Origin of the sequence: Pseudomonas sp. Rh2 (assembly GCF_040762985.1) — a bacterium.
Lineage (GTDB): Bacteria > Pseudomonadota > Gammaproteobacteria > Pseudomonadales > Pseudomonadaceae > Aquipseudomonas > Aquipseudomonas taiwanensis.
The window spans coordinates 3,750,839-3,864,296 of record NZ_CP142890.1; the positions used below are offsets into that span (position 1 = coordinate 3,750,839).

A 113,458-nucleotide genomic window follows, 5' to 3' on the forward strand; every position below is an offset into this window, starting at 1 on the left:
CAAGCTCGACCCAGACAATGCCAAGTTCTATACCCAGAACGCCCGCGCCTACGCCAAGCGTTTGCGCGCCCTGCGTGCCGAGGCTCTGGCGCAGGTCACCGAGGCGCCCTCGGCGACCTTGCGCGTCGCCACCATCCACGCGGCCTACGACTACCTGGTGCGCGACTTCGGCCTGGAAGTGACCGCCGTGGTCGAGCCGGCCCACGGCATCGAGCCGAGCCCCGCACAACTGAAGAAGACCATCGACCAGCTCAAGGCCCTGGACGTGAAGGTGATTTTCTCGGAGATGGATTTCCCTTCTGCCTACGTCGAAACCATCCAGCGTGAATCGGGCGTTCGACTGTACCCGCTGACGCACATCTCCTACGGCGAGTACACCAAGGACAAATACGAGGTGGAAATGAAGCGCAACCTCGACACAGTGGTGCGGGCCATCCAGGAGAACCGCGCATGACCGCCGCCGCCACGCGCATGCCCGCCCGCGGGCCGCGCATCGAGTTCGTCGGCATCGACCTGACCCTGGGCCGTACGCGCATCCTCGAACAGGTCGCCTTCAGCGTCGCCGCTGGCAGCGTGCATGCCATCGTCGGCCCCAATGGCGGCGGCAAGAGCTCGCTGATCAAGACCTTGCTGGGGCAGATGCCGCACCAGGGCCAGTTGACCCTTCACTGGCCGACACAAGCCAACGTGATCGGCTACGTGCCCCAGGCGCTGGAGTTCGACCGAGGCCTGCCAATGACCGTGGACGACTTCATGGCCGCCATGTGCCAAAGGCGCCCCGCGTTCCTGGGCCTTTCGCGGCGTATCCAGCCGGCCATCGACGCAGCGCTGGCACAAGTCGGCATGCTCGACAAACGCAAGCGTCGCATGGGCGCATTGTCCGGTGGCGAGCGCCAGCGGGTGCTGCTGGCCCAGGGCCTGATCCCCGAACCCCAGTTGCTGGTCCTGGACGAGCCGATGTCGGCCCTCGACGAAGCGGGCATCCAGGTGTTCGAAGCGCTGCTACAGGGCTGGCGCCAATCCGGTACCACCGTGCTGTGGATCGAGCACGATCTGCAGGCCGTGCTGCGCCTGGCCGACCGGGTCACCGGCCTGAGCCGCCAGGTGCTGTTCGACGCCGCGCCCGCCCAGGCCCTGACCCCCGAGCGTCTTCTCAACCTGTTCTCCGTTCACCCGCGCAGCGAGAGCCTCGCCTGATGAGTTATGAAGCCTTCCGTCAACTGGTCCAGGACTGGGCCAGCGCCGGCTACCTGCCCGAGGCCCTGGCCTATGGGTTCGTGATCAATGCGTTACTGGCCGGTCTGATGATAGGCCCGGTGCTCGGCGGCCTGGGCACGCTGGTCGTGGTCAAGCGCTTCGCGTTCTTCTCCGAGGCTGTGGGCCACGCCGCGCTCACGGGCGTAGCCATTGGCATCCTGCTCGGCGAACCCTATACCGGCCCCTATGGCAGTCTGTTCGGCTACTGCCTGCTGTTCGGCATCCTGCTGAACTACCTGCGCAACCGCACCGGACTGTCGCCGGACACACTGATCGGGGTGTTCCTCTCGGTGTCCCTGGCCCTAGGCGCGAGCCTGCTGCTGATGCTGGCCGGCAAGATCAACGTGCACATCCTCGAGAACGTGCTGTTCGGCTCGGTGCTGACGGTCAGCGCCCACGACCTGCTGGTGCTGGGCATCGTCGCGGTGCTGGTGCTGAGCCTGGCCCTACCGCTTTACAACCGCATCATGCTGGCCAGCTTCAATCCGCAACTGGCCGCGGTGCGCGGGGTGGCGGTGAAGACCCTGGACTACCTGTTCGTGGTCCTGGTGACCTTGGTCACCGTGGCCTCGGTGAAAGTGATCGGGGCGATTCTGGTCGGTGCCCTGCTGGTGATTCCGGCCGCCGCCGCACGCCTGGTCAGCCAGTCGCTGAAAGGCTTTTTCTTCCTCTCGGTGCTGATCGCCACACTGAGCACCCTGCTCGGCATCCTGTTGCCGATCGTACTCGACCTGCCGGTGCCGTCGGGTGCCGCGATCATTCTGGTCGCCGGCCTGTGCTTCGCCCTCGCCGCGCTGGCCCGCGCCCTCGTCCCACGCCTGCAAGGAAACCCGGCATGAATCTGAATATCAAGCAGCTGACCCTGGCCATCGCTCTGGTGGGCCTGCCTTCGCTGAGCTTTGCCACCCAGGTGCTCACCACCTTGCCCGTGACCCACAGCCTGGCCGCTGCTCTGCTTGACGGCACCTCGGTGCAGCTCAAGCGCGCGGCTCCAGCCAACCTGCCGGCAAGCCGCCAGCCGTCGTACTTCAGTGGTCGTGGCGGTGCCGGCCTGCAGAAGGCCGCGCAACAGGCCGATGCGGTGATTGGCGTGCGCTCGATCTGGCGGGACGACCCGCTCTACCCAATGGCGCGGCGCAGCAATATCCGCATCGTCGAGATCGATGCCGCACGGCCAGTGGATGGCGCATTGCCGGGCATTGCCGTGACCGGCGATGAGGCCTATGCCGCTTATCCCTGGCTCAGCCCGACGAATCTTGGGCGCATGGCCGATGTGGTGGCCAATGACCTTGAGCGGCTCTCACCGGCTGACAAGGCGAAGATCCAAGGCAACCTCACCGCTCTCAAGCGCCAGTTGCTGGAGCTGACCGCCAGCAGCCAGACACGCCTGGCCGAAGTCGACAACTTGACCGTGGTCAGCTTGTCGGATCGCCTGGGTTATCTGGCCAGCGGGCTGAACCTGGACGTGGCGCAGCAGGCACTGCCGCCCGAGGACAAGTGGGATGAGGCCACGCTCAAGGCGCTGGGTGAGAACCTCAAGACCCAGGATGTGGCTTTGGTGCTGCACCACCGCCAGCCGGAGGCTGCGGTAGCCGAGGTGATCAAGGCATCCGGGGCCAGGTTGCTGGTGGTCGACAGCGACCCGGAGGATGCCCTGGCGGGGTTGAAGGCCAGTGTCGAGCAAGTGGTGGATGCCTTGGGTCAGGGTTGAGGTTCGCTTCACCGGCCTGTTCGCCGGTACACCCGCCCCCGGGGTCGGCGCCACGGCCAGACTTTGAGGAGCGGGTTTGCCCTACCGCTTCATGCAGCGCTGGTAACGCTCATCCACACGACCTGCGAACCACGCCGTGGTCAACTTGCGGGTAATCTTCGGGCTCTTGAGCTCGATTCCCGGCAATACTGCACGCGGCACCGGCTTGCCGGCCGCCGCATCGGCCAGGGCGAACACGCCGCGGTACAACCGGGTGTCCTCGAAGGCCAGGCTGTCACCCTGCTCCAGTTGGCTGCGAATCTGCGGGTTGCGCAAGCCAAGCTTCGCCCCCAGTTTGCGCGCCGCCTGCTCGGTGGTTCCGGGCATGATCGCCCCTGGCGCCACCAGGTCGCCATCCAGCGCCAACTTCACCCCGGTTGCCCGGCTCAACGCTGCCTGGAAAGCGGCATTGCGGCTGGCGTACCAACCCGCATTGAAATCGGCGAAGCGGTACAACGGCCGCTCGTAGTTCGCTGGGTAGCCCAGCAGGTGGGTGATGCCGAAGTACAAACCGCCACGGCGGGTGAATACCTCCTGCCGGATCGTGCCTTCATAGCGGTAGGGGTAACCCTTGGCGTGCTGCTCGGCAAAGTCGATGCTCACTTGCATCGGCCCACCGGTATGCACCGGGTTCAGCCCGCCCAGCAGAGTCTTGCCCAAGGGCAGGCCGGCAATGAAATCATCGTACAGCGTGCTCAACTGTTTCTCGCTGCGTACCGCCAGCAGCCTCTGCTGATAGGTCTTGCCACTGCCGGAACTGGTATTCAGGGCACCGTCGACCAGCAGCTTGGGGATATGCAGACGCGCCGCGCGCCGGTCGATTTCTGCTCGGGCGATGCGCCCGAGGTTCGGCACCTGTGGGTCGGCATTGAAGGTCGACTCCTGCTCGGTGACGGCCAATACCGCGCACAGGTTGCTTTTGCTTGGGGCAATGCCCTGGGCTTCGAAGGCCACTTGGATATCCTGGGCCCACCCTTGCCGGTCCTTGGCTTGCGCCGGCAGCAGTCGCATCAACTGTGCTCGCACTTTGGTGGGGTCGGTTTCCACTGCTTCTTCGCGGCGCCCGGCGCAACCTTGCAGCAGGGCCAGCGCCACCAGCCCTGCCGCCATCAGCCGCGCGTTCAGGGCTGCTCACCGACCAGGTAGGTCTTGCTGATATGGCGAAACAAGGGATGGCTGGCGCTGCCCATCAGTTCGAACAGCACCATCTCACGGGTCACCACCTGCGCCCCGGCATCACGCATGCGCGCCAGGCCCGCGGCCTTGCTGGCCGGGGTACGGCTGTCGCAGGCATCCTCGACCACGAACACGTGCTTGCCCAGCGACAACAGGCCCAGCACGGTCTGTAGCACGCAGACATGGGTTTCCATACCACAGACGATCACTTGCTCGCGGCGCAGCAGGCTTTCCGGCAGGCACTCGGCAGCCACACAGGAAAAATGCGTTTTCTCCACCACCTGGGCTGCCGGTGCGGCAGTGGTGAGCGCTGCCAGGGTGTGCCCCAGGCCTTTGGGGTACTGCTCGGACATCACGATTGGCAATTGCAGCTCGGCGCTGGCCGCCACCAGCCAGCGCGCACGCGCTCGGGTGCCCTCGGGGTCGCTCATGGCGCCTATGAGCTTTTCCTGGATATCGACGACCAGCAGCGTGGCCTGGCGAGGGTTGATCAGCATTGTCGGCCTCTTGCCTGGGGAAAACCCTAGCCTCCCCCAGGCAAGCGATGACGTCAATCAGGCAGAACGCCGGTACGGCTCCAGCGACGCGGCCACCACACCGAGCACGCGGTGCTCGTGCTCATGGATGAAGAAGTGGCCGCCGGGGAACATTTGCAGCGAAAATTCCCCCGAGGTTTCACGGCGCCAGGCCATGAGTTGCTCTTGCGTGGCCCGGTCGGCCTCACCGCCGAGGACGTGCAGCGGACATTGCAGCAGCGACCGCTGACGATAGGCATAACGGCCGCACAGCAGGAAATCATGGCGCAGGATGGGCAAGGTCAGGCTCATTAGCTCGGCGTTGGCCAGCACCTCCTGTGGAGTACCGTCGAGCGCACGCAGCTCGTTGATCAGCTCGGCGTCGGTCTTGGGTTCGGACCAGTGCTTGCCATCGTAGTCTTCGCGACGGGTCGGTGCCGCGGTACCGCAGGCGAACAACGCGCGTGGCGCCGGGCAGCCCAGCGCTTGCAGTTCATGGGCCAGCTCGAACGCCAGCAGCGCGCCCAGGCTGTGCCCCAGCAATGCATAGGGCGCGCTGGCGGCCGTGCGCTGCTCGGCCGCCAGTTGCCGGGCCAGCGCCTGCATGTCGGTCTGCAGTGGTTCACTCAGGCGCGCGCCACGGCCCGGCAGCTCCACCGGGCGCAGCTCAAGCCAAGCCGGCAACGTGCGCCGCCAGCGGCTGTAGACCATGGCACTGGCGCCGGAGTAAGGCAGGCACAGCAGCTTCATCCCGCTCACTGCGCCGCGGCTTCAGCCATCTTCTGACGTAGGCTCAGAGGGCGCATGTCGGTCCAGACCTCGTCGATGTAGGCCAGGCAGTCCTTCTTCAGGCCGCTCTTGCCCACGGCGCGCCAGCCGTTGGGGATGGCCTTGTAGTCGGGCCAGATGGAGTATTGCTCTTCGTGGTTGACCACTACCTGGAACTGAATATCGTCGCGGTCGAAAACGGAAGTCATTGCCTGTCTCCTTGAGTGATGAATGCCGATACGCACTTGGCGTGGGGCGGCTCTCAGGTAGACGTTGGAGCCGTTGGGAAAATTAGTCTGGGTGAGGCTGGAGCAGGCTGGCGGGAGTCCGCTGTTGGGCGGCACTCGATCTCGACAGCGCCGTGCGGCTCAAGACGACCCCTCAAGCGTCCCGCAACAGATCATGCGCATCCAGCAACCGGAACGCGACCTGCGGGTTACGCTCCAACCCCCGCCGAATCGCAGCCGGAATCGACTGTCGGGTCTTGCGGCACAACCCCACCTGCTCGTCCAGTTCGATGACGATACCGCGCATGGTGCGCACTTCGTTGAACCCAGGGGCGATGTGCACGCGAATGCCGAGGTTTTCGTACATGCGCTGCTGCAGGCGTTGCAGATCCTCCAGGTCCTTGAGGTTTTCCAGGCGCTCGAGCAGGCGTTTTTCTTCCTGGCGAGTGAGCAGCAGGATTCGCTGGGCGGCCTGGGGGTGATCGGCCAGTTGTTCGCGGCCACACACACAGGCGCCGGGGGGGCACGGTTGGCGTAATGGAGGGGTGTTGGTCATGGGGCAAGCATAGCCAGTTTTTGGTGTCGGCTGCACTGGCGATGTCGCCGGCCAGCCGGCGCCTGCCAGGGGCCACCTCGATCACCAGAGTTTCCCCTCAGGATAAAAAATTTCACAAACCTCTGGACCACCACCCACCTCTTCGCCTATAAATCGCCAAAAGGAAATTTATATTCCTGATAAGAAACACCGCTTCGCCAGCCGCGAGGCCATTTCGCCCTTGTGCCCGACCTGCCCCACCCCACCACGAGGACCTCGACATGCACCCCGCTCCCGACCATTTCATCCTGCGCGTCAGCTGTCCGGCCGTGTCCGGCATCGTCGCGGCGGTGACCACCTACCTGGCCGAGCACGGTTGCTACATCAGCGAGATGGCGCAGTTCGACGACGAAGACAATGGCCGCTTCTTCATGCGCGCCGTGTTCCGTTACAACACCGGTATCACTGGTGACACGCCGCAGCTGGAAGCGGGCTTCGCCGACGTGGCCCAGCGCTTCGCCATGGACTGGAGCCTGCACAGCAGCGCCCGCCCGATGCGCGTGCTGCTGATGGTGAGCAAGTTCGACCATTGCCTGAGCGACCTGCTCTACCGCCACGCCAAAGGTGAACTGGAGATGCAGATCACCGCCGTGGTTTCCAACCACCTGGACCTGCGGCCCATGGCCGAGCGCCAGGGCATCCGCTTCGTCTACCTGCCGGTAACCAAGGAAACCAAGGCCGAGCAGGAAGCGGCGCTGATGCGCATCGTCGAGGACACCGATACTGAGCTGGTGGTGCTGGCGCGCTACATGCAAATCCTCTCCGACGACCTGTGCCGTCAACTCTCGGGCCGGGCCATCAACATCCACCACTCGTTCCTGCCGGGTTTCAAGGGCGCCAAGCCCTATCACCAGGCCTACCAACGCGGGGTCAAGCTGATCGGCGCCACTGCCCATTACGTCACCAGCGACCTGGACGAAGGCCCGATCATCGAGCAGGAAGTGCAACGTGTGGACCACGCCTACGCGCCTGACGATCTGGTCGCCATCGGCCGCGATACCGAAACCATCGCCCTGTCCCGCGCGGTGAAGTACCACCTCGAACACCGCGTGTTCCTCAACCACGACCGCACGGTGATCTTCAAATGAATGCCATCCCCAGCGTCAAGCTGATCGACGGCAAGGCCACGGCGGCGCGGGTGCTGGCCGAGGTGCGCGAGCAGGTCGACACCCTGCGCCAGGGCGGCGTGCAACCGGGCCTGGCAGTGGTGCTGGTGGGCATGGACGCGGCTAGCCAGGTGTATGTGCGCAACAAGGTGCTGCGCGCCGAGGAGGTGGGTATTCGCTCGCTGGAGCACCGTCTGCCAGGCGACACCACCGAGCACGAGCTACTGACCCTGATCGACCGGCTCAATCGCGATACGGCGATAAATGGCATTCTCGTGCAGTTGCCCTTGCCCGCGCATATCGATGAACACCGCGTCTTGCAGGCCATCAGTCCGCTTAAGGACGTGGACGGTTTTCACAGTGAAAACGTCGGCGGCCTGGCCCAGGGTCGCGATGTACTCACCCCTTGCACGCCCAGTGGCTGCATGCGCCTACTGCGTGATGCCTGTGGCCCATTGCGGGGCAAGCACGCGGTGGTGGTCGGCCGCTCCAACATTGTCGGCAAGCCCATGGCCGCCCTGTTGTTGCAGGCCGACTGCACGGTGACAGTGGTGCATTCGCGCAGCCGTGACTTACCGGCACTGTGCCGCGAAGCGGACATCCTGGTCGCCGCGGTCGGCAAGCCTCGGCTGATCGGCGCCGACTGGCTCAAGCCGGGGGCAGTGGTCATCGATGTGGGTATCAACCGCATCGAAGAGAACGGCCGCAGCCGCTTGGTGGGCGATGTCGACTTCGACGCGGCCCTGCCCCAGGCCGCCGCCATCACCCCGGTTCCCGGAGGCGTCGGGCCCATGACCATCGCCTACCTGATGAAAAATACCCTGCTCGCCCTCGACCTGCAGCAACAGGCCGCCCAACAGGAGCGCACCCCATGCCCTTCGCCCTGCTGAAATACGGCCTGAGCGCCGACTACCCGGTGGAGGTCGACCTGCCGCCACCTTGCGAACTCAAGCCACGTTACGACGTGGTGATCATCGGCGGCGGCGGTCACGGCCTGGCCATTGCCTACTACCTGGCCAGATACCATGGCGTGACCAATGTCGCAGTGCTGGAAAAAGCCTATCTGGGCGGTGGCAATACCGCGCGCAACACCGCGGTGATCCGCTCCAATTACCTCACCAGCGAAGGCGTGCGCTTCTACGCCGAATCGGTGCGGATGTTCCAGCACCTGTCGAACGAATTCGACTTCAACATCATGTATTCCGAGCGTGGCCAGCTCACCCTGGCGCACACCGATGCCACCGTGCGCGCCTTCCGCCAACGGGCCGAGGTCAACAAGCACTTCGGCGGGCGTACCGAAATGATCGACCGCCAGCAGATCCGCGAACTGGTACCGACCCTGAATCTCGACCCCGGCCACTTGCCGGTGCTGGCCGGGCTCTGGCACATCGACGGCGCCACCGCGCGCCATGACGCGGTGGCCTGGGGTTACGCCAAGCAAGCGGCCAAACGCGGCGTGGAAATCCATCAGTTGACCGAAGTGCAGGACCTGGTGATTCGCAATGGCCGGATCGAAGCGGTCAAGACCAACCGTGGCACCGTCCAGTGCGGCTGCGTGGTGCAGGCGGTGGCTGGCGCCAGCTCGCTGTTGATGGCCAAGGCGGGCATTCGCGCGCCGATCCACACCTACCCGCTGCAGGCGATGGTTACCCAGCCGTTCAAACCGTTCCTCGATCCGCTGGTCAGCTCGTCCGCCCTGCACTGCTATGTGCAACAGACCAGCCGTGGCGAGATCGTCTTCGGTGGCGGCTCCGATCCCTACCCGCTGTACAACACCCGCTCGACCCTGGACCTCAAGGAAAGCCTGCTGGCCCACGCCATCGAAATGTTCCCGTTCATGGCCAACGCCAAGCTGATGCGCCAATGGGCCGGTATGACCGACATGACCCCGGATTACAGTCCGATCATGGGCCTGTCGCCGGTCGAGAACTACTACCTGGATGCTGGCTGGGGCACCTGGGGCTTCAAGTCCACGCCCATCTGCGGCAAGACCATGGCCGAACTGGTCGCCAGCGGCGGCAAGGTGCCCGAACTGATCGCTCCTTTCGCCCTGGAGCGCTTCAGCCGCTTCCAGCAAGTCAACGAAATGGGCGCCACGGCGGCCAGCCACTAGAGGAACGCACGATGAAGATCCTGACCTGCCCCTTGAACGGCCCGCGCAACATCAGCGAATTTACCTACGGCGGCGAGTTCAAGCAGATGCCCGACCCAAGTCGCTGCAGCGACGCGGAGTGGGCCGACTACGTGTTCAACAGCGACAACCTTGCCGGGGTGGTCGTCGAATGGTGGCTGCACAACGCCTCCAGCTACTGGTTCCTGGCCGAACGTCACACCGTGAGCGACCAGGTACTGCGCACCTTCGATCCAAAGGACGTATTCGTCCGCCGCATCGACTTTGCCCCCACCGCCACGCCGGAGACCGCAGGATGAACAGCCTCACTCGCCTCCCCGCGCCCATGGGCCTGCTGATCGACCGCGACCGGCCCCTGCGCTTTACCTTCGACGGCCAGAGCTACCCTGGCTTTGCCGGCGACAGCATCGCCAGCGCCTTGCTCGGCAACGGTCGCTGGCTGCTGTCGCGCTCGTTCAAGTACCACCGCCCACGCGGCCCCTTGAGCCTGGCCGGGCAGGACGCCAATACCCTGGTGCAATTGCCCGACGAACCCAATGTGCTGGCCGACATGCAGGCCGCACAGGATGGCCAGGTGGTCGAAGGCCAGAACTTCAACGGCAGCCTGGACAACGACCGCGATGCCTACCTGGGCACATTCTCGCGCTTCATGCCGGTGGGCTTCTACTACCGTGCGTTCTACAAACCCAAGGGTATGTGGAAGGTCTGGGAGCCTCTGATCCGCAAGAAGGCCGGACTCGGCGTGCTCGACCTGAGCTTCAGGCCGCAGTACTACGACAAAGCGTATCTGTTCGTTGACATCGCCATCATCGGGGGCGGTCCAGCCGGCTTGCGCGCGGCCCTGGATGCCGCCAACGGCGGGGCCAAGGTGCTGTTGATCGAGCAGCAGCCGGTGCTGGGTGGTTCGCTCACCTATGCCCGTTTCGACATCGCCGGCACCCGTGCCACCAGGCTGCGCCAGGAACTGCTGGCGGCGGTCGAAGGCCACCCGAACATCCAGGTATTGCTGGAGGCCACCTGCAACGGTTGGTTCACCGACAACTACCTGCCGGTGATCCAACACAAACGCATGTACAAGGTACGCGCTACTCGCTGCCTGGTGGCGGCCGGCTCGTTCGACCAGCCGGTTGTGTTTCGCAACAATGACCTGCCCGGTGTGATGCTGACCAGCGCGGCCCAGCGACTGATGAAGCTGTATGCGGTCAAGCCGGGCCAGCGTGCGGTGATCCTCACCGGGCATGACGATGGCTACCTGGCCGCGCTCGACCTGCAAGAGCAAGGCGTGGCCGTGGCGGCGGTGGTAGACATGCGCGCCGCTCCCGCCGATGCCACGCTGGCGGCCGAGCTCAAGCGCCGCGACATTGCCCTGCACCTTGGCAGTACCGTCTACGAGGCCCTGCACGAAGCCGGCATGCGCCATGTCAGCGGCGTGGACATTCGCCCCATCACCGGTCAAGGGAAGGTGAGCGAGCATGGCCTGCGCCTGGCGTGCGACCTGCTGTGCATGTCGGCAGGCTACATGCCGGTGTACCCGTTGCTATGCCAAGCCGGCGGCAAGCTGGCCTACGACGTAGGTCGCGACGAATTCGCCATCAGCGGCCTGCCCGCTGGGCTTGATCTCGCAGGCTCGGTGAACGGCCGCCACCAACTGGACAACGTGCTAACCGACGCCTCGCGCGGCGCCGCCGAAGCACTGACCGCACTGGACCTGCCGCCCCCGGTGCTGCCGGCCTTCGTCGCCGAAGCCAAGGTCAACTTCCCCTGGCCGATCTTCCCGCACCCCAAAGGCAAGGATTTCGTCGATTTCGACGAAGACCTGCAAGTGCGTGACATCGTCAACGCCACCCGCAGCGGCTACCGTGATGTACAGCTGGTCAAGCGCTTCTCAACGGTGGGTATGGGCCCGTCCCAAGGCCGCCACTCGGCACTGCCCACCGCTCGCCTGGTGGCCCAGGCTACTGGGCGCAGCATCAGCGAAACCGGTGTGACCACCGCTCGCCCACCATTCCAGGCCGAGAAACTGGCGCACGTCGCGGGCCGTGCGTTCGACCCCTATCGCCAGACACCCATGCACCGCCGTCACCTGGAAGCCGGGGCGAAGATGATGCCTGCTGGCATCTGGCAGCGCCCCGCTTACTACGGCACGCCGGACCAGCGGGAGCGCTGCATGCAAGAAGAAGCCCGCCACGTGCGCGAGCAGGTCGGCCTGATCGACGTTTCCACCCTTGGCGGCCTGGATGTGCGCGGCCCGGATGCCGCCGAACTGCTCGAACGGCTCTACACCTTCGGCTTCGCCAAGCTTCCGGTCGGGCGCACCCGATATGCTCTGATGACCAACGAGCACGGCGTGGTGATCGACGATGGCGTCTGCGCACGCCTGGCCGACCAGCACTTCTACGTCACCGCCACCACCAGCGGCGTGGACCGCATCTACCAACAGATGCTCAAGTGGAACGCGCAATGGCGCCTGGACGTGGACATCACCAACGTCACCGCCGCGCTGGCTGCGGTGAACCTGGCCGGGCCACTGTCGCGACAGGTGCTGGCCAAGGTGTGCAACGATGTCGAACTGTCGGCCGAGGCCTTTGCTTACCTGGGCGTACGCGTGGGCACGGTGGCCGGCATCCCGGCGCGTATCCTGCGGGTCGGCTTCGTCGGCGAGCTGGGCTATGAAGTGCACGTGCCTGCGCGCCATGCTGAACGCCTGTGGGATGCGCTGATGCAGGCCGGTGCGGGGCTTGGCATCCGCCCGTTCGGTGTCGAGACCCAACGCCTGCTGCGCCTTGAGAAGGGCCATGTGATCATCAGCCAGGACACCGACGGCATGACCCACCCGGCCGAGATCGACATGCAGTGGGCGATCGGCCGCAAGAAGCCGTTCTTCGTTGGCAAACGCTCGATCGAGATCCTCGAAGGGCAGCCGCTCAAGCGCAAACTGGTCGGTTTCACCCTACCCAAAGGCAGCCCACAACCGCTGGAGGGGCATCTGGTGCTGGACGGCCAGGACATCAGCGGCAACGTCACCTCCTGCGAGTACTCCCAGACCCTGGGACAGATCATCGGCCTGGCCTACGCCGGGGCGCACCAGGCCACCCCCGGTATGCACATCCCGATCCGCGTGGAGGGCGGCGTGATGGTCAACGCCCTGGTGGTGCAACTGCCCTTCTTCGACCCCGACAACCAGCGCCAGGAGCTCTGATTCATGTCCAGCCTCAATGCCGAAGCTTTGATCGAACGCAGTCCGCAGGCCGGGCTGCTCAATACCTGTGCGCTGACCAACCTGACTGACCTGCCGCGCGTGGGCTTTCGCGGCAGCGACAGCGCAGCCTACCTGCAGGCGCGGGGCTATCGCCTCCCCGAGCGGCCCAACCAGGCGCTGCGCCAGGATGACGGAGGGTGGGTAGCTCGGTTGTCACAAAGCGAATACCTGCTGCTCGGCAGCCTTGCCGACGAAGGCGAGCGGGTCGCCGCCGAGGAGGCCAACTGGGCACAGGACGCCCGACGCAATTACCTGCTGCCGCGTCAAGACAGCCATGCCTGGCTGCAACTGTCAGGGCACCGAGGGAGCGCGGTGATGGCCAAGCTGTGTGGCGTCGACCTGAGACCGGAGACGTTTCCCGTCGGGGCGGTGGCCCAGACATCGGCGGCGCGGATCAATGTGATCGTGATCAATGTTGGGAGCGCGACGTTGCCGGCTATGCACATCCTGTTCGACCGGGCATCGCTGGCTTACTTTAGCGGTGCCATGCTCAATGCCATGGATGAATTCGACGGCGCGATGGTGGCGCTGGGCGCGTTGCTGGATTGACCTCCCGGCAGCCCTCCCTGTGGGAGCGGGTTTACCCGCGAATTCGGCAGTGAAACCACTGCCCTTTTCACGGGTAAACCGCTCCTATCGGAATGGGCCGTGCCAGGTGATTTGGATGCAGCGCCAGATCCTGAGGCACTCCAACTGCGTCCCCGATTACAGTGATGCAGGTCGTGCGCCGTCCAGCCCCATCTGCCAGAAGTCGGCTTCCAGCCTAGAAGCTTGGGCGAAGATCGCCGCCAGCTCCGTGAAGCGTTGTTCAGTCATGCTGCGGGCAGCCAGTTCGTCCAGGTGCCTGCGCGCGCCCTGGGCAACCCCTTGGTAAGCCTCGCCGGCATACTCACCAATCCATTCGCGGTATGGGTGGCTGGCCATGTCGCCGATAGCGCCTGCCAACCGACTACCAATTTCAGCGTAACCGATCACGCAAGGCGCCAGCGCGACGTGCAGGTCGAGCAAATCGCCGGCCGCGCCGCAGTCCAGGACGAAACGGGTGTAGGCCACGGTCGCCTGGAGCTCCGGCGCCGCTTCGATATCAGCCTGACTAAGGCCCCAGCGCGCGCACAAGCGCACATGCAGGTCGGTTTCGTCGAGAATCGCCGCCAGCCCGGCCTGGGCGGCGCGGATGTCGGAAGGGCGACGGCTTTTATAAGCAGCCAGCGCCCAGGCGCGGGCGAACTGGATAAGGAACAGATAGTCCTGTACCAGATAGGTGCGGAAGGCCCCCTCCGACAACGTGCCGTCACCCATCTGGCGCACGAAGCTGTGATCAACGTAGCTGTTCCATTCCGGCAGTGCAGCGGCCTTGAGGCGGTCGAAGATATCCAGGCTCATTGTTGCTCCTCGTACACGGCCTCGAAGAAGGCCAGTTCCAACGCGACGGTGCGCAGGTAGAAATCGGCAGCCCGCTCAGCGTCCTGCGGGCCGACCCGGTCCAATTCGGTTTGCAGGAAGGCAACAAATTCACTGAACGCCGGGTTGTCGTGCAGGGTGATCCACTCGGCATGGACGAAATTCGCTGGAAGCGGCTTGGGTGCCTTGGTCGCCCAGTCCAGGTACAGGCCTTCGGCGACATTGAGCACTGCCAGCGCTGCGGCGTAAGAACGGGTGGCGGCGGCTTCGCGCATGATCGCCTTGAAGCCCGCGGTGGGCACGGTGTCGGCCGGTGCCTGGCGCTGCTCGGCGCTAACGTCCAGGGCCTCGAAAGCGCGCAGGAAATAGGTATTTTCGTCGCTGCTGATCATGCCGGCGAAACGCCCGAAACGCAGGCGGGCTTCGAAGGTGTCCGCCGTGGCGATGGCCGCGCCGAGCAAGGTCAGGAAGCTGTCGAGGAAGCGGTGGTCCTGTACCAGGTAGCGGACCATCACCGCGTCCGGCAGGCTACCGTCGCACAGTTGGGTGACGAAGCGGTGTCCAACGGCGGCGGACCAGGTCGGCTCGCTCTGACGGCGCAGGGTGGCGGTGAAGCGTTCGGTCATGGTGCTGTCCTTTCTAGGCTGACAGCGAGACCGGTGCAGTGATACATGGAACGACCTCGCAGTGAGGCCGGCAAAAAGGCAGGTCGGCAGTCCCATCCCTTCGCCGGCATGATCCGGATCAGGTTCGAAGGGTCACCGCGCCAGCGGTTTCTCAGCCCGTTGCCGGGCTCCCCTTGGTGGCGTCATGTATACAGCAGTGGTTGCGCCCGCATCAACTGAAATAGCGTGTGTCCAGATGTTCGACCAGAAAGTCGATGAACACCCTCACCCGCTGCGGCAACTGCCGGCCCGGCCCAATGAACACGGCGTGCAGCACGTCCTGCTGGTCGTCGCTTTCAAAACCGTCCAGCAATGGCACCAACCGTCCCGCGTCGATATCGCCGCCCACATGGAAATTGGCCAGACGAGCTACCCCCGCCCCGCCCAGGCACAGCTGGCGCATGCTCTCGCCGTCATGCACCAGCAGGTTGCCCTCGGGCTCGACCTCCACCCGCTCACCGTGCTCGTCACGGTAGACCCACGCCTGGGCGTGGCGATGAAAGCCAAAACCGAGCCGGTTGTGGCGGGCCAGCTCTGCTGGCGTGCGCGGCCAGCCATGGCGCGCCAGGTAGCCCGGCGAGGCGACGGTGCGCAAGCGGCTGCGGCCCAGGTGGCGCTGCACCAGGCGCGATGCCTTCAACGGGCCCGAGCGGATGGCGATATCGGCGCGGCGCTCCAACAGATCGACCACCATGTCGGTCAGCTCAAGATTCAGGGTGATCTGTGGGTAGGTCTCAAGAAATCGGGGAATCAACGGCGTCAGGCAATGCAAGCCGAATGGCAGGTTGCTGTTGATATGGATGACGCCGCTTGGGCAGGCCGCATTGGCCACGTCACGTTCGGCGTTGTCGATCTGCTCGAGGATGCGCAGGCTTTCGACGTGAAAACGCTCACCTTCGGCCGTCAGTTCCAGGCGTCGAGTGGTCCTATGTAGCAGGCGTGCACCGAGACGTTGTTCGAGGCGGGCAATCAACTTGCTGACCGCCGAGGGCGTCATGTCCAGGCGACGTGCCGCTTCCGAGAACGTGCTGGCGGCCACCACCTCGGCGAACACCTCCATTTCGCCGGAGCGGTTGATGTCCTTGATTCGGCTTTGCATGACTTCGATTCACAGCTGGCTTGAATTGTACGAGTCTACATCACAGGCCTGTGAGCTCGTATCGTCTGCCTCATCGTTGTCGTGCCGCCTTTTCCTTGGCCTTTCGCCGCGCAAGCTAGGCGAAGCAAGCTTTCTGTGACGTGGATTCACCACAGTTTGGCCTGGCGGCGGCTGTTTCAGCCTGCGCCGATCCGCTAGCCTCCAGGCAGATTTGTGCTCAAGGAGACCTTCATGTCCAACGATTACAACGCCTGGGCCTGGACCCCAGGCGCCGGTCTTGACGGCTTGCAACTGGTTCGCAAGCCCCTGCCTAACCCTGGCCCCGGCCAAGTGTTGGTCGCCAACCGCGCCATTGCCCTTAACCCGGTGGATTGGAAGATCTGCCAATGGGGCCATCCGGACTGGCACCAAGGGACCGTGCCTGGGGTGGATGGTGTCGGTGTGGTGGAGGCGCTGGGCGATGGTGTGGATTTGCCACTGGGTACGCGCGTCGCTTACCACCAGACGCTGTCTCGCGATGGCAGTTTCGCCGAGTACTGCCTGGTGGATGCCAATCTGCTGATGCACCTGCCGACCAACCTTGACGACAGCGCTGCCGCCGCTGTGCCCTGCCCCGCGCTCACTGCCTGGCAGGCCTTGGCCAAGGTGCCCGCTGGCGCCAACTGCGATGTGCTGGTGATCGGAGCTGGTGGAGCGGTGGGCTGGTATGTCGCGCAATTGGCGGTGCAGCGTGGGTTGAGGGTCTGGGCCACTGCCGGCCAGCATCATCACGCGGCGCTCAAGGCCCTGGGCGTGATCGAAGCCTACGACTACCAAGCAAGCGACTGGCAGGCCCGCTTGCAGGCCGCCCTTGGCGAGCGCCCGCTGCATGCGCTGTTCGATACGGTCAGTGGCGCCCATGCCGCCAGCCTTGCCCACCTGCTTGGCTACAACGGCCATCTGGTATGCATTCAGGACCGCCAGGAAAACGCGCCCCTGCCCGCATTCAGCACCGCGATCTCGTTGCACGAAGTGGCACTGAACAGTATTCATGCCCATGGCCGCTTGCTCGACCGCCAAGCGCTGCGGGTGGCGGGAGAACAACTCTTGCAGGCCGTCGCCGAGGGTCGGTTGCTGTCACCACAACGGCGCAGTTTCGACTTCCAGACACTGCCTCAGGCGTTACGCCAGTTGAAGGATGGCCGTCTGGGTGGCAAGTGGGTCGCTCGGCTGGTCCAGTGACCTCAAGGGAGGTGCATTTCACCCTGTGGGCCGATACTGCGCCAGAACCTGGCACTGCAGGATCAGTGAGCCTTGCCCGTCAGCTCAGGATGGTAGGACCGGCGCACGACGCCGCCACAGGCAGATACAGCCAAGCCCCAGCACGCTCAGCCCCAACACCCCCAGCAGTGTGACCAACTCGCGGCTGTACCGGGCCACTTGCGCGGGAAACCCCACATACTCGCGGTAAACCTGCACATCGGCCAGGCCATCGGCATGGCTTATGCTGATACCGCCCTGGCGGATCTGGGCGTAGTCGGCATCGAAATACACCCAGACCTTGCACAGGCCACCCGGCTCGAGGGTGGGAATCTCGACCGTCGACGTCGAAACCTCGACGATGTTGTCGTTGCCCTGGGCATCGCGAACCTGTACCAGGCCCTTGGCCGGCAAGTTGACCTTCACGTTGCGCACCAGCGCATCGCCCGTGTTGCGTAGGTCGATCAGCAAACCGGTGCGGTGATCCACCAGGCCTGCCTCGAAGGGCTTGGCGAACAGTTGCGCATAAGGGGCCTGGGCCAGGTCGACCAGCTTGTCGACTTGCTCGTCGCTGAGCCCACCTTGGCCGATGCTGCGAATGCGCCGATGCAATTGCTCGTACTTGAGCAGCTCGCTGGCCTTGCTGATGCGCTCGCTGAACTGGCTTGGGTAAGTGAGATAGGCGTAGGTCAGCGTGGCCTCCAAACGCGGACGGCTCTTGAGGAACCCATAGGCCACCAGCACGACCAGCAGGCCAATCAGCACAGCGACCAGAAGCTTCCCGACTTTGTCCCAACTCAACGGTGTGTTTCCTTCAGCCAAGGCACGGACCATTCACGCGGTCCAAGGGTGCCAAGTTCGAAGCCCCCAGGCAAGCGTTCAACGTGCCAGCAACACAGGCAGCGCTGCCAACCCGGACCAGGTCAGCACCACCGGCGAAACGCCGCCTCGCGGACGTCCAGCTACACCCGGGTACTCACGGCAAGCCAGCCCCTACAATGACCGGGCCACTGCTGCACCGTAGGGGGGGCCAGCTTGCCGGTAAAGGCGTCAGGCAAACCGCTCGACCTGCGCAGGCGTACGACGCATGAGCACCTTGCCATTGCGCACCGACACCAAGGCATGCCCCTGGCTGCGAACCATTTCGTAGTCATCAGGCGCAGACAGCAGCAACAGGTTAGCCGGCCGCCCGACGTCGATGCCGTAGCGCTCGCCCAGGTTGAGGGTACGGGCGCTGTTGTCGGTGATCAGGTCCAGCCCGCGTTGCAGGTCTTCGTAGCCAAGCATATGGCAGATGTGCAGCCCGGCTTCGAGAATGCGCAGGATGTTGCCGTTGCCCAGCGGATACCACGGGTCGACGATCGAGTCCTGGCCGAAGCACACGTTCATGCCCGCACGGTCGATTTCGGCCACGCGGGTCAGGCCGCGGCGCTTGGGGTAGGTGTCGAAGCGACCTTGCAGGTGGATGCTCTCGGTTGGGCACGACACGAAGTTGATGCCCGACAGCTTGAGCAGGCGGAACAGCTTGGAGCAGTAGGCGTTGTCGTAGGACCCCATGGCCGTGGTATGGCTGGCGGTGACCCGTGCCCCCATGTGCCGCACACGGGCCTCCTCGGCCAGTACCTCGAGAAAGCGCGACTGTGGGTCGTCGGTTTCGTCGCAGTGCACGTCCACCAGGCAGCCGGTACGCTCGGCCAGGTCCATCAGGAATTTCACCGATGACACCCCTTGATCACGGGTGTTTTCAAAATGCGGTATGCCGCCGACCACATCGGCACCGATGGCCACCGCCTCCGTCATCAAGGTCCGGCCATTGGCATACGACTCGATGCCCTCCTGGGGGAAGGCAACGATTTGCAGGTCGATCAGGTGACGCACCTCTTCGCGCACTTCGACCATGGCCTTGAGCGCAGTGAGCTTGGGGTCGGTCACATCCACATGGGTACGCACGTGCTGGATGCCATGGTTCACCAGCATGTCGATGGTCTTTTTCGAGCGGTGCTTGATGTCGTCGTGGGTGGTGATTTCCTTGCGCTCGGCCCAGCGCTCGATACCCTCGAACAAGGTACCGCTCATGTTCCACTTCGGCTCACCGGCGGTAAGGGTGGCATCCAGGTGAATGTGCGGCTCGACGAAGGGGGCTACCACCAGGTTCTGCTTGGCGTCCAGGTCATCGGGGCTGCCGAGCGCCGCCACATCGGCCTGTGGCGCGATGGCTGCGATGCGGTCGCCGTTCAGTTCGATGCGAAACAGGCCCGACTTGCCACGCAGACGTGCATTGATGATGTTCATGACATTACTCCTTGCCTTGGGCTTCGCTCATGCGCCATACCAGCATGGCGACCGAAGCGTTCATACGAAACAGCGGGTCGTCCAGAGACTGCCCGCTCAGTTGTTCGATGCGTTGAATTCGTTGGTTGATGGTATTGCGGTGCAGGCCCAGACGCTGGGCAGCCTTGAGGCCATTGCCATTTTCCTTGAGCAGCGCATCGAGGGTATGCACCAGCACATGGGGCTGCTTGCGACCAGATGCGATCAGCGGGCCCAAGGTTTGCGCGACGAAGTCGTCGATCAGTGAACGGTCGGCGATGCCCTGCAGCAGGCGCAGCACGCCCAACTCGCTGAAGTCGCAGAAGCCCGTGACCGGGCGCAGGTTCTGCGCCACCTCCATGGCCTGACGTGCTTCGTTGAGCGCCTGGCGATAGTGGGCGCAATCTTCGGCCAGGCTCGACAAGCCCATGGCAAGACTCAGCTCCCCTGCCGCAGCGGCCAACTGCCGGTGCAGCGCGGCCAGGGTGACCTGCAAGTCCGGCGCATCCGCCAGCAACAACACGAACAGGTCGCCCGGCAACTGCGCCGTCACCGTCCCCGGGCGGCCATGGCACCAGGCCTCCAGCCGATCTTCCAGCGCCTGGCGGATGCCCTGCCACACCCGCTCGCCCTGGGCCAGCCCGTGGCGTTCGAACAGGCTATCGACGCCAGACAAGCGCAGCGCAACCAGGCGGCGTGGCGCGTCCAACGCCAGGGCCAGGTGCGTGGCCCGCTGTCGGGCGATGGCCAGGCTCGGGTAATCGCCGGTCAGCAACTGGCCGAGGATGTCGTTGCGCGAGCGCCGCACCTGGGTCATCTGAACCAGAGCCGTGCCGATCAGGTGGGTAACGACCACCATCTTCAGCGCGTAAGGCTGTTCGATCAGTGGCAGCCCCAGCTGCTCGGCCCGCTCGATCACCGCCGGCGGAATACGTTGGATGAAGCTGCCGCCAGTCAGGATCACCATACCGGCAATACCCACGGCGTCGCCGTCTTCCACCAGGCTCAGCAAGTTGGCCTCACCGCGAGGGTGATTGATCCCGGTAACGAACACCAACTCGCCGCCCATCACCCACTCGGCGATACCTTCGTTTTCCGCCACATACGGCCAACGCACGCGCCGTTGCAGATTGCGCGCGCCCGCACGAACGGTCATTTCCTGCAGGCCTGGCAGGTGAAGGATTTCGTCAAGCGCCAGGCTCACGGTTCGACACCTGCCTGCCCCAGTGCCCGGCGCTGGCCGCTCAGTTCAAGCATGACGATGTAGCACAGGGCCGAGGCGCCGATGCCTACCAGTGGCGCGACCCACGGCGACGCATAGGCCAATACCGCGCCGACCGCATAGGCGAACAGCCCCATCAGGTTGTAGCGGGGCAGGTTCACACTGGCCAACGCAGGGTACTTGCCGCGGTGGCGGTACCAGAAGTCGGCCATGATCACCCCACCCACCGGCGGGATGATCGAACCGAGCAATACCAGGAACGGAATCAGCATTTCGTACATGCCGCCAATGGCCAGCACGATCCCGACGCCTGCCGCCACCAGCGTCGCCGTGCGGCGGCGTTCGCTGCGCAGCAGGTGGCACGCGGCTGCCGACACGTTGTAGATGGTGGGCCCCTGAATGGTCCATAGGTTCAGGCACAGCATCACCACTGCGGCGAACGACAGGCCCTGCAGCATCATCACCTCGACGATGTCGGCTTGCTGGTAGACCATGGCGCACCAGGCCCCCGCCACCACCATCAACCCGTTGCCGAGCAAAAACGCGACGACGCTGGCGACTACCGCCACCCGTCCGCTGCGCGCCAGGCGGGTCCAGTTGGTGGCCTGGGTGGCACCACTGGCGAACGTGCCAAAGACCATGGTCACTGCCGCTGAAAAGGTCAGGCTTTCATGGGGTACCACTGCAGCCAGCCCGGCAAAGCCACCGGCATCGCGAGTGGCGATGTACATCGAGATCACCAGCAGCGCGAACATCAGCGGCACCGACACCCGCGACAACAGGTCCAGCCCTTTGAAGCCGATGATGGCGGTGATGCTGAAGCCCAGACCGAACAGCACCATCAACGGCATCGTGTAACCTTCCGCCAGCCCCAGCAATTTGACCAGCACGATCGCCACGGTGGCAGTGCCCCATGCATACCAACCCAGCTCGGCAAAGCCCAGCAGAAAGTCGGACAACCGGCTGCCCGCCTCACCGAAGCAGAAGCGCCCCATCAGCACGGTATTCAGCCCGCTGCGCGAGGCGATGAATGCCAGGGCTGCGGCATACAGGGCCAGCAAGGTGTTGCCGATGGCGGCGACCCACAGCATGTCGACAAAGTTGAAGGCCATGCCAAGCTTGCCGCCGGCGAACATCGTGCCGGTAAAGAAGGTAAAGCTGAACAGGACCATGGCAATGGGCAACAGGCCCTTGCGGGAGGTCTGAGGGGCTTCGGACAGCGGGAATTCGGTGGGTGAGCTCATTGCACGGTGCTCCGGGTTATAGGTGGGAGCAGGCAGAGCAATATGCGGGCCGCTTTTGCACCGGCTGAAAAGGCAAAAATAGCGGGCGAACGGCACAAGCGCCAATGTGCATCATGCACACTCAAAAGCCAACGTTGTCGATTCAATGTGTGCGCCGTGACTTAATTTGAGGCGGTTGCGCACCAAGACGGAACAGGGCTGGGTAGTTTCCACCCAGCCCATGCATCAGCGTGTTCTGCGCAGTTTTTCTGCCTTGAGCCTGCGATAGACAGCCATCAATGGCCGGAACACCGCCAGGCGGTCAAAGATCGAGAGCGCATGCAGGTCGGTGCGCGAAGGACGCTGGTAGCCAAGGTTCCAGGTGTAATAGTACGCCTGGATGTCCTTGCGGGTTCGAATCAGGGTATTGAGGGCCGCGTCATAGTGCATCGGCCCGCCATCCGGGTGACCGGGGGGGCGTTCGAGAATCTGGGTGAGGAAGTCCCGCAGCTTGGCAACGCTCTTGCCGTTCACGGCATAGAAATGGGACAGGTGAATCGGTCGGTCGACCACCTCCCAACCGGGTGTATCCGAGTTACCTTCATAGGGGTGACCGAGGTAGGCGATGTCCCAATCCATGCCCTGCAACGACTCGATGGCCTGTTTGCCGAACGCGGCGATGCGCCGGGAAAACTGGATATCATCCTCCATGATCAGGATGTTCTTCACATTCAGGCGCATCGCTTCTTCGAGGATGTGCAGATGGCTGAGAAAGCAGCCCCTGGCGCCGATGCTGGGAAACCCCTCCTGCGCCGTGGGCGTAACCGCAGCGAAGAAGCCTATCTTGTCGTCGTCGATATGGAAGCCATTGCGGGCGAACTCGGCTTCGGTTTCCACCCGACGGTCCGTCCGGTACGGGATATTGATGATTCTGGTTCGATCAAAGTAGTCGATCACATTCATCGGTCAGGTCCTTGGGCAACGACTCAGGCGAACAACTGGGTGACGAACTCTCCACACAAGGCACCAATCACCATCACCGGCAAGACCACCAGCTCACGCTTGATGCTCAACATGCCCAGTTGGTGGCTGACCTTGAAGATCAGGATGAGGGTGAAGAAGCTATGCAGGGCCACGCCCCATAGCGCATAGGTCACGCCGCCAATGGCCAACAGCAGCGGCATCAAGGTGAACAACGCCACGACCCGGATGATGTTGTCCATGGCCATGTACTTGGTGAGCCCCAGGGCCATCCAGATTTGCTGGGTCAGGCCATAACGGAGCGTGAACAGCGACAACGACAGGATCGCCATCATCTGCCCCGCGTCGGCATAACGATCATCGTACAGCCAGTGGATGATCAGCGGGCTGGCGGTGAACAGGAAGCCACAGGTGAATAAGGTCAGCACATCGAACATCAGCCTGAAGCGCCAATACAGTCGACGCAGACGCTCTTTGTCGCCACTTCTGGCCGCCTCGCTGAAGGCCGGCAGCGCGACGGCGCCGGCCAGGCGCTGCAGGCTAAGGGTGAATGCCTGCAGGATACCCACGGCAATCGAGTAGACCCCCAGTTGAGCCACTGTCATGCTGCCACCGAACCAGATGCGATCGCCTTGCATGGCCAGCACGCCAACGGCGGACGACAGCAGCACCCAACGGCCGTAACTGACGATCTCGCGCAGCGCTTCCGGGTCCCATTGCGGACGGTCCTTGTGCCCTGGGAACATCACGTGGCTGAGCACGGTGGTGACCAGGGTACTGACCAGGCCCGCGGCCACCAACGCCCAGATGGAACGGGTGAGGTAACCGATAACCAGCATCACCAGCAGACCGGCGATTTGCGAAACCAGCTCGACCACGACCACTTTCTTTTGCTGGAACGCACGAACGGCCACGTCCATCTTGGTCGATTGGAAGGCGAAGATGATCGCGAAGAAGCCTGTTATGGCCAGCACACCGGGCAGTTCCGGGGCGGCATAGGTGGAGTGCGCCGGCCACAGTTCCAGATGTTGGCTGAACCAGGAGCACAGCGCGATCAATTCCATCACGACGAACAGCACCATGCCGCGAATGATCTGCACCGACCAGACCGTGTTGAGGAACAGCGGCTCCTCGCCGCGCGCGCTCTGGACGATGTTCTGCCGCAAGCCGACATCGGACAGTAACAGCAACAGCACCGACACCGTGGTGGCGATGGCCATCAGGCCGAACATCTCCGGCACCAGCAACCGGGTGATGATCAGGTTGCCGCCTAATCGGATGACTTGTGAAGCCACGATGGACCCGATGTTCAGGGCCCCTGCCACCAGCACGCGTTTGCGAAGGCTTTGCGGGGACGACAACTCGATCGTAGGCATGGCACCATCCCTGATCTGATTTTTTAGACGTTACTATAGTCTCAATCTGCCATGCCGCTAGGGCGCCCGTCGCGCCCCACCAACGACGCCAGCCAGGCCGACCCGTGTGAACCCTGCACGGATCTCTGCCCTTGACCTGACCTGCACCTACTACGAAACGCGACGAGCGGGCCGAGACTAGAACGGCAGCGCCATCACCACAATGGCTTGGGGGCTGGAAACACCACCTTTGGGAAATGGACTACAAGATTTCCGCCCAGTCGTGACTTAACGATTCGCCTGAAACCCCGGCGACCGATCGAGGGCATACCCTGGGACCTGTGTTCGCAGACCACGGCAAACGCAGGTCTGCGCAGTGTCGATGGCAGATATGCCACTTCGCCATCAGCGCTGTACGGAGGGCCCAAGAAGCGGTAATAGCAAATAGCCTGCTGAAAAGCCTTATAGCGCCTGTCCTAGGAAAGTGAGTACCATGGCCATTTTGCCACATATCCCAGCGTAGAATCGCGCTAGCCATGGCCATCATCCAAGGAGGGAGCTCATGAGATCCGTACTCGTCCTCGCTGCATTCGCGAGCCTGTTCAACACTGCTGCCTGGGCACAATCCGGCACGTCCGAACCTGCCCCAGCCTGGCCGAAAGAGCCAAGCGCGTTCCTGGGCATCGACATCGAAGGCAACTTCATGGAGCAGGTACCGACCTGTCCAGCCTTGCCCGCCAGCCCGGCCAGCCTCTGCCGTGTGGCCACCGCCACTGCCGATCGCTTCGAAGTTCGCGGGCTGCCGTATCTGCCGATTTCTCCAGGCTATGAGCTGGTGGTGGTCGCACCCAACGGCAAGATCAAAGAGCTGGTGTTCAGCGGCAATGCCAACAGCCTGTACCTGGTCAGTGAAATGCTCACCGAAGATTTCGGCGAACCCGGCGAGCGCACCAACCGTTGGGTCAAACTGTCCTCCGGTGCTTCCTACCAGACCGAAGTGTACAAATGGCAAGGCCAGAAAGTGGGCATGCGCTTCCAGCGCCAGGAAAACGACCTGGGTCGCTATGCGGTCACCGTGTCTACCCTGGCGGGGGGCGATGTGATCGCCGACGACGATGTCGACACCCGCAGCGTGCCTTCTGAGATCACTACCAATAGCCAGGACGAGAGCACTTCGACGCTCTGACGGCAGTGGCGCGGCCCAGGCGCCAAAACCGTTACCCGCTCACTTTGCGCAGACGAACTGCTCCACGGCGGGTACGGCATCCGTCGCGATGCGCCGGGCGCGCCCGACACCCCAGGCCAAGGCCCGGGTCATGGACTCTCCCGGCCGTGACTGCACCGATTCTTCGTGAATGGGCATACCCGAGGGGGCATAGACGCCGATGAACATTTGGGTACCACCGGCTGGCGACAGCCTGACCTGCACGTCGATGAGCGTGCCGTCATTGAGGGTTTCGTCATGAGTGCGATGGTGAAGCGTCGGGTCAGCCCAGGCCCAGAAAACATCACCGCGCATTTTCATGCCACTCTCCTACGACTTTAGTCTTATATGGGTGGTGTAATGCCACCATAGACAAAGCACGTCGGTAATCAACCGCGAAGACCCTTTTTTTGATTCAATCGGACAGTCGGACAAGAAGCTCGGGCCTGCTACTTGCCCTGTAGAAATGCCCCCACAGTCCGTCTTCAGGAGAGGCCCCAATGCCCTACCCCATCGAACAGAAACTGGTCGTTGGCGTCGCCTCCAGCGCCCTGTTTGACCTGACCGTGTCGGATACCATCTACCAGGACGATGGCATGGAGGCGTACCGCCTGCATCAGGAGCAGAATCTGGACGTTCCCTTCCCCAAGGGTGTGGCGTTCCCTTTCATCCGCCGCTTCCTGAGCATCAACAAAGCCTTCCCCGAGCAATTGCCGGTTGAAGTGGTGTTGCTGTCGCGCAACTCGCCAGAAACCGGCCTGCGGGTATTTCGCTCGATCGACCATTACGGCCTGGACATCACCCGCGCAGCGTTCATGTCCGGCCGCTCGCCCTACGAATACATTCCTGCCTTCAACGCATCATTGTTCCTGAGCGCCCATGAAGGCGATGTGCAACGGGCCATCGACGCCAACTATCCCGCCGGTCTGGTACTGCCCACACGCATCTACGATGACGAGATCGACACCGAACTGCGGGTAGCCTTCGACTTCGATGGCGTGATTGCCGATGACGAGGCTGAAAGCGTGTACAAGCAGCGGCTGGACCTCTCCGAGTTCCAGGCCCATGAGCATGCGCGCAAGGCCGTCCCTCACCAGCCGGGGCCGTTGGCCGACCTTTTCCGCAAGCTGTCGCACATTCGCACGCTGGAAGACCGTAAACTGGCACAGGACCCGGGCTACCAGCGCATTCTGCGCATCGCCATCGTCACCGCGCGCAATGCGCCTTCCCATGAACGGGTAGTGACGACCCTGAAGACCTGGGGCGTTTCTCCGGACGAGTCATTCTTTCTGGGCGGCATGGAGAAGGGCCGGGTATTGTCCATCCTACGGCCGCACATGTTCTTCGATGACCAGCGCAGCCATCTGACCTCGGCGGCGGGGAACCTGCCAATGGTGCATGTACCGTTCGGGGTGGCTAACCAAGTGCCAACCCTCAGGTTCACTCCACCCGACGCGCATCCCGACGCACCGCCTGCGGGGGAACGCCAAAAACCCGCATGAATACCTCACGCAGGTGACGCCGGCCCCTGCCCTCCCGTTACCCTGGCCACCACATCCAGGCAATGACGGCTCCTGTTCGATCATTGGCCGTGCGGCCTCCAGCCTCAGGCTCTCCACCGGCTCGCCCCCGCTACGCTGACATTAAAGCCAATCGAATGCCGAAGCACCCGTCGCAGCCGGCAGGTGCTGCAGCGGATGCACGCAGCCCTCGCCCAAACCGACACGCAAGACTTTCGCCAAAACGACGAAAGTCTTGCGGTGATTACCCTGTTTCTGCATCAGACCAACATGGATAGCCTGACATCACGTCTGAACCTCTGTGAAGGAAAAACCCCATGAAAGCCATCGTCTTCAGCCAGCCCGGCTTGCCGATCCAAGACCCGCAATCGCTGTACGAAACCACACTGCCCCAACCCACGCCTGGCCCACGCGACCTGCTGGTGGAGGTCAAGGCCATCGCCGTCAACCCGGTCGATACCAAGGTCCGCGCGCGCAGCAGCGGCCACGGCCCGCAAGTGCTGGGTTGGGACACTGTCGGCATCGTCCGCGAGGTGGGTGCCGACGTTTCGCTGTTCCGACCTGGCGACGAGGTGTTCTACGCTGGCGCAATCGACCGCCCTGGCAGCTACAGCGAATATCACCTGGTGGATGAGCGCATTGTCGGGCACAAACCCCGCACCCTTGACAACGCCAGCGCCGCCGCCCTGCCACTGACTTCCATCACCGCCTGGGAACTGCTGTTCGATCGGCTGGGTGTCAAGGAGAGCGGCGGCAAAGGGCAAAGCCTGCTGGTGATCGGTGCCGCGGGCGGGGTCGGATCGATTCTCGTCCAGCTGGCTCGTCGGCTCACGCAACTGACCGTCATCGGCACCGCGTCGCGCCCGGAAACACAGCAGTGGGTGCAGGTAGCCGGGGCTCACCACGTGATCGATCACTCAGCACCGATCCCGCACCAGTTGGAAACGCAGCAACTGAGCCCGGTCGACTATGTGATCAGCCTGACCCACACCGACAGCTACCTTGAGCAGATCGTCGAAGCCCTGCGTCCCCAGGGCAAACTCGCACTGATCGATGACCCTGAACAACTCGACATCATGCCACTCAAGCGCAAATCGCTGTCTGTCCATTGGGAGCTCATGTTCACCCGATCGCTGTACCACACCGACGACATGATCAAGCAGCATCAGCTGCTCGAACGGGTCGCCCGGTTGGTCGACGAGGGTGTGCTGAAAACGACCCTGGGCGAACATTTCGGCAGAATCAGCGCAGAAAACCTCAAACGCGCCCATGCGCTGATCGAAAGCGGCAAGGCCAAGGGCAAGATCGTCCTGGAGGGATTCTGATAGCGGGTCAGTGCCCTGCGATGGACGTATTGATGTAATGCTCACAACGCTCGGCCAGGAAGGTCCGCAACACCTGCAATGCGGGCGTGAGCGACGTGCGATGTGCGCATACCAATTGAAGCGGCGCTGGCTGGCCATGCTCGGGCGGGAAGATTTCCACCAACTTCCCCCTGCGTATGTCGTCCATGACGTCGAGCTTCGACTTGTACACCACGCCCAACCCGGCGACCGCCCAGCGTCTGACGATGTCAGCATCGTCACTGATGCGGTCGCCGGTTACCTGAAGGGTTTTCACTCCGTCAGGCGTGTGGAAATGCCAACGTTCGTAGGTTTGCTCACCCATGACATAGCGCAGACAGTTATGCCTGCTCAAGTCCTCCAGCGTCTGGGGCCGCCCGTGGCGGGCGATGTAGTCGGGAGACGCGCAGACGGTGCGGCGGTTGGAGGGTGACAGCATCAGCGACACCAGGCTCGAATCAGCGAGCTGCCCATAACGGATGCTGGCGTCCAACTGTTCGCCGAACAGATCGGCAACCTGATCACTGACACGCAGCTGCAAAAGAACCTGCGGGTGCAGTTGCTGAAACGCATCGAGCCATGGCAGCAGGACGTTGCGGCCCAGGTCCGATGGCATGGACAGGCGCAGCAGGCCGGCGATTTCATCGCGACCCTCGGTCAGTGCCAACTCGCCCAAATCCAGAGACTCCAGGGCTTGGCGGGCGTGAGGAAAATAGCGTACACCATCTTCCGAGAGGCGTAGCCGGCGAGTTGAGCGGATGAACAGCCTCACCCCCAGGCAGGTCTCCAGGCGCTGGATCGCGCCACTGGCCAGGGCCGGCGAAATGTCCAGCAACCTCGCGGCTGCGGAGAAGCTGCCGACCTCAGTGGTGGTGAGAAAGATCTGCAGGTCGTCGACGCGGGGGATTTTCTTCAAGGGTGCAAAGTCTGTGACGGAGGAAGAGAGGTTTCAGCGTAAAGGGAATGCTGAGCATTGGACAGCCACTGAGGATGATTCAGCGCGCCGGCCCTGGGCAAGCATCGAAATCGCTAGGCAAAAGATTTGGCCGCAGGTGCCTACACTGCTTGTACGAGGTAAACGGCAGACCGGCACCGCCGCCAAATGGTGCTTGAACCGCTCACGTCGAGGATAGCTGCGCGAGGTGCTGCATGAGCCTGATTCCCCATCTGTCTGGCAAGGCCAATGTGCTGGTATGCGGCGCAAGCCGGGGTATAGGGTTGGCGCTTTGCGAGGCGTTGTTGGCTCGCGAAGATGTTTCCCGGGTCTGGGCCGTGTCGCGCAACGCCACGCACGATGACAGGCTTGCGAAGCTCGGGCAGCTCAACAATCAACGCTTGGTGCCGATAGATTGCGACGCACGCGACGAGCAAGCGCTTGCGGCGCTTGCCGGACAGGTGGCGCGCGATTGCGATCACCTTCACTTGGTCATCAGCACGCTGGGCATCCTTCATCAGGGCGGCGCAAAGGCAGAAAAATCGCTGGCGCAACTGGACCTGGCTGGCCTGCAGGCGAGCTTCGCCACCAATGCATTCGCGCCGATATTGTTGCTCAAACACCTGTTGGCGCTTTTACGAAAAGGGCCGACTACCTTCGCAGCGCTGTCGGCCAGGGTTGGCTCGATTGGCGACAATCGGCTGGGCGGTTGGTACAGCTACCGGGCGAGCAAGGCGGCGCTGAACCAGTTGCTGCACACGGCAAGTATCGAGCTCAAACGCCTGAACCCCGCAGCCACGATTCTGGCACTGCATCCGGGTACGACCGACACCGAGCTGTCGCGGCCGTTTCAAGGAGGGGTACCCGCTGGCAAACTCTTCGAGCCTGCGTTTTGCGCGCAGTGCCTGATCGAGCTGGTGGGACGGTTTGGGCCGCTGGACAGCGGAGGCTTCTGGGCATGGGATGGGCAAGCGATCGAGTGGTGAAGCCTTCGGGCAGGTTACCGGCGAGATCGCGGAAACGAAAAAAGGGCCCTAAGGCCCTTTTTTCACGACTTACAGATCCCATTGCGAAACCTGTAGATCCTTAATTTGGAGCGGGAAACGAGACTCGAACTCGCGACCCCGACCTTGGCAAGGTCGTGCTCTACCAACTGAGCTATTCCCGCGTCGTGATGGGTGCCATTCTAGCGATATCTAAAACGGCGTCAACCCCTTGATTCGAAAAAACTTTTATTTCTGCTCCGAGCCTTCGCGCAGATGCGGCCAGGCTGCCAGCAGGTAGTGTGCCATGGACCATAGGGTCAAGGCGGCCGCCACCAGCAGCAGTGCGTAGCCCAGGATCACCCAGAAAGTGACCAGCGGCGGGTTGGCCAGCAGAATCACAAGCGCCAGCATCTGCGCCGCAGTCTTCCACTTGCCGAGGTTGGACACCGCCACATGCGCCCTCGCCCCCAGTTCGGCCATCCACTCTCGCAGGGCCGACACCACGATTTCGCGACCGATGATCACCGCCGCTGGCAGAGTCAGCCAGAAGTTGGCGTGCACTTGCACCAGCAGCACCAGGGCCACGGCCACCATCAGCTTGTCGGCCACGGGGTCGAGGAAGGCGCCGAACGGCGTGCTCTGCTGCAGACGACGGGCCAGGTAGCCATCCAGCCAGTCGGTGGCGGCGGCGATGGCGAACACACTGCTGGCGGCTGCATAGCTCCAGTGATAGGGCATGTAGAACAGCAGAATGAAGATCGGAATGAGCAGGACGCGTAGAACGGTGAGCAGGTTTGGAATATTCATCGGTACGACTGGCTGCGGGTTGAGTCGGGCATTCTACTCGCTATGCAGGCTGGCATAAATCGACTCGGCAAGCTTTTTACTGATACCGGGCGCTTTGGCGATTTCATCGACACTGGCGCGGTTGAGCTCCTGCAGGCCGCCGAAGTGCTTGAGCAGGTCTCGACGCCGCTTGGGCCCTACCCCGGCCACATCCTCCAGGCTCGAAACGCGGCGAGCCTTGCCACGGCGGGCGCGATGCCCCGTGATCGCGAAACGGTGAGCCTCGTCGCGGATCTGCTGAATCAAATGCAGCGCCGGGTTGTCGCCCTTGAGGGTGAATTCATGGGCTACGTCGTTCAAATACAGGGTCTCGAAACCCGCCTTGCGGGTCACGCCCTTGGCCACACCGAGCAGGGTCAGGTCGGTGATGGCAAGTTCCTGCATCACCTCCCGGGCCATGTTCAGCTGGCCTTTGCCGCCGTCCACCAGCAACACATCGGGCAGCTTGCCTTCGCCGTCCTTGATACGGCCATAGCGCCGAGTCAGCGCCTGGTGCATGGCGGCATAGTCATCGCCAGCGGTCACGCCTTCGATGTTGAAGCGACGATAGTCGGACTTGAGCGGACCTTCCGGGCCAAACACCACGCAACTGGCCACGGTGGCCTCGCCGCTGGAGTGACTGATGTCGTAGCACTCCAAGCGCTGTGGCACTTCATCGAGCCCCAGCACCTGGGCCAACGCCTCGAAACGCGCAGCCATGTGCTGGCGGTTGGCCAGGCGGGCGTTGAGCGCCTGCTCGGCGTTGGTGACCGCCAACTGCTGCCAGCGGGCACGGGTGCCACGCACGCGATGACTGATCGCGAGCTCACGACCACGCAAGCTGTGCAAGGCCTCGCGGATCGCGTCGAAGTCCTCGTGCAGCACGTTGACGATCAGCTCGCCCGGCAACTCGCGCTCGGCATTGCCCAGGTAATACTGGGACAGGAACGCAGCCATCACATCAGCAACCTCTTCCTCGATGCCCACCTGAGGGAAGAAGTTCTTGCTACCCAACACCCGACCGCCGCGCACGCTGATCAGGTGCACACAGGCCCCACCGGGGTTGACGAACGCGGCGACCACATCGACGTCGCCCGAGCCACCCTCCATGTATTGCTGGTCCTGCACCCGGCGCAACAGGGCTATCTGGTCCCGCAGCTCCGCGGCCCGCTCGAAATCGAGGGCCATGGCGGCCTTCTCCATCTCGGCATTGAGCTCGTTGCCCAACTGCTGACTGCGCCCCTCGAGGAACATCACCGAGTGGCGTACATCCTCGGCATACTCCTGTGCATCGACCAAGCCAACGCACGGCCCTTTGCAGCGCTTGATCTGATACTGCAGGCACGGCCGGGTACGGTTGGCGTAATAGCTGTCTTCGCATTGGCGTACCGAGAAGGCCTTCTGCAACAGGCTCAGGCTTTCACGGATAGCCCCTGCGCTGGGGTACGGACCGAAATAACGCCCCTTGGCCTTCTTCGCCCCACGGTGGATCCCCAAGCGGGGGAATTCGCCATCGGAGAGAAACACATAGGGGTAGGATTTATCGTCGCGAAGCAGAATGTTGTAGGGTGGTCGCCACTCCTTGATCAGGGTCTGCTCCAGCAACAATGCCTCGGTCTCGTTGGCGGTGATGGTGGTTTCGACCTGGGCGATGCGGCCTACCAAGGCAGCGGTCTTCGGCGCCAGCCCCGTCTTGCGGAAGTAGCTGGCCAGGCGTTTCTTGAGGTTCTTGGCCTTGCCCACGTAAAGCAGACGTGCCTCGGCATCGAACATCCGGTACACGCCCGGGCGGCCGCTGCAGGTTGCCAGGAATGCACTGGCATCAAAAATCTGGGACATGGGTCTTTACAGGCTTGCGTCGACCATACCGTGGCGAACGGCCAGCAACGTCAGCTCGACGTCGCTGGTGACGGAGAGTTTTTCGAAGATCCGATAGCGGTAAGTATTGACGGTCTTGGGCGACAGGCACAACTTGTCGGAGATGATCTGCACCTTCTGGCAACCGACGATCATCAGGGCGATCTGGATTTCCCGCTCGGACAGGGCATCGAAAGGCGACCCCTGGGGCTGGAAGGACTTGAGCGCCAGTTGCTGGGCAATCTGCGGGCTGATGTAGCGCTGCCCGGCGAAAGCCAGGCGAATGGCCTGGACCATTTCGTCCAGCCCTGCGCCTTTGGTCAGGTAACCGGCGGCGCCGGCTTGCATCAGGCGCGTGGGGAATGGGTCTTCTTCGCACACGGTCACTGCCACCACCTTGATGTCAGGGTGGCTACGCAACAGCTTGCGGGTGGCCTCCAGGCCACCGATCCCAGGCATTTTCACGTCCATCAGGACGACGTCCGGCTTGAGTTCGCGGACCTGCTTGAGCGCCGACTCGCCTGAATCCGCCTCGCCCACCACCTGCAAGCCGTCGATGTCGGCCAGCATGCGGGTAATACCGGTTCGTACCAGATCGTGATCGTCGACCACTAGGACCCTAATCAAGCACACACCTCGTCAACAGGGCGATTGGATCCCGCCACCTTAACAAAATTTTTCGTGGCGGACCTAGCGTAAAACTTCTGTCAGAAACGTCTGGCGCTGCTGCGCGGACGACCTTGCCGTTCCACGGGCGCAGTCTTGACCTGGTCACTGCCCCAGCATCCACCCGGATGCCCTGTGGCCAGAAGCCGGCAGTCAACGAAACCCAATAGCATCATGCGCAATTAGATATCTAAATGCCACTATGGCCCTCCCCTTCGATTGTCGCAACCCAGGGTTTCATCTGTATGCCACCACCGCCTGCCCCGACAATTAAATCAACGGGGAGGCAAATCCTTGAAAAGCAATCACACCAGCAGGGGAAGATCAATTAACCGGACATTCTCCGGCCCTTTTAGGCGTGGCGAAAACACCGCAAAAAGCCGAAAAGACGCAGATTTGACGTCATTTTACCGCCCCTTCAACAGCAAACAATTTTTTGACGCCTAACTATCATCAAACTTTAACTATTTGATTTTTAACGGTTTTATAAACTTAACGAGAAACCTTTTAGTTATTTTCAACCTTAAGAACACCAACACTTGCAGCAAAAATAAAAACCCCCTTAGGATGTAAATAGACAACTAAGAAACAGCCTGTTACGCCACTTCCGAGCGCGGCTAACTTCTGCGCGTCTGCCGATCGAAAACTAACCAAACTGAGTATCTCGGCCGGCGTTGCCGCGCCCGAGGAAGAGGGATCTATGAACATCAGTATCTTTGGACTTGGCTATGTAGGCGCAGTCTGCGCGGCGTGCCTGTCGGCACGTGGCCACACCGTGCTGGGGGTAGACATTTCTCCAGCGAAAATCGACCTCATCAACCAGGGCAAGTCGCCCATCGTCGAGCCTGGCCTCGAAGCGTTGCTGCTCGATGGCGTCAGCAAAGGCCGACTGCGTGGTACCACCGATGTCCAGGCCGCGATCTTCGCCACCGACCTTTCCCTGCTATGCGTCGGCACACCAAGCAAGAAGAACGGTGACCTGGACCTGGTATACATGGAAGCGGTCTGCCGCGAGATCGGCACGGCCCTGCGCGACAAGGCTGGCCGCCACACCGTGGTGGTACGCAGCACCGTGCTGCCGGGCACGGTGAAAAACGTGGTGATCCCGATCCTGGAAGCAGCTTCAGGCAAGAAGGCCGGTGAAGATTTCGGCGTCGCGGTGAACCCCGAATTCCTGCGTGAAAGCACCGCCATCAAGGACTACGACTTCCCGGCCATGACCGTGATCGGCGAGCTGGACAGCCAATCAGGCGACCTGCTGGCTTCACTGTACGAGGGCTTGGACGCACCGGTGATCCGCAAGTCGGTGGAAGTCGCCGAGATGATCAAGTACACCTGCAACGTCTGGCACGCCACCAAGGTCAGCTTCGCCAACGAGATCGGCAATATCGCCAAAGCCTCGGGCGTCGATGGCCGCGAGGTGATGGACGTGGTCTGCCAGGACTACAAGCTCAACCTGTCGCGCTATTACCTGCGCCCCGGCTTCGCCTTCGGCGGCTCGTGCCTGCCCAAGGACGTACGCGCCCTCACTTACCGCGCCAGCCAGTTGGACGTCGAGCACCCGCTGCTGGCGTCGATCATGGCCAGCAACCGCAACCAGGTGCAGAACGCCCTGGACCTGATCGAGCGCCAGGACAAACGCAAGATCGCCCTGCTCGGCCTGGCCTTCAAGGCCGGCAGCGACGACTTGCGCGAAAGCCCGTTGGTGGAACTGGCCGAGCGCCTGATCGGCAAAGGCTATGACCTGCGTATCTTCGATGCCAACGTCGAGTACGCACGGGTCTTCGGGGCTAACCGCGATTACATCGAATCGAAGATCCCTCACGTCTCCTCCCTGCTGCACAGCGACCTCGACCAGGTGATCGACGACGCCGAGGTCATCGTCCTGGGCAACAACGACGCACGCTTCGCCCAGGCCCTGGAGGCCAGTGATGGCAAACGGGTGATCGACCTGGTCGGTTTCATGCCCCAGACCAGCGACGCGCAACGTCAGGGCATTTGCTGGTAACCGGCAGCGTGCCTAACCCGCCGTCCCGTGGGAGTCGGCGGAGCCAGCGACGCAATTAGTTGCGTCCGGGGGCTGCTATGCGGCCCTTCGCAGGCTCCGCCAGCACCCACAAGCCCCGAGTTCCGTCGACGAAATCACCTTCGTTGATCGACATCGGGCACCCGACAACAGGAGTTGAAGCTACATGGATCGACAGCAACAGCATCCCTTCGAGGCACCCGGCTACCTGCGTGCAGGCGCCAGCTTCTTCGCCTGGGCATGCCTGGCCGGGCTGATCGCGCTGGCGTCGGAGATGGTCGCGCCGCAGTACCTGGACCCGAACCATCACCTGTTCATCTTCATCATCGGCACGCTGGGCATGTGGCGCTACGGTAACGCGGTCGTCCACTACGTGCGCGGCATGTACTTCCTGCACCTGAAGTTCCCACGCCTGCGCCGCCAGGTCGAACGCATGGGCGATGCGGCCCTGCCCTCGCACCTGTTCATGGTGGTGACCAGCTTCCGCATCCCGACCCTGACCACCTTCAAGGTCTACCAGTCGGTGTTCCAGGAAGTGCAACGGCTCAAGGTGCCCTGCACGGTGATCGCCTCGATTGTCGAGAAAGGCGACGAGACGTTCATCAAGGACATCCTGCGCAACGAGGTCAAGGACCGCGACGATATCAGGCTGGTGATCGTCCGTGCACGCGGCACCGGCAAGCGCGATGGCCTGGCCCACGCCTTCCGTGCCCTGTCCCGGCAGATGCCGCTGGACGATGCGGTGGTCGGCGTGGTCGACGGCGACACCATGATGCTGCCCGGCTGTGTGGAGCGCGCGGTCAAGCTGTTCGCCCTGCTGCCGAATGTCGGCGGGCTGACCACCAACGAGTTCTGCGAAGTCGAAGGCAGCCGCTGGATGCGTCAGTGGCACTCAATGCGCTTCGTGCAGCGGCATATCAACATGTGCTCCATGGCACTTTCGCACCGGGTCCTGACCCTCACCGGGCGGCTGTCGTTCTTCCGTGCCAGCGTGATGACCGACCCCGAATTCATCCGCGACGTCGAGGCCGACTTCCTCGAACACTGGCGTCTGGGCCGGTTCCAATTCCTCACCGGTGACGACAAGTCGAGCTGGCTGAGCCTGATGCGCGCCGGCTGGGACACCTTCTACGTGCCCGACAGCCACACCCTGACCGTCGAGCACCCGCCAAGCGACAGTTTCTGGGTCGCCACCCGCCAGCTGATGTTTCGCTGGTACGGCAACTCACTGCGCCAGAACTTCCGCGCCACCGCCCTGCTCGGGCGTGCTCGCCTCGGGCTGTTCACCCTGTACGTCCTATTGGACCAGCGCATCTCGATGTGGACCTGCCTGATGGGCCTGACAGCTTCGGTGATGGCGGGGCTGATCTTCGGCATCCAGTACCTGCTGGTGTACCTGTTCTGGGTACTGCTCTCACGCAGCCTGGTGACCGTGCTGTTCGTCTTCGCCGGCCACCCGGTCAGCCCGATGTACCCCTTCGTTCTCTATTACAACCAGATCGTCGGTTCGCTGATGAAGGTCTACGCGATGTTCCACATGGACCAGCAAAGCTGGACGCGGCAGAAGACCACCCTGAGCACCGGCAACGTCGACTTCGACGCGACCCTCAACCGCTGGTCCTCGAAGGCGATGCTGTGCTCCTCGATCGCCATCTTCTTCGGGGTCATCACCGTTCTCCTCGAAGTTTCCCGATAACTCAACGCAACGTTAAGGAAAGGCGCCTGCACATGAGTAGCTCGAACATTCCCGTGGCCCCGGGCAAGACAGCGGCCAACATCGTTCATGAGGCGATCGACGAACGCCAGCATGTACGCACCCGCATGAACGCACGCGTGCGTTTATCCGCCGCAGGTCAGGCAGCGTTCGAAACGGCCCTGCAGGACATTTCCCTGGGAGGCATGGGCCTGCGTCACGAAACGCCGCTGAAGATCGGCGCGCTGTACGACGCCTCGATCCGCCTGCGCCTGAACCAGGTCGACCTGAGCATCGACAGCAAGATCCGCATCGTCTCGCAGCGCGGCAGCGAAGTGGGCGCGCAGTTCGTCGAGCTCGACGCACAGAAGCGCGACATCCTGCGCTACCTGATCAGCGCCTACCTGTCGGGTGAAATCGCCGACATCAATGGCCTGTTCAACGTCATGCAACGGGAAAACTACATCAAGGAGCGCAAGCAGAAGTACGCCACGGCACGTACCCCCGGTGCCCGCCTCAAGGCCTTTACCGGCACCCTGCTGTACACCGCCGCAGGCTTGGCGGCGCTGGCCTTCGTCGGCTACAAGGGTTACCTGTTGTTCTTCCGCATTCCGGCCGTCCAGGCGCAGGTGTCCACCCACGCCCAGGTCATCAGCATGCCCGACAACGGCTACGTGAAGTACCTGCTGCCTGCCGGCGCCACCGAAGTGCAAGCCGGCCAGCCGCTGGCCAACGTGTCCACCCAGCTGGCAACCAGCTTCACCAGCCCGGCCGACATGAAGGCAGTGGCCGACCTCGCCCCGGGCGATCTGCAAGCCTTGCTAGGCCGCGCCACCCTCGAAACGGTGATCAACAGCCCCTGCGACTGCCAGGTGTACTACCCGACCCAACGCCTGGATGGGTACGGCTACAAGGATGCGCCGCTGATGCACCTGCTGCCCAAGGACCAAGGGCTCTTCGTGCGCGCCAATGTGCCGTTCGACAAGCTGGCCGATGTCGACCGCGTGCGCTCGGTGGACATGCAGGTGTTCGGCCTGGACCAGCACTACAGCGGCAAGGTGGTCGATGCCCGGGTCGATGAAGTCAATCGCAACCTGGCCCTGACGATTCAGCCAGACAGCCCGCTGCCAGCCTCGGCCTATCAGAAGGCAGTCGCGGTCGACCTGTACCTTGGCCTGCCCTTTGGCCGTGCCAATTGAGCCTGTCGAGGACAATGCCATGACCCTGATGACGCCCACGCGCTTGCTGCTGGCCAGTCTCACCCTGGCTTGTGCGGGCAGCGCGACTGCCGGCCAGAGCCTGGAGCAGGTGCGCTATGCCCTGTTCAAGGATCCCAGCGCCGATGTGAGCGCCGATTTGCGTGAACTGGCACGGCGCGGTGATCTGGCCAGTACGCTGCTGCTGGGCGATGTCCTGGCCAGCCGCGAGGATGTCAGCCGTCAGGAGGTGGTTGCGCTCTATCACACCGCGTTCGGCGATGGCCAAGGCATGGTTCCGGCACTGGCCTCGTTGGCCCGGCTGATCGACCGCACCCCCAGTCTTCGCGAAGCACAACGGCCATGGTTCGAGCGCGCCCTGACCCGCTACCAGAGCACACTCGACCCACGCAACGCCAGTACCACACTGGAAGTGTTCCTCACCTATCCGCAACTGGTGAGCGTCGACCAGGCGGCGGAACTGCTGGAACTTTACGAGCGCTCGTGCTTGCTCAACTGCCGCCCGCAGCTGTACCGGGCGGTGCTTGCCGAGCGCCAGGGCGACCAGGGCGCGGCCGAACGCTGGTACCGCGAGGCCGTGCGCTTCGATGCGCGCGCGATCGACCGCTACTACGCCTTCCTCGGTGATCGACAAGACCAACTGTTCCCGGCTTTCGCCACTTCACTGGAGGCGCAGCGCAGTCAATTACCAGTCGATATCGTGCACCGTATCGCCTCGCTGCTCGACAACATCGCCAGTGTTCAGCGCGCCGAGCAGGAAGCCGACCGTATCGAACGTCAGAGCCGCGAGCCTGACACGCCGCCCGTCGCACCGACGCCCGAACAGCAGGCCCGTGACAAAGCCCAGGCCGATGCCTTGGCGATCGCCACCGCACAGGTGCAACGCTGGCGTGACGAGGCCGTCGCCAGGGGCTTCGTCCCGGCCATGGTGTCCAAGGCCAACTTCATGATCTCCAACCCCACCGAGCACAACGCCGAGGAAACCCAGGCGCTGATCGATCAAGTCCGCCTGCGCGAGCCGATGCGGGCCAAGGCGTTGCAGGCCTCGTTCTACATGGTCAACAACTGGCTGACCCTAGACCCGGAGAAGGCCCGGGCCCTGATCGACGAACTGCGCGCCAGCCAGTATCCCGGTGCCGGCCTGCTGCTGGCCGACTACTACAGCAAGGGCGTGCAGGACCAACCCGACCAGGACAAAGCCCTGGCGCTGTTCCAGGAAGAGGCTGCCAAGGGCTCGACCGCCGCCTGGTACCGCATGGCCACGTTGCACGCCTATGGCCGCGCCCTTTGCCATGACCCGGTCAAGGCCTACACCTATGCGCGGATCGCGCTAGACCTCGGCGAGCGCAGCGCCCGTAGCTTGGTCCGACGCCTGGAAAAGACGTTACCCAAGGATGACATCGAGCGTGCCCTGGCCGCGCGCAACGATCTGCTGAAGGAGGCCACGCTGTGAAAACCCACCATCCCCTGTTCGCTGCCCTGCTCACCCTGACGCCGCTGTCCGTGGTCCTGGCCGCCGAAGAAATCACCGGCCCCGAAGCCGACAGCAACGCGCCGGTGCGTGTTGCCGCAGCCGATGGCAGCGAGCCGCTGATCACCTCGGAATTCTTCAACAAACTCACCGTGCAGACCGGCTACGGCCCGGAAGACTCGCAAGTCGGCAGCGATCGCGAAATGTTTTACAGCTTGCGCTACGAGCCATCATTTGCCTGGTATTCGCCCGAAAAGCGCTGGGCCAAATGGATGGTCTACGGCCGCCTGTGGCTCAACTACGACTCCAGCGAGTCGAGCAACCTGACCAACGAAGCCACCAACAGCAGCGAACGCGAACAGCCCGAGGGCTGGTACGCCGAGCTGCGCGAGCTGTACGTCAAGCGCAACCTGATCGGCGACGACCCGCGGTATTCCGCGTCACTTGGCCGGCAGCGCTTCTACGACGACTACGGCATCTGGTGGGACGACAGCCTGGAATCGCTGCGCTTCAACTACCAGGACACGTTCTCCGAGGCGTTCATCGCCGTTGGCCAGAAGTTTCACAACTACAACACCGATGTGAACAGCCTTGCCGATAGCGAAGCGCGCACCACCTACGTGATGGGTCAGTATGCCTACCGCTGGAGCCCGAACAACCAGGCCGGCGTGCGCCTGATGCACGAGAACGACCACAGCGGCCACGACGCCGAAGACCGCTACGACTTCAAGGGCCTGCGCTACGGGTTGTTCTTCAAGGGCGACAACCTGGGCCTGCCGGCGCTCAGTGACTACCACCTGGAGCTGGCCGCCCTGGATGGCAAGATGGACAACACCGACGGCAATGGCACGACCACAACTGGCCACGGCAGCAAGGGCTGGGCCGCCTTGGGTGAGGTCGGCAAACGCTTCGACACGCTGCCCTGGACGCCACGTATCGCATTGCGCGGCGGCCTCACCGACAAGCCAAGCGACGAGAACGATGGCTTTCGCCTCAATGCCATCCAGTCGGATCGCATCACCCGCAGCGGGTCCTACAGCACGCGCCTGACCAGCTCGTTCGTTGCCCTGGACCTGCGCAATCTCAGCTACTACGGCATCGCCGTCGAGACCAAGCCCACTCCCCGCAGCGCCCTGGACCTGCGCGTGACCCAGCTCGACCTGCGCGATGAAGACGGCACTTTGCCCATCCGCATGAACGGCGACCAACGGGCCGAGCGCAACCGTGCAATCGCCCAGGGCAGCAATGGCAATGGCCGCAATGTCGGGCAGATGGTCGACCTCAATTACTACTGGAAGATGTTTCCGCTGGCACTCGACGGCAAGCACCTGGATGTCAACGCACTGGTCAGCGCCAGTTACCTCAATGCCGGCAGTGCATTGGCAACCGGCGACGACTACCAGCTGAGCGTCGGCGTGGTCATCAGTTACTAAGGACGGGCAGCGCCATGATCTTCGCCTCCAACGTGTTCCTGTTTCTCTACCTGCCGCTGTTCCTGGCCGTGTATTTCCTGGCCAGGGCGCAGTGGCGCTCGACGGTGATCGTCGTCGCCAGCTACCTCTTCTATGCCTGGTGGCGACCGGACTTCCTGTTGCTGTTCGTCGGCATCACCTACTGGAACTACTGGTTCGGCCTGCGCATCAAGGCGCGCCTCGACGCGGCGGACAAACGTTGGGCGCTTCGTCTGCTGTGGATCGGTGTAGCCGGCAACCTCTCGACCCTGGGCTACTTCAAGTACGCCAACTTCGGCGCCGAAGTGCTGGCCCTGCTGCTGGCGCCACTGGGCATCGACACCTGGACCCTGGAAAACATCTTCCTGCCCCTGGGCATCTCGTTCTATGTGTTCCACGCCCTGAGCTACATCGTCGACATCTACCGCAAGGACGCCACGCCGACGCGCAATTTCATCGACTTCGCCGCCTTCGTCGCATTGTTCCCGCACCTGGTGGCCGGACCGATCCTGCGCTACAGCCAACTGGCGCCGCAGCTGCGCGAACGCACCCATTCGCTGGAGCTGTTCTCGCTGGGCGTGTGCCGCTTCATGCTCGGCTTCATCATGAAAGTACTGATCGCCGACCGCCTGGCGCCGATCAACGCGCTGTTCGTCAGCGAAGGCACCCTGCAGTTCAGCGACGCCTGGTTCGGCCTGGTGGTCTCCACCCTGCAGTTGTACTTCGACTTTGCTGGCTACAGCCACATGGCCTTGGGCCTGGCCTTGATGATGGGCTTTCGCTTCCCGGAAAACTTCAACCAGCCCTATGTGTCGCAGAGCATCACCGAGTTCTGGTCGCGCTGGCACATGACCCTGGCGCACTTCCTGCGCGACTATGTGTACATGCCCCTGGTACGCAAGCGCGTGGCCGGCGCATTGCCGGCGCTCATCTGGACCATGCTGCTGTCCGGGTTGTGGCACGGGGCGAGCTTCGCCTTCATCTGCTGGGGACTGTTCTTCGGCGTTGGCATGGTACTGGAACGCAAGTTCAACCTGGCGACCAAAGTCAGCACCCCATACCACCTGGGCCGCAACCTGCGCACCGGCCTGTTGATCGTGCTGAGCATGCCACTGTTCTTCACCATGGACCTGCGCCACAGCATCGACATCTACAAAGCGCTGTTCGGCTTCAACGGCTTCGGCTCGCTGGAGCTGTACGTGCTCGGCGCCTCGAAAATGGCCATGGCCTTCGCCCTGGTGGCCTTGGCCTGGCTGGTCCTGGCGGGCATCAACAATGTGCGCTTCTACGCTGGCAACAAGACGGGGTACTTCATGCGCCATGTCGGCGCGCTGCACAGCGTGTTGCTGTGGGGCGGTTTCCTGTTGGCGCTGAGCAGCCTGGCGGCCAATTCGTTCTCGCCCTTCCTGTATTTCCAGTTCTAGGAGACGGCCATGTATCCGGTGATGAATTCGGCCAGCAAGGCCAATGGCATTCTGTTCGCGCTGGCACTCGGGGCGATGTTCGTCTACTCGCTGCCACCGGTGTTCAGCTTCGCCCGCACCCAAAGCGATGCCTGGAACCTATTCGTCGACGGCAAGCTGCTACGCAAGTTCGAGCAGGTGTACGACAAGCGCTTCTTCCTGCGAGCCCCCTCCGTGACGCTGTGGGCCGACGCGCAGTTCCAGCTGTTCGGCGAAGGTACCAAAGGCGTGGTGCTGGGCAAGGATGGCTGGCTCTACACCAACCAGGAATACCGCGTGCCCAATGACCTGGACGCCAACCTGACGGGCCAGCTGGAGCAGATCGTCAAGGTCCGCGCGCAATTGGCCGAACACGGCAAACAACTGGTGGTACTGCCGCTGCCAATGAAGCTGGATGTGTATGCAGCGCACGCCGAGCATGCGTTCGACCCCAGGGTGACCGGCCTGTACGACCGTTTCGTAAGCGAGCTGCAACGACACCAGCTGGACGTGGTGCCGCTGCGCAGCGCGTTCCTGGCCAACCTTGGCGGCCCGAAGCTGTTCCTGAAATCCGACACCCACTGGAGCCCAGAAGGTGCGCGCCTGGCCGCCTACGAACTGGCACGTCAACGTCCGCAATTGCTGGGTGATCAGGTCTACCTCTCGCACCCGTCCGGGGAGAAAAGCATCAAGGGCGACCTGATGAACTACATCCAGTTCGACCATGCTCGCCTGGCGCCGCAGTTCGGAGCCAACCCGATCAAGCTGTACGAAACCCTCAAGGCCGAACAAAGCAGCGATGACCTATTCGCCGAGCAGGAGCAGAGCCTGCTGCTGGTAGGCACCAGCTACAGCAAGATCGACGACTGGAACTTCGTCGGCTTTCTCAAGGAGGCACTCAACCGCGACCTGCTGAGCATCGCCGTCGAGGCCCGCGGCCCGTTCGAAGCCATGAACCAGTTCCTGGCAAGCGATCAACTGGCCAACCCACAGATCGAAACGGTGGTATGGGAATTCCCCCTTCGCACCTTGCTCGCCCACCGTCCCGGCGCGCTCAGCCGCAGCGCCGTGCCCCAGCATTTCTGACGAATCAAGGAGAACCTGATGAAACCTGCTCACCTGTTTACCGCCGTTGTCCTGGCCACCGCCAGCCAGGCGGGCTACACCGCCGAAGGCAATGCCGACCTGTACGATGCAGTAGCCCCTGCCGATTCGGCCTTCGTCCGCGTGCTGAACCTCTCGGACCGCAGCATCGACGTCACGTTGAGCGGCAAGGTCAACCCGCAGAAGGTTGCGCCCGGCCAGCTCAGTGGCTACCGCTTCACCTCAGCCGGCAGCCACAAGATCGCGGTCGGCGGGCAATCCATCGAGCCGCAGCTGAAGGCCAACGCCGCCAGCACCGTGATCTACGACGGCAAGCAACTGAAGCTGATCGCCGACAAATACGTCAACGAGCCGAAGAAGGCACAGATCGCCTTCTACAACCTCACACCGGCACAAGCGGCGCTCAAGACCGAGGACGGCAAGCACGTGGTCGTCGACCCATTGGCCAACGGCCAGACCGGCAGCCGCATGGTCAACGAGCTCAAGATCGGTTTCGCCGCCTATGTCGCCGATCAGAAGGTGGCGGAATTCGACGATCAGTTCCTCAAGAAGGGTCGCTCGTACAGCTATGTGCTGCTGCCCCAGGGCAACGGCTACCGCAGCATGACCCAGGCCAACAGCATCGACCCCACCGAGTGACGCCCACGCTGCAAGGATGGATAGGTACATGAAGACCCTAGTAAGTGTGTCTCTAAGCGCAGCCCTGGCCCTGCTGAGCCTGCCTGGCCAGGCCGCACAGGCGCCAAAAGCCGGCTGTGAGAACCTGCGGTGCATGGTCTGCCCGGCGCTCAGCGACCCACAGCGTTACACCGAGGGGCGCATGAAGCTGATGCGCGAAATCGTACCCGGCAAGGACCGCTGGCTATTCCGCTCGGCGGTGGACCTGACCAACGACTTCGGCATTCCCGCCCCTATGCGCCCGGAGTTCGCCCGCTTGATGCAGGCCTTCCAGCGCCAGGGCATCCACGTGGCCATGGCGGTCCAGCCCACCCGCGGGCTGATGCACCGCGACAAACTGCTCGAAGGCCAACTGCACGGTTTCGACTATGCCCAGGCCAGCGCCCACCTCAGTGCCTACCTTGGCCAGTTGCGCCAGGGCGGTGCGGTGGTGGCGCCGATGATGCAACTGGTGCAGCAGCCGCCTCAGGGCGAGTACTTCTTCCGCCGCGACCACCACTGGACCCCGGCCGGCGCCGAAGCCACTGCCAGACTGATGGCCGAAGAGATCCGCCGCCAACCGTTCTACGGCGAGTTGACCAAGAAGCAGTATCGCACCGAGCCTGGGGTAATGGTGCCCAAGGATGGCACGCTGAACCTGGCGCTGAGCAACATCTGTGGCAACAACTATGGCTTCCAGTACGTGCGCGGCTTCCAGACCATCCCGGTGGCCGACAGCGCCGATGCGCTGTTCGACGAAGCGCCAGACCCGCAAGTGATCCTGGTGGGAGACAGCAACGCCGCTGCACGTGAAGACGAGAGCAAGCAGTTCAATTTCGACGGCTACCTCAAGCAATACCTGAGTGTGGATGTACTCAACTATGCCCTGCCGGGTGTCGGTGAGGACGGCTCGCTGCTGGCGTACCTGCTGTCGGAAGACTACGACCCCAAGGCCCCGCCCAAGTTGATCGTCTGGGAACTGCCGGCCAACTACCGGCTTGATTCGCCGTTGATGTATCGCCAGTTGGTGCCGGCGGTTCAGGGCGGCTGCTCGGCCAACAGGCAAGTGTTGGGGTCGAAGTTGCAACACCCGGCGCTGAAGGTTGGCGAGCGCATCGAGCTGCTGAGCAACGCGGGCAGTTCGCGCCAGTCGTTGAGTGGTTCGAAGGGGTTTCTCGACATCCGCCTGAGCGACAAGAACATCAAGGACTTCTACATCATCGTCTATTACGACAATGGCGCGCGCGACAAGGTGTGGTTCCGTCGCGAGGCAGCCGTCAGCGGCGGGCAGTACTACCTGGAACTGAGTAAGGACCCAGCGTTTGCCGGGGCCAACTTGCTGTCGGTGTTCATGGAACCGACCAAGGCGGGCACTGCGGCCACCGAGGTGGAGACTCGTCTGTGTCTTTGAAGATGCTCATCGGGGCTGCCTCGCTGCTTCCCCTGGCCCTGCTCCCCCCCAGGCTCAGGCAGCCCAGTCGATCTGGCCTGCGCATCCCACGCCACAAGCGGCCATGATCGCCGACTACCACACCCTGGCCTGCAGCAAGGAGCCTCCGCCGCCCTATACCGGCAGCCTGCGCCTGCAGAGCAAGTACGACCAGCGCGACGTCAGCAAGTCGACCCTGCGCAGCAGCCCCGATGCAGGCAGCGAACGCATCGGCAAGCAGGTCAAACAGTTCGTCGGCGGGCTGATCTACGCCGGCAAGCGTTTCCAGCGGGCGAAAAAGCCGCAGGACGCCAACATGGCCCTGGCCTGCCAAGACCAATGGCTGCAAGACTGGGCCGAAGCCGGCGCACTGCTCAACCCGGATGCCAGCGGCACAGGCATGGCCGCGCGCAAATGGGCTTTGGCGGCAATGGCCGGAACCGTGCTGCTGACCCAGTCAGCCAGTGACGGCAAGGTGCGACTGAGCGAGGCTCAGCAGTCGTGGTTCACTCGCCTGGCCGAATTGGTGATCCACGAGTACGACCCACGCCGCGATGCCCCAGGCGTGTACTTCAACAACCACGACTACTGGGCTGCCTGGGCCGTAGCCGCCACCGGCATGCTGGTCGGGCGCGACGACTTCATCCAGTGGGCCGACGGCAACCTACGTCGTGGCCTGGCCCAGGCGGTGCGTTCCCGCGATGGCAGCTACGCCTACCTGCCGCTGGAAGTGGCGCGGGCCAAGCTTGCCGCCACCTACAGCCAGTACGCCTTGGTACCCCTGGTATTGCTGGCTGAATCGGCGCGCGTCAACGGCCTGCCGTGGAGCGCCGACGACCAACAGACCTTGGACCTTCTGGCCAACTTCGCCGCTCGCACGGTGCTTGACCCACGCGACCTGCCCGAACTCGAAGGCCAGTCCCAGGCGGATGTAGCGCCGTACAAACTGGCCTGGTTGATCCCGTTCCTGCAGCGCAATCCCGGCCACGCCCTGGCGCGCCAGCTGTACGACAGCGAAGACGGCGATGTGGACAACTACAGCCAGCTCGGCGGCCCTATCAAACCGTTTTACCCCTCATTGCCCGGATCAAGGAACTGACCCATGACTGCCCTCGCCCGCTTCCCCCTCGCCTGCCTGGTCACCTTGGGCCTGGCCGGCACTGCCCAGGCCGCCAGCCAGACGCTGACGGTCAACTACACCTTGACCACACTGACCCAGGAGCAACGCACGCACAAGGTCGACCAACTGCGCCAGCAGGTGCGCGAGGCAGTGACGTTCCATCAGGCAGAACGCCCGCGCCCGGCGGGCCGCGCTAGTGTCAGTCTGCAACCGATGTTCTCGTCACAGGCCGGCAGCTGGCCCTTCGAGCCATTCGTCAACAACGGCCTGTTCCGCGCCATCGCCGGCTACCAGGCGCATCATCCTCAGGTAGTGCTGGTGCGCGCGGGCAGCATCACCCTGGCGCAGTTGCACGATGCGCTGAACGATACGCGCATCCTGAGGCGCTACAAGGACGGTTACCTGCTCAGCTACCCGCTGATGATCGGTGCCGACGCCGGGTTGGTGTTGGAGGGCACCCGCCTTTACTTGTCGAGCCATTCGGGCACAGCGCTGATCAACCAGGGATGGCTGGGGTTGAACCAGTCCAGCCTGCAAAGCCTGGCCGGTGACCGACCAGGCAACACCGACCGCGCCTGGCGGCCGTTCGTGGTGGCCTGGGCCGGCAGCCATACCCAGGTGATTGGTTCGACCCTCAAGCGCCTGGGCTACAACGCCAACCTGTCCCGCGGACTGACCACTGCCCTAAGTGCCCAGCAAGCCGCGAACACACCTGCCGCCACGGTGATCATCCGCGACAGCCACTTCAGCGAGATGTCCAGCGCGGTGGAGTTGCAGCACAGCCAGGCGACCATCACCGCCAGCCAGTTCGAAAAGTCGCAGCAATACGCCATCGACGTGCGTGACAGCCAGGTCAAACTGCAGGACAACCAGCTACGCGGCATCGACAACAACAGCGGCGTGCGCCTGCGTGGCCAGACCCGCGCCCAGGTCGATGGCAACCTCATTCTGGGTGCGGCAAAGGCGGCCATCGAAGTCAGCGAACAACAGGGCGCGGTGCTGCTGGCCGGCAATCGCATGGGTGACAGCCGAGGCAATGGCATCCAGTTACGCAACCTGGCACCCACCACCGCTGCCCCGCTGGTCGTCGAAGATAACCTGCTGGCCAGTAGCCAAGGCAGCGCGGTGGATGCCAGCGAAGTCAGCGCCTTGGCACTGCTCGACAACCGCATCGGCAATACCCAGGAGTATGCCGTCAGCCTGCGCAATGCCACACCGCTGGCAGGGCCGCTGGTACTCAGTGGCAATCGCCTGGGCCAGGTCGGCAAGGCACTGGTACGGGTCGAGGGGATGCGGGATGTCGTGATGGGCGCTAACCGTTTCGAAGGTAAGCCCTTGTTGCAGAATTTATTGATCGGGGATCTGCTGCCGGTGCAGGGGCAGTTGCTCGACGCTACGGTTCGTCAGGGGGCGACGGTGCAGGTGCAGCAACAGTGAGTCCAGGCATGTGCGGGACTTCGCCTTTTCTATGCCACCTTCAAACTCGCCCACATGAAAAGGTCACACGGCATATAAGAGCGCGCCCTATCATTTTTACCAGTACCCCTTGGATACTTCTTTCGCTACATTTAAGCCTCACTCAAAAATCGAGGACTTAACAATGAGCAATACTGATACACAATGGATCGAAGAGACAAAATGGATCGAAAACCGATTTGTTATCGAATTCAAAAGCACGGGCTTAAAATATGAAACAGACAAATTCGATTCCCACAGCACCTTGATCAAAGGCACCTTCTCTTTAGCCTCAGGCAATTATGTGGTCGCTATCGAGACGAGGACCGCAAGCTTTACCAACGGCAACTGGGTAGTCCCAGATCAACTAGATGTAACCCTTTACCCACCAAATGGCCGAGTCATAGCCACTCAAGGCGAGGTACACATTATTCAACGAGTGGGTCAAAAGGTATGGGGGAGGATCGACGTGAGCTATCCACTAGAAGACGATAAGAAAGAAACGGTCACCGGTCGATTTAAGACAACACTCCGAGTGACTGACTGATACACCAAGACGCCTTCCAATCAACCTTGGAGGCCTTCGTCTCATAACCTATCAGCGCTCTCGCTTTCACTAACGTAGCCGGCGCTTCTGCGAACCCGCTACGTTAGTCTATTTCTCGCTGCAGTTGCCAAAAACAATCCGCCTCCCCGACTTTTAGAAAGCCATGGCGCAAGTATAAGTATCGCGCCGGGTTACTCCTGAATACCATCAACCTCAACAATGGCAAATGCCGCAGCGACGCCCAGTCGGCCAGTTGCTCCAGCACACAACTCCCCACGCCCCGGCCGCGATGTTCTGGCGACAGGTGCAGTTCGCGAATGAACAGCGCCTGCCGGTCCTGGCTCAGGCTACAGAACCCCAGTACGGTATCCCCCTCCACCACTAGCCATTGCTCGCGCCAGGCCCACGCCTGGTCGAACGCTTCCTCGATCCACAGCAAGTCGAACTCGCGGTAGTACGGCAACATCGCCCGCCGCGTCAGATCGCGCGCGAACGTACGATCGGCGTCGGTCGCGGCTTTCAGTTCAATGGCCATAGCACACCGGCGAGCTTGCCGGCCCATGTCGGTCCAGTTCATCCTCCAGCCATTGCGCCAACACCCGTGCGTTGTTGTGGCGCGTGTCCTTGCCGGCATAGAGCAGAGTCAGGTCCCCCTTGGCCGCCAGGTCCAGCAAGGGGTACCAATGCTCGGGATGCGCCGCCAGCTCTTGCCGGTAGCGCTGGCTAAAAACGGCAAAATCCAGCTCACCCCGATGGAATGCCTGGCGCAGCTCGACGGAAGGCGCGACCTCGCGCAACCAGGTTCCCTGCAGGTCATCCTTGCGTTTGTTGCGCGGCCACAGGCGGTCGACCAGCACACGTTGGCCATCGCTTGCCTGCGCCGCATCGTAGACACGCTTGCAGTGAATCATGGGTTTCTCCTGCGCTGACCGTTCGTCCCTGGCCTAGCGAGTTCTTTGACAAAGATCAGTCTAGCGTCCCGAATTGTTTCTATGCTCAGGGGCCTCGGCAACTTCGCCCAACGCCAACCGGAGCCCCCATGGCAACCCCGTCACTGGCCACCCAGACGCACCTGGCCCAGCGCGACGCCCGCCCGCAATTATCCCACAAGCCTGGGCGCGCCACCCTGACCTTGTTCTTTGGCCTGCTATTGGCGGGCATCGCCTATACCGCCTGGAGCCTGAGACAGGACGTCACCGCCAGCGGTACGATCATCACCACTGTCACCCCCTTTCTGCTGCTGGGCCTGGCTTTGCTGATCGCTCTAGGCTTCGAGTTCGTCAACGGTTTCCATGACACCGCCAATGCTGTAGCCACCGTGATCTACACCCACTCTTTACCTGCGCCAGTGGCAGTGGTGTGGTCTGGGCTGTGCAACTTCCTGGGGGTGCTGCTTTCCAGTGGCGCGGTGGCCTTCGGCATCATTGCCTTGCTACCGGTGGAGCTGATACTACAGGTCGGATCTTCGGCTGGCTTCGCCATGGTGTTCGCCCTTTTGCTGGCGGCGATCATCTGGAACCTTGGCACCTGGTGGCTGGGCCTGCCGGCCTCATCGTCACATACGCTGATCGGCTCGATCATCGGCGTGGGCGTAGCCAACGCCCTGATGCATGGCCGCGATGGCACCAGTGGTATCGACTGGAGCCAAGCCAGCAAGGTCGGTTATGCCCTGCTCTTTTCCCCGCTGGTCGGTTTCGCCTGCGCGGCATTGCTCCTGCTGGCCTTGCGCGCACTGGTCAAGCGCCGGGCGCTGTACCAGGCACCGGAAGGCCAGACCCCACCGCCCTGGTGGATCCGTAGCGTGTTGATCCTGACCTGCACCGGCGTGTCCTTCGCCCATGGTTCCAATGATGGTCAGAAAGGCATGGGGCTGATCATGCTGATTCTGGTCGGCACATTGCCCATGGCGTACGCCCTGAACAAGACCATGCCGAACGAGCAGGCCTTGCAGTTCTCCGCTGTCGCTGAAGTGACGCGCCAGGCGCTGGTACGCAGCGACCCGCAGCCAGCGCCGGCCGATCCGCGCCGGGTGCTGACTGCGTTCATTGCCGAGCCCAGGACCAACCCGCAACTGGTGCCCGCCCTGGCAGCACTCACCGGTATGATCGGCGAGCAAGTCAAAGGCTATGGGTCGCTCAAGCGCGTGCCAGCCGAGGCCATGGCCAACGTGCGCAACGACATGTACCTGACCAGCGAAGCCATTCGCCTGCTCGACAAGCACCGCCTGGCCACCTTCGATGCTGCCACCCGCAGCCAGGTACAGATGTTCAAAGGCCAATTGGACGATGCCACGCGTTACATCCCGCTGTGGGTCAAGGTGGCCGTGGCCATCGCGCTAGGATTGGGCACCATGGTGGGCTGGCGGCGGATCGTGGTGACGGTGGGCGAGAAGATCGGCAAGACCCACCTCAGCTACGCCCAGGGCGCTTCGGCCGAGGTGGTGGCAATGTGCACCATCGGTGCTGCGGACATGTTCGGGCTACCGGTATCCACCACCCATGTGCTCAGTTCAGGGGTAGCCGGGACCATGGTGGCCAACGGCTCGGGCATTCAGAAACGCACCCTGATCAACCTGCTGATGGCCTGGGTGCTGACACTGCCGGCGGCCATGTTGCTGGCGGGGTGCCTGTACTGGATTCTGAGCCACGTGTTCTGAATCCGGGGCACTGGCCCCTCCCACACGGACAGCGCAGATCCTGTAGGCGGCGGCTTGCCGGCGATGACGCCGGTACAGTCAAGACGACGCCGTTACCCGTCCATTCAAATACTTCAACCCGGAATTTTCAGCCCACGCTGCACCGCTGGGCGTTCGAGGAACCGAGCCAGCGCACGCTGCACTTCCTTGAACTCATCGAACCCCACAAGCTCCCGGGCGTTGTAGCGCTCCACCAGGTTGCGCACCCAGGGGAAGATGGCGATATCGGCAATGCTGTACTCGTCCACCATCCACTGCCGCCCTTCCAGGTGTCGGTCGAGCACGCCGAGCAGGCGCTTCGATTCGTTGACGTAGCGGTCGCGAGGGCGCTTGTCTTCGTATTCCTTGCCCGCGAAGAAGTGGAAGAAGCCCACCTGGCCGAACATCGGACCAATGCCGCCCATCTGGAACATCAGCCATTGCAGGGTCTGGTAGCGGCGGGCCGGGTCGTCGCTGAGCAACTGGCCGGACTTTTCCGCCAGGTACTGCAGGATCGCCCCCGATTCGAACAGCGGCAGCGGCTGGCCGCCCGGACCGTTCGGGTCGAGAATCGCTGGGATCTTGTTGTTGGCGCTCAGGGAAACGAACTCGGGAGTGAGCTGGTCGTTGCTGTCGAAGTTGACCTTGTGCACCTCGTACGGCAGCCCGATCTCTTCCAGCATGATCGACACCTTGACGCCGTTGGGGGTGGGCAACGAATACAGTTGCAGCCGCTCAGGGTGTTTCGCGGGCCACTTTTGAGTGATCGGGAATGCGCTCAGATCGGTCATGGTCAACCTTGCCTGGGGAATGGTCCTGCCACTCTAGAGGCATCGCGGTCGGCTGACCATCATCCCGTGGCCTTCAAGCCTGTCCGTGGGCCTTGAGCTTGAGCTTGTCGGTATCGACTCGTACGAACACCGAATCAGCGGTCACTGTCAGCACATCGCCAGCCCAGACTTCACAGATCACGCGGCTCTTGCGTCCCACCTCGCCCTCTACACGCGCCTTGAGCAATAACTCCACGCCCATCGGGGTCGGCTTGAGGTAGGTGAGGTTGAGCGTGCCGGTGACGCAGTCGATGCGCGGCAAGCTGCCCGGCTCGCGACCTTCGGCACGGTAGTGATAGGCCATGGCGGTCCAGTTGGAATGGCAGTCGACCAGCATGGCCAACAGGCCACCGTAGACCAGGCCGGGCCAGCCGCTGAACGTGCTGTCAGGTGTGTGCCGGCACGACAGATGAATGCCATCGGCGTCCCAATGGCTTTGCACGTGCAGGCCGCTGGGGTGGGCGCAACCGCAGCCATAGCAGGTGCCGTCCGGCGCGGCCAGGGCTTGAAGGGAAAGGGTCTGGTCGTTCATGCGCTTCCTGTGCTTGTTGGAATGGGAAGAAATGCCTGCCTCGATGGTAACGCTCGAATCTGTCAGCGCCAATCGCAAAACGGGGGCGCACCGCGCCCCCTGGAGGATCACGCCGTCTGAGCGACTACCTTGCCCCGACGCTGGGTCAGCGACACCAGCAGGATGAACAGCGTCACCCCGGCAGTCATCAGCGTCTCGTAACGGTAGGCATCACTGAGCAGCATGTAGCCCAGGACCATGACGATGGTGCCGATCACCAGCCAGGTCAGCCATGGGAACAGCCACATCTTCAGTTCCAGCGGACGGCCTTCGCGCTCGGCACGGGCACGCATGCGCAACTGCGAGACGGCGATCACCAGGTACACCAGCAAGGCGATGGCGCCCGTGGTGGACAACAGGAAGCCGAACACCTTGCCGGGGAATACATAGTTGACGAAGCAACCCGCAAAGCCAGCCAGGGTCGAGAGAATGACCGCAACGGTTGGAACACCCGAGCCGGAGACACGCTTGGTGATGCCAAGCGCCTGGCCACGGGCCCCCAGGGAATACAGCATCCGTGACGCGGTGTAGAGGCCAGAGTTCATGCAGCTGGTCACGGCCACCAGTACCACTACGTCGACCAGTAGCTTGGCGCCCGGCACGTTGAGTACCTCCAGCACCCGCTGGAACGAACCCACTGCCTTCAGGCCCGGATCGTTCCAGGCGACCAGCGATACCACCAGGAAGATCGACGCCAGGTAGAAGATTGCGATGCGGTAAACCACCAAGTTGGTGGCGCGTCGGATCTTGTCTTTCGGATTGGCCGTCTCGTCAGCTGCAATGGTGACGATCTCGGCACCAAAGAACGAGAAGATGGTGATCAGCACGCCACCGAGCACAGTGCCGAAACCGTTGGGCATGAAGCCACCGTTGTCCCACAAGCGGCTGACACCAGACACCTCGGCCAGCGGCCAGGCGCCGAATACGGCGAGGCTGCACACCACGATGAAGGCGATGATGGCAAGCACCTTGACCAGCGCGAACCAGTACTCGAAGGCGCCGAAGTTCTTCACGCTGATCAGGTTGGTGCCCGACAGCACGACCATGATCAGGAACGCGAACAGCCATGACGGCACGCCCGGGAAATAGGCATGGAGAATATCCGCGCCGGCAATCGCCTCGACCGGGATGATCAGCACCCAGAACCACCAGTACAACCAGCCGATGGTGAAGCCCGCCCAAGGGCCGATGGCCTCGCCAGCATAGGTGGAAAACGAGCCGCTGTTAGGATTGGCGATGGCCATTTCACCCAGCATGCGCATCACCAGCAGCACCAGCAGGCCAGTCATGGCATAAGAAATGAGAATCGCCGGGCCAGCGGTGGCGATGGCATTGGAGGAACCGATGAACAGGCCTGCGCCGATGATGCCGGCAATGGAGATCATGGACACCTGACGTGAGGTCAGGCCGTGCTGCAAGGAACGCTGTTTCTTGTTGTGTAGCGAAGCCATGGAGAACCCTCGAATGGGTTGGCCGCCGCAAGGGCGGCTGAAAGTTGGAGCAGAATTCTGGTAAGTCCGTAGTGCTCGTTCTTGTTGTTGTGAAGGCGCCGGTAGCGGATATTTCCCTCCTCTTCGCACGACCGGTTGTCAACGTTGTTCCAGGCCAGTATCAATCCATCGGCGTGGGTCAACAAACGACCTTTTCGAAACACATGATTCCATTTGAGAATGAACTTCTGACGTTTCTGCTCGGTACCAGTCCACAGCGCCCAAACGGCAGATAGCACGATCCATTTCACCGTTGCCCTAAAGAGGCTAGCGAATCCGCCAGTTCACGAATCCATGGAATGATCGCAATCCAATAATTCGTTTGCGGTCTCACACCTTTGCACGCTTGGATAGGGGGAAAATTGAACAAAGGTTTGCGTGCCCATGCCTCAGGAAAGTATCAGCCAGTCCATTGCCATCGTTCATCCGATCACACTTTCCCATGGCCGCAATGCGGAAGTTTGGGACACGGACGGCAAACGTTATATCGACTTCGTCGGCGGTATCGGCGTACTCAACCTGGGCCACTGCAACCCGGCCGTGGTCGAGGCGATTCAAGCGCAGGCCGCGCGCCTGACCCACTATGCCTTCAACGCCGCCCCCCATGGGCCGTACCTGGCGCTGATGGAGCGCCTGAGCCAGTTCGTACCCGTCAGCTACCCATTGGCCGGCATGCTCACCAACAGTGGCGCGGAAGCGGCGGAGAACGCCCTCAAGGTCGCCCGCGGTGCCACAGGCAAGCGCGCCATCATCGCCTTCGACGGCGGCTTCCACGGTCGCACCCTGGCAACCCTTAACCTCAACGGCAAGGTCGCCCCTTACAAGCAACGGGTCGGTGAGCTGCCCGGCCCGGTTTATCACCTGCCCTACCCCAGCGTCGACACCGGCGTGACCTGCGAGCAGGCACTCAAGGCCATGGACCGCCTGTTCAGTGTCGAACTGGCGGTCGAAGACGTGGCTGCATTCATTTTCGAGCCGGTTCAGGGTGAAGGCGGCTTCCTCGCCCTCGACCCCGGATTCGCCCAGGCCTTGCGGCGCTTCTGCGACGAACGGGGGATCTTGATCATCATCGACGAAATTCAGTCAGGCTTCGGTCGCACCGGCCAGCGCTTTGCCTTCCCGCGACTAGGGATGGAGCCAGACCTGCTGCTGCTGGCCAAGAGCATCGCCGGCGGCATGCCGCTGGGCGCGGTGGTCGGACGGCAGGACCTGATGGCGGCCTTACCCAAAGGTGGCCTGGGCGGCACCTACTCGGGCAACCCGATTGCCTGTGCGGCGGCCCTGGCCAGCCTGGCGCAGATGACCGACGAGAACATCGCCACCTGGGGCGAGCGTCAGGAACAGGCCATCGTTCGTCGATTCGAGAAGTGGAAGGCGGCAGGTCTGGGTGGGTGCATCGGCCGCCTGACCGGCGTGGGCGCCATGCGCGGGATCGAATGCGTCGATTCCGACGGCAACCCTGCGCCAACCCGGCTGGCCAAAGTGATCGAAGCAGCCCGGGCCAAAGGCCTGCTGCTGATGCCCAGCGGCAAGGCGCGGCACATCATTCGCTTGCTGGCACCATTGACCATCGAGGCCGAAGTGCTCGAGGAAGGACTGGATATCCTCGAGCAGTGCCTGGCCGAGTTGGCCTGAGGCTTACAAGCCCAGTTCAGCGGGGGTCAGCATGTCCGACTCGAAGGCGATCCAGCCGCCTTCGAGCTCGGCATGGCCGTTGACGATAGGGCCATAGTAGGTCAGGCCATTCTCCAGGGTCACGCAAATATGCGTGGCCGATTTTTCCGGGGCCGCGAGCGTACCGACGAAATGCACCTTCTTCAGCACTTCGGTCACGGCTTCGAGACCGACACGCATGTTGGGGTTTTCCGACGCCTCGACGTCACCGCCACGATCTTCGGCGCTGACAGTGATGGTGGCGATGTACGGGTACTTGTTGCTCAAACGGGGTTACCTCGATTGATGGATGTAGGCGGGCGCGTAGAGTACGGTAGCCGTTACCGGTTGTCTCTACTGCCCGACTTCAGCACGATCTGCGGTCCAGGCGGGAACCGCTTGCCAGCGACTAGGCCAGACCTGCAACAGGTGATCTGAAGGCCCCGATCTGTTAGGGTGCCCGCCGATACATGCCCCACCACCCGAGGATTTAGCGTGAGCGCCGAACACCCCCTGATCGCCGACCTGTTCGAGGTCGACAAACGCCTGACCCTCAAGCCCGTCGTGGACTTCAACAGCTACCTGCGCAATGCTTTCGGCGAGGGCTCGTGCCGCTGCCATCGCTGCTCCGAGGGCAACGACCCAAGCACCTATAGCCACCAGCACACGTTCACCCTCGAAGGCCGCCAACTGCATCGCCGCTTCGCCAGTACCGCTGGCAGTGACGTGCTTCAAGTGCTGAAGAAAGCCTGGCTGTCCTACACCAAGGCCGACCTGCCCCCCATCGGCGTGCTGGATCTGACCACGCTCAAGACCTTCACCGAGCCCAGCCTGCACGCCCGCCTGCTGGCCCTGCTGCCTGCCAGCGGCCTGGCCCGGGAAGTCGACGGCCAGTGGATGCTGCAAGCCCAGGCCGATTGATGGCCCGGCGGTAAAGCAGGATTCTTCCGGTCTGCTACCTTGGGAGAATCCGCCCATCCGCAGGTAGTCCGTCATGGCCCGTACAACGCCCATCGAGCTGTACCGCAACATCGGCATCGTCGCCCACGTGGATGCCGGCAAGACCACCACCACCGAACGCATCCTGTTCTACACCGGGGTCAACCACAAGATGGGCGAGGTGCATGACGGCGCCGCCACCATGGACTGGATGGCCCAGGAACAAGAGCGCGGCATCACCATTACCTCGGCTGCCACCACCGCCTTCTGGCAGGGGTCGACCAAGCAGTTCGCCCACAAGTACCGCTTCAATATCATCGACACCCCCGGCCACGTCGACTTCACCATCGAAGTCGAGCGCTCGCTGCGCGTGCTCGATGGCGCGGTCGTGGTATTCAGCGGCGCCGACGGCGTCGAGCCACAGTCCGAGACGGTGTGGCGCCAGGCCAACAAGTACCATGTCCCACGCCTGGCCTACATCAACAAGATGGACCGACAGGGCGCCGACTTCCTGCGCGTGGTCAAGCAGATCGACCAGCGCCTGGGCCATCACCCGGTACCCATTCAGCTGGCCATCGGTGCTGAGGAAAACTTCATCGGCCAGGTCGACCTGGTGAAAATGAAGGCCATCTACTGGAACGAAGCCGACCAAGGCACCAGCTATCGCGAAGAGGAGATTCCGTCAGAACTCCTGCCCTTGGCCAACGAGTGGCGGGCACGCATGGTCGAAGCGGCGGCCGAGGCGGATGACGAGCTGACCATGAAGTTTCTCGAAGGCGAAGAGCTGACCACCGAAGAAATCAAGGCCGGCCTGCGCAAGCGCACGCTGAACAACGAGATCGTCCCGACCATCCTGGGTTCATCGTTCAAGAACAAGGGGGTACCGCTGATGCTCGATGCGGTCATCGACTACCTGCCCGCCCCCTCGGAAATCCCGGCGATCAAGGGCACCGATCCGAACGATGAGGAGAAGCACCTGGAACGCCATGCCGATGACAACGAACCGTTCTCGGCCCTGGCCTTCAAGATTGCCACCGACCCCTTCGTCGGCACCCTGACCTTCGCCCGGGTATATTCCGGCGTGCTCAGTTCAGGCAATGCAGTGCTCAACTCGGTCAAAGGCAAGAAAGAAAGGATCGGCCGCATGGTGCAGATGCACGCCAACCAACGCGCCGAGATCAAGGACGTCTGCGCCGGTGATATCGCGGCACTGATCGGTATGAAGGACGTCACCACCGGCGACACCCTGTGCGACATGGACAAGCCGATCATCCTTGAACGCATGGACTTCCCAGACCCGGTGATTTCCGTGGCCGTCGAGCCCAAGACCAAGGCCGACCAGGAAAAGATGGGCATCGCCCTCGGCAAACTGGCCCAGGAAGACCCTTCGTTCCGGGTCAAAACCGACGAAGAAACCGGCCAGACCATCATTTCCGGCATGGGCGAGCTGCACCTGGACATCATCGTGGACCGCATGCGCCGCGAGTTCAACGTCGAAGCCAACATCGGCAAGCCGCAGGTGGCTTACCGCGAGAAAATCCGCAATACCTGCGAGATCGAAGGCCGCTTCGTGCGCCAGTCCGGTGGGCGTGGCCAGTACGGCCATTGCTGGATCCGCTTTGCCCCAGGCGAAGAGGGCAAGGAAGGCCTCGAGTTCGTCAATGAAATCGTTGGCGGCGTGGTACCCCGTGAATACATCCCTGCCATCCAGAAAGGCATCGAGGAGCAGATGAAGAACGGTGTACTGGCCGGATACCCGCTGATCAACCTCAAGGCTGCGGTATTCGACGGCTCATACCACGACGTCGACTCCAACGAGATGGCCTACAAGATCGCCGCGTCCATGGCTACCAAGCAGTTGTCGCACAAAGGCGGCGCGGTACTGCTGGAGCCGGTGATGAAGGTCGAGGTGGTTACGCCCGAGGAGTACCAGGGCGACATTCTGGGTGACTTGAGCCGGCGCCGTGGAATGATCCAGGACGGCGACGAGACCCCTGCGGGCAAGGTCATACGGGCGGAAGTGCCTTTGGGCGAGATGTTCGGCTATGCCACCTCGATGCGCTCGATGACCCAGGGGCGGGCCAGTTTTTCGATGGAGTTCACCCGATATGCCGAGGCACCGGCGAGTATTGCCGATGGCATAGTGAAGAAGAGCCGCGGGGACTCCTGAGCCGCCGTCTCATTGCCGGGGCAGCCCAGGCAATTCGTGTGTCGTTGCTCCAACCCAGGGGCCGCGTTGCGGCCCTTTGGCGGCGCCAGGCCGCTCTCACGGGTTGGGCCGTCAGTCCTGCTCCCCAGCCCGTTTCAGCAGCTTCTTGCAACGCTCGGAAAGATGCACCACCCGCAGTTGCTTGCCCGCCTTGGCATAGCGCTCGCGCAAGGTCTTCAACGCTGCGACCGCCGAGTAGTCGACGAAGCTCAGGTGCTGGCAGTCCAGGGTCACCTTGGCCGGGTCATTGGCCGGGTCGAACTGGTTGAGGAACGGCGTGGTGGAGGCGAAGAACAACGTGCCGTGCACCTGATAGCGCTTGCCGCCCTCTCCGTCGTCATGGCTGTCGGCATTCAGCTCCCGCGCATGTTGCCAGGCGAAATTGACTGCCGCGATCACGATGCCGAACAACACTGCCATGGCCAGGTCCGTGAGCACAGTGACCACCGTCACCGCAATGATCGCCAGGACATCGCTCACCGGCACCTTGTTCAGCACCCGCAACGATGCCCAGGCGAAGGTCTGCTGGGCCACCACGAACATCACCCCGACCAGCGCCGCCAGCGGAATCCGTTCGATCAGAGGCGACAGGAACAGCACGAACAACAGGATCATGCCACCCGCCACGACGCCGGACAGTCGGCCACGGCCGTTGGAACTCAAATTGATCACCGTCTGCCCGATCATCGCGCAACCGCCCATGCCACCGCACAACCCGGAAACCATGTTGGCCGCGCCCAGGGCCACGCACTCCCGATCCGGGAAACCACGGCTCTCGGTGATTTCGTCGGTGAGGTTCAGCGTCAGCAGGGTTTCCAGCAGGCCAACCATGGCCATCAGCACGGCATAGGGGGCGACGATCTCCAGGGTGTCCAGGTTCCACGGTACATCTGGCAGGGCCAACTGCGGCAGGCCACCTGCAATGTGCGCCATGTCGCCGAGGGTGCGGGTGGGAAGATCGAGCAGGTACACCAGCAAGCCGACACCGAGAATCGCAACCAGCGCCGGCGGCACGGCGCGGGTCAACCTGGGCAAGACGTAAACCACCAGCATGGTCAGCGCCACCAGGCCGATCATCAGGTACAGCGGTGCGCCAGCGAGCCAATGTTCGCCTTGCTTGAAGTGCTCGAGCTGCGCCAGGGCGATGACGATCGCCAGACCGTTCACGAAGCCCAGCATTACCGGATAGGGCACCAGGCGTACCAGCTTGCCCAGACGCAGCGCGCCGAACAGGATCATCACCACCCCACCGAGCAGCACGGTGGCCAGCAGGTATTGCACACCATGCTGTACCACCAGGGCGACGATCACCACGGCCATCGAACCCGCTGCGCCGGAAATCATGCCAGGACGGCCACCGAACAGCGCCGTCAGGGTGCAGATGATGAAAGCACCGTACAGCCCCATCAGCGGATTGAGGTGGGCCACCAGGGCAAAGGCGATGCACTCGGGCACCAGGGCAAAAGAGGTGGTCAGGCCGGCGAGTATGTCGGCGCGGAGTCGAGCGGGCTTCATGGCAATCCTACGGCGGTGCCCTTGAGGGCGATGCAAAACACAAGGAGCGCGATGTTACGGAATTTGTCCTACAGCAGCCACCACCACGCAGAACCTGTGACCCAGACCCGGCACAACGCGAACAAATTTGCCATCATGAACATTCCACCCGCGGAGATCATGGACATGCCGCTACGCCCCCTCATTACCTCCTTGCTGATGGCCGCAAGCTTCACCACCCAGGCCGCCACCGAAGTGCTGCCGCTGCAGCATCGCAGCAGTGCCGAACTCCTGCCCACTGCCCAGTCCTTTCTCGGCAGGGACGGCACGGTCAGCGCCTTCGAGAACAAGCTGATCGTCAATGCCAGCCCCGAGCGTATCGACGACCTGCGCTCGCTGCTGCAGCAGCTGGACACAGCGCCCAAGCGCCTACTGATCAGCGTCGACAACACCGACCACAACTTCCAGGACAACCATGGCAACGCCCGAATCATCCAGTACGGCACCGCCAACCGTGAGGGTGGCATGCAGCAGATCCAGGCCAGCGAAGGCAAGGCCGCGCTGATCCAGATCGGCCAGAGCATACCGGTGACCAGCACCAGCACCGATGGTTACGGCGGCTTCCAGAGCAACACTGAATACCGCAACGTCACCCAAGGTTTCTACGTGACGCCAAGCGTGAGCGGCGACACGGTTCGTCTGCAAATCAGCACCAATAATGACCGCATCAGCCAGGAACGCGCCGATGTAGTGAAAGTTCAAAGCACCGACACGACAGTCACTGGCAAGCTCGGAGAGTGGATCACACTGGCGGGCTTCAACCAGGACAGCCAGTCCGAACGCAACCCGTCAACCCTCACTTACAGCACCCAGCGCGGCGAAAACATGACTTTGCGTGTCAAAGTCGACCTTCTGGACTGATCCCAGGCAAATCAAGGCCTCGACCAAAGGCCTTGAAACTGACCAGCAAGTCGCATTAGACCAAAGATGTAGTAAGTGGAAAAAAGCACTACAAAACATTTGACAGGCACTTTTTCCCAAGGGCATGATGGCCTCGCTCCCGCTAATCAGAGGCCCTGGCAAGGGTCTTCGAAGCGCGCTCCTCCCACCCCTGGAGGCGCTTCGTGTCCATACGGCCCACAAGGCGGTTCGACGGGATTGCGACTGCAACGAAGAAGTTGTCCCGAGGGACGGAAGCGCATCACCGCAGTCACCCGGCAAGCCATGTCGCACCGCAGCAAGGCATCCACGAGCCAACCTGCCCGCCGCACCTTGCCCACGCTGCAGCCCCCTTCCTCTTCGAGCCTTCCTCGTCAGCCGCGCAATCCCCGCCGAGCAGGACCGCCGCCAGGCTTCTGATCGCTGCCCGAGCATCAGCACAATTACCCCAAGATCGATGCGACGAGGTTTATTTCCATGGCACTGACACGCGAACAGCAAATTGCAGCCCTCGAGAAAGACTGGGCCGAGAACCCGCGCTGGAAAGGCGTGACCCGTACCTACACCGCCGCTGATGTCGTTCGCCTGCGTGGCTCCCTGCAACCGGAGCACACCCTGGCCCGCCTGGGTGCAGAAAAACTGTGGAAGCTGGTCACCGAAGGTGCCCACCCCTCTTTCCGCCCAGAAAAAGATTTCGTCAACTGCATGGGCGCCCTGACCGGCGGCCAGGCAGTGCAACAGGTAAAAGCAGGCATCCAGGCCATTTACCTGTCCGGCTGGCAAGTAGCCGCCGACAACAACTCGGCCGAGTCGATGTACCCTGACCAATCGCTGTACCCGGTCGACTCGGTACCGACCGTGGTCAAGCGCATCAACAACGCCTTCCGTCGCGCCGACCAGATCCAGTGGAAAGCCGGCAAGAACCCAGGCGACGACGGCTACATCGACTACTTCGCACCCATCGTAGCTGACGCCGAAGCCGGTTTCGGCGGCGTACTGAACGCCTACGAGCTGATGAAGAACATGATCGAGGCAGGCGCTGCCGGCGTTCACTTCGAAGACCAGCTAGCCTCGGTGAAGAAGTGCGGTCACATGGGTGGCAAGGTACTGGTACCAACCCAGGAAGCCGTACAGAAGCTGGTTGCCGCACGTCTGGCCGCCGACGTTTCGGGCGTACCGACCATCATCCTGGCCCGTACCGACGCCAACGCCGCTGACCTGTTGACCAGCGACTGCGACCCGTACGACCAGCCGTTCGTGATCGGCGAGCGCACCCGTGAAGGCTTCTATAAGGTCCGTGCCGGCCTCGACCAAGCCATCGCTCGCGGCCTGGCCTATGCGCCTTACGCCGACCTGATCTGGTGCGAAACCGCCAAGCCAGACCTGGAAGAAGCGCGCCGCTTCGCCGAAGCGATCAAGAAGGAGTACCCGGACCAGATCCTGTCGTACAACTGCTCGCCTTCCTTCAACTGGAAGAAGAACCTGGACGACGCGACCATCGCCAAGTTCCAGCGCGAACTGTCGGCCATGGGCTACAAGCACCAGTTCATCACCCTGGCCGGTATCCACAACATGTGGCACGGCATGTTCAACCTGGCGCACGACTACGCCCGCAACGACATGACGGCCTACGTGAAGCTGCAGGAGCAGGAATTCGCCGACGCCAGCAAAGGCTACACCTTCGTCGCGCACCAGCAGGAAGTGGGCACTGGCTACTTCGACGACATGACCACCGTGATTCAGGGTGGCGCTTCGTCGGTGACTGCACTGACCGGTTCGACCGAGGAAGAGCAGTTCCACTGATAGTGGGTTGCCGCTGAATAAAGCCCGGGGCTTGTGAAAGCCCCGGGCTTTTGTTTTTGCCTGCACCGGCCTTGGTTATTGCGGTGTTGCGTAGATCGGTCGCGCGCCTGTCACAGGCGTTATTGGCCGTAAACAAACGTAGGAGCGAGCCTTGCTCGCGATGCGCCGCGCGGGCGGCGCTCGATCTCACAGGCGCTGCCTCCCGTTCGCCATACCCATGCCCCACACCCCAAACACCCCACAAGCATCACCCACAAACCCCCAAAACAGGTCTATGCTTGAGGCAGCCCAGCCGCAAGGACCGCTCATGCCTCGTCCAAGCCACCTGATGATGCTCGCCCTGATCGCCGCCGCCCTCTATATATGTGCACTGGCCAGCGACAACACCCTGCTCGCCCTGCTGGCCAAACCGATACCCGTGCTGACCCTGATCGCCTGGCTACGTAGCGCTCCTGCCACACCTTATCGCCGCCGAATCACCTTGGGCCTGGCATTCTCGATACTCGGAGACATCCTGCTGGCCATTCCCGCCGACCTGTTCGTGTTCGGCCTGGTCGCATTTCTTTGTGCCCACCTGGCCTACCTGCGCGCCTATTGCGGCCAAACCTTGCGCCCCGCCCTAGCCACTCTCCTGTTCAGCGCCCTCACCGGCATCACCCTGTTCGGCGTGCTCGCCAACCACGGCCTGGGCTCGCTGCTGATCCCGGTTGCGTTCTACGCCCTGGCCATCAGCACCATGCTCTGGCGCGCCCTGGCCTGCGGTGGCCTGGCCGCGCTCGGTGCTGGCCTGTTCGTGTTCTCCGACAGCCTGATCGGCATCGACCGCTTCGTTAGCCCGTCTGCCGCCGCACCGTACCTGATCATCCTCACCTACTGGCTCGGCCAATGGGCGATCGCCTCATCTGTCGGCCATCGCCCAACCGACAAAGTATTGACCCAGAGCGGTGCAAGCGGCGCTTGAAGCTGCTAGAACAAGCGTTTTTCGCATTTGCAAGTAGGGGGAATCGCCCAATGAACTTTACCAGGCGCAGAACAGCCAAATTACAGGGTAACAGTTCAAATGATATCAATTATCATTTCGAAGTTTGTGATTCGTTACCAGCCGCAAGAAACATAATTAACAAAACCGCATGCAATGCCCGAATTTCAAGGCTTTCAGCCAGTTACGAACGCTTGTTGTTCTTAATCCTACGAATAAATTTGCCACAGAAATTTTACTTGCATCGGGTTTACCCATAAAATCAGCCCGATTGATTCAGCTGCGACATTTGGTCACTGCACCTGCGACGCCAAGTCGCCGCTCTACTTAATTTCAGACTGCAGAGCTGGGTCTCTGTGTATAAGGATTTCTAGCATGTCCGATTCGGCAGGACTCATCGCCCACAACTGGGGCTTTGCCATCTTCCTTCTGGGTGTCGTCGGCCTGTGTGCCTTCATGCTCGGCCTGTCCAGCCTGCTCGGTAGCAAGGCCTGGGGTCGCGCCAAGAACGAACCCTTCGAATCCGGTATGCTGCCCGTCGGCAGCGCCCGTCTGCGCCTGTCCGCCAAATTCTATCTGGTCGCGATGCTGTTCGTGATCTTCGATATCGAAGCCCTATTCCTGTATGCATGGTCTGTGTCCGTCCGCGAAAGCGGCTGGACCGGATTCGTCGAAGCACTCGTTTTCATAGCAATTCTGTTGGCTGGTCTTGTCTACCTATGGCGCGTCGGGGCACTTGATTGGGCTCCCGAAGGTCGCCGCAAGCGGCAAGCGAAGCTGAAACAATGAGGCTTTGGCAATGCAATACAATCTCACCAGAATCGATCCGGATGCGCCCAACGAGCAGTACCCGGTCGGTGAACGGGAAACCGTCACCGATCAACTGCTAGAGGACCAGGTCCACAAGAACATCTTCATGGGCAAGCTTGAAGATGTGCTGCGTGGCGCGGTCAACTGGGGTCGCAAGAACTCCCTCTGGCCGTACAACTTCGGCCTGTCCTGCTGCTACGTGGAAATGACCACGGCCTTCACGGCACCCCATGACATCGCCCGCTTCGGCGCCGAAGTCATCCGGGCCTCGCCGCGTCAGGCCGACTTCATGGTCGTCGCCGGTACCTGCTTCATCAAGATGGCGCCGATCATCCAACGCCTGTACGAGCAGATGCTCGAGCCCAAGTGGGTCATCTCCATGGGTTCGTGCGCCAACTCCGGTGGCATGTACGACATCTACTCGGTCGTTCAGGGGGTCGACAAGTTCCTCCCCGTTGACGTGTACGTGCCTGGCTGCCCGCCGCGCCCCGAAGCATTCCTGCAAGGCTTGATGCTGCTGCAGGAGTCGATCGGCCAGGAGCGACGCCCACTTTCCTGGGTCGTTGGTGATCAAGGCATTTACCGTGCCGAGATGCCCGCCCAGAAAGACCTGCGTCGCGAACAGCGTATCGCGGTAACCAACCTGCGCAGCCCCGACGAAGTCTGATCCAGCGACCTGCCGCCCGCTCCCGAAGGAGCCGGCGGCCTGGCTTCATTCTCTACGTTGACTCAAAGCGACCGAGACCATGACAGCGGACACCGCTATTTACATTCCGCCTTACAAGGCTGACGACCAGGATGTGGTCGTCGAACTGCACAACCGTTTTGGCGCCGACGCATTCGTCGCCCAGGAAACCCGCACCGGCATGCCGGTCCTGTGGGTGAACCGTGCCCAACTCAAAGAAGTCCTGACCTTCCTGCGCAACGTCGCCAAGCCGTACAGCATGCTGTACGACCTGCACGGCGTCGACGAGCGCCTGCGCACCCAGCGCCGTGGCCTGCCGGCCGCCGACTTCAGCGTGTTCTACCACCTGCTGTCGGTGGAACGTAACAGCGACGTGATGATCAAGGTCTCGCTCAGCGAAGGCGACCTCAACCTGCCGTCGGTCACCAGCATCTGGCCCAACGCCAACTGGTACGAGCGCGAAGTCTGGGACATGTTCGGCATCGACTTTGCCGGCCACCCGCACCTGTCGCGTATCCTCATGCCGCCGACCTGGGAAGGTCACCCGCTGCGCAAGGACTTCCCGGCCCGTGCCACCGAATTTGACCCGTACAGCCTGAACCTGGCCAAGCAACAGCTTGAAGAGGAATCGGCGCGCTTCAACCCGGAAGCGTGGGGCATGAAGCGTCACGGCGCCAATGAGGACTACATGTTCCTCAACCTCGGCCCGAACCACCCTTCGGCACACGGTGCCTTCCGTATCGTCCTGCAACTGGACGGCGAAGAAATCGTCGACTGCGTACCGGACATCGGCTACCACCACCGTGGCGCCGAGAAGATGGCCGAGCGCCAGTCCTGGCACAGCTTCATCCCCTATACCGACCGTATCGACTACCTCGGCGGGGTGATGAACAACCTGCCGTACGTACTGGCGGTAGAGAAGCTGGCTGGCATCAAGGTGCCACAGAAAGTCGACACCATCCGCGTGATGCTGGCCGAATTCTTCCGTATCACCAGCCACCTGCTGTTCCTGGGTACGTACATCCAGGACGTCGGCGCCATGACCCCGGTGTTCTTCACCTTCACCGACCGTCAACGCGCCTACACCGTGATCGAGGCAATCACCGGCTTCCGTCTGCACCCGGCCTGGTACCGTATCGGTGGCGTCGCCCACGACCTGCCGCGCGGCTGGGACAAACTGGTCAAGGACTTCGTCGAATGGCTGCCCAAGCGCCTGGACGAATACGAGAAGGCCGCCCTCCAGAACAGCATCCTGCGTGGTCGTACCATCGGCGTTGCCGCCTATAACACCAAGGAAGCTTTGGAGTGGGGCACGACCGGTGCCGGCCTGCGTGCCACCGGTTGCAACTTCGACCTGCGCAAAGCCCGCCCCTACTCCGGCTACGAGAACTTCGAGTTCGAAGTACCGCTGGCCCACAACGGCGATGCCTACGATCGCTGCATGGTCCGTGTCGAGGAGATGCGCCAGAGTATCCGCATCATCGACCAGTGCCTGCGCAACATGCCGGAAGGCCCGTACAAGGCGGATCATCCGCTGACCACGCCGCCACCGAAAGAGCGCACCCTGCAGCACATCGAGACCCTGATCACTCACTTCCTGCAAGTCTCGTGGGGCCCGGTCATGCCGGCCAACGAGTCGTTCCAGATGATCGAGGCGACCAAGGGCATCAACAGTTACTACCTGACGAGCGATGGCGGCACCATGAGCTACCGCACCCGGATCCGTACCCCGAGCTATCCGCACCTGCAGCAGATCCCTTCGGTGATCAAAGGCAGCATGGTCGCCGACCTCATTGCGTACCTGGGCAGTATCGACTTCGTTATGGCTGACGTGGACCGCTAAGCATGAACAGCACGCTTATCCAGACTGACCGTTTCGCCCTGAGCGAAACCGAGCGCTCGGCCATCGAGCACGAGATGCATCACTACGAGGACCCGCGCGCGGCGTCCATCGAAGCCCTGAAGATCGTCCAGAAGGAACGTGGCTGGGTGCCGGACGGTGCCATCCACGCGATCGGCGAAGTGCTGGGCATCCCGGCCAGCGACGTGGAAGGTGTAGCCACCTTCTACAGCCAGATCTTCCGCCAACCGGTCGGCCGCCACATCATCCGCGTCTGCGACAGCATGGTCTGCTACATCGGCGGTCATGAGTCGGTGGTCAGCCAGATCCAGAGCGAGCTGGGCATCGGCCTGGGCCAGACCACCGCCGACGGCCGCTTCACTCTGCTGCCCGTGTGCTGCCTGGGCAATTGCGACAAGGCCCCGGCGCTGATGATCGACGACGACACCTTCGGCGACGTTCAGCCGGCTGGCGTTTCCAAACTGCTGGAGGGTTACGTATGACCATTACTTCCTTCGGCCCGGCCAACCGTATCGCACGTTCGGCCGAAACCCACCCGCTGACCTGGCGTCTGCGTGACGACGGCGAGCCGATCTGGCTGGACGAGTACCAGGCCAAGAACGGCTATGCCGCTGCCCGCAAAGCGCTGGCAGAAATGTCCGCCGACGACATCGTGCAAAGTGTCAAGGACTCCGGCCTCAAGGGCCGGGGCGGCGCAGGCTTCCCCACTGGCGTGAAGTGGGGCCTGATGCCCAAAGACGAATCCATGAACATCCGCTACCTGCTGTGCAACGCGGACGAAATGGAGCCCAACACCTGGAAGGACCGCATGCTGATGGAGCAACAGCCCCATCTGCTGGTCGAGGGCATGCTGATCAGCGCCCGCGCCCTGAAGGCCTACCGCGGCTACATCTTCCTGCGTGGCGAGTACACCACCGCGGCGAAGAACCTCAACCGCGCCATCGAGGAAGCCAAGGCCGCCGGCCTGCTGGGCAAGAACATCCTCGGTTCGGGCTTCGACTTCGAGCTGTTCGTGCACACCGGTGCCGGTCGCTACATCTGCGGTGAAGAAACCGCACTGATCAACTCGCTGGAAGGCCGCCGCGCCAACCCGCGCTCCAAGCCGCCCTTCCCTGCCGCCGTTGGCGTGTGGGGCAAGCCGACTTGCGTGAACAACGTCGAGACCCTGTGCAACGTTCCGGCGATCGTCGCCAACGGCAACGACTGGTACAAGTCGCTGGCCCGTGAAGGCAGCGAAGACCACGGCACCAAGCTGATGGGCTTCTCTGGCAAGGTGAAGAACCCCGGCCTGTGGGAACTGCCGTTCGGCGTCACTGCCCGTGAGCTGTTCGAGGACTACGCCGGGGGCATGCGCGACGGTTACAAGCTCAAGTGCTGGCAACCAGGCGGTGCCGGTACCGGTTTCCTGCTGCCCGAGCACCTCGATGCGCAGATGTACGCCGGCGGCATCGCCAAGGTAGGCACCCGTATGGGTACCGGTCTGGCCATGGCGGTCGACGACAGCATCAACATGGTCTCGCTGCTGCGCAACATGGAAGAGTTCTTCGCCCGCGAGTCCTGCGGCTGGTGCACCCCCTGCCGTGACGGCCTGCCGTGGAGCGTGAAGATGCTGCGCGCGCTGGAAAAAGGCCAGGGCCGCGCCGAAGACATCGAGACCCTGCTGGGGCTGGTCAACTTCCTCGGCCCGGGCCGCACCTTCTGTGCCCACGCACCGGGTGCCGTCGAGCCATTGGGCAGTGCCATCAAATACTTCCGCTCGGAATTCGAGGCCGGTGTCGCTCCAGCAAGCGCTGCCGACGCCCTGCGCCCGAACCTGGCGAAGCCGATTGTGGTCGGCGCATAACAAGATGAAACGCGGGTGGTCCGTGCCACCCGCTGGCCTTGCAGGCACGCGCAGTCCTGACGCGAGCCGCGGGCCCACCGATTTCCATTAGCCACGCCTGCTCACGCGGGCCAACGAAGAACTTTGAACCATGGCCACTATCCACGTAGACGGCAAAGCGCTCGAAGTCAACGGTGCAGACAACCTGTTACAGGCCTGTCTGTCGCTCGGCCTCGACATCCCTTATTTCTGCTGGCACCCGGCGCTCGGTAGCGTCGGCGCCTGCCGGCAATGTGCGGTCAAGCAGTACACCGACGAAAACGACACCCGTGGTCGTATCGTCATGTCCTGCATGACCCCTGCCTCCGACGGCACCTGGATCTCCATCGACGATGAAGAGTCCAAGGCGTTTCGCGCCAGCGTCGTCGAGTGGCTGATGACCAACCACCCGCACGACTGCCCGGTGTGCGAGGAAGGCGGTCACTGCCACCTGCAGGACATGACGGTAATGACCGGCCACAACGAGCGCCGCTACCGTTTCACCAAGCGTACCCACCAGAACCAGGACCTCGGCCCGTTCATCGCCCACGAGATGAACCGCTGCATCGCCTGCTACCGCTGCGTGCGCTACTACAAGGACTACGCAGGCGGCACCGACCTGGGCGTGTACGGCGCCCACGACAACGTGTACTTCGGTCGCGTTGAAGACGGCGTGCTGGAAAGCGAGTTCTCCGGCAACCTGACCGAGGTCTGCCCGACCGGTGTGTTCACCGACAAGACCCACTCCGAGCGCTACAACCGCAAGTGGGACATGCAGTTCGCCCCGAGCATCTGCCACGGTTGCTCCAGCGGCTGCAACATCAGCCCGGGCGAGCGCTATGGCGAACTGCGTCGGGTCGAGAACCGCTTCAACGGCTCCGTCAACCAGTACTTCCTGTGCGACCGTGGCCGCTTCGGCTACGGCTATGTCAACCGCAAGGACCGTCCCCGCCAGCCATTGCTGGCCGATGGCACCAAGCTGAGCCTGGACGCAGCCCTGGACAAGGCCGCCGACCTGCTGCGCGGCCGTACCATCGTCGGCATCGGCTCGCCACGCGCCAGCCTGGAAAGCAACTACGGGCTGCGTGAGCTGGTCGGCGCCGACTACTTCTACTCGGGTATGGAAGCGGGTGAACTGGCTCGCGTACGCCTGGCCCTGAACGTGCTGAACAACAGCCCGCTGCCAGTGCCGACCCTGCGCGACATCGAAGACCACGACGCAGTGTTCGTGCTCGGTGAAGACCTGACCCAGACCGCCGCCCGTGTTGCCCTGGCCGTTCGCCAGGCCACCAAGGGCAAGGCCGAAGCCATGGCCGAGGCCATGAAAGTGCAGCCTTGGCTGGATGCTGCTGTGAAGAACATCGGCCAGCACGCGCTGTACCCGCTGTTCATCGCTTCGCTGGCTGAAACCAAGCTGGACGACGTCGCCGAAGAGTGCGTGCATGCCGCCCCGGCCGACCTGGCCCGCATCGGCTTCGCCGTTGCCCACGCCATCGACCCGAGCGCACCAGCCGTCGCCGGTCTGGACCAGGAAGCACAAGCCCTGGCCCAGCGCATCGCCGACGCCCTGGTCGCGGCCAAGCGTCCACTGGTGGTCGCGGGTACCTCGCTGGCCGACCCGGCGCTGATCGAAGCCGCCGCCAACATCGCCAAGGCCCTGAAGCTGCGCGAGAAGAACGGCTCGCTGAGCCTGGTGGTGCCCGAGGCCAATAGCCTGGGCATGGCGATGATGGGCGGTGAGTCCGTCGACGCTGCCCTGGATGCCGTCATCAGCGGCAAGGCCGATGCCATCGTGGTCCTGGAAAACGACCTGTACACCCGCGTACCGGCCGCAAAGGTCGATGCCGCCCTGGCCGCCGCCAAGGTGGTCATCGTTGCCGACCACTCCAAGACCGCCACCGTCGACCGCGCCCACCTGGTACTGCCAGCGGCCTCGTTCGCCGAAGGCGACGGCACCCTGGTCAGCCAGGAAGGCCGTGCCCAGCGTTTCTTCCAGGTGTTCGACCCGCAGTACCTGGACAGCAGCATCCAGATCCACGAAGGCTGGCGCTGGATGCACGCCCTGCGTGCCACCCTGCTGAACAAGCCGGTCGACTGGACCCAACTGGACCACGTCACCAGCGCCTGCGCCGAAGCCGCGCCGCAATTGGCCGGCATCGTCAACGCCGCACCTTCGGCCGCATTCCGCATCAAGGGCATGAAGCTGGCGCGTGAGCCGCTGCGCTACTCGGGCCGTACCGCCATGCGCGCCAACATCAGCGTGCATGAGCCACGTACCCCGCAGGACAAGGACACCGCGTTCGCCTTCTCCATGGAAGGCTATTCGGGGTCGGCCGAACCGCGCCAACAGGTGCCGTTCGCCTGGTCGCCGGGCTGGAACTCGCCGCAAGCCTGGAACAAGTTCCAGGACGAGGTCGGTGGCCACCTGCGCGCGGGTGACCCTGGCGTACGCCTGATCGAGCCGCAAGGTGACAAGCTCAACTGGTTCACCACCATTCCGGGCGCCTTCAATCCGGCCCGTGGTACCTGGACCGCAGTACCGTTCTTCCACCTGTTCGGCAGCGAGGAAAGCTCGTCGCGCGCCGCCCCGGTGCAGGAGCGTATCCCAGCTGCCTACGTGGCCCTGGCCAAGTCCGAAGCCGATCGCCTGGGCGTCAACGAAGGCGCGCTGCTGAGCCTGACCGTTGCCGGTGTTTCGCTGCGCCTGCCGCTGCGTATCAATGAAGAACTGGGCGCTGGCCTGGTTGCCCTGCCCAAAGGCCTGGCCGGCATCCCGCCTGCCATCTTCGGTGCATCCGTCGAAGGTCTGCAGGAGGCAGCACAATGAGCTGGTTCACCCCCGAAGTGATCGATGTGATCCTCACCGTGGTCCGGGCCATCGTGGTCCTGCTCGCGGTGGTGGTCTGCGGCGCGCTGCTCAGCTTCGTCGAGCGTCGCCTGCTGGGCTGGTGGCAGGACCGTTACGGTCCTAACCGTGTCGGCCCGTTCGGCATGTTCCAGATCGCCGCCGACATGCTGAAGATGTTCTTCAAGGAAGACTGGAACCCGCCCTTCGTCGATCGCATGATCTTCACCCTGGCGCCGGTCGTGGCCATGAGTGCCCTGCTGATCGCCTTCGTGGTCATCCCGATCACCCCGCTGTGGGGCGTGGCGGACCTGAACATCGGCCTGCTGTTCTTCTTCGCCATGGCCGGGCTTTCGGTGTATGCCGTACTGTTCGCCGGCTGGTCGTCGAACAACAAGTACGCCCTGCTGGGCAGCTTGCGTGCGTCGGCACAGACCGTGTCGTACGAAGTGTTCCTGGGTCTGGCGCTGATGGGCGTGGTGGTTCAGGTAGGTTCGTTCAACATGCGCGACATCGTTGAATACCAGGCCCAGAACCTGTGGTTCATCATTCCGCAGTTCTTCGGCTTCTGCACCTTCTTCATCGCTGGCGTCGCCGTGACCCACCGTCACCCGTTCGACCAGCCGGAAGCGGAACAGGAACTGGCCGACGGCTACCACATCGAATATGCCGGCATGAAATGGGGCATGTTCTTCGTCGGTGAGTACATCGGCATCATCCTGATCTCGGCACTGCTGGTGACCCTGTTCTTCGGCGGCTGGCACGGCCCATTCGGCCTGCTGCCACAGGTTCCATTCCTGTGGTTCGCCCTGAAGACCGCGTTCTTCATCATGCTGTTCATCCTGCTGCGCGCTTCGATTCCGCGCCCGCGCTATGACCAGGTGATGGACTTCAGCTGGAAGTTCTGCCTGCCGCTGACCCTGATCAATTTGCTGGTGACCGCTGCGATCGTGCTCTACAACACGCCAGCCGTCGCGGCCCAGTGAGGATTTGACCCATGTTCAAATATATCGGCGACATCGTTAAGGGCACCGGCACCCAGCTGCGCAGCCTGGCAATGGTGTTCTCCCACGGGTTCCGCAAACGCGACACCCTGCAATACCCAGAAGAGCCTGTGTACCTGCCGCCGCGCTACCGCGGCCGCATCGTCCTGACCCGCGACCCCGATGGCGAGGAGCGCTGCGTAGCGTGCAACCTCTGCGCGGTGGCCTGTCCGGTTGGCTGCATCTCGCTGCAGAAAGCCGAGACCGAGGACGGGCGTTGGTACCCTGAGTTCTTCCGCATCAACTTCTCGCGCTGCATTTTCTGCGGCCTGTGCGAAGAGGCGTGCCCGACCACCGCGATCCAGCTGACTCCGGATTTCGAAATGGCCGAGTTCAAGCGTCAGGACCTGGTGTACGAGAAGGAAGATCTGCTGATCTCCGGCCCCGGCAAGAACCCTGACTACAACTTCTACCGTGTTGCGGGTATGGCCATCGCTGGCAAGCCGAAAGGCTCTGCACAGAACGAAGCCGAGCCGATCAACGTGAAGAGCTTGCTCCCATAAGGACAGAAAGATGGAATTCGCTTTCTACTTCGCATCCGGGATCGCCGTGGTCTCCACCCTTCGGGTGGTGACCGGCACCAACCCCGTGCACGCCCTGCTCTACCTGATCATTTCGCTGATTTCCGTGGCAATGATCTTCTTCGCCCTGGGTGCGCCGTTCGCCGGCGCACTGGAAGTGATCGCTTACGCCGGCGCCATCATGGTGCTGTTCGTGTTCGTGGTGATGATGCTCAACCTTGGGCCGGCGTCGGTCGCCCAGGAAAGGGGCTGGCTCAAGCCCGGTATCTGGGCCGGGCCGGTAATCCTGGCTGCCCTGCTGCTGCTGGAGCTGCTTTACGTGCTGTTCGTCGCCCCGAGCGGCGCCGGTATCAGCGGCACCACCGTGGACGCCAAGACCGTGGGCATCAGCCTGTTCGGGCCGTACCTGCTGGTTGTCGAACTGGCCTCGATGCTGCTGCTCGCCGCAGCCGTCACCGCCTTCCACCTGGGCCGCAACGAGGCGAAGGAGTAAATCATGGGTGCTATCCCTCTTGAGCATGGCCTGGCGGTAGCCGGGATCCTGTTCTGCTTAGGTCTGGTTGGCCTGATGGTCCGCCGCAACATCCTTTTCGTACTCATGAGCCTGGAAGTCATGATGAACGCCTCTGCCCTGGCGTTCATCGTCGCCGGTGCCCGTTGGGTCCAGCCCGACGGCCAGGTGATGTTCATTCTGGTGATCAGCCTGGCAGCCGCCGAGGCCAGCATTGGCCTGGCCATTCTGCTGCAGTTGTATCGCCGCTTCCACACTCTCGACATCGATGCTGCCAGTGAGATGCGCGGATGAACCTTATCTTCCTGACTTTCGTCTTCCCCCTGATCGGCTTCCTGCTGCTGTCGTTCTCGCGCGGGCGGTTCTCGGAGAACCTGTCCGCGCTGATCGGCGTTGGCTCGGTGGGCCTGTCGGCCGCCGTGGCCGCCTATGTCATCTGGCAATTCAACGTTGCCCCGCCTGAAGGCGGCGCATACAGCCAGCTGCTGTGGCAGTGGATGTCGGTGGACGGCTTCGCGCCGAACTTCACCCTGTACGTGGACGGCCTGTCGGTCACCATGCTCGGCGTGGTCACCGGTGTCGGCTTCCTGATCCACCTGTTCGCCTCTTGGTACATGCGCGGTGAAGCCGGTTACTCGCGCTTCTTCTCCTACACCAACCTGTTCATCGCCAGCATGCTGTTCCTGGTGCTGGGCGACAACCTGCTGTTCATCTACTTCGGCTGGGAAGGCGTGGGCCTGTGCTCGTACCTGTTGATCGGTTTCTACTACAGCAACCGCAACAACGGTAACGCGGCACTGAAGGCCTTCATCGTCACCCGTATCGGCGACGTGTTCATGGCCATCGGCCTGTTCATCCTGTTCGCCCAGCTGGGTACCCTGAACGTGCAGGAACTGCTGGTGCTGGCTCCGCAGAAATTCCAGGCGGGCGACACCTGGATGGTCCTGGCCACCCTGATGCTGCTGGGCGGTGCGGTCGGTAAGTCGGCCCAGCTGCCGCTGCAGACCTGGCTGGCGGACGCGATGGCTGGCCCTACCCCGGTATCGGCACTGATCCACGCGGCAACCATGGTGACCGCGGGCGTCTACCTGATCGCCCGTACCAACGGCCTGTTCCTGCTGGCACCGGACATCCTGCACCTGGTGGGCGTAGTGGGTGGCGTCACCCTGGTCCTGGCGGGCTTCGCAGCCCTGGTCCAGACCGACATCAAGCGTATCCTCGCCTACTCGACCATGAGCCAGATCGGCTACATGTTCCTGGCCCTGGGCGTCGGCGCCTGGGACGCGGCAATCTTCCACCTGATGACACACGCCTTCTTCAAGGCCCTGCTGTTCCTTGCCTCGGGTGCGGTGATCGTTGCCTGCCACCACGAGCAGGACATCTTCAAGATGGGCGGCCTGTGGAAGAAGCTGCCGCTGGCCTACGCCAGCTTCGTGGTGGGTGGTGCTGCCCTGGCGGCCCTGCCGATCCTGACCGTGGGCTTCTACTCCAAGGACGAGATCCTCTGGGAAGCCTTCGCCAGTGGCAATACCGGCCTGCTGTATGCCGGGCTGGTCGGTGCGTTCATGACCTCGCTGTACACCTTCCGCCTGATTTTCATCGCCTTCCACGGCGAAGCCAAGACCGAAGCCCACGCTGGCCACGGCATCAGCCACTGGCTGCCACTGGGCGTGCTGATCGTGCTGTCGACCTTCATCGGCGCGTGGATCCACCCGCCGCTGGCTGGCGTTCTGCCTGAAAGTGCCGGCCACGCCGGTGGTGAAGCCAAGCACGCGTTGGAAATCACCTCGGGCGCCATCGCCATTGCCGGCATCCTGCTGGCCGCGGTGCTGTTCCTGGGCAAGCGTCGCCTGGTCTCGGCCATCGCCAACAGCGGCATCGGCCGCGTCCTGTCGGCCTGGTGGTTCGCCGCCTGGGGCTTCGACTGGATCTACGACAAGCTCTTCGTCAAACCTTACCTGCTGATCAGCCACATCCTGCGCAAGGACCCGGTTGACCGCAGCATCGGCCTGATTCCTCGGATGGCCCGTGGCGGCAACGTCGCCATGAGCAAGACCGAGACCGGCCAGCTGCGCTGGTACACCGCCTCGATCGCCGTCGGTGCCGTGCTGGTCATCGGCGCCGTGGTAGTGGCCGCGGTATGACTATGAATCTTGCGACTTTGCCAAAGGAAACCAACCCGTCATGATTTTGCCTTGGCTGATCCTGATCCCCTTCATCGGCGGCTTCCTGTGCTGGCTGGGTGAGCGCTTCGGCGCCACCCTGCCGCGCTGGATCGCACTGCTGACCATGTCCCTGCTGCTCGGCATCGGCCTGTGGCTGTGGGGCACCGGCGACTACACCCTGGCCCCCGCTCCGGGCGCCGAGCCTGCCTGGGCACTGGAATACAAGGTCCAGTGGATCCAGCGCTTCGGCATCAGCGTCCACCTGGCCCTGGATGGCCTGTCGCTGCTGATGATCCTGCTCACCGGCCTGCTCGGTGTGCTGTCGGTACTGTGCTCCTGGAAAGAGATCCAGCGTCACGTCGGCTTCTTCCACCTCAACCTGATGTGGATCCTGGGCGGCGTGGTCGGTGTGTTCCTGGCCCTGGACCTGTTCCTGTTCTTCTTCTTCTGGGAAATGATGCTGGTGCCGATGTACTTCCTCATCGCGCTCTGGGGTCACAGCTCCGCGGACGGCAAGAAGACCCGGATCTACGCCGCGACCAAGTTCTTCATCTTCACCCAGGCCAGCGGCCTGATCATGCTGGTGGCGATCCTGGGCCTGGTGCTGGTCAACTACACCAACACCGGTGTGATCACCTTCAACTACAGCGACCTGCTCAAGGCCGAACTGCCAGCCGGTACCGAGTACCTGCTGATGCTGGGCTTCTTCATCGCCTTCGCGGTGAAACTGCCGGTGGTACCGTTCCACTCCTGGTTGCCTGACGCACACGCCCAGGCACCGACCGCAGGTTCCGTGGACCTGGCCGGTATCTTGCTGAAGACCGCGGCCTACGGCCTGCTGCGCTTCGCCCTGCCGCTGTTCCCGAACGCCTCGGCCGAGTTCGCGCCCATCGCCATGACCCTGGGTCTGATCGGTATCTTCTACGGTGCCTTCCTGGCCTTTGCCCAGACCGACATCAAGCGTCTGGTCGCGTTCTCCAGCGTATCGCACATGGGCTTCGTGCTGATCGGTATCTACTCCGGCAGCCAGCAAGCCCTGCAGGGCGCGGTGATCCAGATGCTGGCCCACGGTCTGTCGGCCGCCGCACTCTTCATCCTGGCCGGCCAGTTGTACGAGCGCCTGCATACCCGTGACATGCGTGAGATGGGCGGCCTGTGGCACCGCATCGCCTACCTGCCCGCGATCAGCCTGTTCTTCGCCGCCGCCTCCCTGGGCCTGCCAGGTACTGGCAACTTCGTCGGCGAGTTCCTGATCCTGATCGGCAGTTTCGTGCATGTGCCTTGGATCACCGTGATCGCCACCACCGGCCTGGTGTTCGGCTCGGTCTACTCGCTGATCATGATCCACCGCGCCTACTTCGGCCCGGCCAAGTCCGACGCCGTCCTGGCTGGCATGGACGGTCGCGAGCTGGTCATGGTCGTGGGTCTGGCGGTGCTGCTGATCCTGCTGGGCGTGTATCCACAGCCGTTCCTCGACACCTCTGCCGCCACCATGAGCGGTGTGCAGCAGTGGCTCGGTTCCGCTTTCACTCAACTCGCTTCGGCCCGGTAAGAGCGCTATGGAATTCACCACTCAACACTTCATCGCATTGGCGCCGATGCTGATCACCACCATCACCACGGTGGTGGTGATGCTGGCGATCGCCTGGAAGCGCAATCACTCGCAGACCTTCCTGTTGTCCACCGTGGGGCTGAACCTGGCCCTGCTATCGATCCTGCCAGCATTGAAAGTCGCGCCGCTGGCGGTCACCTCGCTGGTCACCATCGACAAGTTCGCCTGCCTGTACATGGCGATCATCCTGGTGGCGACACTGGCCTGCGTAACCCTCGCCCATGCCTATCTGGGCGAGGGTTCCAAGGGCTTCCCGGGCAACCGTGAAGAGCTGTACCTGCTGCTGCTGATGTCGGCCCTCGGTGGCCTCGTGCTGGTCAGCGCCAACCACCTGGCTGGCCTGTTCATCGGCCTGGAGCTGCTGTCGGTGCCGGTCTACGGCCTGGTAGCGTATGCCTTCTTCAACAAGCGTTCGCTGGAAGCCGGTATCAAGTACATGGTGCTGTCGGCCGCAGGTTCGGCCTTCCTGCTGTTCGGCATGGCCCTGCTGTACGCCGACGCTGGCAGCCTGAGCTTCGACCTGATCGGCAAGGCCCTGGCTGCTACCGGCAAGCCAAGCCTGGTGGCCCAACTGGGCCTGGGCATGATGCTGGTTGGCCTGGCCTTCAAGCTGTCGCTGGTTCCGTTCCACCTGTGGACCCCGGACGTATACGAAGGCGCCCCGGCGCCGGTAGCGGCCTTCCTGGCCACCGCCAGCAAGGTCGCGGTATTCGCCGTGGTCGTGCGCCTGTTCATGCTCTCCCCTGCTGCCAGCAGCGGCGTCCTGAGCACCGTCCTGGCAGTGATCGCGGTCGCCTCGATCCTCATCGGTAACCTGCTGGCGCTGACCCAGAGCAACCTCAAGCGTCTGCTGGGTTACTCGTCCATCGCCCACTTCGGTTACCTGGTGATCGCGCTGGTGGCCAGCAAGGGCCTGGCCCTGGAAGCCATGGGCGTGTACCTGGTCACTTACGTCATCACCAGCCTGGGCGCCTTCGGTGTGATCACCCTGATGTCCTCGCCTTACGGCGGCCGTGACGCCGATGCCCTTTACGAGTACCGCGGCCTGTTCTGGCGCCGTCCGTACCTGACTGCGGTGCTGACTGTGATGATGCTGTCGCTGGCGGGTATCCCGCTGACTGCCGGCTTCATCGGCAAGTTCTACATCATTGCCACCGGCGTCGAGTCGCAACTGTGGTGGCTGGTCGGTGCCTTGGTTCTGGGCAGCGCCATCGGCGTGTACTACTACCTGCGCGTCATGGTCACCCTGTACCTGGTGGAGCCTAACCTGCGTCGCCACGATGCCCCGCTGAAGTGGGAACAACGCACCGGCGGCGTCATGCTGCTGGCAATCGCCCTGCTTGCCTTCGTGCTCGGCGTGTACCCGCAGCCGCTGCTGGAACTGGTTCAGCAAGCCGGCCTGCAACTGCTCGGCTGACCGAACCGGTAAAACAAACACCCCGCACATGCGGGGTGTTTTTTTATCTGCGTTTTGTAGTTATCTGAACGGGCTTGGCCGATCGAAGGTTTTCGGGCGAGGCCGCACTGCCATCCTTGAGTGCCGACTTGCGCAGTTCAGTGCCGGCCGATGGCAGGTGGACCTCAGGGTTCGGCATGCCGCTGGGTGACAGCTCATGGGTCATTTCGAACTCGGCTCTCACTGACCAGCCACACGCCTCGGTGGTGCACTGCAGGTACGCGATACGCAGGAAAATGTGCCGTCCTTCGCTGGTACGGATGCGCATTCGACTGTTGCAGTGAGGACAGACCAGCTTGTATGTACTCACGCCAAATACCTGCATGCGCTAATTGCACAGATATGCTGTAAGAATGCTCCCCCAAGTGCATCAGTATTGACTACGGAAAAGGAAGGGTTTTTCATCATGCTGCTCCTCATGTCAGGATATCTCCTCAAAATGCAGGGCTGCTATTCGTAACAAGTAGTTTAAGCCCAAGTAACGTCGTTAAACCAGTCGTGGATATTTGTTATGAGTAGCCCTTTATTTGCATCAGTGCTGGCACGTCTCAAGCTGCTGACCGGCTCGGAGACCGATGTGCAGCTGGCCAGGGCCCTTGCGGTAAGCCCGCAGACCCTGAGCAGTTGGAAGGTGCGTGGCAGCATTCCCTACGCACTATGCATAGACATCGCCCGCCAGCGCGGCTGCTCGCTCGACTGGCTATTGCTGGGTGAGTACCAGGACGGCCCGTCGGGCTTGGCAAACGAGACCTGGGAGAGCGACATGCTCGCGCGTCTTCGCGCGCTTTCAGTTGCCGATCGCCAGGCGATTCAATTGCAGATCGAAGACAAGCAACGAATCCACCAACTGGAGCGCCAGGTGCGCGAGCTGACGCTGCGCATGCCCACTCCAATCGAAGGCTAGCCACGACGGCGCCAGCGCTGAAGCAGCTCGCGCAGGTCCACAGAATCCAGCCAGACCATGACCTTGAGGCTGATCGGAATCACCACCACCGCCGCCACGAAGGCGGCCATGCCGCGTGACAACATGGGCACCAAGGAATGCAACAACGGCTCGAACAGATAGCCTACGCCCAGCGTCAGAAACACCAGCAGCATCTGCTTGCGGGTCGACAGGCGCTTGCGCGAGACGATGATCAAGCGATCTCGCGCGGCACTGACCAGCAAAGCTCCCAGCAACGCACCGAACAGCGCCCTGCCCTCTGTATTGAGCACCTCACGAAAAGCCGCGCTGGCCGCCTCCAGCAGGTAGCGTTCGCTCATGATGGCGTTCTCCACACCACCTGCCCGCCGGGCTTGGTATTAAAGAGTACGCATCACGGCGGCCTCGACGAAACGCCGATAGCAGACCGACAACGCCCTTCCATGGTCATGCCCTGCTACGTCCTCCAGACGCTTGTAGCCACGCCCTCGCAGTACGGCGCGCCAGTGCGCGAACTCCGAAGCAGCGTTGATCGCCGCACAGCGAGCCGCCAGTGCCAGGCGCGCCTCGCTCACCTGACCGCCAAGGCGCAAGCGCTCTCGTAGCGAACACAGTTCGATGCGTGGCCAAAAAGGATCATCGCCATCGGGAAAACGTGCCCCCTTGACAGGCAACGCGGGTGGCGGCGGTAAATCTTCCATACGCTCTGATGACATGATCCGCCCTCACTGCTCGGACAACATGCCGTAGCGTATGGCCTTGATCACAGCCGCTACACGCGTGGGGACATCGAATTTGCGCAGGATATTGGACACGTGGAAATTCACCGTCGACTCCTTGCACTGCAGAATTCGACCGATCTCCCACGAGCTCTTGCCGTATGCACACCACAGCAGGACCTGATGCTCGCGGGGCGTCAGGCGAATCGGTGTGTCCGCAGCATGTTCTGGTTCCTGCCGTACGTTGGTTTTCATCATTGAACTCCACAAGTAATCGCCAGTTGCGACAGCCGGATGTGCTGTCGCCATGGGCCCACCTTACGAAGGGCGATGTGCTGGCTCCACTCGCGGGGTTTGTAAACGCGCTTCCTACACAACCGTCTTCCATTGGCGCGGTGCAATTAACTGAAATTCCCCGTGCTCTGGACGGTATTTCTTTCGTCACAACGCGGTTGCCTGTTCGCTTTTCGCCTGGAGTTGTAGGATGCGCCCCGTTTTGCCCCTTTCGTCTTGCCTTGGCCTGCTGGCCGCTTTCACCCTCAGCCAGCAAGCCACTGCTGCTCCAGCCGTTGAACTGGGCGAGGTGCTGATCAATGACGAGCAGCAAAGCGAGCTGGACGACGCCCGCGAACGCCTGCAGGCGGTGCCGGGGGCCAGCAACCTGGTGGACATGCAGCGTGTTGGTCAGGGCCGGGTGGCCAGTAATCAGGATGTGCTGGCTTACCAGCCTGGGGTATTCGCCCAGTCGGCGGGCAACGATGGCATCAAGCTGTCGATTCGCGGTTCAGGCATCAACCGTGCACCGGGGGCACATGGCTCCGGGGTGTACACGATGTTCGACGGACTGCCCCTGACCGGTCCCGGCGGCACACCCTACGAACTGTTCGAACCCCTGTGGCTGAGCCGGGCCGAAGTGCTGCGCGGCGCCAATGGTTTCGACCAGGGTGCCCTGGCGCTGGGCGGCGCGATCAACTATGTGACCCACACAGGGTACGATGCAGCGCCGCTGCAGGTGCGCTACGAGGTTGGCAGCCGTGGTTACCAGCACCGGCATATCAGCTCGGGCCAGGTGCTGGGTAACCTGGACTACTACGTGGCGCTGACCGATTCGGAATACGACGGTTATCAGAAGCACAGCAGCGGCAGTGCCAAGGGGATTGCCGCCAATGTCGGCTACCGTTTCAATCCCAACCTGGAAACCCGCTTCTACCTGCGCTACCGAGAAACCGAAAACGCGTTGGCCGGCCGCTTGACCAAAGCGCAGATCAAGCATGATCCGCGGGCTGCCAATCCAGGTTACTTGTCACGTAATGACAGCCGTCCGCAGCCGGGCAGCACCTGGGTGGGCAACAAAACCACCTTCTTCCTGGACGACGACTCACGCCTGGAAGCAGGGCTGGTCTATCACGACTACCCGATGGACTTGCGTGAAGGCGCAATGCGCCTGAAGGTTGCCTACACCGATGTCAGTGGCACGCTCAACTACTTCCGTCGGGACACCTTGTTCGGCCATGAGAGCAAGACGACCATCGGGTGGCGCACCACCAAACACCTGCCCAACAGCGGCGCATCACAATTCACGCGGGTGAACGATATAGTTGGCGAGCGCACGCGCGACTTCAGCTATCAGGGCTCGGACACCGTGCTGCATGCCGGCAACGACCTGGAGCTGGTCCCGGACCTCTGGCTGACCACTGGCCTGGCGATGATCTATACCCGACGCGAGAGCGATGTGACCTATCCTGCCGAAGGCGGGAAGGTCAGCCAACACGACTGGGACTATGCACCACGTGTAGGCCTGCGCTACGACATTCGTCCTGACTTACAGGTCTATGGCAACCTCAGCCGCTCGGTTGAGCCGCCACATCCGTGGTCGCTGATCTGGAGCGCACCGACCAAGACGCAACCGATCGAGATGCAAAACCAGACAGCCACAACACTGGAACTGGGTGCTCGTGGCGACTCGAGAGTCGGTCGTTGGGAGCTGGCCTGGTACTACGCCCAGGTGCGTCACGAACTGCTGGCAGTGGAACTGGCCCCCGGCATTACCGCCGAATACAACGCCAGCCCCACGGTCCACCAAGGTGTCGAAGCCGCATTGGACAGTATCCTCTGGGAACAATCCGGCACCGGCAAGTTGAGCCTGCGCCAGGCCTACACCTTCAGCGACTTCCACTACCGCGATGACGACACGTTCGGCGACAACCGCCTGCCCGGCATCCCGATGCATTATTACCAGGCCGAACTGCGTTATGACTGGCCAGGCGGCTTCTACGCCGGCGTGAACACCCAGATGGCCTCGAAGGTGCAGGTCGACTACGCCAACAGCTACCCCGCCGATGCCTATGCCCTGCTCGGTGCGCGCCTGGGCTGGGATTCGCCCAAGCAGGACTGGCAAACCTGGCTTGACCTGCGCAACCTGACCAACAAACGTTATGCCGCCACGGTTACACCAGGCTACGACGACACAGGACTGGACAAGGCCCGCTCCACACCCGGCGAAAGTTTCAGCGTGTATGCAGGCGTTTCGTACAGTTTCCGATAATTCGGCCTGCCCTACTGCGGCAACTGCACCTTCGGCTTGGTCGATGCGAAAATCGCCCAACTGGAGACGAACAAGGCCGCGATCAACGGCCCGATCACGAACCCATTGAGCCCGAACACCGCCAGCCCGCCCAAGGTGGACACCAGGATCAGGTAATCGGGCATTCGGGTGTCCTTGCCCACCAGAATCGGTCGTAGCAGGTTGTCCACCAGGCCAATCACCAGCACCCCGAATGCCGTCAGGATCGCGCCCTGCAGAATCGCTCCGGTAAGCAGGAAATACGCCGCCACCGGTGCCCAGACAATGCCCGCGCCCACCGCCGGCAACAACGACAGGAACGCCATCAACACCGCCCATACCAGCGCACTGGGAATGTCCAGCACCCAGAAGATGAATCCGCCCAGCGCCCCCTGGGTGATCGCGACCAGCACGTTGCCCTTGACCGTCGCCCGTACCACGCGGTTGAACTTCAGTTGCAGACGGCGCTTCTGGTGCTCGGGCAACGGCACCGCAAGCCGTACCTGACGAGCCACCTCCGGCCCCTCGCGCAAGAAGAAGAACAGCAGGTACATCATGATGCCGAAGCTGATCAGGAATTCGAAGGTGCCTTGGCCGAAGTTGAACGCCTGGCTGGCCAGTACCTGACTGCCCTGGGTGGCCCATTTGGTGATTTTCTCGCGCAGGCCGTCGAAGTTACCCATGCCCATCCTGTCCAGCCCTTGCTGGGCGAAGGCGGGCAGCATGTCCCGGCCGCGCTCGACATAGCCGGCGATGTCCAGTTGACCGCTCTCGATGCGCTGGTACAACGCCGCCCCCTCCTGCACCAGCAATGCGCTGGTGATGATCACCGGCAAGATGGCCACCATCAGGCATACCAGCAAAGTGGCCGCGGCGGCCAGGTTACGACGCCGACCGAAGCGGATCAGCAGATGGCGCTGCAAAGGCGCGAAGAGGATGCCGAGAATCACCGCCCAGAAGATGGCGCCGTAGTAGGGCAGTAGTATCCACGCGAAAGCGACCGACACCAACGTCAGGAGTACGGCCAGGGCTCTGTTCTGGAGGGCGGTTTCGTTCATGGTGATTCCTTGAGTGTCCTGGTTGTTAGTGCAGGCCATCACAGGAAAAGTGCCACCCTGGCGTTGATTCAAATCAATACGCAGCCGCGAGCCGAGCCTTAGCATCCGCCGCTTTTGCCCCGGTGCGCACATGACCTCATTCGCCAAGCCCGAATTGCTGGCCCCAGCCGGCACCCTCAAGACCATGCGCTATGCCTTCGCCTATGGCGCCGATGCGGTCTACGCCGGCCAGCCGCGCTACAGCCTGCGCGTGCGCAACAATGAATTCGACCACGCCAACCTGGCCTTGGGCATCCAGGAGGCGCACGCCCGGGGCAAGCGCTTTTACGTGGTGGTCAACATCGCCCCGCACAACGCCAAGCTCAAGACCTTCCTCAAAGACCTTGCGCCCGTGATCGACATGGCGCCCGATGCGCTGATCATGTCCGACCCGGGCCTGATCATGCTGGTGCGCCAGCACTTCCCGCACATGCCGGTGCACCTGTCGGTACAGGCCAACACGGTCAACTGGGCCAGTGTGCAGTTCTGGCAGCAATTGGGCTTGAGTCGGGTCATCCTGTCCCGTGAACTGTCGCTAGAGGAAATCGCGGAAATCCGTCAGCAGGTGCCGGAGATGGAACTGGAAGTGTTCGTCCACGGTGCCCTGTGCATGGCGTACTCTGGCCGCTGCCTGTTGTCGGGCTACCTGAACAAGCGCGATGCCAACCAAGGCACCTGCACCAATGCCTGCCGCTGGAAGTACGACGCCCAGCCGGCCACTGAAAACGCCACCGGCGACATCGTGCAACTGGTCGAACCGACACTCGGCCTGGGCACCCCTACCGACCAGCTGTTCCTGCTGCAGGAGAGCAACCGCCCGGGCGAGGCGATGCCCGCCTTCGAGGACGAGCACGGTACCTACATCATGAACGCCAAGGACCTGCGCGCTATCCAGCATGTCGAGCGGCTGACCGCCATGGGGGTGCATTCGCTGAAAATCGAAGGCCGGACCAAGTCGCACTTCTACTGTGCCCGCGCGGTGCAATCCTATCGCCAGGCCATCGACGACGCGGTGGCCGGCCGACCCTTCGACCGAAGCCTGATGGGCAACCTCGAATCCCTTGCACAGCGTGGCTACACCGAGGGTTTCCTGCGCCGCCATGTTCACGACGAGTACCAGAACTACCAACGAGGCAACTCGGTGTCCGAGCGCCAGCAGTTCGTTGGCGAGCTGACGGGCGAGCGCGTTGATGGGCTGGCCGAGGTCAAGGTGAAGAACCGCTTCGCCGTAGGCGATCACCTGGAGCTGATGACCCCGCGTGGCAATTATCATTTCGACCTCCATCGCCTGAACAACCGGCAGCAACGGGCCATCGACGTGGCGCCGGGGGATGGCCACATCGTGTACCTGCCCATTCCTGAGCAGGTCCCATTGTCGTTCGGCCTGCTGATGCGTGACCTTGGCCAGGACGAGCAGGCGAGCTGACGACGTGCGCGCTGCGCCGGGAGGCGGCTTACGCTATGCTGCTGACCTACCGCCGGGCCTGGAACCGACGCCTGTGATGACAGGCATGCGGCTGCGTCTTAGAAGGAGTTGAACCCTCATGCTGCGTAAACACTTGATCACCCTGGGACTGCTGGCCTTCACAGGCCTGGCCCAGGCAGCCGAAACCATCGACGTCTACCGCGACCCCAACTGCGGCTGCTGCAAAGCCTGGATCAGCCACCTTCGCGACAACGGCTTCACCGTCAATGACCATGTCGAGCCGAACATGAGCGCGGTCAAGCAGCGCCTGGGCGTCGCACCGCGCCTGGCGTCGTGTCACACCGGGGTGATCGACGGCAAGTTCGTCGAAGGCCATGTGCCGGCCGAGCAGGTGCGCCTGCTGGCCAAGCGCACTGACCTAAAAGGCCTGGCAGTACCCGGCATGCCCATGGGCTCGCCAGGTATGGAAATGGGCGATCACAAGGACCCTTACCAGGTCATCGGGGTGACCCAGGGCGGCAAGGACACCGTGGTCGCCAACTACTGATGCTCAGCCTCTGGGCGCTGTTTCTCAGCGCCTTTGGCGCAGCGACCCTGCTGCCTCTACAGTCGGAGGCCGTGCTGGTGGGGTTGCTGCTGCGCCAGCCCGACACCTGGGCGACCCTCCTTGCGGTGGCAACCTTGGGCAATGTGCTCGGTTCGGTGGTCAACTGGCTGCTAGGCCGCGCCATCGAGCACCTGCGCGAGAAGCGCTGGTTCCCTTTCAGCGCCGCGCAACTGGAGCGTGCCCAGCAGCGCTACCAACGCTGGGGACAATGGTCGCTGCTGCTCAGTTGGATGCCCGTGATTGGCGACCCGCTGACATTGATCGCCGGCATCATGCGCGAACCCTTCTGGCGTTTCCTGTTGCTGGTGACCCTGGCCAAGGCCGGTCGCTACACCGTGTTGGCGATGATCACGCTGGGCTGGTTTCACGCCTGGTAACACCTTTAACGTTTCATCAGGGCAAGCGACTGCTACAGTCGCCCATTCCTACATGGCCCTACACGGAGTGCCCCCATGCTGCGCGCAACCGCCCTGGCCCTGGCCTGCCTGATGACGGGCCCGGCCCTCGCCGCTGAAATGCCCACCTACGGTCAACAGCTCGAAGGCTTCCAGTACCCCTACCCGCTCAGGCATTTCGACTTCACCTCCCAGGGGCAGCGCCTGCAGATGGGGTACATGGACGTGCCTGCCAAGGGGCAAGCCAATGGCCGCAGCGTCGTGCTGATGCACGGCAAGAACTTCTGCGCCGCCACCTGGGAAACCACCATCGACGCCCTGAGCCAGGCTGGCTACCGGGTCATCGCGCCCGACCAGGTCGGTTTCTGTAGCTCCAGCAAGCCTGCCCACTACCAGTACAGCTTCCAGCAACTGGCCGACAACACCCAGGCGCTGCTCGCCCAGTTAGGCATCAAGCAGGCGGTCATCCTCGGTCATTCCACAGGCGGCATGCTCGCCACCCGCTACGCCTTGATGTACCCACAGCAAGTCGAACGCCTGGCCATGGTCAATCCCATTGGCCTGGAGGACTGGAAAGCCCTAGGCGTGCCTTACCGGACGGTCGATCAGTGGTACCAACGAGAGCTGAAGCTCGATGCCGACGGTGTGCGCAAGTATGAGCGCAATACCTATTACGCCGGGCGCTGGAAGCCCGAGTACGAACGCTGGGTGCAGATGCTGGTGGGGTTGAACACAGGGCCTGGGCATGAACGTGTGGCATGGAACTCGGCGCTGATCTACGACATGATCTTCACCCAACCGGTGTATCACGAGTTCAAGGACCTGAAGATGCCGACGTTGCTGCTGATCGGCGATCAGGACACCACGGCCATCGGCAGCGATATCGCGCCAACGGATGTAAAAGCCAAGCTTGGCCAGTACAAAGTGCTGGGGCCGCAGGTGGCCAAGATGATCCCCCAAGGCGAACTGGTGACCTTCGCCGGGCTGGGACACGCGCCACAGATCGAGGAGCCGGCGCAGTTTCACAAGGCGTTGATCGAATGGCTGGGGCGTTGACCCGGTAAACGCAGACGCCTGTGGGAGTGGCTAACTGTCACGATCGAGCGGCAAGGATTCTCACTCCGCCCGCTACGCCGTGGGGCTGCCGGGCGGGCCTTTCGCGATGCGAGGCCCCTCCCACGGGCGGCTCAGTTCTTCCAGATCTGTGCTTCGGTCCAGCCAAGTTCGGCAAAATCCTCCGCCCGCAACCCGGCTTCCTCCTCGCAGAAGAACTCGTCCAGCTGGGGCGGTCTCACCGAGGTGTTGCTGAGCATCCCGTGCACTTGGCCACGGTGATGGATCTGGTGCTCGAACAAATGCGCCAGCAGGCGCAACCGAGGCTCGCGTTGCATGCGCTGAGGACGGGCAATGTTCACATACCGGGCCAACTGGTCATCACGCAATCCCTGGCAATAGCTGATCAACCGATGGTCTGCCTGGGCTTGCTCGGCATGCAGGTCAGCGCAGGTGGCGAACGGCTGTTCCGGCTCGAAAAAGCGCTCTGCATCCGGGGTAGGTGTTTCCCCGCGCTGCTCGCATTCGAGCATGTGCAAATAGAACCAGTCCACCGTCAACAGATGGTTGAGGGTGGACTTGATCGATGGGAAAAAACTGCAACGCGGGGCGACGAATTCGTCCTGGGTCAGTTGCAGGCAAGCCTTGTACAGGCGGTGATTGGCCCAGGCATTGTTGTAGGCCTGGGTCAGCAGATGATGCGACAGCGGCTCCATGATTCGGCTCCTTCAGGCGAAGCGTTGCAGTTGCATCTCCCGTAGCCGGCTGAGGGTCCGTTGATACGGGAACGCCAGATACCCTTGAGTGTAGAGTGCTTCGAGCGGTACCTGCGCTTCCAGGTACAAAGCCACCTTGCGGTCATAGCACTCATCGACCAGGGCGATGAAGCGGCGCACCGCATCGTCCTTGGGCGACAGCATCGGCAATTGGCGATCGCCAGCCTCGACCCGGGCCGCTGCATCTTCGGTACCGCGAGCGATACGCCCTGCCCGTTGCTCTCCACCCAGGGCCGGGATGCCCTCCACCAAAATGGCCGAAAAGCGATCGCACAATGCCATGAACTCCATGGCTGCCAGGGGCTGCTCGCACAAGTCGGCGAAGCGGCACCAAATGGCCTGCTCGCTACGGCGTACCACGTGAATCTGGCGGCTGCCCAGCGTCAGCGGTTGATCCGTGCCTGGCTCGTGCGCACTGAGCTGTTCGAAAACCCGCGCAAGGGCAGTGCTGCCGCCCGCCTCGGCCACCCAGTAGCGTTGCCGCGCAGCCCCTGGGTGCAAGCGGTGATCCTGCTCGCCGGCCACCGAGAGCACCTTCATGTGCCGCTCGATGGCGGCTATCGCCGGCAGGAAGCGCTCGCGGTTGAAGCCGTCGCGGTACAGCTGGTCCGGCGGCTGGTTTGAGGTGGCCACGATGACCACACCCTCATCGAACAGCACCTGGAACAAGCGCCCCAGGATGATCGCATCGCCTATGTCGCTGACGAACAGTTCATCGAAGCACAGCACGCGGATCTGCCCGGCCAGCTCACGTGCCAGTGCATGCAACGGGTCGGCAGTGCCGTTGAGCTGGAACAGCCGCTGGTGCACCCAGGCCATGAAGTGATGGAAGTGCTGCCGTCGGGCAGGCACTTGCAGGCAACGGTGGAACAGGTCCATGAGCCAGGTCTTGCCACGCCCGACTGGCCCCCAGAGGTAGATACCCTGGGCGTGTCTGCCTTGTCGCAGGCTGTCGAAGCACGCCTGCAGGGCGATGGCAGCCTGGGCCTGGGCAGCGTCGGGAACGTAACCTTGGTCGCTAAGGGCCTGTTGGTAGAGCGTTTGCGGATCTGGGTGCATGGTTCATCGCACTGGACGGTCAGCGAGCATTGTCCGCAACGGCCTCATCGCCGGCAAGCCGGCTCGTACAGCTAGAAGGTGACGCCGGCTATCAGGGCGATGTTGCTGTAAGGCTTGCACTCCCCCGTGCGCACCACGGCCTTGGCCTGACGGCTGAGGCGTTTGAACTGTTCGTGGGGCATCAACTCACGCCGTTCCAGCGGCAAGCGTGCCACTTCCGCCAGCGCAGGTGGCGACACGTCCAGCATTTCTTCTGCTACCACATAACGCTCAACTTGCATCTCGCTCAGCACGGCACGTAGCACACTGGCGAAATCCGGAATGCCTGGCGTCACCGCCAGGTCGATCAGCTCGACGCCCGGCGGTACCGGCAACCCGGCATCGCCGATCACCAGGATGTCGCCATGCCCCAGGCCTGCAATGGTGCGTGACAAGGCGATGTTGAGCAGTGCGGTCTTCTTCATGGCAGCTCCTTGAGGTACGGGATGGACGGCTGCGCACCCGCGCGGGTAACGGACAGCGCTGCGGCGCGTTGGCCGAAAGCGATGGCGGCATCCTCCGTCAGGCCACGCACCAGCGCGGCGGCGAACCCGCCAATGAAGGTATCGCCGGCGGCGGTGGTATCCAACGCCTTGACCTTGGGCGCGGGGAAGTGCCGGCTGCCCTGCGCGCAAACCAGCAGGGCCCCGTGCGCGCCCAGCGTGATGATCACCTTGCGCACCCCCAGTTGCACCAGGCGCTCACCCGCACGCCGGGCGCTGTCGAGGTCGCTGACTGGCACGCCGGTCAGCGCTTGGGCCTCGCTTTCGTTCGGGGCGAGGTAATCGATGTGGGCCAGCCATTGTGTCGGCAAAGGGCCGGTGGCCGGCGCGGGGTTGAGAATCACGGTCTTGCCAAGCTCACGCCCCCGGGCCAGGGTCCAGGCCACGGTGTCGGCCGGCACCTCGAGCTGGCAGATGATCACTTCGGCCGCCTGCAACAACCCATCGAACTGCTGCACGGCCTGTGGCGTCAGCAGGCCGTTGCCACCGGGAATGATGACGATGCAGTTCTGGCTGGCGGCATCCACGGTAATCAGCGCCACGCCGCTGGAAACGCCCTCGCATACCTTGACTGCCTGGCAGTCGATACCTTCGACCTCCAGCGCTTGGCGCAGCTGCTGGCCATAGGCGTCATCGCCAACGTTGCCGACCATCGCCACAGTGCCGCCCAGTCGGGCGACGGCCACCGCCTGATTGGCACCTTTGCCCCCAGGCACGGTGAAAAAGGTTTCGCCGGCCAGCGTTTCGCCCGGACGCGGCAGGCGTTCGGCGCGGGCCACCAGGTCCATGTTGAGGCTACCGACCACCACTACCTTGGCCTTCATGGCTGCTCCTTAGCGGTAATCATTGAACAGGTCCGGGCGTGGCCCGGTGGACTCGCGGGCAACGATACGCGGTGCAACGATACGCTGCTCCGAAGCCCCCAGGCGCGGTGTGGCGATGCGCGACAGCAGCAGCGCCGCAGCGCTTTCGCCCAGCTCGCGGATCGACTGGCCCACGGTGGTCAGCGGTGGGTACACATAACGGCTCAGTTCGATATCGTCGAAACCGATCACCGACAACTCGCCTGGCACGTTGATGTTGCGTTCGGCGGCGGCACGCAGCACGCCGAAGCCAATCATGTCATTGCCGGCGAAGATCGCCGTGGGTCGGTTGCCATCGAGCAGCGTCGCCGCCGCCGCATGGCCACCGGGGCTGGTGAAGTCGCAGTGCAGGACACGGCCGGGCTCCACCGGCGCCTGCGCCTGGGCCATGGCCCGGCGAAAACCGGCCAGGCGCAGTTGGCTGACACCGGTCTGCGCGGGGCCGCCGATGTAGGCAATATCACGATGGCCCAGTTCGAGCAGGTGCACGGTCGCCAGGTAGGCACCCTGTTCATGATCGATGCGCACCAGGTCGGCATCGACCCCCTCCAGTTCGCGGTCGACGATGACCATTGGCGTCCGCACACCGGCAAGGCTCTGCAGCAGGTCGCTGTCCTCGCCCACCGACGCCACCACCAGGCCATCGATGCGCTTTTCCAGCAGCACGCGCAGATAGCTGCGCTGCTTCTGTGGGTTGTCATCCGAGTTGCACAGGATCACGCAGTAACCATTGCGCTCGCAGGCATCCTCGATACCCCGCGCCAGCTCGGCGAAGTACGGGTTGACACTGTTGGGCACCAGCAGGCCGATGGTCGCCGTACTACGTGCCTTGAGCGAGCGGGCCACCGCACTGGGTACATAGTCGAGCTCGGCGATGGCCGCCTCGACCTTCAGCCGCACCTGTTCACTGACCGGGCGGGTCTTGTTCAGTACATGAGACACCGTGGTATAGGAAATACCCGCGAGTGCCGCGACGTCTTTGATGGTTGCCATAAATTCAGTTCCGCCGAGTTGCGCGCCGGCTGCGGTAGGTGTCGAGCACCACGGCGATGACGATGACCGCCCCGGTGATGATTCGTTTGGTGGGCTCTGAGGCGCCGATCTGCGCCAGCCCCGCGGCCAGTACCGAGATGATCAGCACGCCGAAGAAGGTGCTGATGACCGAACCACGCCCGCCCATCAGGCTGGTGCCACCGATGACCACAGCGGCAATCACCTGCAATTCAAGGCCCGAGCCGGCGTTGGGGTCTGCCGCCTCGAGGCGCGAGATCTGGAATAGCGCGGCCAGACCAGCCAAGAGCCCCATCAAGGCGAACACCACGACTTTGTAAGGGCGTGGGTCGATGCCGGCCAGGCGAACAGCCTCTTCATTGGTGCCGATGCCGATCAGGTAGCGCCCGAACACCGTGCGGGTCAGCACAAGCTGGGCCGCCAGAATCACCAGCAAGGCCAGGATGAACGCCGGCGAAATGCCAAAGGCAATCGGGTTGGAGAACCAGGCGTAGGCATCGCCGATGTAGGCGGTGCGCGAGTCGGTGAACTGGTAGGCCAACCCACGGGCCATCTCCAGCACGCCAAGGGAAACGATGAACGAGGGGATCCGCCAGGCCACGGTAACGGCCCCGGTGATGCTGCCCGCCAGCGCGGCCACGGCCATGCCGAGCAAGGCGGCGGGCAGCACCGACCACCCCCAGCCGAGGATCGCCACGCTGACCGTCGACGCCGCCAGCGCCAGCACCGAGCCCACAGACAGGTCGATGCCGCCGATGATCAGCACGAAGGTCATGCCCACCGCCAGCACCATCAGGTCGGGAATCTGGTTGGCCAGGGTGCTGAAGGTGGCATAGGACCAGAAATGGCTGCTCAGCAACGAGAACAGCACGATCATCGCCAGCAAGGCGCCGGCCAGGCCCAGGTAACTGCCCAGGCCGAAGTAGCTGCCGCCGCGGCGCACTGGTGTGCTGCCCGGGGTATCGAGGGGGGTGGTTTTCATGCATCAGTCCTGGGAGCTGCGTCGTGCAGCAGTGCGTCACGTTTCTGATAGCCAGCGAAGGCAGCGGCAAGAAGCTGGTCCTGGCGCCAATGTTCGCGTTCGAAGGTGTCGATCAGTCGCCCAGCGGAAAGGACCGCGATACGGTCGCAGATCAGCATCAACTCGCGCAGGTCGCTGGACACCACCACCAAGGCCTTGCCTTGACGCGCAAGGTCGGCCAGCAGGCCATAGATGTCGAACTTGGCGCCGACATCGATCCCCCGAGTCGGCTCGTCGAACAGCAGCACCTGGCAGTCCCGTTCCAGCCAACGGCCGATCACCACTTTCTGCTGGTTGCCCCCGGAAAGTTCACCGACCGCCTGGTCCTGGCCCGCACTGCGGATGCGCATGGCATTGATCTGCCGCTCGGCCAGAGCTTTTTCGGCGTCGCCGTCGAGTAAGCCGGCCTGGGAAACCGCTCTGTAGTTGCCCAAGGCGATGTTGGCAGCGATCGACTGCGACAACAGCAGGCCTTCGCCCTTGCGATCCTCGGTGATCAACGCGATGCCCGCTTGCACGGCAGCCTTGGGCGAGTCGATGGTCACGGCCTTGAGCGGCTGGCCGATCTCGATGCTGCCACTGTCGGCGACATCGGCGCCGAAGATCAGGCGCAGCAACTCGGTGCGGCCTGCGCCAATCAACCCGGAAATACCGAAGATCTCCCCTGCCCTGACCTGGAACGACACATCGCGCACCTTGTCACCCCGAGACAAACCGTCGACCTTGAGCAAGGGCGCACCCAGCGTGCGACCACCAAGGTCGATGTGTTCGCCCAATTCCCGGCCTACCATCAGGTTGACCAGCTCGGCACTGCTGTAGCGTTGGATGGGCTCATCGCACACCAGCTTGCCATCGCGCAGCACGACGATGCGCTGGGCCACGCGCTGCAGCTCTTCTAGGCGGTGGGAGATATAGACGATCGCCACGCCGCGCTGGCGCAAGCGTTCGATCTGCACGAACAGCAATTCGACCTCGCGGGCGGTGAGCATGGCGGTAGGTTCATCGAAGATCAGCACGCGGCAGTCGCCGATCAGGTTGCGGGCGATTTCGACCATCTGCTGGTGGCCGATGCCCAGTTGCCCGACCGGGGTGTCCGGGTCGATGGCGTCCAGCCCCACCTGGGCCATGGCCGCAGTGGCCAGCTGGCGCAGGCGCTTCTGGCTGATCCAGCCGAACCGGCTGGGCAGGTTGTCGAGGAAAAGATTCTCGGCCACGGTCAGGGTCGGCAGCAGGTTGAGTTCCTGCATGACCATGCGCACGCCCAGGCGCTCGGCCTCATTGCGGCTGCCAGGCGCATAGGCCTGGCCGCGATAGGTCATCTGCCCGGTGGTGGGTACCTCCAGGCCACTGATGAGCTTGGACAAGGTGCTCTTGCCAGCGCCGTTTTCACCGGTAAGGGCCAGCACCTCACCACCACGCAGGCTCAGGCTGACGTCGCCGAGCACTGGCTGGGCGTAGGTCTTGCCCAGCCCCGTTGCAACGAGCACCACTTCATTGGCCGATGCCGACATGGCCACGTCTCCTGCTGGGGGTCAAGGCTGGGTGATGAGTTGGACCGGGGTCTGGATGACATTGTCAGCATCCACATCCGGTTTCTCGCCCTTGAGCATTTTCAACGCTGCCTGGATGCCATACACCGCTTGCTGGCTGGCGGCCTGGTCGAGGGTGGCGAGAACCCGGCCATCCTTGAGCATCGGCTTGATTGCATTGATGTTGTCATAGCCGACCACCTGCACCTGACCGGTCTTGCCAGCGGCTCGCACAGCCGACACAGCGCCCAGGGCCATGCTGTCGTTGCCCGCCAGCAGCGCCTTGATATCGGGGTATTCGTTGAGCATCGAAGCGGCAACCGCGTTGCCTTTGTCGATCTCCCAGTTGCCGGACTGCACCGAGACGATCTTCACCTGCGCCGCTTCCATGGCGTCCTTGAAACCGGCGGTACGTTGCTGGGCATTGGTGGTGGTAGGCACGCCTTCGATGATACCGACCTGGTCGCCAGCCTTGAGTTTTTCCTTGGCCAGGTAGTCGCCGACCAGGCGAGCGCCCTTGCGGTTATCAGGGCCTACGAAGGGAACGCTGATGCCCTTGCTCTTGAGTACGTCCGGGTCCAGGCGGTTGTCGATGTTCACCACGGTGATGCCAGCATCCATGGCCTTCTTCAACACCGGTACCAATGCCTTGGAATCGGCCGGAGCGATGACCAAGGCCTTGGCGCCAGTGGCGATCATCTGCTCGACGATTCGGATCTGGTTGCCGGTATCGGTTTCATCCTTGATGCCGTTGGCCACCAGTTCGAACTCGCCCGGGTGGTCTTTCTGGTACGCCTTGGCGCCGTCCTCCATGGTGCGGAAGAACTCGTTGGCCAGGGACTTCATCACCAACGCAACCTTGGGCGCATCTTCGGCGTGGGCGGCAGACAGCGGCAGAGCGAGGGAAAGCGTGGAGGCGACAGCGAGGGCCAGCAGACGGCCAGTGAACGGCAGCTTCATGGGGAATGACTCCGAATCTTGTGATTTTTATCGGGTCGCAAACGTTTGCGGTTCCTAACTATGGAAACAAGACCTGCGTTTGTCAAATCCGTTTCGATGCCGGGGTCAAGGCGTGTGCGCGACGGATTATCCGGAATTTTTCCGATAAACCGAACACCTTTTGCTGATTTTGTTCGGAATCCCGAATGAGCGCAGCTACTCAAGCACCCACACCCCCCCGCAGGCGCTGGCTTGCCGGCGATGAGGCAGCTGGTACGAAAACTGCCTCACGTGCAAGGCGACACAGCAAAAATCTCATTAGGAAGAGAGCACAATAATCATGAATGCTGCATTGAAGACCTTCGCCCCCACTGCGCTCGCGCTGCTGCTGGCGCTGCCCGCCACCGTCTCGGCGAAGGAAGCCGAAACTCAACAGAAACTCGCCAACGTAGTGATCCTCGCCACGGGCGGCACCATTGCCGGCGCCGGCGCCAGTGCTGCCAACAGCGCTACCTACCAGGCCGCCAAGCTGGGCGTGGACAAACTCATCGCCGGCGTGCCGGAACTGGCCGGACTGGCCAACGTTCGCGGTGAACAAGTGATGCAGATCGCCTCGGAAAGCATCAGCAACGATGACTTGCTGAAGCTGGGCAAACGCGTCGCCGAACTGGCAGACAGCAAAGATGTCGACGGCATCGTCATCACCCACGGCACCGACACCCTGGAAGAGACCGCGTACTTCCTCAACCTGGTGGAGAAGACCGACAAGCCGATCGTGGTGGTGGGCTCTATGCGCCCAGGCACCGCCATGTCCGCCGATGGCATGCTCAACCTGTACAACGCTGTGGCCGTGGCCAGCGACAAGCAGTCGCGCGGCAAAGGCGTGCTGGTAACCCTGAATGACGAGATTCAATCCGGCCGAGACGTGAGCAAAGCGGTGAACATCAAGACCGAGGCCTTCAAGAGCGCCTGGGGCCCCATGGGCATGGTGGTGGAAGGCAAGTCCTACTGGTTCCGTTTGCCAGCCAAGCGCCACACCGTCAACTCGGAATTCGACATCAAGCAGATCAGCAGCCTGCCCCAGGTGGACATCGCCTACGGCTATGGCAACGTAACCGACACGGCCTACAAGGCACTGGCACAAAACGGCGCCAAGGCATTGATCCATGCCGGCACTGGCAATGGCTCGATATCGTCGCGAGTGGTACCGGCCCTGCAGCAACTGCGCAAGGACGGCGTACAGATCATTCGCTCTTCCCACGTGAACCAGGGCGGCTTCGTACTGCGCAATGCCGAGCAGCCGGATGACAAGAACGACTGGGTCGTGGCGCATGACCTGAATCCACAGAAGGCGCGGATCCTGGCGATGGTGGCGATGACCAAGACCCAGGACAGCAAGGAACTGCAGCGCATCTTCTGGGAGTATTGATCGCATGATCCCCGCGGGAGCGGCCTACCGGCGCAACGCCGCTCCCGCGGGAATCGCGCCAGCCCGCTGCAAGTCAGCCGCAAACCCTTTGGAAGGCGGCTTGGCGGCGATGAAGCCAGTTGCGAAAATTCTTGTGGTGAAATACTGTACGTACATACAGCAACAACAAGGAAAGCGCTCCATGGCCAGCACCGCCACCGCAACCCCTAGCAGCTACGAACAACTGGGCCTTCGCGTCCAGAAGATCATCAACAATCCTCTCGCCCAGCGCAGCCGTGCCGCCCTGATCTTCCGGCTGGAACATGAGTCGGTGGAGGATTGGGAAACCCTGCTTGAGGAAATCGCCGAGAACGACAATGTCACCCTCGCCCACCGCGATGACGGCGGCGTGCAGATTTTCTGGACTGTGCCCAAGGAAGATTGACCCAGCAGGCACGTCTCGCGTCGGCCTGTGACTGCCATTCACGCCAGTGCCTGCAAGTAGGCACTGGCCTCCCGATAACGCGCCAGGCGCGCCAGGTCGGCAGGGCCTGGGGTGGCAATGCGGGTAAGATCACTGTTATCGGCAAGATCGGCCAGCTTGACCGTGCGGGCCAACGGGTCATCACCCAGGCGCACGACGAAATCCTGGTAGCTTTCGCCTTCACGCCTGCTCAATGCCAGCAAGGCCGCCAGGATCTTCAATGCGAAACCCTCACGGGCGAGGTCCGACAGCGTCAACGGGGTGTCTTCGAGCACATCGTGCAGCACCGCGACAATGCGCTGCTCAGGGGTCGCAACGCGCATCATCACCCGCAACGGGTGGAGAATGTACGCCGCCCCACCCTTATCGAATTGCCCTTCATGCGCCCTGGCGGCCACGACGATGGCCCGTTCCAGCGTAGACATGAGGCCCTCTCCGTTCAGCATCTCCTGCGTCCAAGCATAGCCGGGACCGGCGCGCCATGGCCACCCGCAGACTCGCCTAGCTCGCCGCCTAGCGCTCGACGCCGTGCTGGATGACGATCGAGTCAGTGCCGAGCTTGGCCATGACTTCAGCCTTGCGGGCCTCGGCTTCGGCCTTGGTGGGGAATGGCCCCATCAACACCACCGGCTTGCCATTGCGGTATTCCACCGAAGACGGAATACCCTTCTCGATCAGGCGTGCGGTCATATCGCTCAGTGCGCCCATGTTGGCGCCTTGAATCACTTCGACATCCCAGCCTTCAGGGGCCGGCTGATCGGCCAGCGCTTCGGCGCGGCGCTGCAGCTCCGCGCCACCGCACATTTCGCGGATACGCAAGTTGTTGCCGGTGTCATCGACGATGATTTCGTATTGGCCAGCGTCGCGCTTGATAGCGACGTAGCTGCGGTAGGCTTCGTACTGCCCGGCATCGTCCTTGCCACGCACCTGGCCGCAGATGGTGCCCTGGGTGTCGATCCGCACGTTGCCGAACTTGGCGGTCTTGGGGTTGTGCAGATGTTCGGCCACCTGCTTGTGTACGCCTTCGACCTCGTTCTCACAGCCCGCCAGGGCCAGCACTGCCATTACCACTGCCAGTTTGCGCACGCGTCCACCTCCAGATTCGAAGGGGCGGATTCTAGCATGATGGCCTTGCGCACGGGCCGCGACCATAGGTTACGGGCTGCAACAGCTTGGAAACGCGCAAACGAAAAAGGGCGACCCTATCGGATCGCCCCTCTTCAGATTTGGTAGGCACAATTGGACTCGAACCAACGACCCCCACCATGTCAAGGTGGTGCTCTAACCAACTGAGCTATGTGCCTGTCGTGTGCCGCGCATATTAAGGGGGATGCGCATGGCTGTAAAGCGTTTTTTTCAAAAAAATCAAAAACTTTCGGTTCTGGGGAGTGTTGAGTGGCAGGCCAAGGGGTTGGCGCTCATGCGATCGAGCGCCGCCGGCGCGGCGCATCGCGAGCAAGGCTCGCTCCTACGGTGGTGGCGAGCCAATGTTGTCTGCGGTTGGCGCGGGCGAGCGCCTGGCCTGGATGACTCGAAACCGCGCCGTGCAATAAAGCGCAACTGTAGGAGCGAGCTTTGCTCGCGAGAGGAGGATCCTGCGCGATCGAGTGCCGCCGGCGTGGCGCATCGCGAGCAAGGCTCGCTCCTACGGTGGTGGCGGGCCAATGTTGTCTGCGGTTTAGGCGCGAGCGCCTGGACTGGGTGACTCGAAACCGCGCCGTGCAATAAAGCGCAACTGTAGGAGCGAGCCTTGCTCGCGAGAGGTGGGTCCTGCGCGACCGAGCGCCGCCGGCGCGGCGCATCGCGAGCAAGGCTCGCTCCTACGGTGGTGGCGAGCCAATGTTGTCTGCGGCTGGCGCGCGCGAACGCCTGGCCTGGATGACTCGAGATCGAACCGTGCAATAACGCGCAACTGTAGGAGCGAGCCTTGCTCGCGAGAGGAGGATCCTGCGCGACCGAGCGCCGCCGGCGCGGCGCATCGCGAGCAAAGCTCGCTCCTACGGTGGTGGCGGGCCAATGTTGTCTGCGGTTGAGGCGCGCGAGCGCCTGGCCTGGGTGACTCGAAACCGCGCCGTGCAATAAAGCGCAACTGTAGGAGCGAGCCTTGCTCGCGAGAGGTGGGTCCTGCGCGACCGAGCGCCGCCGGCGTGGCGCATCGCGAGCAAGGCTCGCTCCTACGGTGGTGGCGGGCCAATGTTGTCTGCGGTTGGCGCGCGCGAGCGCCTGGCCTGGCTGACTCGAAACCGCGCCGTGCAATAAAGCGCAACTGTAGGAGCGAGCCTTGCTCGCGAGAGGTGGGTCCTGCGCGACCGAACGCCGCCGGCGCGGCGCATCGCGAGCAAGGCTCGCTCCTACGGTGGTGGCGAGCCAATGTTGTCTGCGGTTGGCGCGCGCGAACGCCTGGCCTGGGTGACTCGAAACCGCGCCGTGCAATAAAGCGCAACTGTAGGAGCGAGCCTTGCTCGCGAGAGGTGGATCCTGCGCGATCGAGCGCCGCCGGCGCGGCGCATCGCGAGCAAGGCTCGCTCCTACGGTGGTGGCGGGCCAATGTTGTCTGCGGTTGAGGCGCGCGAGCGCCTGGCCTGGATGACTCGAGATCGCGCCGTGCAATAACGCGCAACTGTAGGAGCGAGCCTTGCTCGCGAGAGGTGGATCCTGCGCGATCGAGCGCCGCCGGCGCGGCGCATCGCGAGCAAGGCTCGCTCCTACGGTGGTGGCGGGCCAATGTTGTCTGCGGTTGAGGCGCGCGAGCGCCTGGCCTGGATGACTCGAGATCGCGCCGTGCAATAACGCGCAACTGTAGGAGCGAGCCTTGCTCGCGAGAGGTGGATCCTGCGCGATCGAGCGCCGCCGGCGCGGCGCATCGCGAGCAAGGCTCGCTCCTACGGTGGTGGCGGGCCAATGTTGTCTGCGGTTGAGGCGCGCGAGCGCCTGGCCTGGGTGACTCGAGATCGCGCCGTGCAATAAAGCGCAACTGTAGGAGCGAGCCTTGCTCGCGATGCGCCGCACAGGCGGCGCCCTTCTGAAGCCCCGCGAGATCTATGGCAGCTGCCCTGCCTCCACCACAGACGAGCACGCATGAACTTTTCTTGCACAAGCAAAAAGGGCGACCCCTTCGGATCGCCCTTCATGTGCCCGGAAGCCGGGACTTTTGTTTGGTAGGCACAATTGGACTCGAACCAACGACCCCCACCATGTCAAGGTGGTGCTCTAACCAACTGAGCTATGTGCCTGTCGATGTGGGCGCATTCTACGCGTTCCGAAACCGGTGTCAACTGTTTTTTTCCCGCTAACCCACTGAATCTTAAAAATATTTAGAGTCCAGGCGCTGGCAATGCGAGTAAAGGATTTTCAACGGACGACTAGCGGGTGTTTATTATTATTGATAGCATCGGTACATTCGTTAAAAATATAAAACACGAGGTTCCTCGAGCATGGCCAATACCCCCTACCCCCAGTCCTACTACGCCGCCTCGGCTAACCCGGTGCCGCCACGTCCGGCGCTGCAGGGTGAGGTGGAAACCGATGTGTGTATCATCGGTGCCGGCTACACCGGCCTGTCCAGCGCGCTGTTCCTGCTGGAAAACGGCTTCAAGGTGAGCATCGTCGAAGCCGCCAAAGTCGGCTTCGGCGCTTCGGGCCGCAACGGCGGCCAGATCGTCAACAGCTACAGCCGCGACATCGATGTCATCGAACGTACCGTCGGCCCCAAGCAAGCACAGTTGCTGGGCCAGATGGCCTTCGAAGGCGGCCGCATCATTCGTGAGCGCGTAGCCAAGTACAACATCCAGTGCGACCTGAAGGACGGTGGTGTTTTCGCCGCCCTCACCGCCAAGCAGATGGGTCACCTGGAATCGCAAAAGCGCCTGTGGGAACGCTTCGGCCACACCCAGCTGGAACTGATGGACCAGAAGCGCATTCGCGAAGTCGTGGCGTGCGACAACTACGTCGGCGGCATGCTGGACATGAGCGGCGGCCACATCCACCCGCTGAACCTGGCCCTGGGCGAAGCTGCCGCGGTCGAGTCGCTGGGCGGCATCATTTATGAGCAAACCCCGGCCGTACGTATCGAACGTGGCGGCAATCCGGTCGTACACACCCCGCAGGGCAAAGTGCGCGCCAAGTTCATCATCGTCGCCGGTAACGCCTACCTGGGTAACCTGGTCCCGGAACTGGCCGCCAAGTCGATGCCATGCGGCACCCAGGTGATCACCACCGAACCGCTGGGCGACGAGCTGGCGCGCACCCTGCTGCCGCAGGACTACTGCGTCGAGGACTGCAACTACCTGCTCGACTACTACCGCTTGACCAGCGACAAGCGCCTGATCTTCGGCGGCGGCGTTGTCTACGGTGCACGTGACCCGGCCAACATCGAAGCGATCATCCGTCCGAAGATGCTCAAGGCGTTCCCGCAACTGAAGAACGTCAAGATCGATTACGCCTGGACCGGCAACTTCCTGCTGACCCTGTCGCGTCTGCCGCAGGTCGGCCGTATCGGCGACAACATCTACTACTCGCAGGGTTGCTCAGGCCATGGCGTGACTTACACCCACCTGGCAGGCAAGGTGCTGGCAGAGGCCCTGCGAGGCCAGGCTGAGCGCTTCGATGCCTTCGCCGGCCTGCCCCACTACCCGTTCCCGGGTGGCCAGATGCTGCGCGTGCCATTCAGCGCCATCGGCGCCTGGTACTACAGCCTGCGCGATCGTCTGGGCTTCTAACGGTTCATCGCCGGCGCACCGGTTCCTACAGGTTTCGCGTAACCCTGTAGGCGCCGGCTTGCCAGCGATCAGGCCACGTTACCTGCCCAGGCTGCTCACCGCCTGCTTGGCTGCAAGCTCCTGGCCTGCCCGAGCCAGTTCATCTGCCGCCTGCAACCAGCGTTGGCGGTCCACTTGGGCCGGCAACTGCCGCGGTGGCTGCACCAGCACCGCCCAGCTCCCCTCCTTGACCCAGGCCGCCTCGAAATCATCGAACGCCATCAACTCCCGGCGATGCATGCCTGAGCGCAGCAGCACCCGTTGTTTGTAACGGTCATAGCCGATCAGCACCGCGTAACGCGGCTCGCCCCACCAGGCCGCACCCTCCTCGTAGCGCAGCAACACCGGATTACCCGCAGCCACCTGCACCAGCAAGGCGTCCAGGCGCTTGTCCAGTGGATAGACGACCATGCCGTAATCCCTGGCAACGCGAGGAATGCCGGTATCCAGCGACTCGGCGGCCTGGGGCAGGTTCAAGGGCTTGTCCAAAAGGCCTGGCGTGATCGGTGCGCCTTGCTGCGAGAGCACCGCCGCCAGGGCCATGGCGCCGCTGTGGTTGGCATTGCCACGGTAGAACGGCACGCTGCTGATTTCGACACGCTGCGGCAAGCCCTTGAGAGCGGCCGGTGGCGCACTGGCACAGCCCGTCAGGCTGACGGCCAGCAGACACGCGGCCAGCCATTTGAAGGATTTTTGCTCCATGGACACTCACTTGTTCCAGCGCCGGACAGGCACGCCCGGCTGTGGTCGTCGATCATAGGTCGGACAGCCTCGCGGGTATAGTCCGACCCACCGTAGGAACGAATCGGACCAAGCAATAGACTTAAGGTCAATGGAACGTCACAGGGCGCGAGCTAGACTAAAGCAGTGTCTGGAAGGCAAAGCCTTGCGCTGGCCCGAGAGAAGGAGGCACCTATGAGCCTGACCATGGCAATTCTCATGCTGGTGGGCATGTGGCTGAGCGTCGCAGCCGCCATGCTGTGGGGTGTACTACGAATCGTGCGGCGTCGTGCCCATCATCACCCTCTGCCGCCGCACACCTTGCCCACGCCACAGCAGGCCCGGCGCGCGCGCCGCCATGCTGGAGCGCACTGACCTGCAGATACGTCGAGGCCCGCTCACCGGCGGGCCTCGGTCCATGCATCAGCCTTCAGCCATCTCACGCTTGACCCGCGCACGGCGAGCCATGATGTTGAGGATCTCGATCAGCGTCGAGAAGGCCATCGCCGCATACACATAACCTTTCGGTACGTGGGCGCCCATGCCCTCGGCGATCAGCGTCATACCGATCATGATCAAGAAGCCCAGCGCAAGCATCACCACGGTCGGGTTGTCGTTGATGAACTTGGCCAACGGGTCGGCTGCCACCAGCATCACGATCACAGCACTGATCACGGCGATGATCATGATTGGCAAGTGTTCGGTCATGCCCACGGCGGTGATGATGCTGTCGACCGAAAACACGATGTCCAGCAGCAGGATCTGCCCGATCGCCGCAGCGAAGCCCAGCGTCACGGTGGAGCCCGCCTTGGCTTCTTCCTTGGCGCCGCGCGGGTCGACGTTCTCGTGAATTTCCTTGGTCGCCTTCCACAACAGGAACAGGCCACCGGCGATGAGGATCATGTCTTTCCACGAGAAGCTATGGCCGAACACATCGATCACCGGCTCGGTGAGCTGGACGATCCAGGCCACGGTGCTCAGCAACGCCAGGCGCATGACCAGGGCCATGCTGATACCGATGCGCCGCGCCTTGGAGCGATACTCCACCGGGAGCTTGTTGGTGAGGATGGAGATGAAGATCAGGTTATCGATACCCAGGACGATCTCCATCGCCACCAGCGTGGCCAGGGCGACCCAGGCGGTTGGGCTTGCGACGAGTTCCAGCAAATATTCCATTTTTCAATCCTGCTCGGGTCTGGGTCAGATGTCCTGGGTCTTTGCGTCGGGCTCGGTGCTCTTGGGCTTGTGCCCTTCGGAACCGATGGCTTCATGCAGCGCCTGCTGGGCCGCTTCGTTGGTCTTGTCGATGGCTTGCTTGGCCGACTCTGCAGCCTGGTCGAGCATTTGCTGGGCGGATTTCTCGGCCTGATCGCACCCGCTCATGGCAAACAGTGCCAACACCAGCACCAGGGGCGTACCGATGGATTTGAGTTGCAGCATGGGTTCCTCGCTTGTCGAAAACCGGGCGGCGCGCACTGCGCCTGATGGGGTCGCATTCTAAAGAGTGCGATACATCAGAAAAATTCGTATTTTCAGCAGTTATACTTCGGTTTTTACGAATATTGGAAATACCCCGTGCTCAACTATCGCCAGTTGCATTACTTCTGGGCCGTGGCCAAGACCGGCAGCATCGCACGTGCCAGCGAACAGCTGAATCTCACACCCCAGACCATCAGCGGCCAGATCAGCCTGTTCGAGCAGACCTACGGCCTAGAGCTGTTTCAGCGCGTCGGACGCCAGCTGGAACTGACCGAAACCGGCCGCCAGACCCTGGCATACGCCGAGCAGATGTTTCAGATCGGTGGCGAGCTGGAGGCGCTGCTGCGGGCAGGCCCGCAAGAGCAGATCCTGTTCCGTGTCGGCGTGGCGGACGTGGTGCCCAAATCCATCGTCTATCGCCTGCTGGCACCGACCATGGAATTGGACAACGCACTGCGTATCAACTGCCGCGAAGACAAGCTGGAACGGCTATTGGCGGACCTGGCGATCCAGCGTCTGGACCTGGTCATTTCCGACAGCCCGATGCCCAATCACCTGGATATCAAGGGTTACAGCCAGAAGCTGGGGGAATGCGGGCTCAGCTTCTTCGCCACACCGGCATTGGCCCAGCGCCACAAGGGGCCCTTTCCTGCATGCCTGCAGGACGCGCCGCTGCTGATTCCGGGCCAGGAAACGGTGGTGCGCAGTCGCCTGATGCGCTGGTTGAGCGAGCAGCAGGTGCAGCCGCGGGTCATCGGCGAGTTCGATGACAGTGCACTGATGCAGGCCTTCGGGCAGTCGGGTAGCGGTATTTTCGTGGCCCCGAGCGTGATCGCCGATGAAGTATGCCGCCAGTATGGGGTCGAGCTGGTTGGCCAGACCGACGCGGTGCACGAGTCGTTCTACGCGATTTCAGTCGAGCGCAAGGTCAAACACCCTGGGATCGTGGCGATCACCGAAGGCGCGCGGCGAGAGCTTTTTCACTGGTAGAAGGCGCTGCACCCCAGTGCGGCAAACCGACGCGCCGCCGTTATCGCCGGAGCCGGACTGCCGGCGATAACGGCCAAACGGTCTGTGGTAAAGTCGCGCCCTTTCACAATAACGAGATACTGCTTCACATGACCCCTGTTCTTCGCCTACTCAACCGCACCAGCCTGGTGACGCAGATCGTCATCGGCCTGGTTGCCGGTATCGCTCTGGCGCTGCTTGCACCAGCCATCGCCCGCGACCTGGCTTTCCTCGGCAAAGTGTTCGTCAGCGCGCTCAAGGCAGTGGCGCCGGTGCTGGTGTTCATCCTGGTCATGGCTTCGATCGCCAACCACCGGCACGGCCAGGAAACCCACATCCGCCCCATTCTCTGGCTGTACTTGCTGGGCACCTTCGCAGCCGCAGTTGTGGCCGTGGTTGCCAGCATGCTGTTCCCCTCGCAACTGGCATTGAGCACCGGCGAGGCAGCGCTCAGCGCCCCGGGCGGCATCGGCGAAGTGTTGCAGAACCTGCTGCTGAGCGCTGTCGACAACCCGATCAATGCGCTGCTCAACGCCAACTTCATCGGCATTCTGACCTGGGCCATCGGCCTGGGCGTGGCCCTGCGCCATGCCGGCGACACCACCCGTACGGTGGTCGAGGACCTGTCCAATGGCGTGACCCTGATCGTACGCGTGGTGATCCGCTTCGCACCACTGGGCATCTTCGGCCTGGTCAGCTCCACCCTCGCCCAATCGGGGCTGAGCGCCCTGCTCGGCTACCTGCACCTGCTGGCGGTGCTGATCGGCTGCATGCTGTTCGTGGCGTTGGTGATGAACCCGCTGATCGTGTTCTGGAAGATACGCCGCAACCCATACCCGCTGACCTTGCTGTGCCTGCGCGAAAGTGGCATCACGGCGTTCTTCACCCGCAGTTCGGCGGCGAACATTCCGGTGAACCTGGCATTATCCGAGCGTCTTGGCCTGCATGAAGACACCTACTCGGTATCGATTCCGCTGGGTGCGACCATCAACATGGCCGGCGCGGCGATCACCATCACCGTGCTGACCCTGGCAGCGGTACACACCCTGGGAATTCCTGTCGACCTGCCGACCGCCGTGCTGCTGAGCGTGGTCGCGGCCATCTGTGCCTGTGGCGCCTCCGGGGTAGCGGGCGGTTCGCTGCTGCTGATCCCGCTGGCATGCAGCCTGTTCGGCATTCCCAGCGAGATCGCCATGCAGGTGGTGGCGGTCGGCTTCATCATTGGCGTGCTGCAGGATTCAGCCGAGACCGCGCTGAATTCGTCGACCGATGTACTGTTCACGGCTGCCGCGTGCCAGGCAGAAACGCAACGCAGTGCATGAATGACGCTGGGCCGCCATGCGGCCCAGCGCCTACAGGTTCGGTTGATGCTTGGCCGACGATGAAGCCAGTGATTGCCTAAGCCTGGCGCTTTACCTACGCTAGTGGCCCTCCCCCAGTAATGAGACAGGGTCATGTCAGAACACGAAACCGCAGGCGCAGGCCGCTTCAACAGCGTCGAGATCCGAATCCTCGGCTCGTTGATCGAAAAGCAGGCCACCAGCCCGGAAAGCTACCCGCTGACCCTCAACGCCCTGGTTCTGGCGTGCAACCAGAAGACCAGCCGCGAGCCGGTCATGAATCTGACCCAAGGCCAGGTTGGCCAGGCCCTGCGCGCCCTCGAAGGCCAGGACATGACCCGCCTGCAGATGGGCAGCCGTGCCGACCGCTGGGAACAGCGCGTGGACAAGGCGCTGGAACTGGTACCGGCACAGCTGATACTGATGGGACTGATGTTCCTGCGCGGCCCGCAGACCCTCAACGAGCTGCTCACGCGCAGCAACCGCCTTCACGACTTCGACGATACCGAGCAGATCCAGCACCAACTCGAGCGTTTGATCTCACGAGGCCTTGCCCTGCACCTGCCGCGCCAGGCTGGCCAGCGCGAAGACCGATACACCCATGCGCTGGGCGACCCGGCGGAAATCGAGGCGATACTCGCCGCACGCCAGCAGGAAGGTGGCGGGCGTGGCAGCGCCAGCAACGTATCGGAAGAGCGGATCGAAGCCCTGGAAGCCCGGATTGCCGCTCTGGAAGCGCGCCTGTCCGAACTTGGCGGGTGATCCGTTCAATTATCCGGTTCGGGGAAGTTGCGACAACTCTTGCGCTCAGCAAGCTCGCGGTCGCTCGGGCGCTGGTCGACGAACACCGTGCGTCCGTCGGCGTAGATTTCCAGATAGCCCCAGTGCAGGTCCTGCTCTTTCTGGCCGGGCTTGGGTGGCACGAGCCACCAGGGTTCGCGGCTGATCAGGGTCATGGCTGAGATTCCTGAGGGTGTCTGGACTTAATGATAGACACCCTCGGTCATCACAAGCCCAATCGCCGCGCGATGCAGCACTTACAAGCACTTGGCGGCTGAAAACCACCCTTGCGGCGTCAAGACGCTGCTCATTCCAGGCGCGCGGTAATATGCTCGGAATTTCCCTAGTGTCCTGTCTCGGAAATAAGCTGTTCACTTTTGGCGGCGTCCTGGGCTTTCGGCCTGCGTTGCCACTCCTCGCCATAGCCCTGCTATGACTCGTCGCGGCGCCTTTGCCGAACACCCAGGCCACTCGCCAAAAGAGAACGTATTTCCGAGACAGGACACTAGATACATCTACCGCACGTAAGTTAAGCGTTGAGCGAGGATGGCCACTCGATCCCAGACATCAAGTGGCTACCCATGAGCAGCATCAAAGAGAAATTGCAACGCAAGCTAGACCTGCTGGACGGCGGACGAAATCTGGTTCAGCTGATCGATGGATTCATTGACGAGTATCCAGACCCCTATCTGCTAGCCAAACAGCATGCCGCCGATATACTCCTCAAGCGCATTGGCAAGGCTGTAGACCCGCGCTATGTCTGGTGGCATCAGTTCACAACGGCCAGCAGCAGCCCTCGGAGTTTTACCGGCTGGCAGCATAGTGGGCCGCCGCAGAAGTCAGTGCCCTTCACGGAACTGGTGGCTCAGCGATTCGACCTTCCGTTTCAGGATGCTACGGATGAGCTGAACGTGTATGGAGGTTTCTACAAGGAGGGGGCACAGGCCCACTATTTTGATGAAACCAATGAAATCCCCATGCTGCCGAGTGATGTGCAAAAGGACTTTTGGGCGCTAGATTTCGCCGAGATATACCGAGCCAAGGTGACACGCTTCTGGGCCGAACGTGACGTTGCGTTTCGTGTGTTAGCCAAAATCAACCTGCTTGGGGAGTGTGCAAAGGCTGTTCTGGCACGGCGTATCACCGAAGCAGAAGCAGCTGCCTTGCGCGGCATTGTGGTCCCTGAGTTGGAAGCTAGAGAGCTACCGTCCTTGACGCAGTTACAGGCTAACCACTCGACTGTTTCTTTGACCACTTACGCGTACGAGCTTGGCCATGTTGAGTACGCATGCTTCTTCACCTTCGGTTCAAGCGGTGGGCGGGTAACGCTGTACCGTCCTTGGGCTAAAGAAGCGATTCAGGGGTTCGACAGCGAGTTGGCCATGGCTGCCTGGCTACGTCAGCAGCTACGTGATCAACAAACCATGGCTGAGTTTCTCGCGGCAGCGTTGGTCGATCCTGGCGAGCAGCCTGAAGTCAGTAATGTTCGGGCGGTTTTACAAGGCATTGCCAACAGTCGTTCCGACCAGGCCGCCTTGGCACTTCTTCACTTCAGACGCGTTTCAATCAGCGATGATTTTTTTGTTCATATCGCCCGACGGGCGCGTAATGATATGGAGCGTAGCGCTGCTGCATTGCTCAACAATGCTGGATTACGCAAGGCGATGTTGAGTGGGTACCTCTCGGCATTCTTGAATGTCTTTGCGGGCTTTACTCCCTTAGGATGGCCGATGTCACTGGCGCTGCTAGGTGCGGCATTGGGCAGGTTGGGTTTGGGGGTGGATGCAGCAGTGCATGCTACCAGTGAGGAGGCACGTAAGTCTGCATTGCGCCAAGCCATGCTTGACTGTTTGTTCGCCGCCTTGAATCTTACAGAAATAGGATTTCAGTCGACGTTCGCCTCCCTAGCGTATGAGGCGCCGTTCCATGAGACCAGGGCCTCCCTGGCTCGATGGCAAGTCGCCAGAGAGCCGGATCCCATCCTGGCCGGACGTGAAACGAATCAGTTGATCGAAGGAGAACTGGCGACGGACGGCCGTCTAAGGGGGGTACGTGTCGACGAAAAAGGCGATTGTTGGATCGAGATGAACGGTTTGACATACCGTGTCCGATACAGTCACGAATTGTCAACGTGGTTGATCGTTCCGCTGGACAATCCCTTTGCGCTTGGCCCACTATTTCCTGTTCGTGTAAATGATGGAGGCGATTGGCATCTGTTGGTGCCACCAGAGCGCGAAGCCCCACCTGCGGTGATCGGCATGATCAATGAGACGTCGCAGTTCTGGGATGAATACACGGCAACTCATGTAATTCAAAGTCAGAAATTTTCTGCACAGGCCCGGGCGCGTCAGAAGAAACTATTGGAAACTCAGTCCATCCCTATCTTGGGCATTAACGAACTCCCTGCCGAAGATGAACATGGCATCTACTGCGTAAGATTTGGCAATACGTTTGAGTACACATATCGAGAAGCAGATGGTCAGTACGCTAACGAGCTGATCAAGTACTATACGGATGAAGCCTCCTCGGTCAACGACATATTGCGACAGGGTATACACAAGTACACGGACTCGGTGGATTACATCAATGACCTGGCCACCACGCTTGAGAGACTACCCAAGAACAATGAAGTGAACCTGTATCGTGGAGGACATGGGGGGCGAGGTACCAGCGGCGAACATTTTCGTAGTGGCCGGCTTAACGTCGGCGATATTTTGGTCAATACTGACCTGACCTCATGGACCGAAAACCCCTTCATGGTTCGACACTTCGCAGCCTCACGCCATCTCGACGCCAATGGTTGGACTAGTGTCTTCGATGACACCTCCGTCGTTTTCGAATTGCCCGCCCACCGCTATAATAGCGGAATTCCGATTAGTGCCTTCTCATTGTATTGGGATGAGGCTGAAACACTTTTTCTACCAGGGCACTACTTCAAAATAGACAAATTCTCTCACGTGCATGGGGAGCGTTATCGTTTCATTCAGGTGACGCTGAGTCAGGTTGTCAGGCCGGTAGCCAGGCCTGTGTATGACTTACGTACGGGTGCTCCATTCGATAGGGCTGCATTTGTTGAACGGGTGAAATCACCGGACTTGGCAAACCGATTCTTCCCCGACCAATGACTTTTTACCTCTTGCGCTGTCGTAGATTTGCGAAATCAACCTGACACCTTAGTGCCTGTTTCAAATGCCAACTCCCTGAAGAAACTCGGCCTTGTAACTGTCGCATCCAAATGCGGTATCTATGCAATACGACCCATTGCCCAGGCCCTATAAGATTATGCTGTCGAATAACTTATCAGGGCTTACACATGCGAACCGAGCAAGATCGAGAAATGACAGTGGTCGAGCCACTGGCGATGGAGCGGGCCTTTCAAGACAGCTTTATCGCCAAACGGCTGCCGGCCTGGCTCAGGTCGGCCAATCCTGATCAACTGACCGCATTGGGAACGGCACTGCGTCAAAGCCTTATCACCCGCCATCACCTGAGCGAAAGACTGGCGCGCATCCAGAGTATCGACAGCTTCGCGATCACTACATTGGAGGCTGCACTCAAGGAGCGCTTCGGCGACGAGTATGACGTTCGGCGCTGGACCCTCATCGTTGGCGAACGCGAGCCGATCATAAACCAGCTGCCGGTTGGCTCACACTTGACTGAAGCAATCTACAAAGATGTACCGCTAATTGAGGCTGTACTGCGTAACTTTACCCTCGCTGAAACCGAGGCCAATGGACAGCCTCGAGGTAATCGTCTGACAAGTGCTCGGCAGGGTACTATCAGACCGCCAACAGCCATAGAATTTGCTAGGTTCTGCCGAGAAATTGATGTGGGAGGGCAGTACCAACGTCATCTCGATGAAGTTCTTCAGTCTCACACTACCCCTGATCATTCTGAGACGATGCCAGAGCTGCTCGCCAGCTCGCATCGATATGCCATGCTGGTCGATGCTTATGAGGCAAGACTCAAAGGAAGTTTGTCCGAGAGGGAATTTCAGTTGATTTCCGGGATGTGTAACGAGGATACCCTTGGACGCCTGGATGGACATCCTGTGGTGGCCAAGCAACTCACCTTGTTGGGTTGCAGGCTTGAGCAAATCGTAGTGCTTGATGTCATTGATGAAGGCCTGATTCGAAATGTGACGCGGCGAGTTCTGGTACATATTCCTGGCGATTCGCATGGGGCTTGGTGTGTCTTCGATAGTCTGCGAGCGTTTGCCAATGCATTAGGCAGAAGGTTGCGCTCGGGTGATTACCAGAAATTTTTCAGTCAATTTGTGCGACGCCGCGATAGCCAGCTGTTCTTTTCAGTCGTAATTGCTGCCTATGCGGATTTGGTGACGACAGCCAACTTCGACCTCGAAGAGCATATGTACGCCTACCCAATGCCACTTTTCGAAAGTTTGGCAACAGCGCGAATTCGCCAAATTAAGGATGATGCGGCGATGATTGCTGTGCCAACTAGCGATGTGGACCGGCGGGTTCAGCAAGAACATGACCAGCGTCTTGCCGCCGAAGGCTGGACACTGCTCAATGTTGCCGGTTTCTTTATCCCGATCATCGGCGTGGGACTTTTGACAATCACAGCATGGAAGCTATTAGGAGAGACCTTTCATGGTATTGCCGCATGGCGGCACGGCGATACCAGTCAAGCGCTCGACCATCTGATCAACGTAGGGACAGATCTTGCTGTCATTGGAGCGCTCGCAACTGGAGTGACTGTTGCCAGCCGTGTATGGAATCGTTCATCTGTGGTTGATAGTCTTGTTCCTGCACAACTGGAA

The 113,458-nt window shown here is 62.3% G+C and carries 107 protein-coding genes, 3 tRNA genes, 1 pseudogene and 1 riboswitch (2 of these 112 cut by a window edge); of the genes and pseudogenes, 62 read left to right on the forward strand and 49 right to left on the reverse strand.

What is annotated here, in order from left to right; translation table 11 throughout:
* The 4 genes in view from VXM67_RS17145 to VXM67_RS17160 are tightly spaced (at most 2 nt apart) and all read left to right on the forward strand, a layout consistent with a single transcriptional unit that may run on beyond the window.
* Positions 1-454, forward strand: the 3' portion of a protein-coding gene (locus VXM67_RS17145; RefSeq protein WP_027908139.1) for a metal ABC transporter substrate-binding protein. It extends 449 nt beyond the left edge of the window; the window shows 454 of its 903 coding nt (coding positions 450-903); its start codon lies beyond the left edge, outside the window; it ends in the stop codon at positions 452-454.
* Entirely contained in the window at positions 451-1,197 is a 747-nt protein-coding gene (locus VXM67_RS17150; RefSeq protein WP_023381164.1) for a metal ABC transporter ATP-binding protein, read from the forward strand. The genes VXM67_RS17145 and VXM67_RS17150 overlap by 4 nt, the downstream gene beginning before the upstream one ends.
* Complete coding sequence (locus VXM67_RS17155; RefSeq protein ID WP_023381165.1) at positions 1,197-2,096, forward strand: metal ABC transporter permease; 900 nt, start codon at positions 1,197-1,199, stop codon at positions 2,094-2,096. The genes VXM67_RS17150 and VXM67_RS17155 overlap by 1 nt, the downstream gene beginning before the upstream one ends.
* A 2-nt stretch (positions 2,097-2,098) precedes the next feature.
* A complete protein-coding gene (locus tag VXM67_RS17160) occupies positions 2,099-2,968 on the forward strand; it encodes a zinc ABC transporter substrate-binding protein (RefSeq protein ID WP_027908140.1) in 870 nt (289 codons plus the stop codon).
* An 81-nt stretch (positions 2,969-3,049) separates the two neighbouring features.
* Here VXM67_RS17160 and VXM67_RS17165 read toward each other — a convergent pair whose 3' ends face one another.
* From VXM67_RS17165 to VXM67_RS17185, 5 genes are all read right to left on the reverse strand, one after another.
* Positions 3,050-4,117 carry a DUF1615 domain-containing protein gene (locus tag VXM67_RS17165; protein WP_041925514.1) on the reverse strand — a complete coding sequence of 356 codons (1,068 nt, stop codon included), beginning with the start codon at positions 4,115-4,117 and terminating at the stop codon, positions 3,050-3,052.
* A gap of 11 nt (positions 4,118-4,128) precedes the next feature.
* The gene (locus VXM67_RS17170; protein WP_023381168.1) at positions 4,129-4,680 is read right to left on the reverse strand and encodes a hydrolase; all 552 of its coding nucleotides are present in this window, start codon (positions 4,678-4,680) and stop codon (positions 4,129-4,131) included.
* A 57-nt stretch (positions 4,681-4,737) separates the two neighbouring features.
* Complete coding sequence (locus VXM67_RS17175) at positions 4,738-5,457, reverse strand: alpha/beta fold hydrolase (protein ID WP_027908142.1); 720 nt, start codon at positions 5,455-5,457, stop codon at positions 4,738-4,740.
* On the reverse strand, positions 5,454-5,675 hold the full coding sequence (locus tag VXM67_RS17180; protein WP_003256222.1) for an MbtH family protein: 222 nt from the start codon (positions 5,673-5,675) through the stop codon (positions 5,454-5,456). The genes VXM67_RS17175 and VXM67_RS17180 overlap by 4 nt, the downstream gene beginning before the upstream one ends.
* 172 nt (positions 5,676-5,847) lie before the next feature.
* The gene (locus VXM67_RS17185) at positions 5,848-6,249 is read right to left on the reverse strand and encodes a hypothetical protein (RefSeq protein ID WP_027908143.1); all 402 of its coding nucleotides are present in this window, start codon (positions 6,247-6,249) and stop codon (positions 5,848-5,850) included.
* Positions 6,250-6,509: 260 nt separating this feature from the next.
* Between VXM67_RS17185 and purU the strand changes: the two genes are divergently transcribed.
* The 6 genes from purU to VXM67_RS17215 are packed head-to-tail and all read left to right on the forward strand — an operon-like array spanning position 6,510 to position 13,333.
* Positions 6,510-7,376 carry a formyltetrahydrofolate deformylase gene (purU, locus tag VXM67_RS17190; protein ID WP_027908144.1) on the forward strand — a complete coding sequence of 289 codons (867 nt, stop codon included), beginning with the start codon at positions 6,510-6,512 and terminating at the stop codon, positions 7,374-7,376.
* A complete protein-coding gene (gene folD / locus VXM67_RS17195) occupies positions 7,373-8,284 on the forward strand; it encodes a bifunctional methylenetetrahydrofolate dehydrogenase/methenyltetrahydrofolate cyclohydrolase FolD (protein WP_023381172.1) in 912 nt (303 codons plus the stop codon). The genes purU and folD overlap by 4 nt, the downstream gene beginning before the upstream one ends.
* A complete protein-coding gene (locus tag VXM67_RS17200; protein WP_023381173.1) occupies positions 8,266-9,507 on the forward strand; it encodes an FAD-dependent oxidoreductase in 1,242 nt (413 codons plus the stop codon). Before folD ends, VXM67_RS17200 begins: the two co-directional genes overlap by 19 nt.
* An 11-nt stretch (positions 9,508-9,518) precedes the next feature.
* Complete coding sequence (locus VXM67_RS17205) at positions 9,519-9,824, forward strand: sarcosine oxidase subunit delta (RefSeq protein WP_023381174.1); 306 nt, start codon at positions 9,519-9,521, stop codon at positions 9,822-9,824.
* Positions 9,821-12,724 carry a 2Fe-2S iron-sulfur cluster-binding protein gene (locus VXM67_RS17210; RefSeq protein ID WP_027908145.1) on the forward strand — a complete coding sequence of 968 codons (2,904 nt, stop codon included), beginning with the start codon at positions 9,821-9,823 and terminating at the stop codon, positions 12,722-12,724. Before VXM67_RS17205 ends, VXM67_RS17210 begins: the two co-directional genes overlap by 4 nt.
* A gap of 3 nt (positions 12,725-12,727) precedes the next feature.
* Positions 12,728-13,333 (forward strand): sarcosine oxidase, encoded by a 606-nt coding sequence (locus VXM67_RS17215; RefSeq protein ID WP_367237238.1) that lies wholly within the window; start codon positions 12,728-12,730, stop codon positions 13,331-13,333.
* 156 nt (positions 13,334-13,489) lie between these two features.
* Here VXM67_RS17215 and tenA read toward each other — a convergent pair whose 3' ends face one another.
* The 3 genes from tenA to VXM67_RS17230 form a co-directional block, all read right to left on the reverse strand.
* The gene (tenA, locus tag VXM67_RS17220) at positions 13,490-14,167 is read right to left on the reverse strand and encodes a thiaminase II (RefSeq protein ID WP_023381177.1); all 678 of its coding nucleotides are present in this window, start codon (positions 14,165-14,167) and stop codon (positions 13,490-13,492) included.
* A complete protein-coding gene (locus VXM67_RS17225; protein ID WP_023381178.1) occupies positions 14,164-14,811 on the reverse strand; it encodes a TenA family protein in 648 nt (215 codons plus the stop codon). The genes tenA and VXM67_RS17225 overlap by 4 nt, the downstream gene beginning before the upstream one ends.
* Positions 14,812-14,889: 78 nt before the next feature.
* A riboswitch (TPP riboswitch) is annotated at positions 14,890-14,995 on the reverse strand.
* Positions 14,996-15,022: 27 nt separating this feature from the next.
* Positions 15,023-15,949 (reverse strand): LysR family transcriptional regulator, encoded by a 927-nt coding sequence (locus VXM67_RS17230; protein WP_023381179.1) that lies wholly within the window; start codon positions 15,947-15,949, stop codon positions 15,023-15,025.
* Between the two features lie 231 nt (positions 15,950-16,180).
* Here VXM67_RS17230 and VXM67_RS17235 point away from each other — a divergent pair, with 231 nt between their 5' ends.
* A complete protein-coding gene (locus VXM67_RS17235; RefSeq protein WP_104883495.1) occupies positions 16,181-17,170 on the forward strand; it encodes a zinc-binding dehydrogenase in 990 nt (329 codons plus the stop codon).
* Between the two features lie 84 nt (positions 17,171-17,254).
* Here the strand turns inward: VXM67_RS17235 and VXM67_RS17240 are convergent, their stop codons facing one another.
* The 6 genes from VXM67_RS17240 to VXM67_RS17265 form a co-directional block, all read right to left on the reverse strand.
* Positions 17,255-17,989: a hypothetical protein gene (locus VXM67_RS17240; protein WP_027908147.1), complete on the reverse strand. Its 735-nt coding sequence runs from the start codon at positions 17,987-17,989 to the stop codon at positions 17,255-17,257.
* A 249-nt stretch (positions 17,990-18,238) separates the two neighbouring features.
* A complete protein-coding gene (gene codA / locus VXM67_RS17245) occupies positions 18,239-19,480 on the reverse strand; it encodes a cytosine deaminase (protein ID WP_367237239.1) in 1,242 nt (413 codons plus the stop codon).
* 4 nt (positions 19,481-19,484) lie between these two features.
* Positions 19,485-20,702, reverse strand: a complete 1,218-nt coding sequence (locus tag VXM67_RS17250; protein ID WP_023381183.1) for a PucR family transcriptional regulator — start codon at positions 20,700-20,702, stop codon at positions 19,485-19,487.
* On the reverse strand, positions 20,699-21,964 hold the full coding sequence (gene codB / locus VXM67_RS17255) for a cytosine permease (RefSeq protein WP_023381184.1): 1,266 nt from the start codon (positions 21,962-21,964) through the stop codon (positions 20,699-20,701). Before codB ends, VXM67_RS17250 begins: the two co-directional genes overlap by 4 nt.
* A gap of 225 nt (positions 21,965-22,189) precedes the next feature.
* Entirely contained in the window at positions 22,190-22,906 is a 717-nt protein-coding gene (locus tag VXM67_RS17260; RefSeq protein WP_023381185.1) for a glycosyltransferase family 25 protein, read from the reverse strand.
* A gap of 23 nt (positions 22,907-22,929) precedes the next feature.
* Positions 22,930-24,300 (reverse strand): oligosaccharide flippase family protein, encoded by a 1,371-nt coding sequence (locus VXM67_RS17265; protein ID WP_023381186.1) that lies wholly within the window; start codon positions 24,298-24,300, stop codon positions 22,930-22,932.
* Positions 24,301-24,841: 541 nt separating this feature from the next.
* Here VXM67_RS17265 and VXM67_RS17270 point away from each other — a divergent pair.
* The gene (locus VXM67_RS17270; protein WP_023381187.1) at positions 24,842-25,465 is read left to right on the forward strand and encodes a hypothetical protein; all 624 of its coding nucleotides are present in this window, start codon (positions 24,842-24,844) and stop codon (positions 25,463-25,465) included.
* Positions 25,466-25,504: 39 nt separating this feature from the next.
* On the opposite strand, the gene VXM67_RS17275 is transcribed toward VXM67_RS17270, so the two are convergent.
* A complete protein-coding gene (locus VXM67_RS17275; RefSeq protein ID WP_027908150.1) occupies positions 25,505-25,804 on the reverse strand; it encodes a hypothetical protein in 300 nt (99 codons plus the stop codon).
* A 179-nt stretch (positions 25,805-25,983) separates the two neighbouring features.
* On the opposite strand from VXM67_RS17275, the gene VXM67_RS17280 reads away from it, so the two are divergent.
* Positions 25,984-26,985 carry a 5'-nucleotidase gene (locus tag VXM67_RS17280; RefSeq protein ID WP_023381188.1) on the forward strand — a complete coding sequence of 334 codons (1,002 nt, stop codon included), beginning with the start codon at positions 25,984-25,986 and terminating at the stop codon, positions 26,983-26,985.
* Here the strand turns inward: VXM67_RS17280 and VXM67_RS17285 are convergent.
* A pseudogene (locus tag VXM67_RS17285) lies at positions 26,924-27,120 on the reverse strand (GlxA family transcriptional regulator); the annotation flags it as partial. The gene VXM67_RS17280 and the pseudogene VXM67_RS17285 overlap by 62 nt on opposite strands.
* A 200-nt stretch (positions 27,121-27,320) precedes the next feature.
* On the opposite strand from VXM67_RS17285, the gene VXM67_RS17290 reads away from it, so the two are divergent.
* Positions 27,321-28,328 carry a zinc-binding alcohol dehydrogenase family protein gene (locus tag VXM67_RS17290; RefSeq protein ID WP_104883490.1) on the forward strand — a complete coding sequence of 336 codons (1,008 nt, stop codon included), beginning with the start codon at positions 27,321-27,323 and terminating at the stop codon, positions 28,326-28,328.
* 7 nt (positions 28,329-28,335) lie between these two features.
* On the opposite strand, the gene VXM67_RS17295 is transcribed toward VXM67_RS17290, so the two are convergent.
* Positions 28,336-29,253, reverse strand: coding sequence for a LysR family transcriptional regulator (locus VXM67_RS17295; protein ID WP_367237714.1), 918 nt, complete (start codon positions 29,251-29,253; stop codon positions 28,336-28,338).
* A 242-nt stretch (positions 29,254-29,495) separates the two neighbouring features.
* On the opposite strand from VXM67_RS17295, the gene VXM67_RS17300 reads away from it, so the two are divergent.
* Complete coding sequence (locus VXM67_RS17300; RefSeq protein ID WP_023381191.1) at positions 29,496-30,266, forward strand: SDR family NAD(P)-dependent oxidoreductase; 771 nt, start codon at positions 29,496-29,498, stop codon at positions 30,264-30,266.
* A gap of 106 nt (positions 30,267-30,372) precedes the next feature.
* Here the strand turns inward: VXM67_RS17300 and VXM67_RS17305 are convergent.
* From VXM67_RS17305 to uvrY, 4 genes are all read right to left on the reverse strand, one after another.
* A tRNA-Gly gene (locus tag VXM67_RS17305) sits at positions 30,373-30,448 on the reverse strand.
* A gap of 64 nt (positions 30,449-30,512) precedes the next feature.
* On the reverse strand, positions 30,513-31,073 hold the full coding sequence (pgsA, locus tag VXM67_RS17310) for a CDP-diacylglycerol--glycerol-3-phosphate 3-phosphatidyltransferase (protein WP_023381192.1): 561 nt from the start codon (positions 31,071-31,073) through the stop codon (positions 30,513-30,515).
* A 33-nt stretch (positions 31,074-31,106) separates the two neighbouring features.
* The gene (gene uvrC, locus VXM67_RS17315; RefSeq protein WP_023381193.1) at positions 31,107-32,930 is read right to left on the reverse strand and encodes an excinuclease ABC subunit UvrC; all 1,824 of its coding nucleotides are present in this window, start codon (positions 32,928-32,930) and stop codon (positions 31,107-31,109) included.
* A 6-nt stretch (positions 32,931-32,936) separates the two neighbouring features.
* Positions 32,937-33,575: a UvrY/SirA/GacA family response regulator transcription factor gene (uvrY, locus tag VXM67_RS17320; RefSeq protein WP_023381194.1), complete on the reverse strand. Its 639-nt coding sequence runs from the start codon at positions 33,573-33,575 to the stop codon at positions 32,937-32,939.
* A gap of 739 nt (positions 33,576-34,314) precedes the next feature.
* On the opposite strand from uvrY, the gene VXM67_RS17325 reads away from it, so the two are divergent.
* The 12 genes from VXM67_RS17325 (at position 34,315) to VXM67_RS17380 (ending at position 49,226) form a co-directional block, all read left to right on the forward strand.
* Positions 34,315-35,622 carry a nucleotide sugar dehydrogenase gene (locus tag VXM67_RS17325; RefSeq protein ID WP_027908154.1) on the forward strand — a complete coding sequence of 436 codons (1,308 nt, stop codon included), beginning with the start codon at positions 34,315-34,317 and terminating at the stop codon, positions 35,620-35,622.
* Between the two features lie 184 nt (positions 35,623-35,806).
* Complete coding sequence (locus VXM67_RS17330; protein WP_023381196.1) at positions 35,807-37,336, forward strand: glycosyltransferase; 1,530 nt, start codon at positions 35,807-35,809, stop codon at positions 37,334-37,336.
* A 32-nt stretch (positions 37,337-37,368) separates the two neighbouring features.
* The gene (locus tag VXM67_RS17335; RefSeq protein WP_104881506.1) at positions 37,369-38,532 is read left to right on the forward strand and encodes a PilZ domain-containing protein; all 1,164 of its coding nucleotides are present in this window, start codon (positions 37,369-37,371) and stop codon (positions 38,530-38,532) included.
* 19 nt (positions 38,533-38,551) lie between these two features.
* A complete protein-coding gene (locus VXM67_RS17340) occupies positions 38,552-40,003 on the forward strand; it encodes a sel1 repeat family protein (protein WP_027908156.1) in 1,452 nt (483 codons plus the stop codon).
* On the forward strand, positions 40,000-41,454 hold the full coding sequence (locus tag VXM67_RS17345) for an alginate export family protein (RefSeq protein ID WP_023381199.1): 1,455 nt from the start codon (positions 40,000-40,002) through the stop codon (positions 41,452-41,454). The genes VXM67_RS17340 and VXM67_RS17345 overlap by 4 nt, the downstream gene beginning before the upstream one ends.
* 14 nt (positions 41,455-41,468) lie before the next feature.
* Entirely contained in the window at positions 41,469-42,896 is a 1,428-nt protein-coding gene (locus VXM67_RS17350) for an MBOAT family protein (RefSeq protein ID WP_027908157.1), read from the forward strand.
* Positions 42,897-42,905: 9 nt separating this feature from the next.
* Positions 42,906-44,000: an alginate O-acetyltransferase gene (locus VXM67_RS17355; protein WP_023381201.1), complete on the forward strand. Its 1,095-nt coding sequence runs from the start codon at positions 42,906-42,908 to the stop codon at positions 43,998-44,000.
* A gap of 18 nt (positions 44,001-44,018) precedes the next feature.
* Entirely contained in the window at positions 44,019-44,657 is a 639-nt protein-coding gene (locus VXM67_RS17360) for an alginate O-acetyltransferase AlgF (protein WP_023381202.1), read from the forward strand.
* Between the two features lie 28 nt (positions 44,658-44,685).
* Positions 44,686-46,086 carry an alginate biosynthesis protein AlgX gene (locus VXM67_RS17365; protein ID WP_023381203.1) on the forward strand — a complete coding sequence of 467 codons (1,401 nt, stop codon included), beginning with the start codon at positions 44,686-44,688 and terminating at the stop codon, positions 46,084-46,086.
* A 103-nt stretch (positions 46,087-46,189) separates the two neighbouring features.
* The gene (locus VXM67_RS17370) at positions 46,190-47,203 is read left to right on the forward strand and encodes a polysaccharide lyase (protein WP_367237240.1); all 1,014 of its coding nucleotides are present in this window, start codon (positions 46,190-46,192) and stop codon (positions 47,201-47,203) included.
* Positions 47,204-47,206: 3 nt separating this feature from the next.
* Entirely contained in the window at positions 47,207-48,661 is a 1,455-nt protein-coding gene (locus VXM67_RS17375; RefSeq protein ID WP_023381205.1) for a right-handed parallel beta-helix repeat-containing protein, read from the forward strand.
* A 163-nt stretch (positions 48,662-48,824) separates the two neighbouring features.
* Positions 48,825-49,226, forward strand: a complete 402-nt coding sequence (locus VXM67_RS17380; protein ID WP_023381206.1) for a hypothetical protein — start codon at positions 48,825-48,827, stop codon at positions 49,224-49,226.
* A gap of 103 nt (positions 49,227-49,329) precedes the next feature.
* On the opposite strand, the gene VXM67_RS17385 is transcribed toward VXM67_RS17380, so the two are convergent.
* Positions 49,330-49,761 (reverse strand): GNAT family N-acetyltransferase, encoded by a 432-nt coding sequence (locus VXM67_RS17385; RefSeq protein WP_023381207.1) that lies wholly within the window; start codon positions 49,759-49,761, stop codon positions 49,330-49,332.
* Complete coding sequence (locus tag VXM67_RS17390; protein ID WP_027908160.1) at positions 49,751-50,137, reverse strand: DUF488 domain-containing protein; 387 nt, start codon at positions 50,135-50,137, stop codon at positions 49,751-49,753. Before VXM67_RS17390 ends, VXM67_RS17385 begins: the two co-directional genes overlap by 11 nt.
* A 128-nt stretch (positions 50,138-50,265) precedes the next feature.
* Here VXM67_RS17390 and VXM67_RS17395 point away from each other — a divergent pair, with 128 nt between their 5' ends.
* Entirely contained in the window at positions 50,266-51,882 is a 1,617-nt protein-coding gene (locus tag VXM67_RS17395) for an inorganic phosphate transporter (protein WP_027908161.1), read from the forward strand.
* Positions 51,883-51,995: 113 nt separating this feature from the next.
* Here the strand turns inward: VXM67_RS17395 and VXM67_RS17400 are convergent, their stop codons facing one another.
* The 3 genes from VXM67_RS17400 to VXM67_RS17410 form a co-directional block, all read right to left on the reverse strand.
* Positions 51,996-52,691, reverse strand: coding sequence for a glutathione S-transferase N-terminal domain-containing protein (locus VXM67_RS17400; protein WP_023381210.1), 696 nt, complete (start codon positions 52,689-52,691; stop codon positions 51,996-51,998).
* 73 nt (positions 52,692-52,764) lie between these two features.
* Positions 52,765-53,262 carry a PaaI family thioesterase gene (locus tag VXM67_RS17405; protein WP_023381211.1) on the reverse strand — a complete coding sequence of 166 codons (498 nt, stop codon included), beginning with the start codon at positions 53,260-53,262 and terminating at the stop codon, positions 52,765-52,767.
* Positions 53,263-53,369: 107 nt separating this feature from the next.
* A complete protein-coding gene (locus tag VXM67_RS17410; RefSeq protein ID WP_027908162.1) occupies positions 53,370-54,752 on the reverse strand; it encodes an amino acid permease in 1,383 nt (460 codons plus the stop codon).
* Positions 54,753-55,175: 423 nt separating this feature from the next.
* Between VXM67_RS17410 and VXM67_RS17415 the strand changes: the two genes are divergently transcribed.
* Positions 55,176-56,426: an aspartate aminotransferase family protein gene (locus VXM67_RS17415; RefSeq protein WP_027908163.1), complete on the forward strand. Its 1,251-nt coding sequence runs from the start codon at positions 55,176-55,178 to the stop codon at positions 56,424-56,426.
* Positions 56,427-56,429: 3 nt separating this feature from the next.
* On the opposite strand, the gene VXM67_RS17420 is transcribed toward VXM67_RS17415, so the two are convergent.
* Positions 56,430-56,732: a hypothetical protein gene (locus VXM67_RS17420; protein ID WP_023381214.1), complete on the reverse strand. Its 303-nt coding sequence runs from the start codon at positions 56,730-56,732 to the stop codon at positions 56,430-56,432.
* A gap of 207 nt (positions 56,733-56,939) precedes the next feature.
* Between VXM67_RS17420 and VXM67_RS17425 the strand changes: the two genes are divergently transcribed.
* Positions 56,940-57,365, forward strand: a complete 426-nt coding sequence (locus VXM67_RS17425) for a hypothetical protein (protein WP_023381215.1) — start codon at positions 56,940-56,942, stop codon at positions 57,363-57,365.
* Positions 57,366-57,438: 73 nt separating this feature from the next.
* Positions 57,439-59,553 carry an elongation factor G gene (fusA, locus tag VXM67_RS17430; RefSeq protein ID WP_023381216.1) on the forward strand — a complete coding sequence of 705 codons (2,115 nt, stop codon included), beginning with the start codon at positions 57,439-57,441 and terminating at the stop codon, positions 59,551-59,553.
* A gap of 111 nt (positions 59,554-59,664) precedes the next feature.
* On the opposite strand, the gene VXM67_RS17435 is transcribed toward fusA, so the two are convergent.
* Complete coding sequence (locus VXM67_RS17435) at positions 59,665-61,107, reverse strand: SulP family inorganic anion transporter (RefSeq protein WP_367237241.1); 1,443 nt, start codon at positions 61,105-61,107, stop codon at positions 59,665-59,667.
* Between the two features lie 135 nt (positions 61,108-61,242).
* Between VXM67_RS17435 and VXM67_RS17440 the strand changes: the two genes are divergently transcribed.
* The 16 genes from VXM67_RS17440 to nuoN all read left to right on the forward strand — a co-directional run bounded on the left by VXM67_RS17440 (position 61,243) and on the right by nuoN (position 80,138).
* Positions 61,243-62,007, forward strand: a complete 765-nt coding sequence (locus VXM67_RS17440; RefSeq protein ID WP_238346386.1) for a secretin N-terminal domain-containing protein — start codon at positions 61,243-61,245, stop codon at positions 62,005-62,007.
* A 495-nt stretch (positions 62,008-62,502) separates the two neighbouring features.
* Entirely contained in the window at positions 62,503-63,828 is a 1,326-nt protein-coding gene (aceA, locus tag VXM67_RS17445; RefSeq protein ID WP_023381219.1) for an isocitrate lyase, read from the forward strand.
* A 307-nt stretch (positions 63,829-64,135) separates the two neighbouring features.
* Complete coding sequence (locus VXM67_RS17450) at positions 64,136-64,789, forward strand: lysoplasmalogenase (protein ID WP_367237242.1); 654 nt, start codon at positions 64,136-64,138, stop codon at positions 64,787-64,789.
* A gap of 393 nt (positions 64,790-65,182) precedes the next feature.
* On the forward strand, positions 65,183-65,596 hold the full coding sequence (locus VXM67_RS17455) for an NADH-quinone oxidoreductase subunit A (RefSeq protein ID WP_011534614.1): 414 nt from the start codon (positions 65,183-65,185) through the stop codon (positions 65,594-65,596).
* Positions 65,597-65,606: 10 nt separating this feature from the next.
* Positions 65,607-66,284 (forward strand): NADH-quinone oxidoreductase subunit B family protein, encoded by a 678-nt coding sequence (locus VXM67_RS17460; protein WP_023381221.1) that lies wholly within the window; start codon positions 65,607-65,609, stop codon positions 66,282-66,284.
* Positions 66,285-66,363: 79 nt separating this feature from the next.
* The gene (gene nuoC / locus VXM67_RS17465; protein ID WP_023381222.1) at positions 66,364-68,145 is read left to right on the forward strand and encodes an NADH-quinone oxidoreductase subunit C/D; all 1,782 of its coding nucleotides are present in this window, start codon (positions 66,364-66,366) and stop codon (positions 68,143-68,145) included.
* Positions 68,146-68,147: 2 nt separating this feature from the next.
* Positions 68,148-68,645 carry an NADH-quinone oxidoreductase subunit NuoE gene (gene nuoE / locus VXM67_RS17470; RefSeq protein WP_003251433.1) on the forward strand — a complete coding sequence of 166 codons (498 nt, stop codon included), beginning with the start codon at positions 68,148-68,150 and terminating at the stop codon, positions 68,643-68,645.
* Positions 68,642-70,006 (forward strand): NADH-quinone oxidoreductase subunit NuoF, encoded by a 1,365-nt coding sequence (gene nuoF, locus VXM67_RS17475; protein ID WP_023381223.1) that lies wholly within the window; start codon positions 68,642-68,644, stop codon positions 70,004-70,006. Before nuoE ends, nuoF begins: the two co-directional genes overlap by 4 nt.
* Before the next feature lie 130 nt (positions 70,007-70,136).
* Positions 70,137-72,851, forward strand: a complete 2,715-nt coding sequence (gene nuoG, locus VXM67_RS17480; protein WP_027908167.1) for an NADH-quinone oxidoreductase subunit NuoG — start codon at positions 70,137-70,139, stop codon at positions 72,849-72,851.
* Positions 72,848-73,855: an NADH-quinone oxidoreductase subunit NuoH gene (gene nuoH, locus VXM67_RS17485; RefSeq protein ID WP_023381225.1), complete on the forward strand. Its 1,008-nt coding sequence runs from the start codon at positions 72,848-72,850 to the stop codon at positions 73,853-73,855. The genes nuoG and nuoH overlap by 4 nt, the downstream gene beginning before the upstream one ends.
* Positions 73,856-73,866: 11 nt before the next feature.
* Entirely contained in the window at positions 73,867-74,415 is a 549-nt protein-coding gene (gene nuoI / locus VXM67_RS17490; protein WP_003251442.1) for an NADH-quinone oxidoreductase subunit NuoI, read from the forward strand.
* Between the two features lie 10 nt (positions 74,416-74,425).
* Positions 74,426-74,926: an NADH-quinone oxidoreductase subunit J gene (nuoJ, locus tag VXM67_RS17495; protein ID WP_023381226.1), complete on the forward strand. Its 501-nt coding sequence runs from the start codon at positions 74,426-74,428 to the stop codon at positions 74,924-74,926.
* A 3-nt stretch (positions 74,927-74,929) separates the two neighbouring features.
* Complete coding sequence (gene nuoK, locus VXM67_RS17500) at positions 74,930-75,238, forward strand: NADH-quinone oxidoreductase subunit NuoK (RefSeq protein WP_008096201.1); 309 nt, start codon at positions 74,930-74,932, stop codon at positions 75,236-75,238.
* Positions 75,235-77,088 (forward strand): NADH-quinone oxidoreductase subunit L, encoded by a 1,854-nt coding sequence (gene nuoL, locus VXM67_RS17505; RefSeq protein ID WP_023381227.1) that lies wholly within the window; start codon positions 75,235-75,237, stop codon positions 77,086-77,088. Before nuoK ends, nuoL begins: the two co-directional genes overlap by 4 nt.
* A 40-nt stretch (positions 77,089-77,128) precedes the next feature.
* Positions 77,129-78,661, forward strand: coding sequence for an NADH-quinone oxidoreductase subunit M (gene nuoM, locus VXM67_RS17510; RefSeq protein ID WP_202675454.1), 1,533 nt, complete (start codon positions 77,129-77,131; stop codon positions 78,659-78,661).
* 7 nt (positions 78,662-78,668) lie between these two features.
* Complete coding sequence (nuoN, locus tag VXM67_RS17515) at positions 78,669-80,138, forward strand: NADH-quinone oxidoreductase subunit NuoN (protein ID WP_023381229.1); 1,470 nt, start codon at positions 78,669-78,671, stop codon at positions 80,136-80,138.
* A gap of 43 nt (positions 80,139-80,181) precedes the next feature.
* On the opposite strand, the gene VXM67_RS17520 is transcribed toward nuoN, so the two are convergent.
* A complete protein-coding gene (locus VXM67_RS17520) occupies positions 80,182-80,487 on the reverse strand; it encodes an ogr/Delta-like zinc finger family protein (protein ID WP_238546528.1) in 306 nt (101 codons plus the stop codon).
* A gap of 201 nt (positions 80,488-80,688) precedes the next feature.
* Between VXM67_RS17520 and VXM67_RS17525 the strand changes: the two genes are divergently transcribed.
* Positions 80,689-81,081, forward strand: coding sequence for a helix-turn-helix domain-containing protein (locus VXM67_RS17525; protein ID WP_027908168.1), 393 nt, complete (start codon positions 80,689-80,691; stop codon positions 81,079-81,081).
* On the opposite strand, the gene VXM67_RS17530 is transcribed toward VXM67_RS17525, so the two are convergent.
* The 3 genes from VXM67_RS17530 to VXM67_RS17540 are packed head-to-tail and all read right to left on the reverse strand — an operon-like array spanning position 81,078 to position 82,073.
* Positions 81,078-81,440 (reverse strand): hypothetical protein, encoded by a 363-nt coding sequence (locus VXM67_RS17530; protein ID WP_023381232.1) that lies wholly within the window; start codon positions 81,438-81,440, stop codon positions 81,078-81,080. The genes VXM67_RS17525 and VXM67_RS17530 overlap by 4 nt on opposite strands.
* A 39-nt stretch (positions 81,441-81,479) precedes the next feature.
* Positions 81,480-81,815, reverse strand: coding sequence for a head completion/stabilization protein (locus VXM67_RS17535; RefSeq protein ID WP_367237243.1), 336 nt, complete (start codon positions 81,813-81,815; stop codon positions 81,480-81,482).
* Positions 81,816-81,824: 9 nt separating this feature from the next.
* Positions 81,825-82,073, reverse strand: a complete 249-nt coding sequence (locus VXM67_RS17540; protein WP_023381234.1) for a response regulator transcription factor — start codon at positions 82,071-82,073, stop codon at positions 81,825-81,827.
* A 229-nt stretch (positions 82,074-82,302) separates the two neighbouring features.
* On the opposite strand from VXM67_RS17540, the gene VXM67_RS17545 reads away from it, so the two are divergent.
* Positions 82,303-84,363: a TonB-dependent receptor gene (locus tag VXM67_RS17545; RefSeq protein WP_027908169.1), complete on the forward strand. Its 2,061-nt coding sequence runs from the start codon at positions 82,303-82,305 to the stop codon at positions 84,361-84,363.
* A gap of 11 nt (positions 84,364-84,374) precedes the next feature.
* Here VXM67_RS17545 and VXM67_RS17550 read toward each other — a convergent pair whose 3' ends face one another.
* Positions 84,375-85,439 (reverse strand): AI-2E family transporter, encoded by a 1,065-nt coding sequence (locus VXM67_RS17550; RefSeq protein ID WP_023381236.1) that lies wholly within the window; start codon positions 85,437-85,439, stop codon positions 84,375-84,377.
* Between the two features lie 130 nt (positions 85,440-85,569).
* Here VXM67_RS17550 and yegQ point away from each other — a divergent pair, with 130 nt between their 5' ends.
* The 4 genes from yegQ to VXM67_RS17570 all read left to right on the forward strand — a co-directional run bounded on the left by yegQ (position 85,570) and on the right by VXM67_RS17570 (position 88,962).
* Positions 85,570-86,904 (forward strand): tRNA 5-hydroxyuridine modification protein YegQ, encoded by a 1,335-nt coding sequence (gene yegQ, locus VXM67_RS17555; protein ID WP_023381237.1) that lies wholly within the window; start codon positions 85,570-85,572, stop codon positions 86,902-86,904.
* 118 nt (positions 86,905-87,022) lie between these two features.
* Complete coding sequence (locus tag VXM67_RS17560) at positions 87,023-87,451, forward strand: DUF411 domain-containing protein (protein WP_367237244.1); 429 nt, start codon at positions 87,023-87,025, stop codon at positions 87,449-87,451.
* Entirely contained in the window at positions 87,451-87,888 is a 438-nt protein-coding gene (locus VXM67_RS17565; protein ID WP_023381239.1) for a YqaA family protein, read from the forward strand. Before VXM67_RS17560 ends, VXM67_RS17565 begins: the two co-directional genes overlap by 1 nt.
* A gap of 75 nt (positions 87,889-87,963) precedes the next feature.
* Positions 87,964-88,962 carry an alpha/beta hydrolase gene (locus tag VXM67_RS17570; protein ID WP_104881488.1) on the forward strand — a complete coding sequence of 333 codons (999 nt, stop codon included), beginning with the start codon at positions 87,964-87,966 and terminating at the stop codon, positions 88,960-88,962.
* Positions 88,963-89,093: 131 nt separating this feature from the next.
* Here the strand turns inward: VXM67_RS17570 and VXM67_RS17575 are convergent, their stop codons facing one another.
* The 8 genes from VXM67_RS17575 to VXM67_RS17610 form a co-directional block, all read right to left on the reverse strand.
* Positions 89,094-89,675: a DinB family protein gene (locus VXM67_RS17575; protein ID WP_023381241.1), complete on the reverse strand. Its 582-nt coding sequence runs from the start codon at positions 89,673-89,675 to the stop codon at positions 89,094-89,096.
* Between the two features lie 12 nt (positions 89,676-89,687).
* On the reverse strand, positions 89,688-90,794 hold the full coding sequence (gene zapE / locus VXM67_RS17580) for a cell division protein ZapE (protein ID WP_023381242.1): 1,107 nt from the start codon (positions 90,792-90,794) through the stop codon (positions 89,688-89,690).
* 71 nt (positions 90,795-90,865) lie between these two features.
* The gene (rbsD, locus tag VXM67_RS17585; RefSeq protein ID WP_023381243.1) at positions 90,866-91,258 is read right to left on the reverse strand and encodes a D-ribose pyranase; all 393 of its coding nucleotides are present in this window, start codon (positions 91,256-91,258) and stop codon (positions 90,866-90,868) included.
* Positions 91,255-92,160 (reverse strand): ribokinase, encoded by a 906-nt coding sequence (gene rbsK / locus VXM67_RS17590; protein WP_023381244.1) that lies wholly within the window; start codon positions 92,158-92,160, stop codon positions 91,255-91,257. Before rbsK ends, rbsD begins: the two co-directional genes overlap by 4 nt.
* 9 nt (positions 92,161-92,169) lie before the next feature.
* Positions 92,170-93,192, reverse strand: coding sequence for a LacI family DNA-binding transcriptional regulator (locus VXM67_RS17595; protein ID WP_023381245.1), 1,023 nt, complete (start codon positions 93,190-93,192; stop codon positions 92,170-92,172).
* Positions 93,193-93,196: 4 nt separating this feature from the next.
* A complete protein-coding gene (locus VXM67_RS17600; protein ID WP_027908171.1) occupies positions 93,197-94,192 on the reverse strand; it encodes an ABC transporter permease in 996 nt (331 codons plus the stop codon).
* On the reverse strand, positions 94,189-95,742 hold the full coding sequence (locus VXM67_RS17605; RefSeq protein WP_023381247.1) for a sugar ABC transporter ATP-binding protein: 1,554 nt from the start codon (positions 95,740-95,742) through the stop codon (positions 94,189-94,191). Before VXM67_RS17605 ends, VXM67_RS17600 begins: the two co-directional genes overlap by 4 nt.
* 21 nt (positions 95,743-95,763) lie before the next feature.
* Positions 95,764-96,720 carry a sugar ABC transporter substrate-binding protein gene (locus VXM67_RS17610; RefSeq protein ID WP_027908173.1) on the reverse strand — a complete coding sequence of 319 codons (957 nt, stop codon included), beginning with the start codon at positions 96,718-96,720 and terminating at the stop codon, positions 95,764-95,766.
* A 319-nt stretch (positions 96,721-97,039) separates the two neighbouring features.
* On the opposite strand from VXM67_RS17610, the gene VXM67_RS17615 reads away from it, so the two are divergent.
* Both VXM67_RS17615 and VXM67_RS17620 read left to right on the forward strand, forming a co-directional pair.
* Entirely contained in the window at positions 97,040-98,128 is a 1,089-nt protein-coding gene (locus VXM67_RS17615; RefSeq protein WP_367237245.1) for an asparaginase, read from the forward strand.
* Positions 98,129-98,309: 181 nt separating this feature from the next.
* Positions 98,310-98,552, forward strand: coding sequence for a DUF1654 domain-containing protein (locus VXM67_RS17620; protein WP_023381250.1), 243 nt, complete (start codon positions 98,310-98,312; stop codon positions 98,550-98,552).
* Positions 98,553-98,590: 38 nt separating this feature from the next.
* Here VXM67_RS17620 and VXM67_RS17625 read toward each other — a convergent pair whose 3' ends face one another.
* The 4 genes from VXM67_RS17625 to VXM67_RS17640 form a co-directional block, all read right to left on the reverse strand.
* Positions 98,591-99,016 (reverse strand): hypothetical protein, encoded by a 426-nt coding sequence (locus VXM67_RS17625; RefSeq protein ID WP_023381251.1) that lies wholly within the window; start codon positions 99,014-99,016, stop codon positions 98,591-98,593.
* An 88-nt stretch (positions 99,017-99,104) separates the two neighbouring features.
* A complete protein-coding gene (locus VXM67_RS17630; protein WP_023381252.1) occupies positions 99,105-99,677 on the reverse strand; it encodes an SPOR domain-containing protein in 573 nt (190 codons plus the stop codon).
* Positions 99,678-99,818: 141 nt separating this feature from the next.
* Positions 99,819-99,895: transfer RNA gene (locus VXM67_RS17635), tRNA-Val, on the reverse strand.
* A gap of 1,852 nt (positions 99,896-101,747) precedes the next feature.
* A tRNA-Val gene (locus VXM67_RS17640) sits at positions 101,748-101,824 on the reverse strand.
* Between the two features lie 201 nt (positions 101,825-102,025).
* On the opposite strand from VXM67_RS17640, the gene VXM67_RS17645 reads away from it, so the two are divergent.
* Positions 102,026-103,309 carry an NAD(P)/FAD-dependent oxidoreductase gene (locus VXM67_RS17645; RefSeq protein WP_367237246.1) on the forward strand — a complete coding sequence of 428 codons (1,284 nt, stop codon included), beginning with the start codon at positions 102,026-102,028 and terminating at the stop codon, positions 103,307-103,309.
* A 78-nt stretch (positions 103,310-103,387) separates the two neighbouring features.
* Here VXM67_RS17645 and VXM67_RS17650 read toward each other — a convergent pair whose 3' ends face one another.
* Positions 103,388-104,050, reverse strand: coding sequence for a peptidase C39 family protein (locus VXM67_RS17650; RefSeq protein ID WP_023381254.1), 663 nt, complete (start codon positions 104,048-104,050; stop codon positions 103,388-103,390).
* A gap of 213 nt (positions 104,051-104,263) precedes the next feature.
* Here VXM67_RS17650 and VXM67_RS17655 point away from each other — a divergent pair, with 213 nt between their 5' ends.
* A complete protein-coding gene (locus tag VXM67_RS17655) occupies positions 104,264-104,443 on the forward strand; it encodes a hypothetical protein (RefSeq protein WP_367237247.1) in 180 nt (59 codons plus the stop codon).
* A gap of 48 nt (positions 104,444-104,491) precedes the next feature.
* Here the strand turns inward: VXM67_RS17655 and VXM67_RS17660 are convergent, their stop codons facing one another.
* Both VXM67_RS17660 and VXM67_RS17665 read right to left on the reverse strand, forming a co-directional pair.
* Complete coding sequence (locus VXM67_RS17660; RefSeq protein ID WP_023381256.1) at positions 104,492-105,244, reverse strand: TerC family protein; 753 nt, start codon at positions 105,242-105,244, stop codon at positions 104,492-104,494.
* Positions 105,245-105,268: 24 nt separating this feature from the next.
* Positions 105,269-105,508, reverse strand: a complete 240-nt coding sequence (locus tag VXM67_RS17665; protein WP_023381257.1) for a hypothetical protein — start codon at positions 105,506-105,508, stop codon at positions 105,269-105,271.
* A gap of 135 nt (positions 105,509-105,643) precedes the next feature.
* Here VXM67_RS17665 and nhaR point away from each other — a divergent pair, with 135 nt between their 5' ends.
* The 3 genes from nhaR to VXM67_RS17680 all read left to right on the forward strand — a co-directional run bounded on the left by nhaR (position 105,644) and on the right by VXM67_RS17680 (position 108,657).
* Positions 105,644-106,537, forward strand: a complete 894-nt coding sequence (gene nhaR / locus VXM67_RS17670) for a transcriptional activator NhaR (protein WP_023381258.1) — start codon at positions 105,644-105,646, stop codon at positions 106,535-106,537.
* Between the two features lie 128 nt (positions 106,538-106,665).
* Positions 106,666-107,877, forward strand: a complete 1,212-nt coding sequence (gene sstT / locus VXM67_RS17675; RefSeq protein WP_023381259.1) for a serine/threonine transporter SstT — start codon at positions 106,666-106,668, stop codon at positions 107,875-107,877.
* Positions 107,878-108,009: 132 nt separating this feature from the next.
* A complete protein-coding gene (locus tag VXM67_RS17680) occupies positions 108,010-108,657 on the forward strand; it encodes a DUF480 domain-containing protein (protein ID WP_023381260.1) in 648 nt (215 codons plus the stop codon).
* Between the two features lie 5 nt (positions 108,658-108,662).
* On the opposite strand, the gene VXM67_RS17685 is transcribed toward VXM67_RS17680, so the two are convergent.
* Positions 108,663-108,851, reverse strand: coding sequence for a hypothetical protein (locus VXM67_RS17685; RefSeq protein WP_023381261.1), 189 nt, complete (start codon positions 108,849-108,851; stop codon positions 108,663-108,665).
* 405 nt (positions 108,852-109,256) lie between these two features.
* Between VXM67_RS17685 and VXM67_RS17690 the strand changes: the two genes are divergently transcribed.
* Complete coding sequence (locus VXM67_RS17690; RefSeq protein WP_367237248.1) at positions 109,257-111,800, forward strand: DUF6543 domain-containing protein; 2,544 nt, start codon at positions 109,257-109,259, stop codon at positions 111,798-111,800.
* A 188-nt stretch (positions 111,801-111,988) separates the two neighbouring features.
* Positions 111,989-113,458 carry the beginning of a DUF6543 domain-containing protein gene (locus tag VXM67_RS17695; RefSeq protein WP_367237249.1) on the forward strand. The gene runs 2,271 nt beyond the window's last position, so the window shows 1,470 of its 3,741 coding nt (coding positions 1-1,470); the start codon lies at positions 111,989-111,991; its stop codon lies beyond the right edge, outside the window.

Bases quoted from the DNA above. Each gene is read 5' to 3' on its own strand.
- VXM67_RS17660 (WP_023381256.1), bottom strand. From the start codon at position 105,244: ATGGAATATTTGCTGGAACTCGTCGCAAGCCCAACCGCCTGGGTCGCC.
- VXM67_RS17390 (WP_027908160.1), bottom strand. From the start codon at position 50,137: ATGATTCACTGCAAGCGTGTCTACGATGCGGCGCAGGCAAGCGATGGC.
- VXM67_RS17400 (WP_023381210.1), bottom strand. From the start codon at position 52,691: ATGACCGATCTGAGCGCATTCCCGATCACTCAAAAGTGGCCCGCGAAA.
- VXM67_RS17435 (WP_367237241.1), bottom strand. From the start codon at position 61,107: ATGAAGCCCGCTCGACTCCGCGCCGACATACTCGCCGGCCTGACCACC.
- VXM67_RS17235 (WP_104883495.1), top strand. From the start codon at position 16,181: ATGTCCAACGATTACAACGCCTGGGCCTGGACCCCAGGCGCCGGTCTT.
- VXM67_RS17180 (WP_003256222.1), bottom strand. From the start codon at position 5,675: ATGACTTCCGTTTTCGACCGCGACGATATTCAGTTCCAGGTAGTGGTC.
- VXM67_RS17410 (WP_027908162.1), bottom strand. From the start codon at position 54,752: ATGGCTTCGCTACACAACAAGAAACAGCGTTCCTTGCAGCACGGCCTG.
- nuoL (WP_023381227.1), top strand. From the start codon at position 75,235: ATGAACCTTATCTTCCTGACTTTCGTCTTCCCCCTGATCGGCTTCCTG.
- yegQ (WP_023381237.1), top strand. From the start codon at position 85,570: ATGACCTCATTCGCCAAGCCCGAATTGCTGGCCCCAGCCGGCACCCTC.
- nuoI (WP_003251442.1), top strand. From the start codon at position 73,867: ATGTTCAAATATATCGGCGACATCGTTAAGGGCACCGGCACCCAGCTG.
- VXM67_RS17265 (WP_023381186.1), bottom strand. From the start codon at position 24,300: ATGCCTACGATCGAGTTGTCGTCCCCGCAAAGCCTTCGCAAACGCGTG.
- VXM67_RS17600 (WP_027908171.1), bottom strand. From the start codon at position 94,192: ATGAAAACCACCCCCCTCGATACCCCGGGCAGCACACCAGTGCGCCGC.
- fusA (WP_023381216.1), top strand. From the start codon at position 57,439: ATGGCCCGTACAACGCCCATCGAGCTGTACCGCAACATCGGCATCGTC.
- VXM67_RS17350 (WP_027908157.1), top strand. From the start codon at position 41,469: ATGATCTTCGCCTCCAACGTGTTCCTGTTTCTCTACCTGCCGCTGTTC.
- VXM67_RS17215 (WP_367237238.1), top strand. From the start codon at position 12,728: ATGTCCAGCCTCAATGCCGAAGCTTTGATCGAACGCAGTCCGCAGGCC.
- VXM67_RS17300 (WP_023381191.1), top strand. From the start codon at position 29,496: ATGAGCCTGATTCCCCATCTGTCTGGCAAGGCCAATGTGCTGGTATGC.
- VXM67_RS17540 (WP_023381234.1), bottom strand. From the start codon at position 82,073: ATGAAAACCAACGTACGGCAGGAACCAGAACATGCTGCGGACACACCG.
- VXM67_RS17155 (WP_023381165.1), top strand. From the start codon at position 1,197: ATGAGTTATGAAGCCTTCCGTCAACTGGTCCAGGACTGGGCCAGCGCC.
- aceA (WP_023381219.1), top strand. From the start codon at position 62,503: ATGGCACTGACACGCGAACAGCAAATTGCAGCCCTCGAGAAAGACTGG.
- VXM67_RS17330 (WP_023381196.1), top strand. From the start codon at position 35,807: ATGGATCGACAGCAACAGCATCCCTTCGAGGCACCCGGCTACCTGCGT.
- VXM67_RS17335 (WP_104881506.1), top strand. From the start codon at position 37,369: ATGAGTAGCTCGAACATTCCCGTGGCCCCGGGCAAGACAGCGGCCAAC.
- VXM67_RS17290 (WP_104883490.1), top strand. From the start codon at position 27,321: ATGAAAGCCATCGTCTTCAGCCAGCCCGGCTTGCCGATCCAAGACCCG.
- VXM67_RS17645 (WP_367237246.1), top strand. From the start codon at position 102,026: ATGGCCAATACCCCCTACCCCCAGTCCTACTACGCCGCCTCGGCTAAC.
- VXM67_RS17575 (WP_023381241.1), bottom strand. From the start codon at position 89,675: ATGGAGCCGCTGTCGCATCATCTGCTGACCCAGGCCTACAACAATGCC.
- VXM67_RS17525 (WP_027908168.1), top strand. From the start codon at position 80,689: ATGAGTAGCCCTTTATTTGCATCAGTGCTGGCACGTCTCAAGCTGCTG.
- VXM67_RS17280 (WP_023381188.1), top strand. From the start codon at position 25,984: ATGCCCTACCCCATCGAACAGAAACTGGTCGTTGGCGTCGCCTCCAGC.
- pgsA (WP_023381192.1), bottom strand. From the start codon at position 31,073: ATGAATATTCCAAACCTGCTCACCGTTCTACGCGTCCTGCTCATTCCG.
- VXM67_RS17415 (WP_027908163.1), top strand. From the start codon at position 55,176: ATGCCTCAGGAAAGTATCAGCCAGTCCATTGCCATCGTTCATCCGATC.
- VXM67_RS17275 (WP_027908150.1), bottom strand. From the start codon at position 25,804: ATGAAAATGCGCGGTGATGTTTTCTGGGCCTGGGCTGACCCGACGCTT.
- VXM67_RS17605 (WP_023381247.1), bottom strand. From the start codon at position 95,742: ATGTCGGCATCGGCCAATGAAGTGGTGCTCGTTGCAACGGGGCTGGGC.
- VXM67_RS17260 (WP_023381185.1), bottom strand. From the start codon at position 22,906: ATGAATGTGATCGACTACTTTGATCGAACCAGAATCATCAATATCCCG.
- VXM67_RS17170 (WP_023381168.1), bottom strand. From the start codon at position 4,680: ATGCTGATCAACCCTCGCCAGGCCACGCTGCTGGTCGTCGATATCCAG.
- nuoJ (WP_023381226.1), top strand. From the start codon at position 74,426: ATGGAATTCGCTTTCTACTTCGCATCCGGGATCGCCGTGGTCTCCACC.
- VXM67_RS17565 (WP_023381239.1), top strand. From the start codon at position 87,451: ATGCTCAGCCTCTGGGCGCTGTTTCTCAGCGCCTTTGGCGCAGCGACC.
- VXM67_RS17370 (WP_367237240.1), top strand. From the start codon at position 46,190: ATGATCGCCGACTACCACACCCTGGCCTGCAGCAAGGAGCCTCCGCCG.
- VXM67_RS17545 (WP_027908169.1), top strand. From the start codon at position 82,303: ATGCGCCCCGTTTTGCCCCTTTCGTCTTGCCTTGGCCTGCTGGCCGCT.
- VXM67_RS17205 (WP_023381174.1), top strand. From the start codon at position 9,519: ATGAAGATCCTGACCTGCCCCTTGAACGGCCCGCGCAACATCAGCGAA.
- VXM67_RS17460 (WP_023381221.1), top strand. From the start codon at position 65,607: ATGCAATACAATCTCACCAGAATCGATCCGGATGCGCCCAACGAGCAG.
- VXM67_RS17620 (WP_023381250.1), top strand. From the start codon at position 98,310: ATGGCCAGCACCGCCACCGCAACCCCTAGCAGCTACGAACAACTGGGC.
- VXM67_RS17615 (WP_367237245.1), top strand. From the start codon at position 97,040: ATGAATGCTGCATTGAAGACCTTCGCCCCCACTGCGCTCGCGCTGCTG.
- rbsD (WP_023381243.1), bottom strand. From the start codon at position 91,258: ATGAAGAAGACCGCACTGCTCAACATCGCCTTGTCACGCACCATTGCA.
- folD (WP_023381172.1), top strand. From the start codon at position 7,373: ATGAATGCCATCCCCAGCGTCAAGCTGATCGACGGCAAGGCCACGGCG.
- VXM67_RS17455 (WP_011534614.1), top strand. From the start codon at position 65,183: ATGTCCGATTCGGCAGGACTCATCGCCCACAACTGGGGCTTTGCCATC.
- nuoG (WP_027908167.1), top strand. From the start codon at position 70,137: ATGGCCACTATCCACGTAGACGGCAAAGCGCTCGAAGTCAACGGTGCA.
- nuoC (WP_023381222.1), top strand. From the start codon at position 66,364: ATGACAGCGGACACCGCTATTTACATTCCGCCTTACAAGGCTGACGAC.
- VXM67_RS17665 (WP_023381257.1), bottom strand. From the start codon at position 105,508: ATGCTGCAACTCAAATCCATCGGTACGCCCCTGGTGCTGGTGTTGGCA.
- VXM67_RS17655 (WP_367237247.1), top strand. From the start codon at position 104,264: ATGAGCCTGACCATGGCAATTCTCATGCTGGTGGGCATGTGGCTGAGC.
- VXM67_RS17625 (WP_023381251.1), bottom strand. From the start codon at position 99,016: ATGTCTACGCTGGAACGGGCCATCGTCGTGGCCGCCAGGGCGCATGAA.
- VXM67_RS17380 (WP_023381206.1), top strand. From the start codon at position 48,825: ATGAGCAATACTGATACACAATGGATCGAAGAGACAAAATGGATCGAA.
- VXM67_RS17200 (WP_023381173.1), top strand. From the start codon at position 8,266: ATGCCCTTCGCCCTGCTGAAATACGGCCTGAGCGCCGACTACCCGGTG.
- VXM67_RS17230 (WP_023381179.1), bottom strand. From the start codon at position 15,949: ATGCAAAGCCGAATCAAGGACATCAACCGCTCCGGCGAAATGGAGGTG.
- VXM67_RS17680 (WP_023381260.1), top strand. From the start codon at position 108,010: ATGTCAGAACACGAAACCGCAGGCGCAGGCCGCTTCAACAGCGTCGAG.
- VXM67_RS17610 (WP_027908173.1), bottom strand. From the start codon at position 96,720: ATGAAGCTGCCGTTCACTGGCCGTCTGCTGGCCCTCGCTGTCGCCTCC.
- VXM67_RS17690 (WP_367237248.1), top strand. From the start codon at position 109,257: ATGAGCAGCATCAAAGAGAAATTGCAACGCAAGCTAGACCTGCTGGAC.
- VXM67_RS17405 (WP_023381211.1), bottom strand. From the start codon at position 53,262: ATGAACGACCAGACCCTTTCCCTTCAAGCCCTGGCCGCGCCGGACGGC.
- rbsK (WP_023381244.1), bottom strand. From the start codon at position 92,160: ATGAAGGCCAAGGTAGTGGTGGTCGGTAGCCTCAACATGGACCTGGTG.
- VXM67_RS17385 (WP_023381207.1), bottom strand. From the start codon at position 49,761: ATGGCCATTGAACTGAAAGCCGCGACCGACGCCGATCGTACGTTCGCG.
- VXM67_RS17185 (WP_027908143.1), bottom strand. From the start codon at position 6,249: ATGACCAACACCCCTCCATTACGCCAACCGTGCCCCCCCGGCGCCTGT.
- VXM67_RS17560 (WP_367237244.1), top strand. From the start codon at position 87,023: ATGCTGCGTAAACACTTGATCACCCTGGGACTGCTGGCCTTCACAGGC.
- VXM67_RS17375 (WP_023381205.1), top strand. From the start codon at position 47,207: ATGACTGCCCTCGCCCGCTTCCCCCTCGCCTGCCTGGTCACCTTGGGC.
- VXM67_RS17450 (WP_367237242.1), top strand. From the start codon at position 64,136: ATGCCTCGTCCAAGCCACCTGATGATGCTCGCCCTGATCGCCGCCGCC.
- nuoF (WP_023381223.1), top strand. From the start codon at position 68,642: ATGACCATTACTTCCTTCGGCCCGGCCAACCGTATCGCACGTTCGGCC.
- nuoK (WP_008096201.1), top strand. From the start codon at position 74,930: ATGGGTGCTATCCCTCTTGAGCATGGCCTGGCGGTAGCCGGGATCCTG.
- codA (WP_367237239.1), bottom strand. From the start codon at position 19,480: ATGAACATCATCAATGCACGTCTGCGTGGCAAGTCGGGCCTGTTTCGC.
- VXM67_RS17685 (WP_023381261.1), bottom strand. From the start codon at position 108,851: ATGACCCTGATCAGCCGCGAACCCTGGTGGCTCGTGCCACCCAAGCCC.
- VXM67_RS17550 (WP_023381236.1), bottom strand. From the start codon at position 85,439: ATGAACGAAACCGCCCTCCAGAACAGAGCCCTGGCCGTACTCCTGACG.
- VXM67_RS17340 (WP_027908156.1), top strand. From the start codon at position 38,552: ATGACCCTGATGACGCCCACGCGCTTGCTGCTGGCCAGTCTCACCCTG.
- VXM67_RS17395 (WP_027908161.1), top strand. From the start codon at position 50,266: ATGGCAACCCCGTCACTGGCCACCCAGACGCACCTGGCCCAGCGCGAC.
- zapE (WP_023381242.1), bottom strand. From the start codon at position 90,794: ATGCACCCAGATCCGCAAACGCTCTACCAACAGGCCCTTAGCGACCAA.
- VXM67_RS17365 (WP_023381203.1), top strand. From the start codon at position 44,686: ATGAAGACCCTAGTAAGTGTGTCTCTAAGCGCAGCCCTGGCCCTGCTG.
- VXM67_RS17325 (WP_027908154.1), top strand. From the start codon at position 34,315: ATGAACATCAGTATCTTTGGACTTGGCTATGTAGGCGCAGTCTGCGCG.
- VXM67_RS17355 (WP_023381201.1), top strand. From the start codon at position 42,906: ATGTATCCGGTGATGAATTCGGCCAGCAAGGCCAATGGCATTCTGTTC.
- nuoE (WP_003251433.1), top strand. From the start codon at position 68,148: ATGAACAGCACGCTTATCCAGACTGACCGTTTCGCCCTGAGCGAAACC.
- codB (WP_023381184.1), bottom strand. From the start codon at position 21,964: ATGAGCTCACCCACCGAATTCCCGCTGTCCGAAGCCCCTCAGACCTCC.
- VXM67_RS17650 (WP_023381254.1), bottom strand. From the start codon at position 104,050: ATGGAGCAAAAATCCTTCAAATGGCTGGCCGCGTGTCTGCTGGCCGTC.
- sstT (WP_023381259.1), top strand. From the start codon at position 106,666: ATGACCCCTGTTCTTCGCCTACTCAACCGCACCAGCCTGGTGACGCAG.
- VXM67_RS17535 (WP_367237243.1), bottom strand. From the start codon at position 81,815: ATGTCATCAGAGCGTATGGAAGATTTACCGCCGCCACCCGCGTTGCCT.
- VXM67_RS17210 (WP_027908145.1), top strand. From the start codon at position 9,821: ATGAACAGCCTCACTCGCCTCCCCGCGCCCATGGGCCTGCTGATCGAC.
- tenA (WP_023381177.1), bottom strand. From the start codon at position 14,167: ATGAGCCTGGATATCTTCGACCGCCTCAAGGCCGCTGCACTGCCGGAA.
- VXM67_RS17150 (WP_023381164.1), top strand. From the start codon at position 451: ATGACCGCCGCCGCCACGCGCATGCCCGCCCGCGGGCCGCGCATCGAG.
- VXM67_RS17595 (WP_023381245.1), bottom strand. From the start codon at position 93,192: ATGGCAACCATCAAAGACGTCGCGGCACTCGCGGGTATTTCCTATACC.
- VXM67_RS17225 (WP_023381178.1), bottom strand. From the start codon at position 14,811: ATGACCGAACGCTTCACCGCCACCCTGCGCCGTCAGAGCGAGCCGACC.
- VXM67_RS17530 (WP_023381232.1), bottom strand. From the start codon at position 81,440: ATGAGCGAACGCTACCTGCTGGAGGCGGCCAGCGCGGCTTTTCGTGAG.
- uvrC (WP_023381193.1), bottom strand. From the start codon at position 32,930: ATGTCCCAGATTTTTGATGCCAGTGCATTCCTGGCAACCTGCAGCGGC.
- VXM67_RS17360 (WP_023381202.1), top strand. From the start codon at position 44,019: ATGAAACCTGCTCACCTGTTTACCGCCGTTGTCCTGGCCACCGCCAGC.
- nuoH (WP_023381225.1), top strand. From the start codon at position 72,848: ATGAGCTGGTTCACCCCCGAAGTGATCGATGTGATCCTCACCGTGGTC.
- VXM67_RS17165 (WP_041925514.1), bottom strand. From the start codon at position 4,117: ATGGCGGCAGGGCTGGTGGCGCTGGCCCTGCTGCAAGGTTGCGCCGGG.
- VXM67_RS17270 (WP_023381187.1), top strand. From the start codon at position 24,842: ATGAGATCCGTACTCGTCCTCGCTGCATTCGCGAGCCTGTTCAACACT.
- purU (WP_027908144.1), top strand. From the start codon at position 6,510: ATGCACCCCGCTCCCGACCATTTCATCCTGCGCGTCAGCTGTCCGGCC.
- nuoN (WP_023381229.1), top strand. From the start codon at position 78,669: ATGGAATTCACCACTCAACACTTCATCGCATTGGCGCCGATGCTGATC.
- nuoM (WP_202675454.1), top strand. From the start codon at position 77,129: ATGATTTTGCCTTGGCTGATCCTGATCCCCTTCATCGGCGGCTTCCTG.
- VXM67_RS17570 (WP_104881488.1), top strand. From the start codon at position 87,964: ATGCTGCGCGCAACCGCCCTGGCCCTGGCCTGCCTGATGACGGGCCCG.
- VXM67_RS17440 (WP_238346386.1), top strand. From the start codon at position 61,243: ATGAACATTCCACCCGCGGAGATCATGGACATGCCGCTACGCCCCCTC.